This is a genomic window from Burkholderia lata, from assembly GCF_902499335.1.
Lineage (GTDB): Bacteria > Pseudomonadota > Gammaproteobacteria > Burkholderiales > Burkholderiaceae > Burkholderia > Burkholderia lata_B.
The window spans coordinates 511,537-626,879 of the sequence record NZ_CABVQK010000003.1 but is presented as its reverse complement, the minus strand read 5'-3'; the positions used below and the strand labels follow the sequence as shown (position 1 = coordinate 626,879).

The following is a 115,343-nucleotide window of genomic DNA, read 5'->3' as shown; positions in this document are numbered from 1 at the left end:
TGCGCAGATCGTTGGCGGTCTGCTGAAGAATGCGACGATTCAGCAGAATTGAACGTACTTATCGACGGCGTTCGATACGCACAGCCAATGCTGCTTGCTTGTTTATAAGAACGTGGCCGGGGTGCCGGATGGATTACTAGAAAAATGAAAAACACCTTCAAGAACGCATGGAACGGGGAAGAACGTTTGTGGAAAGTCTGGTGGCTGATCGGGGTGCCGTTCGGTCTGCTGTCCATTCCGTTGCTGGTATTGATTCTCGGGCCGACATTTCCGGTACCGCTGCGTCTTGCGGCATTCGTCATTTACATCGTGCCATTTTGCGCATGGGTTCGCTGCGCGTGGATGTGCGCACCGAACGTCGAGAATCGAATCTGGACGATCGCCGCACGCGGCGTCATCGTCTATCGCATAGGTTCGCTCGGTTATCTTTTGTTCAACCTGAATTGACCGTGCAAAGCCTCCCGATCGTCACGCATCGAGCACCGGCAGATTCCGCGGCAGACCCCGCTTGAACATCGCGAGGATCTGCCGCGCCGCCGTCGGTGGCAGCGGGATCGCATGGCGGGCGGCTGCCGCGATCTGGAGCGATCATCGTGACCAACACGTCGTCGATCTCGATCACCGCGCTCGCGGCGCCGCTAGCCGATCCAACACCCGCGCCGATCAGGTCTGGATCGTGTTCATCACATTGGCCGGCGTGATGAGGTCGAACACCACGGTTTCGGGAATCGCGGTGGCGCCCGGATGGGCGTTCAGGTAGTTCGCCGTATCCTTCGCCTGCCGTGCGCCGATCGCCTCGCCGATCTTCACGACATCCCGGTAGTACTCGAACACGGCGTCCCGCAGCTGCGGCTCGACGAAACCGTAGGTGTCCTGCAGGAAGTCGATCGAGGGCTCCAGCACGCCGCGTCCCGTCACCGTTTCGGGGTAGGGGCCCTGGCCGGTCACCGACGCGTTGATCTGCACGTCCATGAAGTTCATGCCGCCGAGGGTCGGATAGGTGGCCGTTTGCGACGGCAGGCAGGCCAGCACGTCGGCCGGCGTCCACCGCGAGGACGGCTTGCCCGCCGGCAACGGATACATCAGCGTCGATGCGTTGGGCACGAATGCCGCATGGTTGTACGCGCCGTCGTTGACCACCGTGTGCTGCACCGAGAACTGCCAGATGAACATCGTGAGCACGTCGCGCAGCGCCGCGACGGTCTTGACCTCGGCCGGGAAGCGATGGGCGAACGTCGCATTGTCGACGAAGTTGAACGCGGGAATCAGTTTGTCGAAGAAGCGCTGAAGCTGGATGTCCGCCGCGATCGCCGGATCGCCGTCCGGATACCGGGTCGCGATGAACTTGCCGACGAACCGGAAGATCGCGTCGTACCAAAGGCCGGCGTCATGAACGTACGCGTAGGAGAACGGCGTCTGCTCGACACCGCGCCGCTTCGTATCGGCCGGAAGGGCCTGCTCCAGGAAGCGAAAGCGATCGTTGTCGTAGTACATCTTGTCCTGCAGCTGATAGTTGCCGATCCGCCCGCACGAGAAGATCAGGTCGTAGACGAAGCCGATGTTGTACACCCCGGGTGCGCCGTTCGCGTCGCGGGTCGCCGGGAAGGACTCGGCATACGGGTCGTAGGCGCGGTTGTAGATGGTCTGCTGGAATTCCACGGTCTTCACCACGTGCGGCCGCAGCAGCTTGAACACGGGGTGCTGCTGGAACGGCTCCGCGGAATGGGGCAGCGTGTCCGGGTTGAACACCTCTTCCGAGAACAGCGCGATCGACACCATCGCGCAGATCTGGTGCGTCAGCAACTGATGAAAGCCCACGTCGTGCAGCGTCTGGCCCGCGCAGTTGGTCTGCATCTTGGCCAGCAGCCACGCATTGTCCGCATTGGGCATGTCCGGCGTGAACAGCTCGCCGCCCGGTTCGAGCTGGATGCCGACCGGCATCAGCTCGTGATGGTGGTTCACGGTGAAGAAGACGAGCGGCTTGGCGAGGTAGTAGCCCACCGGCGTCACCGTGCAGGCGTCCAGGTAGCGCCGGTAGTTGGCCACGTATTGCACCGCGCCCGGCCGGCCGAGACGCGCCGCGTCGACAATGCCGGCTTCCGAAACCAGCCGGTCGAAGTCCGCCGTCGACACCTTCTCGAGCAACGTCGGCATGAAGCCCGCGAGCTGCTGCCGGGCGAACTCGTCGTCGCTCTTCAGCCAGAATTTCGGTGCGGGGATCGTCTGGAAATTGTTGCCGTAGTAGATGTCCTCCAGCATCTTCACCGCGTTTTCCCTATCCACGGGCCTGGGCGGCAGCTTCGCGCGCCAGGCGACGTTGTCGTCCCAGGCCGTGTTCAGCATCGCCAGCACCTGCTTGTCGCGGTTGATGGCCTTCATCGATTGCGGCACCGTGTCGTAGTCCGCCACGAACGCGGGCACCTGGCCATCGAACACGTATTGCGCGTCGCCGTAGATGCTGTCGCCGCCGCCCGGCGGCTTCGATGCCGCGTCGCGGTCCGCCAGGTTGTACGTGTACGCATACGACATCTGGTTGGCCGTGGCCGGGTCGCCTTCGATATCCGGCGCCAGGAACTTGCCCCAGGTCTGCTGCATGGCCTCGATCTTTTCAGCCTCGCCCGCATGCAGAAGGATGTTCAGCACGGCGTTGTAGGCCGAATCCAGCGCCCCGACGATCCAGCCGTGATGCACCGAGCAGCACTCGCCGGCGAAGTTCAGGCAGCCGTCGAACTCGGGCGTCAGCAGCGTCGGGTAGAGCTGCTTGAACTGCCCCGGCTTGAACAGCGCGAACGCGCCGCCGCCCGCGTGCTCGTCCCAGAACCAGGTCTTGGTCGTCACGCCGTCCTCGTAGCCCGCGAAGCACTCGTCGATATTGACTTCGGGGTACAGGTATTGAATGCCCTTGAGGCATTCCGCGATGCGCTCCCGGTCGTCGAGCGCCCCCAGCTTGCGCGCATCGAGCGCCCAGCAATACACCTGCAGCACGCCCTGGTCCGCCGCATAGCCGTACGACGGATAGATGATCTGCCGGTTCGGGCGGTCGGTTGCCGCCGCGCCGTAGCCGCCCGTCTGCTCCTGGCGCTCGCCCGCGTCGGCCCAGAACTGGCGCTTGAAGGTCAGGAAGGCCTTGAACGACGCCATGTAGTTGCATTCGCGGATGGCCTGCGCCTTGTCGAAGGAGATCCCTTCCAGCAGGTTCACGTGCTTCTGGCCGTTCAGGTAGGCGCCGGTGGGCAGCGTGGTGACGACATAGGGATAGGTCCGCTCGTGCTCGCGGCCGTCGTGCGTGCGGCGCACCTTGACCCGCATGCCGCCCTGGCCGTCGTTCAGGCTCGGGTCGTGGCGCAGGCTCGTCACCTCGTGCTGAAGGTGCACGCGCGGCTTGTAAGCGGCCCGCGACGGCTCGCCGCGCGGCGCGCCTTCCGGATCGCGCGCGGTGGATGCCGGCGGCCTGGCATCCGGCGTGAGATTGGGCGGATCGTAACGGTAGGGGCCGCCCGGTTGCGGCAACATGCCGACCTGAATCTGCGCGGTGACGCCATCCTGCACCGTGACGGCGTCCTGCAGATCGAGCACCGTCCGGCACGCGTCCGGGAAGCGCTGCATCCCCTGGTCCACGGTGAGCATGTAGATCGCGTCGTCGTCCGGCCGATACGGGTCCTTGCTGCCGCCCCAGTCATAGACGGCGATCACCATCTCGACGAACGACACCGAGTACATCCCGCTGCCGACGTTGGTGGTCTCGAGGAAATTGGCTACGGACCACGGCAACAGGTCGTTCTTCGCGCCCATCGCCGGATCGTAGTACTCGCCGAGATCCCCGAGGCGGAACTGCGTCGTCAGGTAATCCCACATCGAATACTGGTCGTACTGCATCAGGAGGTCGAAGCCCTCGGCAAACGACCGGTTGATGGCCTTCAGGAACGGCGCGTTCACCTGATCCAGCACCTTGTTGATCGGCAGGTATTGGTCGTTGCCGACGCCCTTCGGCGTCACCCAGGCCAACGGCACGTCGCCGCCGTTCGCCACGCCGAAGTTGAAGCTGTCCAGCGTCGACTCGGCGGCCGTCGTGGGTACGGCCATGTTGTTGTAGCGCAGCCGCTGCTGCGGCGAGTTGTAATAGAACTTCCGCCAGTACACGCTCTGGTCGTCCAGGCCGTTGCGGGCCAGCACCGCATTCACCGCCAGCGCAAGCTGCTGCACCGGCAGCATGTCCGCCGAAAACTGCGGCAGGCGCATCCCGCCGACTTCGCCATACAGGCCGGCGCGCTGCACGTCGTTCGGATCGTAGTCGCTCGAGTACCACGTGTGAATGCGTCCGCCCACACGGTCCGACGATTCGAACAGCTCGAACTCGATGCCGAGCGACTGCAGGATCAGCCCCGCGAACATCCCCGCGAAACCGCCGCCGACGATCCCGACCTGGGGCGCGTCCGCTTTCGCCGATAGCTTGTACGCGGCAGCGCCGCGCGTCGCGCGGATTTCGGCGGCCTTCGCGCGCTGCGTTTCGATCCTGGCGCGGTAGGTGGCCCCATGGTTGGCCAGTATCCAGTTCGAGAACGCGGCGCCGAGCGGGCGCCGCTGCCGGGCGTGGCTCACCGGCGACACGGTCGTGGCGTTGAAATGAAGGAAGCTCATGATGACCTCTTTGCGTGTGGTGTGACGGCGGGGACGGCTAAGTCATTGGGCGATGCCGATGCGTCTCCGAATCGACATCGGACACGCGACGCGCGCGGTGCGCGACGCAAATGCGTGCTCGATCGACAGGGAGGCTGACTTACTTCGGGAGGGGGTGTCCGATGGACGCGTTTCTATACGGGGAACTGCGCCAGGCGCTATTGCGAACAAAGCTGTCCATTTTGAAATGGTCTCCGTGACAGAGCTGTTCAACCCGATGACGTGGATCGGGATTTTTTAAATAAATATTGAATTTAAAATCAACCAGCCGCGACAGCAGGCCATGCAGTCGTCGGTTAAATCCGCGCAACTATGTTTTTTAAATATTGCCTTTTTCTGCCTGGAAGCCCGATGTAATTGGTGCTGTAATCAACTCGTCACATTTGCCGATTCGAGGATGTCGGATTCGCGTTTCGGCGGGGGCATTCTGATATTAGTGGTCGGGTATCTAATATTCCACCTGTTATTATCGACAGTGTTTTTAAATATTGGAATTATCGACGGTATTTTTCAGTATTGGAGAACGGTCGGGCGGTGCCGTACGATATTTCCTGATCGAAGCGGAGCGGATGCCTATACTTGTCGATTGCCGTGCTGCACATTCGAATTCGATCGACATCGAGGCGCAATGACGGACACTCTCCTTTACGGCGATTTCGCGCGGTACTACGATCTCGTGCATGCCGGGTTCGATTACGACGGCCATGTCGATGCGATGCATGCACTGCTGCGCGCGGAGGACGTGCTCGACGGCGCGAACGTGCTCGAAGCGGCCTGCGGCACGGGCAATTACCTGATGGCACTGCGCCGGCATTACACGGTGTACGGGTTCGATCGCAGCGAGGCGATGCTGCGCGTGGCGCGCGACAAGCTGCCCGACACGCCGCTGCGGTTGGCCGATCTCCGGGATTTCGACTGGCCGGAACGCGTCGACGTGATCCTCTGCCTCTGTTCCGCCATTGCCTATCTACGCTCGTACGACGAGCTTGCCGAAGCCATCGCGGCGTTCGCGCGCGCGTTGCCGCCGCGCGGGGTGCTCGTTCTGCGTCCGTGGCTGACCCCCGCCCAGGCGTGCGACGGTGCGCTCTGGATGGACACGTTCGACGGCAATGCGCTCAAGCTGTGCCGGCAGGCCGTGCTCAGGCGCGAGAACCGTGACTCGATACTCGATTTTCATTGGCTGGTCGCGACGGCCGAAGCCGGTGTCAGCCATCACGTCGATCGTCACGTGCTGCATCTTTTCGACGATCGCGAGATCGAGACGGCGCTGTCGACGGGAGGCTTTTCGTGCCGGCGCGTCGTCGTCGCCGGCTTCGGCGAGCCGTTGTGGCTCGCTCGCCGGGCGGCCTGACCATGAGCGCGGAACTCTTTCCCGGCCGGGCGCGCGGCGCGCCGTTCAGGATCTGCGTGTGTGGCGGCGGAAGCCTTGCGCATGCACTCGTCGCGGTGCTGGGGGCGAGCGCGTCGAACGAGGTACGGTTGCTCACGCGCCAGCCCGAGCGGTGGTCGCGGCGCATCCGGCTGATCTACCTCGACAAGGCCGAGCTGCACGGGACCGTGCGCGCCGTCTCGGAGGACCCGTCCGAGGTGGTCGCCGGCGCCGACCTCGTGATCCTGGCGATTCCGCACGCCGCGCGTGAAGTCGTGTTGCGCCGGATCGCGCCGTATCTGAGCCGGCACACCTGGCTCGCGGGCTTTCCGGGCTACGGCGGCTTGCCATGGGCCGTGCGTCTTGCGCTCGGTCCCGAGCAGCGCTTTCTCGGCCTGCAGCGCGTGCCGTACGTCCGGAAGGTCGTGTCGTACGGCGAGGTCGTCTGGGTATCCGGCATCCGTCCCGAGCTGTTCGTCGCCACCGTGCCGGGCCACTGCGCACCGTCCGCCGCGCGATGGCTGCAAGCGCTGCTCAACATCCCGACGACGCCGCTCGCGCATTATCTTGCGGTCTGCCTGAGCAATTCCAATCCGATCTTCCATCCCGCGCGCCTTTACTCGCTCTGGCGCGACGCGTCACCGGAAGGCGTCTGGGCGACGCGTCCGCAGTTCTACGAAGACTGGGACGAGCCGGCATCGACGCGCTATCTGGCTTGCGAGCGCGATCTGCAATCGATCGGCGGCGCGTGCCCGGCCGATCTGTCGGGCCGCCGGTCCTTGCTCGACCACTACGGCGCGCGAGATGCGCGGGAGATGACGCAGATCATCCGGCGTATCGCGGCGCTGCGCGACCGGCCCGTGCCGATGCGGGCCGTCGACGATGGCTGGATGCCCGACGTGCACAGTTACTACTTTGCCGAGGACGTGCCGTACGGCATCGTCGTGCAACGCGCACTCGCCGATATCGTGGGCGTCGCGACACCGGCGCTCGATGAGGTCATTCGCTGGGCGCAGCGCTGGATGGGCAGAATGTGGCTCGACGACGGCCACGCGCTGGGTCGCGACACGCATGGCTTGCCGCTGCCGCAGCGTTTCGGCGTGGCGAATGCGGCGGATCTCGTCGACACGCTCAGGTGACGCGGCATCGCGCATCGGATCGTTGGTGCGCGCCTATGCGTGCCTACGCGCGCCACAAAACCGGAAAGACCAGTGGGTCCGCAAAATCCGGCGTGCCGCCCGGCGTCAGCCTGCACAGCAATTCGTTCGAATGCATCGCTCGGCGGCCGTTCGGCTGAATCCACGGTTGATGGCGATTCGCCGCGTCCTGCAGATGGACGGCGAGCGCGATTCGTGGGGCTTTGCCGAGATTCGGCACGCTCCGATGCAGCACCCGGCTGTGGTGGAACACGACCTGGCCACGCGCGACGGGCAACACGCGCACGACCGGCTCGACCGCATCCGGCACCATCGCCGCCGGTACCTGTCCGTCGAAGTCGGGCGTCAGGAAGCGTCGTTCCAGCGAGATCGTCGGCCAACGGTGGCTGCCCTCGACAACGGCGAGCGTCCCATCGTCCGCGCTGCAATCCGCGAGCGGAATCCACGCGGTCAGCAGTTCCGTCGAACTCGAGTTGCCCCAATAGGCCACATCCGTATGCCAGCCGGTTTCGGTCGACGCCGGCGGGAGTCCGCCGGGCTTCACGATCAGGCGGTCGTGGAACAGGCGGATCTCGCTCGTGCGCGCGAGTCGCCCCGCGATCGCGGCGATCGCGGGGTAGGCGACGAGGTCGCGCACCGCGCGCATCTGCAACGACAGGTAGCCGCTGATCTGGATGACTTGCGCGGCCCCCTCGACCCAGTCGCGCTGCGTCGCCTGCGCGGCAATCGTCGCGTCGCGATCGCCGCGCCGGTAGCGCGCGATGTCCTCGGCGGCCGCGTCGAGCAAAGCGGCGGGAACGATGGCATCGCTCACGAACCAGCCCCGTTGCGCGTAGGCCGAGCAATCGGCATCGTTCGGCAGGCACGCGGCCTGGTCGGGCGGGAGCGCCGCCGTGGCGGGAAAGGTCAGCATGGCGAGCCATCCAGGATTGCGGCGCTTGCGCCGGCGTAGAGCGGTGCGCAGCGCATCGGCAAGCGCGCGTCGCGCGAGAACGATTCGACGGACGCCGCGTCGAGTAGCCCCAGGGATTGGGCGTCCTGCCACGGCGAAGGGGGCGCCGCGCGATCGTGGGCCGGCAGTTCAATCAGCCTTTCGGCCCATCCGAGCATCGTGTCGAGCACCGGCGTTTCCACGCGGGCGAGTCGGCCAAGTTCTCGATGGATCGCCAGTCCGTACGCGAAGTCTTCCTGAAAGAAGCGCGCATCGGTATCGGGCGAACCATCGGCCCGGGATGGGACGGCGATATGGCGCAGCGGCGCCATCGAGCGAATGAGCGCCGTCACGACGTCCGGCGAATTCGCGCCGAAATGGGCGCGCGCACCGATTTCGTCCGGCACGTTCAACGCGCTTCGGATCCGCGCGAGCTCGTCGTCGAGGCACAGCAGATGCGCGCTGGCCACGTCGTTCCAGTCGCCGTAAAAGCGCACGGACTGCGGGACCGGTCTGCCGCTGCCGTAGAGCGCGAAGAGACGCGGCGGATGCAGGGCGGGGTTGTCGAACCCGAGCGTGACGGACAGGTAGCCGTTCAGCGGGCGAAGCTCGAACCCGAACGCGTCGGACAGACGCGGCGCGAGCGCCGCCAGCTCGCGTGCCGGATGGCCCGCGATGCCGACGCGGCTTCGGACCGCGGTGACGTGAACCACCTGGCCGCGCACGATGGTGCACGCGACCCATGGCGTGCGTTGCAATCCGAAATATCGCACGCTGCTCCCGAGCGCTCGGGCGACGCGCCAGTCGAATCCGGCCGCGCAGCCGAGGCACCCCACCCACGCGTGCGGTGCGAGGAACGGCCGGATGTGTTCGAGGAGCGTGGCATGCGCGAACGCGGGCACCGCGAGCAACACCCAGTCGCTCGCGCCGATCGCGCGGGCCGGGTCGTCTGTCGCAGCGACGGGGCCGGCCAGGCGCAGGCGATCGCCGAAATGAATCGTGGCGACGTCCGACCAGCCCGACGGTTCGCGCGTCAGTACCGAGACCTCGAAACCAGGCCTTGCCGCGAGCACCGCCGCCGCCGTGAGCGCGATGCTGCCTCCGCCGCAGACGGCGACCTTCATGACGTAGCGGAGGCGGGCGACGGGGCCGTGAGCGCGTGCAGTTCGACGAAGGTGGCGCGAAGCAGGCTGGCGATGTCGCGCAGCAACGGAATGACGACGGACGCGCCGCCGCGTTCGGCGGTCAGCCGGTAGGCGATCTCCACCATCTCCGCATAGTGGTCGTCCTGTTCGTCGATGCGCAGGTGTGCTTTCGCGCCGCGCACGTGTCGCTCGCCGAACACGGCGGCGGCCCGTTCGATCGCCGCGCGGGAGAAGCGCGCCGAATTCCACTCGACGAAAATCGAATAGCTGACCGCGGCCACCGAGCCGACGCCGTGGATTTGCGCCTCGAGATAGTCGAGCAGCGCACGCGTCGATTTCAGCGGCGGCCGCTCGTCGATGATCGACTTCCGGTAACCGTGCGTGGCGAGATCGGCCAGGAACATGCGGTCGTGCTTCATCTCCTCGACGATGTAGTCGCCCCACCGGCACGCGGTGTCGTAATCCTCGTCGAGCATCTTCAGCAACGCGAGCGCGTCGGTGCGCGCCGTCAGGCGGATGCGATGAACCGTCTCGATCCGGTGCGCGATGTAGTAATCGGTGTCGAACGGCAGCGTCGCGTCCGCCAATTGCCCGGCGCGCGGCACTTCGGCTCGATACCGGTGCGCCTCCTCGAGCAGCACCGCCTCGATCGCGTCGCGAAATGCCGCCGCTGACGGCGCGGCGGCCGACGGCATGTCGTACGCGTTGCGCGCGACGCTCATTTAACGAGATCGAAACCGATCGGAAGCCGGTCGACGGTCAGTCGGTCCGCCGCCGCATGGATTTCTGCGGCCCGATGCGCACGCTGCAACAGCAGATCGACGAATTTGACGTCGTCGTCGGTCAATTTATTCGAACCGAGACGCTCGCGAATGTCACGAATATCCTGAGCGGCAATGATGACGTAAGCCATGCTGATCCCCTTGTAAAATTTATTGAAGAAGTAATGCCTTTATCTTTCTAGGTAACGGGGTGGGCGAAGTCAAGGAGCGTCACCCGGCATGATTCATGCGCCGCGCGCGTGGTGGCGTGAATGCCGTTTCGGTTCACGCTGAAAGCAATTACGCCACTTTTTGCAATCACACTTCGAGTGAATTTCTTGAGAGAAGACGACGTGCGTGCGGGTAAAACGGGGGCTGTCGGGAAAATGAAAAATATCGACCGCTTGCCCATTCGAGTCGAACTGCGATCACAAAATCGACGCTGAATTTATAGAAAAATAAATGCGAATTTCAATGCGTACTTGTCTGAATAAAAGCTATTGGCGCCTGTCCTAGACTTCGGATTCCGTCCGCGAGGGATTTCACGGATGGGGAGATCCCTGCGCGTATCACGAAGCCGTTCATGCGCGGCGGGCGACGATTGGGTCGATAAAGAGAAAGCAATCGGACGACACCTGCGTCTACGTTCTCAGCTCGGGGCTGAATCGGAAAAGTACTAAGGAGGCCATAAAATGACCAAATATATTCGCAACAATGCCTGGAATGCCGGTGGCGATTTCAACAATCAGGATCTCCTCTGGTACGCGAAGGGCGTCGCAAAGATGATGGGGCGCGCGCTGAACGACACGTCCAGCTGGTGGTTCTACGCGGCCATGCATGGCGAGTACCTCACGCCCGCAACGACCGGGAAGATCCCACCGGGTCTCTACCCGAGGTGGAGCGAGATCCAGAGCCCGCCGAGCGTGCCGACCACGCCGCTTCCCGACCTGGCGACCCAGAATCGGTACTGGAATCAGTGCCAGCATGGCACCTGGTATTTCCTGCCGTGGCACCGTGGTTATCTGCTGGCGCTCGAGGCTCAGTTGCGTGCCGACATCGTCAGCCTGGGCGGCCCCGCAACCTGGGCGCTGCCTTACTGGAACTACTTTGGCGGCGTGAACGGCGCCGAGGCGCAGATGCCGCCGGCTTTTGCCCAGCAGACCTTGTCCGACGGGAGTGCCAATCCCCTGTATGTGAAGATGCGTTATGGTCCGGACGGAGACGGCGACATCTACATCCCGACGAACACCAGGGCGGCGGCGGACGATCAGAATGTCGATCAGGACGTGACGCAAGCCTGCCAGACCAACGACCTCTTTACCGGGACGAATCAAGCAACCCCGTGGCCGGGATACGGTGGTCCGGATCACGCGTGGTTTTCCCACAATGGCAGGACCCACGGAAACATGGAGCACAATCCGCACGACCTGGTCCATGTATACGCGGGGGGCACGGTCAGCAAAGACGATTTCGGCCTGATGGCCGATCCCGGCACGGCGGGACTGGACCCGATCTTCTACCTGCATCACGCCAACATCGACCGCATGTGGGCATCGTGGAACGCGGCAGGCAACGCCAACCCTGAAGACGCAGACTGGCTTCATGGCCCCGTGCGGATTTTCGTGATGCCGGAGCCGAACGGCGAAAGCAAGCAGTTCACGCCCGGGGACATGACCAGCCTTGCCAACCTGGACTACACCTACGAGGACCTCGCCGTGGCTGGCCAGGTCGCGGGAGCGCCGCTAGTGCTGAGACTGCAGAAGCTGGGCGTCGCCGGCCTTCCGGCCGCGACGGCGCATCAGGCGCCCAGCCCGAAGGCGACGCAAACGCCTGCCGAGCTGCTGGGCGCTGCCTCGGGTGCCGTGCAGATCTCGGGAGCCGGCAGCGGGTCCATCAGTGTGCGACTGGATGCCGATGTCCAGCAGCGCGTGATCGAGAGTCTCGCGGATGCGTCGCTCGCGGCTCCGCCCGATCGGGTGTACCTCAAGCTGGAGAACGTGCGCGGCACGCTGGATGCGACGGTGCTGGGCGTGTACGTCAACCTGCCTGCCGATCACGCCAGCCCGGCGGTTCGGCACGCACACCAGGCGGGCGCCATCGCGTTGTTCGGGCTGCGGCGTGCCAGCGACGCGGATGGCGGGCATGGCGGAGACGGCTTGACCTACGTGCTGGACATCACGCAATTGCTGGACCAGCAGTATCTTGAGGGCCAGCTGCCGAGCGCAAACCTCACCGTCACCCTGTTGGCACGACACGCGCTGTCCGAGCAAGCCACGATCGAGATAGGCCGCGTGAGCGTCTATCGGCAGCCCGAATGAGCGCGCCGCATCATGATCCTCAATCGGCGTGAGCTTGCCCGCGTGCGGTTCGGCGTGCTTGGCGCAAGCGCGGCTGCCTGGATCGCGATCGTCGCGTCGTCGCTCGGGTTGGGCCACGAGGGGCTTGAGGATGCGTTGTGCAGTTCGACGCAACCCGTCATCGGGCCGGCCGCAGGCTGGATTCTGTCGACCAGCCGCGGTTGGCTGTTGATGATCGTGGCCATGATGGGCCCGATGACGCTGCCCGCCATCGTGCACATTCGTGTCAGCACCTTTGCCAACCGACGCTGGCGTGCCGTTGCACTGTTCATGCTGGGCTTCATGGCCGCGTGGGTGATACCGGGCCTGGCGATGACGGCGCTGGGAACGGCCGTGAAAGACGCGACGGCGAATTCGTACGTTCCGGCCGCGGTGGCCGCGTTCGTCGCGTGCGTCTGGCAGGTTTCGCCGTTCAAGCAGCGGTGCCTCAATCGCTGTCATGCGCACCGTCCGTTGTCGCCGTTCGGGCGGAAGGCCGATGTCGATGCCCTTCGGCTCGGGCTGCGGCACGGGTGGTGGTGCATCGGCACGTGCTGGGCGCTGATGCTGGCGATGGTGCTGCTGCCCGGATGGCAACTGGCGGCGATGGTCGCCGTTTCGGTGCTGGCTTTTTGCGAGCGGCTGGACCCCCCGACGGCGCCCGCATGGCGGCTCAGGGGGGCGCGCACGGCCGGCCTCTGGCTGCGCCGCGAAATCGCGCATGCCAGGTTGCGCATGCTGCGTCAAACGGGGCACAGTGCTGAACGTCAGGCTCGGAAACATGAACTCGTATGACTGACCCAACCAACGTGACAGGCCCGCGTCGCTCGCTGCGCGTGATTGCATCGAGCGACGCCCCCATCCTCGTGGAAGGCGATGGCGCGGAGGTCCAGCTGAGCATCGACCACGCGGCCATCGTCGCGCTGGCGTCCGAACAAGCCGTCCACGCGGGCGACGCATCCGTGTTCCGTTTCTACCTGGAGCTGGAGCAGGTCCGCGGTACGCACGATGCGGCCGTGTTGCAGGTGTTTCTGCGGACCCCGGGTGCCACCCAGGCCAGCCATCCCCAGGACACCTATCTGGCCAGCGTCGGTTTGTTCGGACTCCGGCTGGCAAGCATGGGCGATGCGGGCGAGGGGCTGTTCTACTCCCTCGACATCACATCGCACGCCGCGCGACTGCAGCACGCGGCCGTGCCGGCGGCAGCGCGCCTCTGCGTGTCGATCCAGTCCCGGCACACGCTTCCCGGCGGCGTCGGGATTCACATCGGTCGAGTCAGCATCTGCGTCGAACGTATCAACACTTGAAAGCAGCGTGCTGAACATGCAGCGCGCGCATCGCATACGGGGAGAGCATGCAATGGGCACAACCGGCAATCGCTCGCGTTCCTGCGGCGGCGGCAAGCATCGAAACGGATTGAGGCAAGCCTGCGTGTCCGCGGCGATCGGCCTGGCGGCCGCGCTGGGCGCGTCTGGCGCGATGTCCGCGTCCGGCGGCGATGCGCATGGCGCGGCGGTTCACGACATGCACGGCATGGCGAGCGAGCACATGATGAGCACGCTGCCCGGCAGCAAGGCGTCGATCTCGCTGGCGGAAATCGCGGCCAACGATCCCGAGCCGCCGACCGATTTCGACATCGGGACGCTGACGAAAAAGATCAAGACGGCCAACCCGGAGACGCAGGCCTTTTTCGATCAGGGGCTGCGTTTCTACTGCGCGTTCAATTTTCGCGAATCGTACCGCGCGTTCAAGGCCGCGCTCAAGCGAGACCCCGACTGCGTGATGTGCCGGTGGGGGATCGCGATGTCGCTGGGCGTGAACATCAATCAGCTCGATCAGCCGGAACAGGATCGCCGGATCGCGCAGCAGATGCTCAACGACGCACTGCGTATCCGCGATGCGGATCCGAAGGAGCGCGCGCTGGTCGAGGCGGTGCTGCCGCGCTATGAAGCGCATCGGCAGATTCCCGGGGAGCTCGAACGCCAGGCCCGGCGCAACAAGGACTATGCCGGCGCGATGACTGCGCTCGCCCACCGCTACCCGGACGATCCGGACATTCAGACCCAGTATGCGGATGCGGTGATGAACCTCAAGCCGTGGGAATACTGGGACCGTCAGGGGAACGCGGCCTACCGGGAGATTCCACCGGCAGTCGATGCGGTCGAGGACGGGCTGAAGGATCACGCCGATCACATGGCGCTCGTCCATTGGTACATCCATATTCGCGAGGGGTCGACGGAGCCGGATGTCGTGACGCCCTTTGCGAACAAGTTGCCGGCGCTCGCGCCCGGCGCGGGCCACCTGGTCCATATGCCGTCGCACATCTACTACCGCACCGGCGACCACCTGAAATCGTTCGAAGCGAACCGGAACGCCACGGCGAGCGACGAGGCTTATTTCAGCAAGGTCGACGCGGGGCGCCCGGGCGGCATCGATCACCCGGACGGCGACCGCTATCGCTGGGGCTACTACCGGCACAACATCCATTTCGCGCTGGCGTCGGCGATCATGACCGGCAACGTCGAGGACATGAGCTGGGCCGCGGATCGGCTGCGGCGTTCGGAAGGCGAGGGCGTGACGTTCCGGACCGACCGCTATCGCGGCGTCTATTACCAGGCGCTGCCGTACTTCAAGGCGCCGGACGAGATCATCCAGCAGCCGCCGCCGGGCGGGGCGGCAAAGGACTGGCGCTTCGCGCGCATCTCGTGGGACTACGCGCAGGTGCTTGCCTACGTTCGCAAACGCGATGTCCAGCGCGCACGCGGCGCGTATCTGAAACTCGAGGAGGATGTGATCGCGTTCAGGAACGAGCGGCGCGACGAAGTGATGGGGCACCAGGCCGCGCAGATCATGCAAGCGGTCGCGCGCGCGCGAATCGACCAGATGAACGGCGACGCGCGAGGCGGCGTGCGCGTGCTCGAACACTCGGTCAGGCTACAGGACGCGATGAACTACGACGAGCCGCCTTACTGGATGGTGCCGGTCAGGCAGACCCTCGCCGCACTGCTGATCGACCTCGGCCGATACGACAACGCGATCGACACGCTCCACGCGTCGCTTGGCGGCGACGACCCGAATCGCAACCTGTACATGAATTTCAAGGGCAACGGCTGGGCGTATTTCGGGCTGACGCAAGCGTATGAACGCAAGGGGATCGAGAACCTGACGCCCGATCAACGGAGCGACTACGACAACGCACGGAAGCGGCTCGCCGAATACTGTCCGCCGGGCAGTGAGGCATGCGCGTTGTCGCTCGACCGGATGTAGGCAGGCCGTGCCGGCCGGTTGAATTATTTCGTAAATCGATTTTAATCGTCAAATAGTTAAGCTAATCAGAGTCGCATTCTTTCATATCGATTAAATTGACGTTTCAATATGTAATGTTATATCTTGATTGCCCAAAAACAATCGAGAGAAAATAAAGTGGCAATAAACGAGGTGCTTCAAAAAAGCCGCCGCTGGTCGGCCATCGTCGCGTGGTCGGTATTCGCCGGACTGGCCGGCACCGCGTCGGCCAATACCGAGCCGGCGCAGCCGACGCAACCCAAGCAGGCGCGCATGCCTCGCGTGCCGCAGAATCTGCCCGTGTCGCCCGAGCAGGCGCAGTACAACCTGCCGCTCAGCGAGCAGGATCGCGCGGCGCTGACCAAGCCTTCGCAGCTCAAGCAGCCGGCCACGCGCAGCAAGCGCAGCACGTCGGGTGCCGATTGCCGCGACATGTCGGTGATGACCCAGTACCGCGGCGCGGCACTCGCCGATTACATCGCGAATCTTCCCGATTACGAATGCCATTACGGCCTGTTCTCGGTCGATAAAGCGCAGGCCACACAGATCTTCAATGCCGAAAACGTGCACGCTGTCGCGGGTCGTTTCGTGCAGGAAATCTATAAATACGATGCAAGCAATTTGATCCTGGTCAATTTGCTGATTTACCTGCGTGCCGCTTATTACCAATATGATGTATCGGGCATTGCGAACCCGATTCCGAATCTCGCGGTGTCGCTGCGCCCGTATATCAAGCAAAGTCTGGAGGGCGATGCGCTCTATCGCGACAATTCGCGCGCGCCGAGTACCGCGAACGAGCTGATGAAGCTCATCACGAACATGCGGGACGAAGCGTACTATCTGCCGACGCTGAAGAACCGCATCGCGTCCTACACCGTGAGCGCGGCGAATCCGCAGGGGGCGGCGCCGCTGCTGCAACGCAGTGCGGCGGGCGGCTTCACCGGCTTGCTCACGGTGTTCTTCTACGCGCACCAGCGCAGCGGCGCGCAGCCGATGCTCGACAGCGACGCGACGCTCCCGGAGACGCTCAACCGCTTCGTCACCGCGAACCGCGCGAGCCTGTCGAACACGAGCGCCGCCTATCAGCTGGCCGACGCGGCGCGCGAAACGTTCCGCTTCCTCCGCTATCCGACGCAGAAGCCACGCGTGAAGAAAATGATCCAGGACATGCTCGCGTCGACGAGCATGACGGGCGCGGACAGCGATCTCTGGCTCGCGGCGGCGGAAGCGGTCGACTACGGCGATCCGGGCAGCTGCGCGGACTACGGCACCTGCGACTACAAGAAGCGGCTGGCCGACACGGTGCTGTCGAATCGCTACGCTTGCAACGCGGGCGTGCGCATTCTCGCGCAGGACATGACGATGCCGCAGCTGCAGTCGGTCTGCACGGCGGTCGCGCGGCAGGACGACTACTTCCACCGGATGATGAAGACCGGGCGCAAGCCGGTCACGGGCGATCGCAACGACACGATCGAACTCGTCATTTTCGATGACTACACGAACTATCGAAAATACGCGTCGGTGATCTACGGCATCAGCACCGACAACGGCGGCATGTATCTCGAGGGCGATCCGTCCGCACCCGGCAACCAGGCGCGCTTCATCGCGCACGAGGCATCGTGGCTGCGGCCCGAGTTCAAGGTGTGGAACCTCGAGCACGAGTTCACGCACTATCTCGACGGCCGCTACGACATGGCGGGCGACTTCTCGGTGAGCACCGCGAAGCCGACCGTGTGGTGGATCGAAGGCGTCGCCGAGTATCTGTCGAGAAAGAACGACAACCAGGAGTCGATCGACGCGGTGCGCACGAGCGCGTACCGGTTCTCGGACGTGCTCGGCACGCGTTACTCGTCGAGTGACTACGTCGCGCGCGCGTACCGGTGGGGCTACATGGCGACGCGCTTCATGTTCGAACGCCATCGCGCGGACGTCGACACGATCGTGTCGCGCTTCCGGGTAGGCGACTACGACGGCTACGCAAACTATGTCGCGTACATCGGCAATCGCTACGACACCGAGTTCGCCGACTGGGCGCGCAACGCGACGACGACGGGCGAGCCGCCGGTGCCGGCGAAGCGCTGACCGGCACGGGCCGGCTCCGCGTGATCGGACGCCGGCCACCGTGGCGCCCGACGCACCAGGGCAGGAAGCAGGGGCAGGAAGCGGCCCTCGAACGGAGGTTCGAGGGCCGCGTCGCGTCGACATGACGCGACGCCACCGCGCTAGCGATCCGTGCCGGTATCGGCAACATAGTTTGCGATGCTGAAGAAACGATAGTCGCTCAGCAGATCAGGCGCCGGGAACCCCTCCGGATGAATCCGCCCATAAATCGGGCTGTCGGGGCGCAGGCCGGCCAGGGTCAACGCGAGCGTGAATTCGTTGAACGGCGCCATGAATTGACGCGACACGAAATGCATGCCCCAGTTGAACACCGACGGAAGCTGCTCGGTGCGCAACCACGTGTCCGGCCCGCCCGGCGCGCGTGCGCAAAGATTCTCCGCCCACGGGCTATGCCCTTCCACAATGAGAAAGCCATGCTTCGCGTGGCGCTTCCAGCGGGTCAGGAAATCGATGAGATCCGCCGCGGCCACGTAACCGGGAACGAGGCCTTCCGCATCGCTATACGCCACCTTGAACGCACGCTTGATCTGGTCGAGCGCGATCGGCAGCTCGGCCTGATCCGATACCGTCAGGACGCCCGCATAGTGCTGATCGACAACCGCGCGCAGGCGTGCTCGATCGACGGTGCGGAGATGGCGCTCGAGGATCGCTTCGGCGGCGTCCGTGCGGCGGATGCTCAGCCGGCGGTTGTGGACCAGGAACATGAAGGTATGCAACAAGTCGCTCAGCCGCGCCGGGCGCACGCTGCCGTCCGGCTGCGTGACGGTCAGGCCGCTTTCGGCCACGGCTTCGTCGTAGCGGTCGGGCTGGGAAATGTCGGCGGCGATCACGCGGACCTGCACGCCGGCGACGTCCCGCAGCGCAGACAGCGTGGCGGCTGCGCGGCCGCGCGCGGATTCGTTGTAGTCCGCGCCGATCACCAGCAGCGGATAGTCCGCGAGGTGCCGGCCGCGCCGCGTCGACGTAATGACGTATTCCGCCAGGCGCTTCAGCGCGCTGCCGTCGCCGCAGCCCATGTCGGCGATGCCGGCCGGTTGGCGGTCCAGCGGCGTGTCGTCGAACAACGCGCGCAGGATTTTTGTGGTGATTTCCTGCGACGCCGGCCCTGACCCGGCGCCGCTCGATGCATACACGTTCATCACGCGATCGATGTGGCCGTCGCTATCGATATCGAGCGGATCGGGGTTGCCGAACAGGAGTTCGTCGAGCAACGCATACGAACGCAGATAGGACGCGGGCAACCCCGCGTAAGGGGCGGCAATCGGCCGGTGAATCCGACCCGACTCGGTGAGGCGCACCTTTTCCCGATCGATTTCCGCCATGCCGAACTTGCACATCAGCGCCCATGCCGCGTGCAGCACGACAGGATCGGCCTGCGTCCAGGCGCCGACGACGACTCCGTCGGGCTCACCGTCGAGCTTGCCGAGGATGCCGGGCGCCGATTGCGAGTACTGGCCATCCGGCTGCCTGTCGAACACCGGCATATCGAGCGCGACCCAGGTCGGGCCGAGCAACAGGCCGTCCATCGCGGTGCGCAGCTGTCCATTCGCCTGGCGCTCCAGATCGGTGGCCGGGAGCGGAAGCTCCGGCCAGCCCGCTACACAGATCCGCGCGAGCTGCGCATACAGCACGCTTTCGTCGGCCGCGATGCGCGTTCGATGACACAGGGCGTGCAGATGCTGGAGCACCGACGTGGCATTCGCCAGTTGCTCGAACAGCGGCCGGGTGCGCTCGACGCACGCGACGACATATTCGCCGGCCGGGGTGAGCGCATATTCGGCGTCTTCGTCGCCGCGATCGAGGGTCAGCCAGCCGGCCAGGCTCAACAGGTTGAGGGCGCCCCACAGAATCCCCAGGTTACGGGTCGGGTCGGGCTGGCGGGACGCGGCGAACGCGCGCATCGCGCGGGGCGCTCCGGCCCGCAGGCCGCGGAACGCGCCGGCAAACACGAGGCGCGCCAGCGTCGGCACCAGCACGATGCCGTTCGCCCAGTTGCAGCTGCGCGTATAGGCCATCACGCGTTGAGCGTCGTGCCGGCCGATGCGCAGCGTGGCCGCATGCGTGTGTTGCTCGAGCTTGACCGGCAGCTCCATGTCGAGCACCTCGACGCCGATCGTGGTGCCGGCCGACAGGCCGAGCAAGGTGCGTGTTTCGTCGGGATAGGCGCCGAGATAGTGTTCGAGCTGCCGGGCCAGTGCGGCGGTGGAATCACCAAGGTCGAATCGGGCATGCATGTTGGACGGTCTCACAGGGTCGAAGGTTGGGCTGCAATGGGTGAAGATGCATCCGGATCGGCGTGCGCGACGGCAACCGCCGGCGCGGCGCCGTGAGTCCGGGGCGCGAGATGGGCGGCCAGCGCGCGAATGGACGGGTAGTCCCAGACCGCGGACGGATCGACGGTTACGCTGAAGGTCTCGCTCAATACGATCGTCATTTCGACGGCGAGGATCGAGTCGAAGCCGATTGCGGCGAACGTCGACTCGCGCGTCAATCGAAGCTTGCGGTGCTTGAGGCGCTCGCCCAGCCACGCGATGAGCCATTGTTCGACGGCATGCACCTGCTGGCGATCGAGCAGGCTTGCCGGTTCGTTCACGACCGGGGTTGCGGTGGAACCGGCGTCTTCGCCGGCTGGCGCGTCGGGCACGCGGGAGCCCGAATGCGCGCCGGCATCGGCGTCCAGCAGCGGATCGACGAGTTGGCTTGCACCCGGGATCGTCTGCTCGATCGAGCCGATCTCGAACCCGGTGCGCGCTGCCCAGTCGTTTAATTCCACTGTCGTGGGCAACGCAGATCGCAGTCCGACCTGCCGTTGCGCCGCCTCGATCGCGAGTTCGTACTGGCGCTGCGCCCAGCGCAGCGTGCCGTCGCCGATGCGCTGCTGCGCAGCCGCGCGTTCGATCACCGCCAGCAGCAATCCCCATTGCGCGATCGTGCCGAGCCAATAATTGACCCAGACGGCGGCGTGCGCGGTGCCGTCGAGTTTCGACGCATTGGCGAGCCCGTCCTGCGCCAGCTGTGCACCCAGCTCGCGCAGCTCCCTGGCCAGCGCACCGGCGCCCAGCGCACTCTCCAGATAGCGCAGCAAATCGTCGCTCCCGTTGAGCAGGCGGCTACCCAGGTGAACCAGCAGCGTTTCGGTCGGCCCCTCGAAGATGCGGGTCAGGCGCGCGTCCCGGAAGATCTGCGGCGCCAGGTTGGTCTCGATATACCCCCGGCCGCCCAGGAACTGCATCATCTCGTCAGCGGATTGCGACAGCAGCTCGGAGCCGAGAATCTTCGAAATCAGGAGGCAGTCTTCAGGCAGCGCGACGCCGAGGTCCAGTTCGGTGGCCAGGTGCTCGACCAACGCGTTGAGCCCGTCGATGCGGTCCCGCAGCTCGCCCAGGCGCAGGCGGCTCAGCGGGTTGTCCAGCAGGAGGCCGGTGCCGACCTGGCGCCGCGCGCCGTAGCGATGCATCAGCTGCGCACAGCGTTTCATGCCGCCCACGCAGACGGCAGCGATGCCAAGGCGCGCAATGTTCATTGCGTGCTGCGCGACGGCCATCCCTTGCCCGATGTCGCCGAGCCGGTATGCGTCGCTGATTCGTGCCTGATCCAGATGCAGCGAATTCTGGATCATGCCGCGCACGCCCATCGTCAGTTCCTCGGCGCCGATCCGCACGCCCGGCGTGCCGGGGCGCACCGCCAGTCCGACCATGCCGGTGCCGTCGGCCTGCTTCGCGAACACGTTGATGATCCCCGCCCATGCGGATGAGCCGCTCCAGCGCTTGTTCCCCGTGACCAGCCAGTCGCCGGAATCGATGCGCTGGGCGCGAGAGGCAATCGCGCGCACATGCGAGCCCGCGGCCGGCTCCGTGATCGCGAATGCCGCGAGCATCCGGCCGCTCGCGAGGCTCGGCAGCAATTCCTCGCGCAATGCCGGCTGTGCATGGTGCATGATCGGCAGGATCCCGAGCGTGTTGTTCAGGGTGACGAAGAAAGCCAGGGTCGAATCGATCGCGGCCAACTGCGCCAGCACGCGCGACATGTCGCGCTGGCCGAGGCCGAGGCCGCCATGCGAACGGTCGATCGGCATGCCGAGCAGGCCCCGGTTCCCGAAATCGAGCACGATGTGCGGCGGAATAGTGCGACGCTCGTCGATGGTTCGGGAATCGATCCGCGTGCGGGCGTAGTGCCTGAGCCAGTCGTTCAGTTCGTCGACGGTGGCGCTGTCATCGCGCCGGCGATCGTTGGCCGCCGGCTTGTCGACCACGGCTGCCGGGTGCGCGGGCTGCCGGCGCTCGGGCGCGGGCGCCTGGACGCCGCCGTCGACGTCCCACTGCGCAAGGATCGTCAGCGCGCCGTCGTGCAGCTGCGTGCGGCACGTGCTGCGGCGCACCTTGCCGCTCGACGTCTTCGGCACGCTGCCGGGCGACACCAGCACGATCGCGCTCGGGCCGATGTCGAGGCGGTTCCAGATCGCCTGGCGAATCGCGTCGATGAAGCTGTCGAGATTGCCCTTGCGCTGCGTGCGCTCGACTTCTGCCACGACGATCAGGCGCTCCGCGTCGACCTGGTCGTCCATGAAGGCCGCGCAACCGTTCGGCACGAGTTCCGGCACGCCGACGATCAGCGCGTACTCGATATCTTCCGAGTAATAGTTGCGGCCGGCCAGGATCACCATGTCCTTGAGGCGGCCGGTGACGTACAGCTCGTCGTCCAGAATGAAGCCGAGATCGCCGGTGCGCATGAACACCTGATCCCGATGGCCCGCCAGGCTGTGCCGGAAGGTCGAATGCGTCTGCTCGTCCAGACGCCAGTAGCCGGCGGCGACGCTCGGGCCGGCCACGCAGATTTCGCCGATGGTCCGGTCGGCGCAACGCTCGTTCGTCTCCAGGTCGCGCACGATCACGTGTTGTTCGCCGTCGGTGCGACCCACGCTGACCAGGACCCGTTCGCCCGGACGATCCAGCGGCTGCTGCGACACGCCCACGCATTCGCCGCGCAGCACCACGGATTGCTGCTGGAGGGCCGCCTGGTCGACGCATAGCGTCCGGATCGGATGCCGCTCCGTGCGACCGGCGACGTACAGCGTTCCCTCCGCCAGCCCGTAGCACGGCAGAAAGCCGTCGGCGGCGAAACCCGCGGCGGCGAAGCGCTGCGCAAAATCGGTCAGGGTGCTGGCGCGGACGGACTCGGCGCCGTTATAGGCGACCCGCAGGCACGACAGGTCGAGCGTCGCCAGCTGTTCGTCGGAGATCCGCCGGCAGCACATCCGGTACGCGAAATCCGGCGCGCCCGTCAGATCCGCACGGTACTGGCTGATCGCACGCAACCACAGGTACGGATGCTGGATGAAGCGTTCCGGGGCCATCAGCACGCTCCGGAAGCCGCCGTAGAGCGACGTCAGGATCACGCTGATCAGGCCCATGTCGTGGTAGGGCGGCAGCCAGCTGACGATCGTGCTCTGCTCGTCATAGGCGAGCCATTCGCGCATCAGCCCCAGGTTATGCATCAGGTTGCCGTGCGACACCATCACGCCCTTGGGGCTACCGGTGGTTCCCGACGTGTATTGCAGAAAGGCGATCTCGGAAGGCTGCACGCTGACGGGCGAATGCACGGGATCCAGCACCTGCGCGCCCCCGACGTCGAGCAGCGTGCTGCCGGATGCGTCGGTATCGGCGAGCCAGGTCGCGCAGCGCGCATGGTCCTCGGCCGAACACAGAATCGTGTTCGCACCGGCGTTCTCGACGATGCCGGCGATCCGCACCATATGCTGCCGGTTGCGCGGCGGGTAGGCGGGAACGGCGATGGCGCCCGCATACAGGCACCCCATGAACGCGCCGACATAGTCGAGCCCCGGCCGGCACAGCAGCAGGACCCGGTCGCCGATGTCGATCGCGTTCTGCCGCAGCAGCGCGGCGACCCGGCGAGCGCGTACGTCGAGTTCCGCGAACGTCATCGATTCGGGCTGTTCCTGTTCGGGCGGGCCGCTCAGGAACACGTAGGCGGTCTTGTCGCCGAGTGTGGCGGCCCGGTTCTGAAGCAATTCGCTAAGCGTGGTCGGCAAAATCGCAGTGGTCATGATGTCGTCGGAAGAGGAATGAAAACAGCGAGCAGCCGCCTGACGCCGGGCGGCGCCGATGCGTTGCTGCGGCGGGAATCCGAAGGAGGCTATTCGGCGCGATGGAACAGATCGATCATGTGCATCATGCTTTTGAGATGCAGGAAATGCGGCACCACCCGTTCGCTCCTTGCCGCATAACGTGCCGTCCAGTGGTGGGCCAGCTCGTGCGTGGCGGCGGCGTTGCCGCGCACCGCGCGCGCGTCGGCCTCGCGCGCATCGAGGGCTGCGCGTGCGTGCCGAACGGCCGATCGGGCGAGCTCGCCGGTGAGGATGCCGTGGTGTCCCAGTGCGAGCCGCGGCTGCTGCAGTTGCTCGATGACGTGCAGCGAGTGCCGATAGGCGAACAGGTCCTGAAAGACCAGCGGCAGCCAGCTGGTGGCGCCGTGAAACTCGCCGAGCGCATCCGACACGAAAGCGATGTCCAGCTGCGGGCAGTAGTAGCCGAACTGGCAACGGCTGTGGCCCGGCAGCGCGATCGCGCGAATCTGCATCCCGGCGCCGATGTCGAGCTGCGTGCCCGGATTGACCGGGTAGAACGGCAGGTCGGCCAACTCGGTGAAATCGACGCCGGCGGCGGGCTGCCACGACCGTGACGCATGCGTGTCGAGCTGACGAATGGTCCGGCACGCCGACGGGCTCTGGAACGCATCGAACGCGTCGGGAGAGCCGGATACATGGAGCCACGGCATGCGCGACTTGAGCGTCATCAGCAGGCTGCAATGGTCATAGTGCGAGTGGGTGATCAGCCAGTAGCGCAGATGCCGGATGCCGCCGAAGTCGCGCAGCAGCGCGTGAAGCTGCTGCCATACGAGCTCCGTCATGCCGCTCAGGCCGCCCTCGATCAACGTCGCGGCCTCGTCGTTGACGATCACGTACAGCGGCACGTCAGCCGTGCCGACGAGGGCCAGCCGCGGCTCGATCCACCCCGGGGTAGCGATCAGCATGTCGTTCAGCTCCGATAGAGCGCACAGGCCCATGTCGCGCCCGCGCCGTAGGTCACGAGGAGGTTGAGCTGCCCGCTCGGCATGCGGCCTTGCTCGCGCGCGAGGGAGAGCGCGACCGGAAACGCCGCACTGGCCATGTTGCCGAGCTGATCGACGGAAATCATGCACCGCTCGCGGGGCAGACCGAGTTGCCCGATGACCGCATCGAGGATGCGCAGGTTCGGCTGGTGCGGTACGACCAGGCCGATATCCGACAGCGTCAGCCGGTGCTTGTCGAGCATCTGCCGGCATGCGTCGACGATGCGCCGCGTGGCGTCTTCGAACATCGGCCCGCCTTTCATCCGGAAATGGTGCCGGCCGGACGCGAGGTCGTCTGCGTCGATGAAGCGTGGGCGTCGCGCGCCGGGCGCTTCGGTGCTGAGCAGGTCGAACTGGGTGCCGTCGGCGCCGAGCGTCAGGTCGATCAGCCCGTGCGCCGGGTGGTCCGTCGCTTGCAGCAGCATCGCGGCGGCGCCGTCGCTCAGCAGGATCGACAGATTGCGGCCGGCATTGCTGGTGTCGATTCGCCGCGACAGGGCCTCGGCGCAGATCAGCAGCACGTTGCGGTACAGGCCGCTCGCGAGGAAATGGCGCGCGATCTCGATCCCGTAGAGCCCGCCGCTGCATTGCGCGCGGATATCGAAGCACGGAATTTCCCGCAATCCGAGCCGAGGCTGGATGTAGCAGGCCTGCGACGGATCGTGATGATCCGGCGACAGCGTATTGACGATCAGCAGGTCGACGTCGCGCGCCGTGACGCCGGCGTCGGCCATCGCCCGTTCCGCGGCCGGGCACGCGAGATCCGCCAGATGCTGGTCGGGCGCGAGATAGCGTCGTGCCACGACGCCGGTTCGTTCGCGAATGAACGCGTCGCTGGTGTCGATCATGCCGGCGACTTCGTCGTTGCTGACGATCCGGTCCGGCAGCGCGTGGCCCATCCCGGCGATGACGAGTCTGGCGGTCATGCCTGCACCTCCTGCTCCGTCACGGCGGGGAAGGCATCGCCCGCATCGGTCACGACGGTTTCGCCCCAGCGCCACAACTGCGCACCGAAGCCCCAGCCTGCGCCTGCGCCGGCAAGCACGACCAACGATCCCGGCCGGATCACGCCTTCGCGGATCGACTCGTACAGTGCAAACGGCACGGCGGCCGATACGAGGCACGCACAATCGGCCACGCGAATCACGTATTGGTCGGGCTTGAGCCCGAGCCGCTGGGCCCATGCGCGCACGAGCAGCGCCGACGGCTGATGGAACACCATCGCATCGACATCGGCGATGTCCGTTCCGCTCCGGTGCAACAACTGCTCGACGATATCGGGAATGGCCACGGGCATGAAGCGGGCGATCGCTTCCTGCGCTTCGGGCTTGAGCGTGAAATACACGCCGAACGGGTTGTCGGCGTCGGCTGCCGCATCGTCGTCCGTTGCAGCCCGGGCGTTACGCCACTGCATCGTCACGAGGTCGTAGTGGGTTGCATCGCTGCGATACGCGGCATCCAGCCAGTCGGCACCGTCGGGATCGGCCGGCTCGGCGACGAGCACGGCCGCGGCCGCGCCGTCGCCGAAATTCGTCGACGATTTACTGGTGTAGTCGACCACGGCCGACATGCGCTCCGACGAGCACACCAGCGCACGCTTCACCCGTCCCTGCTTGATGAGGTTGGCGGCGATCTGCAGTTGCAGCACGAAACTCGCGCATTCCATCTCGACATCGGCGTCGAGCGCGCGTGTCGCACCGAGCCGGTCGCGCAGCGTACGCGCAAGGCGCGGCGCGAAACGGCGCCGGCCGTCGGCGAGCGAGACGAACGGCGACGTCATGTTGAACAGCACCAGATCGAGTTCGGCGGCTTCCACGCCGGCACGGGCGAGTGCGTCGCGGGCCGTGCGCTCGGCCAGCGCAAGCTCGGATTCGCCGGCATCGGGATCGATCATGTAGCGCGATTCGATGCCCCAGAATTGCCACCATTCCGGCGGAATGGGCTCGACGCCCGCGAAGACGGGATCGTCGTTGGGCACCTGGCGTGCCGGCAGGCGGCAGGCGAGACTTGCGATTCGGACGTTGTGCACTATCAGATCTCCATCGTGCTGCAGGCGATGCGCGGCCTGAACGGATCCAGCGTCATGGCGACCACCGTACGTTCATCGTCACGCAACGACATCGAATGTGCGACGCGGGACGAGAGCCACGCCGGCAACTGGAACGGGTTCGGGATGTCCGTCGAACCGGCGACGACATCGACGTGGAAATCGCGGCTCACGCCGATGGCGATCGATGGCCATCCGCTCAACCACGATTCGCAAAACAGCGAGGTGGCGCGCCGGTCGATGCGGCTCTGCACCGCGTCGACCATCGCGCGCACCGCGCTGGCCGCATTGGCCGGTTCGGCGTCGAATCGGCCGGTTGCGTGATCGAACCGGCTCTCGAAGCAGGCCAGCGACAGGATGCCGTCCACGCGCCGGGCGGGAAGGGCGTCGAGCGTCGCGAACGGCGGCGCGTCGAGGTCCGCGTAGCGGCTGGCATGATCGCGGTCTTGCCCGGCAGGCGTCAGGATGATCGCCCCGGCGCCGTCGGCGAAGCCGCTCGTGGCCACCTGTTCGACGTCCGCGAGCGCCTCCGCGCGAACGACGAGCGCGCGCCGATAGCCGAGCTGTTTGCAATGGCTGTTCGCGAGATCGAGGGCGAGCGTCCAGTCCGCGTCGAGCAGATCGAACACGGTCGCATGTCGCGCACGCAGGTCGCGCTGCACCGGGTGCGCCAGCCGCGGCCCGGCGATCGTCGGTGCGTCCGCCATCCGGCTGGGAGAAATCGACAGGCTGACGATCAGGTCCAGTTCCGACGGCAGGCAACCGGCTTGCAGCAGCGCCTGCCTGGCTGCCTTGATCGCGTAATCGTTGGCGCAGGATTGCGCGGTGGTCGCGGGGTCCGGAATGGCCACCGCGGCTCCGAGAATTTTCATAGGGCGTGCTCGTTCTGGACGGTTTGATTCAGGGGACGCGTCGCGCCATGACCCGCCTGCCGGAGCACGGCGCGACGCAATTTGCCCGATTCGTTACGTGGCAAGCTGGCGGCGTGATAGGTCACGCGATGCGGACATTTGTATGGCGCGATCACGTTCTTGACGTGCTGCTGCAGTTGGGTCGTCAACGCGTCCGAGCCGCCGACACCCGGTCGCAGCACTACATGCGCGCAGATGAGCGTGCCACCCAATTCGTCGATTTGCCCGACGACGCCGCACTCGGCGATATCGGGATGGCGCAGCAGCGCCTGCTCCACTTCGCCGGGAGACACCGTGTAGCCGGAGCTGATGATCATGTCGTCCGCGCGTGCCTGATAGAACAGGTAGCCATCCTCATCGAGGTAGGCGCTGTCGCCCGTCAGGTTCCAGCCGTGCTTGACGTAGTCGCGTTGCCGCGCGTCATTCAGGTAGCGGCATCCGGTCGGCCCCTGCACGGCCAGATAGCCGATTTCGTAGGGCGGCAGGCATTGGCCGTGCTCATCCACGACGGCAAGGCGGTAACCGGGCACCGCCTTGCCGATTGCGCCGTCCTTCGTGACGGTGTCGCCGGTGGACGCGAAGATATGCAGCATCTCGGTCGACCCGATTCCGTCGATCAGGTGCAGGCCGGTGCGCGCCTGCCATGTGTCGCGCGTCCACGACGGGAGCGCCTCGCCCGCCGACACGCATTTGCGCAGGGACGTCACGTCATGCCTGTCGAGATGGTCGAGCATGGCCCGATAGGCTGCCGGCGCCGTAAACAGGATGCTGACCCGATGCCGGTCGACGGCGGCCAGCAGCCGTTCCGGGCTCGCTTTCTGCAACAGCACGACGCTCGCGCCGACACTGATCGGAAACAGCAACAGCGCGCCGAGGCCGAACGTAAACGCAAGCGGCGGCGACCCGCAGAAGACGTCATCGGCCGTGGGCCTGAGCACGTGCTGCGGAAAGCAGTGGCAGGCCGCCATCACGTCGCGATGAAAATGGACGGTGGCCTTCGGTTCCCCGGTCGTCCCCGATGTGAACGCGATGAGGCAAGGATCGTCCGCACGCGTGTCGGCGGCCGCGAATGCCGCTGAATAGCCGTCGAGCCAGCGCGCGTGCGGATGCATGTCGTCCGTCTCGTAGCGCCGAACGTCGCCGCGCCACTGCATGCGCGCCATCGCCGCGTCGAGCTCGGCCGACAGCCCGGCTTCGCAGATCACGTGCGTGACCCGGGCTCGGCCGATGACGGTCGACAGTTCTCCCGCGCGCAGCTTCGGCATCGTCGCGACGGCCACGCCGCCGGCCTTGACCACGCCGAACCACGCGGCGGCCAGCATCGGGTGATTGGTGCCGTGCAACAGCACCCGATTGCCGGCCACCAGGCCCGCATCGCGCACCAGCATGTTGGCGATCCGGTTGCCGGCATCGCGCAATTCGCGGTACGACCACGTGATGCCCGACTCGGTCCTGATCGCAACGCGATCGCCCCAGCCCCGTTCATCGACTGCGATGTCCAGCAGCGCGGCGGCGCAATTGAGAAACGGCGGAAACTGCAGCCCCGGCAACTCAAAGACAAACGCCGGCCAATCTTCGGCAGGGGGCAAGTTCGCGCGGCAAAAGTCGTCCATTGTCAGCGCTCGCAAGAGTGTGAGTTCGAAGTCCGCGATAGCGGTGCGGCGCCGGCCGGGCCCTATGATCGGGCCCGTCCCGCGCAACCTGAATCGCGATGCCAAAGAGACGTGGTCGGGGCGGCAGGCACATGTCGCCGGACGACGCACGGAGAGCCCGGTCAATCACATGACGGCTTGCCGGTTTTTATGGATTTATTCAATCTCATTTGATTTTAAAAACGATCAATAATCGATCGATTTAATTCGGATTGCTTCTGATTTCGAGTTCATCGATATAATTTGTGGATTTAAAAGCGTGCCGTAAGCTTAGCGGAAGAAAACTCGGAAAGTAAACTGTAATGCGAGTGAATTAAGAGAATTATCTTTGAAATCGATTCCATTCTGCATCGACATTCCATTGAATTAACCGATTTCGGTTAACCATCTTGCGATTTGTTGACTTCGGTGGAGTCTGGTCGCCGGAGCGCTGAATAAAGCATCGGGAAGTTCAACAAGGCGAAACGAGCGCCGCGTCACGAAGTGGATTGCCCTGCACGAAAGGCGAAAGACCCGCGCTCTCGGGAACGGCGGGGTATCGAGTCGATCTGGAAGGAAAATCAGGGATTCGAGCGCCGGGGTCTCGGATTGCGCCCGTATGGATTTATGTAATTGTATTAACGAATATTTTGTTTCAAGCGGGAAGTCGGAGTGCCCCGGTTCGAGGATTCGCGCAAACCCTGGATGTCAGGCGCCGGTAAATATTCCGGAATATCTGCTTGAACATCGCGAGAAATTTGCGCGCCGCCGTCGGCATGGCGCGAGTCTATCGCGCGCTCTTTTTCCACGACCGAAATAATTCCAGTAGCGCGCGGCACGGCGTCGACGTTGCACCGCCCCGTCGCCATACCGCACCGACATCCATCGTCGGTACGGTCACACTGAGATTGCGGCGGCTGATCCGGTTTCCTTCCAGAGACCAGGGACGATAGACAAGATCCGACAGGATCGTGACGCCTTGTCCGAGCGCCACGAGGCTTCTTACGGCCTCGATCGATTTGCTCTGCATCCAGACGTTTGGCGTGATGCCGTAGCTTCCCCAATACTTGCCGACGGTTCGCAGGTGCTCGTCCATGTCCAGGAGCAGGTAGTTTTCGCGCGCGACGTCCTCCAGCGTGACCCGGTGCGCTTCCTGCAGCGGATGATCCGGATGGGTCCACAGCCTGCGAGGCGAGCGAAGCATCGTCTCGTATTTCAATTCCCGAATCTCTGCCGTGTTCGACACCAACAGCAGTGCGATATCGAGGCGGTCATCGACGAGCATTTCCTCGATCGCTTCGCGCTCGCTTTCGACGATGCTCACGCTCAGGTTGCCGAACCGTTGGGAAATGACCGACATCAGCGACGGCATCAGATAAGCCGAAATGGTTTCGGTCACGCCGATACGCACATGCCCCGAGATCTGCTCGGGCTCTTCCTGCGCCGCCGCCACGGCGCGATCGATCGACAGGGTCGCGTGTTGCACGTGACGCAGGAATCGCTCGCCTGCCGGTGTCAGTCGCACCCCTCTCGAATGACGCTGAAGCAGCGTGACGCCCACCATGTCCTCGAGATTCTTCAGCGCGATGGTCATCGACGACTGGGATACCGAGCACAGGTTGGCCGACTGCGAAATCTGGCCGGTGTCGGCAACGGAGACGAAATACTCGATCTGGCGGAGGGTGATGTGCGTGCTCACGGGCGAGGCTCCGAGAAATCCGGGCGGTTGCGGAAAGGCGCCGCCTCGAGGGTCCGAACGGTACACCGGATCGGGTCGCGCGATATTGATTCAATATATATCAAAGCATCAAAAGGATGAATTTGTCATGGCCCGTTCCGCTTCTTAGCATGGAGTCAAACATGAAGCGGACGATGCGAACTGATGGAAACGCAGGAGAAAAAAGGCTATTGCACGTTGTGCCGGTCACGGTGCGGCACGATCAACGTCGTGCGTGGCGACATGATGATCAAGGTGCGGCCCGACGAAACGCATCCGACCGGCCATGCGATGTGCATGAAGGGGAAGGCCGCACCTGAACTCGTGCATAGCCCGAACCGGGTGTTGTATCCGATGCGGCGGACCCGGCCCAAGGGGTCCGCCGATCCGGGCTGGAAGCGCATCGGCTGGGAGGAGGCCCTGTCCGAGATCGCCGAGCGTCTTGCGCATTTCAAGCGCGAGAACGGTGCCGAATCGGTGGCGTTCGGCGTCACGACGCCGAGCGGAACACCCATGAGCGACAGTATCGACTGGGTCGAACGATTCGTCTGGTTGTTCGGAAGTCCGAACATCTGCTACGCGACCGAGATATGCAACTGGCACAAGGACAGCGCGCATGTCTTCACGTTCGGCTGCGGCATGCCGACCGCGGATTATCAGCATGCCGATCTCATCGTTCTGTGGGGCAACAATCCCGCCAATACGTGGCTGGCCCAGGCCGATGCGATTGCAAAGGGCCGCCGCCGAGGGGCGAAGCTGATCGTCGTCGATCCGCGGCCGACGCCGCTCGCACGCGAGGCGGACCTGTGGCTGCGAGTCAATCCCGGAACCGATGGTGCGCTCGCGATGGCCATCGCGCGGCAGATGATCGAGATCGGCAACGTCGACGATACCTTCGTGCGGAGATGGACGAACGGCCCGTTGCTGGTGCGTGGCGATACCGGACGGTTTCTGCGTGAACGGGATATCGACCCGCACGCATCGGGCAATCGGTACGCATTCTGGAACCAGACGCTCGATCGGCTGGAACTGGTTGAAGAGGAGGCCGGTACGGCACTCTCCGATCTGTTGATGACCGGCACGCGCCACGTCGGGATCACGGACTCGACCGGCCGTTGCAGGCAGGTGGAATGCACGCCTGCGTTCGACCTCTATTCGCGTGCGCTCGCAGCCTATACGCCGGAACACGCAAGCACGATCACCGGCGTCGATGCAGCCGACATCATGAAGGCTGCCGAAATGCTGCATCCCGGGCAGGGAATTGCCTATCACGCGTGGTCCGGCGTGGGGATGCACACCAATGCCACGCAGACGGAGCGATCCATTGCGACGTTGTATGCGTTGACGGGCGCGTTCGATACGTGCGGCTCCAATCGGGAATGGACGAAGCAGCCGGCCAATGCGGTCAGCAGCTATGCGATGCTGGACCCGCGGCAACGCGCGAAGGCGCTCGGCCTGGCGGAACGACCGCTCGGTCCGCCGTCCCAGGGTTGGGTGACGGCACGCGACGTCTATCGCGCCATTCTCGACGCGGAGCCCTATCGGATACGCGCGCTGTTCGCGTTCGGCACGAACATGGTGCTGTCCCAGGCGGATGGCGGCATCGCCCACGATGCGCTTTGCGCGCTCGATTTTCACGTTCACTGCGATCTCTTCGAGACGCCGTCGTCCCGCTACGCGGACATCCTGCTGCCCGTGAACACACCGTGGGAGCGGGAAGGCTTGCGGCTCGGTTTCGAGATCAACGAGCGTGCGGTCGAACTCGTCCAGTTGAGACAGCGCATGGTGCCGCCGAGAGGGGAAAGCCGCGCCGACTACGACATCGTCTTCGATCTGGCCGTTCGGCTCGGCATGAAGGACCGGTTCTTCGGCGGCAGTATCGAGGCGGGGTGGAATCATGTGCTCGAACCGCTCGGGCTGGACGTCGCGTCGCTGCGCGCGCATCCGGAGGGCATATCCAGGCCGTTGACCCAATGCGAGCGTCGATACGCGTCGTCGACACCCGACGGCGCACGCGGTTTCAACACGGAGACGTTGCGGGTCGAACTGTATTCCGAGAAGTTGCATCGTCACGGCTACCCGCCGGTTCCCCGATATGTGCCGCCGCAGCATGGACAGGGCGGGGAGGCGAACGATCGCCGCCGATTCCCCTGCACGCTGACCTCGATGAAGAACGGGTACTACTGCCACAGTCAGCACCGCGGGCTTCCGAGCCTGCGCCGTCGCGCGCCGTACCCCGTAGCGGAACTCAATGACGATCTGGCGGCGGAACACGGCATCGTCGATGACGACTGGTTCCTGATCGAAACGACGAACGGCGCGGCGCGCTTCAAGGCACGCCTCGTGCCGGAGCTTGCGCATGACGTGATCGTGGCCGAATACGGCTGGTGGCAGGCCTGCGACGAGATCGGCATGGATTCGCTCGCCGTGGACGGTCGAAACAGCAGCAACTTCAATCGGCTCGTTTCGGCGGCCAGACTCGACCCGGTGAGCGGATCCTCGCCGCTGCGTTCCGTCCGCTGCCGCATCCGTCCGGACCCGTCGATCGATCCGTCGCGCCGTTCGTGGAAAGGGTTGCGGGATTTTGTCGTATCCGCCGTACACGAGGAAGCGAGCGGCGTGCGAACCGTCACGTTTCGGGCGTCGGACCGAGGGGCGTTGCCGGACTACTTGCCCGGGCAGCACGTGACCGTGCACGTTCCGACGCTTGGCGACGGCGGTACGACACGGGCCTATTCCTTGACGGGCGCCGCCTGCGAAGACGATCGCCGGACTTACTCCATCTCGGTGCGCCACCAGAAGGGCAGAACCGCGGAGGGTGTTCCGTTCGAAGGTGCGATGTCCTCCTACATACATGGATCGCTCAAGGTGGGAGATCCCGTTCTGCTCGGCGCTCCCGCCGGCACCTTCATCGTACCGCCGGCGTCGAAGCAACCCGTCGTGATGTTCGCGGGCGGCATCGGCATCACGCCATTCATCTCCTATCTGGAGTCGATCCGGGATCGGGGGGCGCAGGCGCCGGAATCGAGACTCTTCTATGCAAACCTGAACAGCACGACGCACGCATTCCGCGAGCGCATCGAGATATTGAAGCAGCGGCTGCCGAAGCTGGAAGTCGTCAACTGCTACAACCAGCCGCACGACGAGGTACTCGGGCGCGCTTACCAGATAAAAGGCTATCTGACGGCGGACGTAGTCAGTGACGATCTGATTCAACGGCGCGCACGGTTTTATTTGTGCGGCCCGGAACCGATGATGCAGGCGATCACCGCGGGATTGATCGAACGTGGTGTTCCGCCCTTCGACATCTTCAAGGAGGCGTTCAGGTCGCCGTCCAGGCCGGCGCCCGACCCGTCGAAGCGATTCGTCGTCGAGTTCACCCGATCGCGTCGCGTTGCCACCTGGACGCCTCGCGACGGAAGCCTGCTGTCGTTCGCGGAGTCGCTCGGGGTCGTCCTGCCGAGCGGTTGCCGTGTCGGACAGTGCGAGAGCTGCGCGGTCAAGGTCGTATCGGGTGAAGTCGCGCATTTGAGCGGGCACGGGCCCGATGAACCGGATGTGTGTCTCGCCTGTCAGGCCATTCCGGCAACCGACGTTGCCATCGATGCATGAACCCGCCTAAGGAAATGTTCACCATGAAATACTTTGACGCCGTGGCAACGCGCGATGCACTGGATTTTGAATCGCTGGTATCGCGCTTGAGGCAAGCGTTCGTCGAGGGTTGCAACGTGCCGCTTCGCCATGCGCATGCCGTCAATTCCGGCGGTGAAGACGAGGGCACGGTTCTCATCATGCCCGCGTGGGAAGACAACGGCTATCTGGGCATCAAGACGGTCAATATCTTCCCGGGTAATGCGAGGCACGGATTACCCGGGTTGCACTCGACTTATGTGCTCTATGACGGGCGAACGGGAAAGCCGCTTGCGCAGCTGGACGGGGACGAGATCACATCACGCCGCACCGCGGCTGCATCGGCACTGGCCGCGACCTATCTGGCCCGTCCGGATGCGTCGCGTCTCGTCCTGCTGGGCGCCGGACGAGTCGGCAGCCTGGTTCCGCTCGCGTATCGCAGCCAGTTGCCGATTTCGGACGTCGAAGTCTGGGACAGGAACCCCCGGGCAGTGGCCGAACTGGTCGGCCGGCTGACCGGTCTTGGCTTCAACACGGAGCCCGTTACCGATCTCGAGAAGAGCGTCAGACGCGCTGATATCGTTAGTTGTGCGACGCTTGCGACGGAGCCGATCGTCCGCGGCGAATGGCTCGCACCGGGATCGCATCTCGACCTGATCGGCAGTTTTACGCCGCGCATGCGCGAGGCCGACGACGACTGTTTCCGGAATGCGGAGATTTACGTCGATACGGACGAAGCACCACAAAAATCCGGTGATCTCCTGGGCCCGCTGTCGCGCGGTGTCATGGCGATCGGCGACTTGAACCGGACATTGTCGGCATTGTGCAAGGGCGAAGCGAAAGGCAGGCCGAACGACAGCCGGAGAACGGTGTTCAAGGCCGTCGGTACCGCGATGGAAGACCTGGCTGCTGCCATCCAGGTCTATGAAAAATCAAACTAGTGTGTTGATGGACAAGGAGACCAGGATGAAGGATCTGATGGAGGTGCCGCGCGTCGATGCGCCGGCGACGGACCGTGAAGGCGCGCTCGAGCGAATGGCCGCCGGCGTGGCGCGCTGGTCGGAGAAGTGGTTCCCGGACGCTTATATCTTCGCGGCGATCGCGGTGGTCATCGTGGCAGTGGGCGCGATTGCAATCGGCGCGCCAATCAGGCAGGTCGGCGTGGCGTTCGGCGACGGCTTCTGGAGCCTCATCCCGTTCACGATGCAGATGGCGATCGTTGCAATTTCGGGTTATGTCGTCGCGGTATCGCCACCCGCGTCGAAACTGATCGGCGCGCTCGCGCGTTTGCCGTCGTCCGGACGGGCGGCCGTGACGTTCGTCGCGTTCGTCAGTATCGTTGCATCGTTGTTCAACTGGGCGATCAGCCTGATCTTCAGCGGCCTTCTGGTTCGGGCACTGGCGCGTCGCGCCGATCTGCACATGGACTACCGGGCAGCGGGCGCGGCCGCTTATCTCGGCATGGGGGCGACATGGGCACTGGGATTGAGCTCGTCCGCATCGCAACTGCAGGCGAATCCGGAGAGCCTGCCCAAGACGCTGCTCGCCATCTCCGGCGTCATTCCCTTCGCGGAAACCATCTTTCTTCCGCAGTCGATGTTGATGGCTGCCGTGCTGACGGCCGTTTCGCTACTGGTTGCCTGGCTGTCCGCGCCCGGCGGCACGCGTGCAAAGACTGCGGCGGAACTCGGGATTCATCTCGACGAGGCCCACGCGACGATCCCGCGCCCGACTCGCCCGGGAGACTGGCTCGAGTACAGCCCGCTCATCACCCTCGCGATCGTGGCGATCGGGTCGATCTGGGTTGCGCACACGTTCACGACGAAAAATCCGATGATCGCGATTTCGAATCTGAACACGTACAACTTCCTGTTCCTGATGCTGGGCATGCTGCTGAACTGGCGGCCGAGGCGATTCCTCAATGCCGTCGCGCGCTCCGTGCCATCGGTCGCAGGTGTGCTGATCCAGTTTCCGTTGTACGGCGGAATCGCCTACATCCTGACCAAGGCGTCGGCGCCTGCCGGACTGCCGCTCTCCGATCATCTCGCGCATTTCTTCGTCGCGCTGTCCTCGCAATCATCGTTTCCCGCGGTGATGGGTATGTACTCGGCCGTACTCGGATTCTTCGTTCCGTCCGGCGGTGGCAAGTGGATCATCGAAGCGCCCTACGTGATCGAAGCGGCAAAACTGCTGCACGTCCATCTGGGCTGGGCGGTGACGGTCTACAACGCGGCCGAGGCATTGCCGAACCTGGTCAATCCGTTCTGGATGCTGCCGCTCCTTGGTGTGCTCGGGCTGCGTGCCCGCGACATCGTGGGGTTCACGTTCACGCAGCTGATGGTGCATCTTCCGCTGGTGATTTTCATGCTCTGGGCCCTCGCGAGCACGCTCAGCTACCATCCGCCAGTCATGCCGTGACGAACGTCAGGCTTGTTTGCCGTCGGCGGATGTCGTGCGATGCGTCGATGGGCGACCGGTTCCGTATCCGGCAGGCGCGGTGCGAAGTCGGTGCCGGCCGCGTACTTTGCTTGACACGACTACGCGTCCAGCACCGACAGATCCCGCGGTAGTCCCCGCTTGAACATCGCAAGGATCTGCCTCGCTGCCTTTGGCGGCAGCGTGATCGCATGGCGCACGGCCGCCGCGATCTGGACCATCATCAGCTCGGCGAATGCGCTCCGTTGCGCGTGCGGGGTGCCGGGCGCCACTTCTCCCAGCGCATCCGCGAACATCCCCGCCAGAAACTCGCCGTCCGCCCGGTCGAGCGCCTGCAGCGCGCGGTCGGCCTGCGTGGCCCGCCAGATGTCGCGCATCAGCGGCTCATCGACGAACATCCGGTAGTAGCTGTCCGTGATGCGGGCGAGCGTGGCGTGCAGGTCGTCGAGCGTCTTCATCGCGGCTAGGTCGCGCCGCACGCAGTCGTGCCCGGCCTCGTTGTAGCGCTCGGCCAGCGTGCCGATCACGGCCGCCTTGTCCGGAAAGTACTGATACAGCGAACCGAACGAGATGCCCGTGCGTTCGACGATGTCGCTCATCCGGAACGCGTCGCAGCCTTTCTCGACCATCACTTCCGACGCGCACGCGAGGATGCGCTCGAATCGCTCGCGGCTGCGCTGCTGCGTTGGCACCAGCCGCGCGCGCGCCGGCGCGTCCGCTGCCGCTGCCGCCGCTTCCGGCTCGTCGTTCTGCCCCGATTTTTGTCGGCCCATGCCGCCTCCGGAAAAACTTGACGTTGCTAATGCGAGAGTCTATCGTGTTTTTCAAACGCGAGATATTCTCGCATTTTAGTCAAAGGAGACGGTCATGTCGGCACTTCCCATCCTCATCGTCGGCGGTTCGGGCAAGACGGGCGCCCGCGTCGATGCACGGCTGCGCGCGCGCGGCATGGCGACCCGGCCCGTGTCGCGCACGTCGGCCGTCCGCTTCGACTGGGCGGCGCCCGAGACGTGGCCCGCCGCGCTGGAAGGCGTATCAGCCGCGTACGTGACTTACCAGCCGGACCTTGCCGTCGAAGGCGCGGTGGACGCGATCGCCGCATTCGCGCGGCTTGCGCGGGAAAGCGGCGTCGAGCGCGTGGTGCTGCTGTCCGGGCGCGGCGAGCCCCGCGCGCAGGCTGCCGAGGCCGCGTTGCAGGCGTCGGGTGTCGGCTGGGGCGTGGTGCGCGCGAGCTGGTTCAACCAGAACTTTTCCGAGGGCTACCTGATCGACGGCGTACTGGCCGGCGAAGTCGCGTTGCCGGCCGGCTCGGTGCGCGAGCCGTTCGTCGATGCGGACGACATCGCGGACGTGGCGGTGGCCGCACTCACCGATGCCCGTTTCGCGAACCGCGTGATCGAGGTCACGGGCCCGCGCGCGCTGACGTTTGCCGAAGCGGTCGGCGAAATCGCGCGGGCCGCTGGGCGGCCGGTCGTCTATCGCGAGATTCCGGCCGATGCGTTCGTTGCCGGATTGCGCGAGGTCGGGGTGCCGGAGCCGGTCGTCGCGCTGCTCGACGATCTGTTCGGCGTGGTGCTCGACGGGCGCAACAGCGCGGTGACGTACGGCATCGAAGAGACGCTCGGGCGGCCGGCACGCGATTTCGCCGACTATGCGCGCGCGACGGCCGCGACCGGCGTGTGGAGTGCACGATCATGATCGCGTTCGTGACCGCCGCATTGCTGTGGGGCTCGGCCATCGGCTGCGGGCTGATGGCCGGCGTGTATTTCGCGTTCTCGACGTTCGTGATGACGTCGCTCGGACGGATCGCGCCGCATGCCGGCGTGGCCGCGATGAACGCGATCAACGTCGACATCGTGCGTTCGCCGTTCATGCCGCTGTTCCTCGTCACGACGCTGATGGCGCTTGCACTGGTCGTGATCGCGCTGCTCGATCGTAACCAGCCGGGCGCGATGGCGGCGGTCGCTGGCGGCGCGTTGTACGTGTTCGGGATGTTCGCGGTGACGATGGCCGTCAACGTGCCGCTCAACGATGCGCTTGCCGCGGCCGATCCGTCGACCGCGCACGGCGCGGCGCTGTGGACGCGCTACGTGCACGACTGGACGATGTGGAATCACGTGCGCACGGTGGCGTCGGCAGCCGCGTGCGTGTTTTTCATCGCGGGGATTGCCGCGCGGTAACGGCGCGCGTCATGCGGTGTGCGCGGCCTGCCCGGGCAACCGGTATTCGGCGATGGTGCCGGCATCGAATGCGATCAGCGAACCGCGCACCGGATCGTGCCGCCGGGCAACGAAGCCCGGAAGGGCCCCGAGCGGCGCACCCGAGGCGATGCGCCAGATCGTCGTGCCGGCGGGCGTCGCCACATATAACGACGCGCCATCGCTGAACAGGCCGCCGATCCGGTCGGGTTCGGTCGCCATCGGGATGCGCCGGTCGTTCGATTGCAGGGCTACGGTCACATCCAGGATGCGTACGCCGGCGTCCTGCCCGGTTTCGGCGAATTCGTCCTCGTCCCAGTCGGCGAGCCCCCAGTACGCGATATGCCGGTTGTCGATCCAGCAGGCGGGCGTGTCCCAGTCGTCGCGCTGGGTCAGGTCGACGACCGATGCGCCGTCTTCGCTTTCGAAGGGGTTGGCGTCGAGCCACGCGGCGACCGACCACGCGCGCGGGATCGAAACGGGATGCCAGACCCAGCCGTCATCGAACAGCCGGCTGCCGTCGGGGCTCGGCACGAGCCGGCCGTGGAAGTAGTCGAGGAAATGCGCGGGCCGGTCGTCGTTGGTGTACGGCGCGATGTCGCGCGCAGTCAGCGATGCACCGGTGGCCGGGTCGGCCGCATCGAGCCGGTTCCAGGCGGTGCGATGCACGAAGATCGTGCGATCGCGATGACGGAGGAAGCACGCACTGAACGGCACGGTATGCGGGTAGTAGTCGCCGCCGTCGAGCTGCATCGTCGGTGCGCCGGTGGCGAGGTCGACGACAAGGCCGTGCCGCCCGTAGTCGGTCACGATCGCCGCGTACCGGCCGTCAGGCGCAGCGTGCAGGCGATAAGCGGGCGTGCCGAACGCGGTGTGCCCCGTGGCAGGCGGGAGCGGCGGTAACGACACCGAACACAGCGTCGTGGGGCGCCCCGTATCGAGATCGACGCCGTGCAGCGAGCCGTCCGCCGTCAACACGAGCAGATGGCCGTAGCCGGCCTGAACAATACAGGTATCGACGATCGGCGCGTGTTCCCACGTGTGCGTATTCACGGTACGGGATTCGTGCGTCGATGCAGACAAACGGTGCGGGCTGGTCGTGTTCATGAGCGCGATTCTATCGCTCACGGCGCCCGTGTCTATGCATAAAACGCCGACGGCGACACGCCGAAATGCCGCTTGAACATCGCGGAGAACGCACTCTGGCTGCTGTAGCCGTGATCCATCGCGACGGTCAGCACCTTCTCGCCGTGCGCGAGACGCTTGAGCGCGAGCAGCAGCCGCGCCTGTTCGCGCCAGCGGCGAAAGCTGAGCCCCGTCTCGCGCCGGAACGCGCGATGGAGCGTGCGAACCGACAGCCCGAGCAGGTCGGCCCATTCGGCGATCGTGCGCAGGTCGTCGGGCGCGGCGACGAGCGCGTCGCAGATCGTGCGCAGGCGCGGGTCGTGTGGCCACGGCAGGTACAGCGGCAGCAGCGGCGCGACCGTCACCTCGTCGAGCAGCAGGTGCATCAGGTGATCGTGGCGCGAGCCCGGCGCATAGTCGAGCGGCACGTCGACCGCGGCGAGGATCAGCTCGCGCAGCAGCGGATGCACTTCCACGACGCAGCTCCGTGCGGGCAGGTGCTCGACCGCGCCCGGCTCGACGAACACGGTGCGCATCTGCACGTCGCCGCTCATCTGCACCGTGTGGTCGAGACCGGCTTCGAGCCACACGCCGCGCGTCGGCGGCACGACCCACGACGCGCCTTCGGACTGCACGTGCATCACGCCCTCGATCGCATAGAGCAGCTGCGCGCGGCGATGCCGGTGCGGCGCGATCGACGTGCCGTGCGCGTACGTCGCCGCCATCGCCGACACGGGCATCGGCGTCGATTCGTAGCGCAGGTGTGCGCCGGGCGGGGTGGACTCGAGTGTCCGATTCGCGACAAGTCGTGACATTTTGGCGTGAGACAGGCAGTTGGGCGGGCGGGCACGATGGCGTTCCCATCCACGCCAGATCCCTGTCAGGATATTAATCCGTCAATTGCGATGAACAAGTCCCCTTTTCTGTTTCCTTTCTGCGCGATCGCGCTGTGGGCCGGCAACGTGGTCGTGTCGAAGCTGTCGGCGTCGACGATCGACCCGTCGGCGATCACCTTCTACCGGCTGGTGCTCGCCGTCGCGCTGATGAGCGTGTTCACGCTGCGCCCCGCGTGGCGCAATCGCGCGGCGCTGGTCGCGCACCTGCCGAAGCTCGCGGTGCTCGGCTTTCTCGCGATGGCGCTGTTCCAGAGCCTGTCCTACGAGGCCGCGAAAACGACCAGCGCGACCAACATGGCGATCATCACGGCGCTCGTGCCGCTGATGACGATGCTGCTCAGCTCGCTGCTGCTCGGCGATCCGCCGGGCGCAGGCATGGTCGGCGGCGGGGTGCTGTCGCTCGCGGGCGTGGTCTACCTGATCGCCGAGGGGCACCCGACGACGATCGCCGCGCGCGGCGTGCATGAGGGCGACCTGCTGATGCTGGCCGCGTCGGCTGCGTATGCGTTGTACGGCGTGTTGCTCAAGCGCTGGCGCATCGGTGCGCTGCCGGCATGGCAGTCGACCTACGTGCAGGCGCTCGCCGCGCTCGTTTTCATGGTGCCGATGCTGCTGCGATTGCCCGCGCAGGCGGCGTGGCCGACGCGTGCGAGCGTGCCGCTGATCCTGTATGCCGGCGTGCTGGCGTCGGTGGTGCTGCCGTATTTGTGGATGCAGGGCGTGCGGCTGCTCGGCCCGAGCCGTTGCGCGATGTTCATGAACCTGCTGCCGGTGATGACGGCCGGCGGCGCGATCGTGCTGCTCGGTGAATCGCTGCGCCTGTATCACCTGATCGGCGGCGGCGTGGCGCTCGTCGGCGTCGCGATCGCGCAGCGGTTTCCGTTCCAGGCGAGCGCATCGCAAGGAGTGCGGCAATGAGCGGCGATCGCGATATGCAGTACCTGATGGCCGCGCTGCCGGACGCTCGCGCATCCGTCGATGCACCGGCGCTCGCGCACCAGCTCGAACGGATCGCGACCGCGCTCGAAGCGCTGGCGGGCACCGGTCAGCCGGCGCACGTCGATTTCGACGCGGGCGTTGCATTCCGCTGGCGCGGCTTCGACGGCGGGCCACGGACAGCACCGCTCGAACCGGTCGCGGCACCCGCGCTCATCGCGTTCGATGCGCTGCGCAACGTCGAGAGACAGGTGGCGATCGTCGAACGGAACACGCGGCAATTCGTGCGCGGGTTCGCGGCGAATCACGTGCTGTTGACCGGTGCGCGTGGCACCGGGAAGTCGTCGATCGTGAAGGCGTGCCTGCACGCGTTCGCGCCGCACGGGCTGCGGCTGATCGAGGTCGGCAAGGAACGGTTGAGCGACCTGCCGGCGATCGTCGAAATGGTACGTGCGCGGCCCGAACGATACATCGTGTTCTGCGACGACCTGTCGTTCGAGGCGGGCGAGACCGGTTACAAGGAACTGAAGACGGTGCTCGACGGCTCGGTCGCGAGCGACCTGTCGAACGTGCTCGTGTACGCGACGTCGAATCGTCGCCACCTGATGCCCGAGCAGGCGAGCGACAACGCGAATGTGTCGCGTGCGGAGAACGGCGAGCTGCATCCGGGTGACGCGGTGGAGGAGAAGATCTCGTTGTCCGAGCGCTTCGGGATCTGGGTGACGTTCTACGGGTTCACGCAGGACGCGTATCTGGCTGTTGTCGAAAGCCGGCTCGGTGAGGCCGGGTTCGATGCGGAGCAGATTCGTGCGGCGCGCGAACCGGCACTGCAGTGGGCGCTGGAACGCGGTGCGCGGTCGGGGCGGATTGCCGCGCAGTTCGTGCGGGATTTCCTCGGGCGGCAGGCGGACGACAGTGATGCGGATGAAAACGCAGGCGGATTGAGCAAGGCACTACGGTAACGTTGCTGATAGCACGCGGAGCGCAACATCGCGCGTAGTTCATCCCGGTGCGCGCGGAGCCATCATGATCATGAGGCTCCGCCAGTCAGCGCCCGAATGCAATCGTCGATTTCGTCGAGCGAGCGCTCCAGCATTGCAGGCGTCAAGTACCCGTACCCGAACACGAATCCGGGGATATCGTCGTTCAGCGCGGAGAAGCGAGCGACTTCGTTGAAGCGGATGCCGCGCGACTTCAGCGCGGCCCGCAGGGCGCGATCGAACGCAGGATCGCGGCCGGCGATCCACACGTGCAGCCCGACGCGGTCGCCATGCAGGTCGATGCGGTCGGCATGCACCGCGAGCCGGGCGAGCAGGGTGTTGCGCATCGCAGCATAGTGCCGCTGCATGCGCCGCAGATGGCGGTCGAGCTGGCCCGATGCGAGCAGGAACTCGGCGACCCGCTGCGCGGGCAGCGACACGTGCTTGCATTCGCGATCAACGAATGCGGCGAGCGCCTCGGCAACCGCCGAGGGCGCCACGATGAAGCCGAGCCGCAACGACGGGCCGACCACCCTGGAAAACGTGCCGATCAGCATCGTGGTATCGGGCGCGCTCGCGAAGATCGGCGGTAGCCGGGTGCCTTCGTGCTGGAATTCACTGTCGTACTCGTGCTCGACGATCAGGATGCCGTGCTGTCGGGCCAGTTCGATCAGCGCTTCACGGCGCGATCGCGGCAGGCGCCCGCCAAGCGGATACTGATGCGCGGGCGTGATGTGCACCATCTGCGGCACGGCTCCGTCGACGACGACATGCTCGACGAGCAAGCCGTCACGGTCGACGGGCACCGGCCTGACCGTCGCGCCGGCCCGCGTGAACGCGGTCATCGCCCTCTGGTATCCCGGATCTTCGATCACGCACAGATCTCCGCCGTTCAGCAATGCCTGCGAGACCAGTTGGAGATCGTTACCGACGCCGTGCGTGACGACAACGTGATCAGGATCGACCTCGACAGACCGATGCGTACGCAACCATCGTGCGATGCCACGGCGCAGGCCGCGTTCGCCTCGTGGATCGCCGTAGTCCTGCGGTGGAAGATGCCGGCCTGCCTCCCGGCATGCGTTGCGCCAGACGTCGAGCGGCAGCGCATGAGCATGTGCGCTTTCGGGCCGCCAGTCTAGCGACGCTGCGCCCCCGGTTTCGTCGGCCGGTGTGGGCGCCTGCAGGCGTTCGAGTACCGCGGGAAGCGGGGTACGCGGGGCGGGACGCACGCTGCCGTCCGATGCGCCCGAGCGGACGAACGTGCCGTGGCGGCCACGCCCTTCGAGCAGGCCGACCGCGATCAACTCGTCATACGCGTTGACCACGCAGTTGCGCGTCACGCCCAATTGCGCGGCCAGGTCGCGGCTTGCCGGCAGGCGGGCGTCCGACTGCAACCTGCCACTGTCGATCAATCCCCGCAGTTGCCGCACGATCTGGCGAGCGATGGGCTCGTCCAGATGCCGATGCACGTCGATTTCGACCAAGGTCGGCGATGCATGCCGGGACACGTGCCTTGCAACCATTGACGCCTCGAATTGAGCCGGTTTTGGCTCTTAAAGATTGTGTGGAAATGCCGAAGAATGCCGACTCCGGGAAACCATGACGCGCGCCGGCGTGACGATTGCGTTGGCCCGCGTGGGCGACGTTCCCCCCGCCACCCCGGGGGAGCGGCGATGTCGGCGATGCGGCGGAGCAATAACCTGCATTGAATTCATGAACAAGTTCATCAATCTGCGCGTGCTGGTTGCGGACGCGCACGCGGCCGTTTGCGCGGGCGTACGTCTTGCGCTGCAGGCCGACCCGGTCGTCGGTGACGTCGTTGAAGCGCGTTGCGCGGAGGATCTGGTGAGGCACCTGGATCAGAACCATTTCGACATATTGGTGTGCGAGCTGACGCTGCTTGGAAGGAACGACGGCGGCGGCGTCAGCCTCGAAGGCGTTTACCGGCGTCGCCCGGCAACGAGGATCGTCGTGCTCACGCAATCGGACAACGCGGGCGTGATGCACGCGTTGCTGACGCAAGGCGTGCAGTGCATCGTCAGCAAGGCGGACGATCTCGATCATCTGCTTTGCGCGATTGTTCGTGCACATGCGCACGAACCCTATTTGTCGCCGCGCATTCTGGCGCTTGTGCAAGGCCTGAAGGCGGGCAGGAACGGATTGAACATGCTGACCGCTCGAGAGGCGGAGGTTGTGCGGATGTTCGTATCCGGGATCGGGATCGATGAAATCGCGGCGCGAGTAGGACGAAGCAAGAAAACCATCAGCACGCAGAAGGGCACGGCGATGCGCAAGCTACGGCTTTGCAGCGATATCGAACTGTTGAGATTCGGCATGGAAGTCGGGCTGACGGCGCTTTGATTGCGAATGGACGACAGTGTGCGGCCGTTTACGAATCAATTTCGCACAGCTTGCAATGTATTAAGTTATCTAGTCCAAGTCCGATGTACGAGCCACCGAGCGGCCCGCACAATTCGTCACAGCTCACCCGGATGACCGACGCAAAACCGGTATGGGCCATTGCTCGTGTGATACGAGCAGGCGATCGCCGGAATTCCATGGCGATCGTCACGATTTCCTGGTGATGGTGATTGAAGGCTGATCATTCCGTTTCGACAAATCAAAAGAGCACGCACAATAAGTCGCAGTCCTGATTACTTGGCATGCGTTAGTTGATGCGTGGTCTTCAAACAGACTGCTACACGCAAATGAACCGAATGTACAAAGTGATCTGGCGCGCGGCGCTCGGGATCTGGGTTGTTTCGTCCGAATTGGGCAAGACGCAAGGCAAGCAGACGGCGTGCGCGTCGGTTGCGCAGGGGGCGTCTGCTCCATCCGTGTCCGCGCCGGTGCCGCGAGGGGGGCGTGGTGCACCTGACTTTTCGGAGATCCATTGCCGGGAGTACGTTGTCCGGATAGCCATGGGCATGCTTCTGATCGGCGGGTCGATGGTGTTGGTGCCACGCGCATACGCCGGGCAGAATCCCCTCGATGTGCGGTTTCCCCTTGATAGATACGCCAATCAAGCGTCGATTATCGAAAACTTCTATTCGAAGACGGGCGCGACGGCCGATCTGGGGATCCCTCCTGGATCGAAGCCGAGTGCCAACCCGTCGCCTTGTCTCGGGAGGCTCTTCGATCGAGGAAATCCGGGCTATCAGGGCTCACGTTTTCAAATTCCCACTGCCAACCAAGGTGTGAGTGGAGCGACTTATGTGGCAGACCTTGGCTGTTCGGTAGCTTTGGGCATGGGTGCAAGCGCTGATGCCCAGGCCAGCATTGCGATCGGTGACAGTGCTCGCGCTGCGCAGGTTGGTGTCGCGCTGGGTTTCGGCGCCGTGGCCACGAATGGTTCGGGTGTTGCGATCGGACCGGTCGCGCAGGCAGGGGGGAGCTCGAGTATTGCGATCGGCAGGCAGTCGGCGGCAAACGGTGGCTACTCGGTAGCGCTCGGCAATGTCTCCAATGCGCCGGCACTAGGCGGTATTGCGATCGGAAATTCGGCGGCTGCGGAGGGCTACCGTTCGATCGCGATCGGTGCATCGGATATCAACGCGGGAAATGCGTCGACGAACGGTCCGGTGGCGGGGGGCGCACTCTACGGCAACAACCAGACACGAGCCATGGGTATAGGCTCGGTGGCGCTGGGGGCAAGCGCGACGGCAAGCGACGCCGACAGCGTGGTGCTCGGATCGTGGAGCGTCAGCTCGCCGAATGCAACGGGACGCGCAATGTACAGCGGCGATACGATCGCTTCGAACGGCGCAGTGTCGATCGGCAAGGCCGGCAGCGAACGCCAGATCAAGAATGTCGCGGGCGGCACGGCCGGCACCGATGCAGTCAACCTGAACCAGTTGACCGCGGTGTGGAATGATGCGGTGAAGTACGACGACCCGAAGACCGGTGCCATCAACACCGTGACGCTGAAACCGGGGACGACGCTCACGAACGTTGCGGCGGGCCAGCTGTCGGCGACGAGCACGGACGCGGTCAACGGTTCGCAGCTCTACCAGACGAACCTGACCGTGAACAACCTGGGCAGCAGCACGGCATCGCTCATCGGCGGTGGCGCAACGTACGATCCGGCGACGGGCAAGATGACAGGGCCGACGTTCAACATCGCAGGCGGCCAGCAGACGACGATCAGCGACGCGATCAACGCGTTGAACGAAGGCTGGAACGTGACGACGAGCGGCAACGCGAGCGGCACGTCGGTGACGGCAATCAAGCCGGGGGCGACGATGACGGTCGACGGCGGCAAGAACATTGCGCTGACGCAGGACGGTTCGACGATCTCGATCACGACGAGCGAGACGCCGACGTTCACGAGCGTGGGGATCGACAACGGCGGCCCCGTGCTGTCGGGGTCGGGGCTCGACATGGCGGGCCAGAGGGTCACGAACGTGGCACCGGGCAATGTGTCGGCGACGAGCACGGACGCGGTGAACGGTTCGCAGCTCAACGACACGAATCGAACGGTACAGCAAGTCAGCGACAGGGCGGTGAAGTACGACACGAACGCGGACGGCTCGATCAACACCAACAGCGTGACGCTGAACCCGGGCGGTACGCCGACGACGCTCACGAATGTGGCGGCGGGCCAGCTGTCGGCCACGAGCACCGACGCGGTCAACGGTTCGCAGCTTTACCAGACGAACCAGACCGTGAACAACCTGAGCGGTCAGATCGACGGTATCGTGAACGGCGGCGGCGTCAAGTACTTCCACGCGAACAGCGGTGGCACGACGCCACTGCTCGATTCGCAGGCGAACGGCGCGGGCAGCACGGCGATGGGCCCGGCGGCAACGGCCAACGGTGCGAACACGGTCGCGGCAGGCAACGGTGCGGTCGCGAACAAGGACGGTGACGTCGCGCTGGGCGCGGGATCGGTAGCCGATCGTGGCGCGGAGTCGTACACCGGCAAGTATTCCGGCGCCGACAACAAGACGGCCGGTACGGTGTCGGTGGGCGCACCGGGTGCCGAACGTACGCTCAGCAACGTGGCCGACGGCCATGATGCGACGGACGCGGTAAACCTGCGCCAGCTCGACGGGACCCTCCAGGCGGCGAAGGATTACACCGACCAGCGCGTGCAGGACCTGACCGGCCAGATCGTGGACGGCAAGTTCGAGCAGATCACCACGCAGACCACCAGCCTGGGCGATCGGGTGACGAGTGTCGAAGGCAACGTGACGAACCTCTCGAACGGCGCCAGCGGCATGTTCCAGGTCAGCCAGGACCAGGTTCCGGTCGCACCGATCGCAAGCGGCAGCAATTCGGTGGCCGGCGGTACGGGCGCGGTCGCGTCGGGCGCGAACAGCGCGGCGCTTGGCAACCACGCAAGCGCGACGGGCAGCAATTCGACGGCGATCGGCAATGGCGCGGCGGCGTCGGGCAACAATTCGGTTGCGCTGGGGGCCGGTTCGGACGGCAGCCGCGACAACGCGGTGTCGGTGGGTTCGGTCGGCCAGGAGCGCCAGATCGTGAATGTCGCGCCGGGCACGGCCGGCACCGACGCGGTCAACGTCAACCAACTGCGCGAGACGGAACGCAATTTCGGCAACCAGATTGCCGGCGTGCGCGGCGACATGCAGGGCATGGACCATCGCCTGAGCGCGGGCATCGCCACGGCAATGGCGATGGCCGGCCTGCCGCAGGCGTATGTGCCGGGCAAGAGCATGGTCGCGCTCGGCGGCGCCACGTGGCGCGGCGAAAGCGGTGTCGCGCTCGGCTTGTCGACCATCTCCGACAGCGGCAAATGGGTCGTCAAGGGCAGTGCGAGCAGTACGTCGCGCGGCGATATCGGCGCGTCGGTGGGCGTCGGTTACCAGTGGTAAGTGCGCGGATCGGATAAGGGCCGTTGACATCGGGAGGTAGCCGGAGCGGGACTTCCTGTTCCGGTTGCCCTCAGCGAACCTTCCGTCGTCGTGCAAAAGAGCGATAGGATTGTTGAGGATACGAAACCACTGTCGAGAAGAACATGGAAGCCACGGACCGGCAATTGCGCTACTTCGTATGCATAGCGGAATCGGGGACACTGTCGAAGGCCGCGGATGTGCTCGATCAGACTCAATCCGGGCTGAGCAAGCAACTCGCGGCGCTGGAATCGTCGATCGGGCAGCCGCTGTTTGCCCGTACCGGGCGCGGCGTGGAACTCACGGAAGCGGGGATGTTGCTGTACAACGCAGTGCAGCCGGCTTATCGCGACATCGACTTCGCGGTCGAGAGCGTCCGGCGCCATGGCGTCACGCACGGCACGGTGCGCCTGGCCACGGTGCATACGTTGAGCTACTACTTCACGGCCGACCTTGTCGCGCGCTTTATCGGCACGCACCCGCAGGTGAATCTCTCCATCCTCGGGCGCAGTTCCCCTGAAGTGGTCGCGCTGGTCGAATGCGGCAAGGCGGATATCGGGCTTGTCTACGATTCGGTCGTGGATGCGGAATCGCTCGTGTCGCACCCCTTGTTCGACGATGACATGGCGTTGATCGTGCGCGTCGAAAGTCCCCTCGCGGGCCCGCAGGACTTGACGCGCATTCCGTTGCGGCTGGTCGGATTCCCTGCCCACTACGCGCTGCGGCGCATGCTGCAAAGCGCTGGACTGCAGCCAGAGTTCTCCGCGGAAGCCGAAACCATCGACACGATGCTCGAACTGGTCTCGTCGGGCGTCGGAGACTGCGTTCTGCCGTCGAACATTCCCGACAGGCTCCTGGCCAACTACGGCTTGCGCAAGCTGCCGGTCGTGTCGCCGATGCTGCGCCGCCGCGTGGTGGCGATCACGCACGCAGGAAAACGCCAAACTCCGCTGGTGAAAGCGTTCCTGCAGTGCACCACGAAACTTGCCGACGAACTGCGAGGCGGACGGCCGGAATAGCTGCTATGAGTCGGGCTTCATGGCTCTCCGTGGCCGGTGTCGACAGTATTGGGTCTTCGCGCGCACACCGCGCCGACAGCCACCCTATTGGAGACACATCGCATGGATACCCAGCTCAGAGAGAAATCGTATTTCGACCAGCGCGCAACGGATGACATGAAGAAGCATCTGCGCGCCGTCGAGCGCAGCGTTCAGGAAACCATGGCCTACGCGTGCCGGATTCTCGCGATGACGGAACAGGAGGCAGGGCTTGCCGGGCAGATCAGCGTGCGGTCGAAGCGCCCCGGTGCGTACTGGACGCTTCGTTTCGGGCTGGGTTTCGACGAAGCCACCCCGGACGACTTCATCGAGGTCGATGCCGACCTGAATACGTTGACGGGTGAAGGCATGGCCAATCCCGCCACGCGCTTTCATCTGTGGGTTTATGACGCGCGTCCGGACGTGAACGCCATCATCCACACCCATTCGCCTTGGGCAACTGCCCTCGCGACGGCACGCCAGCCGCTGGTGATTGCCCAGATGGACATGACGCCGCTGCACGACGACTGCGCATTTCTGGCCGACTGGCCGGGCGTGCCCATTGCGGACCAGGAAGGCGTGCTCATTTCCGATGCGCTGGGATCCAAGCGAGCGATCATCCTTGCCCATCACGGGTACCTGACCGCGGGCGCGACCTGCGAGGAAGCCACCTACCTGTCGGTATACCTGGAGCGCGCCGCCCGCCTGCAGGTTCGCGCACAGGCTGCCTTCGGCCCGTTGACGCCGGTGAGCGATGCGCTCGCCGCCGAGGCGCATGACTATCTGCTCAAGCCCTCGATCGTCAATGCGACCTTCAATTACTGGGCGCGTCAGACCCGCGGCATTCCTGCGTTGTCGGTCGCCTGACCGCCGGCTTTCTCGAATCGTTCTCCCGGAAGTCACTATGACAACGTCAGCTACGCGTGCGGCGAACTCTCGCCGTCAATATGTCACGGCCGGACTGGCCAGCATGATGGGTACCACGATCGAGTGGTACGACTACTTTCTGTACGGCACCGCCGCGGCCCTGGTCTTCAACAAGATTTTCTTCCCTGCCTTCGATCCCGTGACGGGCACATTGGCTGCGTTCGCGACCTATGCAGTCGGCTTCTTTGCGCGTCCGCTGGGCGGCATCGTATTCGGGCACTTCGGCGATCGGGTCGGGCGCAAGTCCATGTTGCTCATCACGCTTTTCATGATGGGTGTCCCGACCATTCTGATCGGCCTCATTCCGTCTTACGACAGCATTGGATACTGGGCCGCGGTGCTGCTCGTCGTGATGCGTGTCCTGCAAGGGATCGCGGTGGGCGGGGAGTGGGGCGGTGCCGTGCTGATGGCCGTCGAGCATGCACCAGAGGGGAAGAAGGGTTTCTTCGGCAGCCTGCCGCAGACGGGTGTTGCGCCGGGCCTGATCCTTTCGTCGCTCGCAATGGGCGCCGTCGCGAAACTGCCGGAACAGGACATGTTGTCCTGGGGATGGCGGATCCCGTTCGTGTGCAGCGTCCTGCTGTTGCTCGTGGGGTGGTTCATCCGAGTCAAGGTGGCCGAGTCCCCCGACTTCGCACGCGTGCAAACCAAGGGCGACAAGGTCGAGGTGCCGGCCCTGGTCGTGCTGCGCCGCTATCCCAAGGAAGTGCTGATCGTGATGGGCGGTCGGTTGGCCGAGGTGACGTGGTTCTACACCGTCGTCACGTTTGCGCTGGCGTACACCACGGGAACGCTGGGCATCCCGCGCACGGTGATGCTGGATGCAACGGTCTGGGCCGCTGCCGTGGCACTGTTCACCATGCCGATAGCCGGCGTGCTGGGTGACCGGATCGGCTTCAAGTGGGTTTTCATGGCGGGAGCAGCAGGCATTCTGGTGTTCGCGCCGGTCTTCTTCACGATGCTGCAAAGCAGGAATCCGGCCACCATCACGGCCGCAGTCGCGATTGCAGTCGGCGTGGTCTATGCGGCGCTGTATGGTCCGGAGGGCGGCCTGTTCTCCGCGCAATTCCCGCCCGAAGTGCGCTACAGCGGGATTTCGATGGCGGTGCAAGTCTCCGGGGCGATCGGCGGCGGGCTCGCGCCGCTCGTGGCGACGTCGCTGCTGGCTCTGGGCGGCGGAGATGCACGTTACATCGCATGGTATCTGAGTGCCCTGGGTGTCCTTGCCATCATCAGCGCGCTTTTCATGCATCACCCGTCACGCTTCGCATTGCCCGTTGGTGATCGCCTGGAAGCCCGGCCATGACGCCGGCCGGCTGCCAGTTCCGCGCAATCGTCAAGAGCCCAAAGCGGCTCGATTCGAGGCATGAATGGTTGCAAGGCATGTGACCCGGCAGGCATCGCCCACACTGATCGAAATCGACGTGAATCGTCATCTGGACGAACCCATCGTCCGGCAGATCGTGCGGCAACTGCGGCAGCTGATCGGCTCGGGCAGGCTGCCCCACGGGGCTCGCTTGCCCGCAAGCCGCGACCTGGCGGCCCAACTGGGCGTGACGCGCAACTGTGTGGTCGACGCTTATGACGAGTTGATTTCGGGCGGCCTGCTCGAAGGGCGTGGCCGCCACGGCACCTTCGTCAGGTCGGGCGCATCGACCGGCAGCGCGTATCCCGGCCGGCAAAACCCGCTTCCCGCGGTACTGGCGCGTTTGCTGGCGCGGCCATCGGTCGATGGGACAGGATCCGCCGCGTCACTCGACTGGCGGCCGGGCCTGGCGCATGTCGATGCGCTTCCGCTTGACGTCTGGCGCAACGCCTGCCGGGAAGCGGGGCGGCATCTTCCGCCGCAGGGCTACGGCGATCCGAAAGGCGAGCGTGGCCTGCGTCGTGGCATCGCGACCTGGTTGCGTACGCATCGTTCGATCGACGTCGATCCGGATCACATCATCGTCACGCACGGCATCGGTAACGCGCTTCAGACGATTGCGCAGGCACTGCTTCGACACGGTGATTGTTGTGTGACCGAGAATCCCGGCTACGCGGGGGCGGTCACGGAGTTCACCCGGGCGGGTGCGGCGGTCCGGGCCGTCGCCGTCGACCGCGACGGCATGTGCGTCGACCAGGTCGTGCTCGACGGTGCGGCGCCGCAGATGGTGCACGTCACGTCCGCGCATCAGTATCCGCTTGGGGGGCGGCTGCCGAGGTGGCGCCGTGAAGCGCTCACCGGCCTGGCGCGCAAGCACGGCATCCTGATTCTCGAGAACGAATACAACAGCGAATTCCAGTATGAAGGCGCGAAGCTGCCGCCGATCTTTGCCAGCGCGCCTGATACCACGCTGCTGTTGGGTACGTTCGCAAGAGTGGTCGGCCCATCGTTGCGGCTCGGGTTCATCGCGGCGCCACCGGCAATCGTCGAAGTGCTCGTCGACTTCGTCGATCGCGAACGCAGGCATGTGTCGCTGCCCACGCAGAAAGTCGCCGAGTTCCTGCTCGTGTCCGGTCAGCTCGATCGTCATCTGCGGCGCTTGCAACGCCATTACGCGGCGATGCGGGCCACCCTTCGCAGCAGGCTGTCGGTACACGCCGAGCGGATCGACATGTGCGGCGACAGCGGCGGGTTGCATGTGTCGATTGCCGGTCGTGTCCCCGCATTTGATCGCGAGCTGCGAACGGCATTGAGGTCATGCGGGATTCGCTTCAACGACATCGCGCAGTTCTCGACGCCGAACGACAATATCCCGGGCTTCGTGTTCGGGTACGGGCACATGTCTCCGGCGATGCTCGAGCGCTCGCTCGACGAAATCGATGCGTGCATCGCGGAGTTGACCTAGTGGGGAAATAGCGGCAGCTGACGGGGCGTGATGCCGCAATGCGCGTAATACGGGTTGGTGCGCTCCGTATAGCCTGCGTGATCGTTCGATGCGGATCCTTGTCCAGCCACGGCTACCAAACCGGTCCCGATTCGGCACAGTCGTGCGGCCGTTGGCGACCGAGTCGACTGGTGGTGGCCCGACTCACGCCCGCCAACGGCGGCCGGCGACCTCAACCGTTCGGGTATTCGCGATTGATCAATTCGAGCCGCAGCATGCCGAGCTGCACGGCCAGGTTGCTCATCAGATAGAGATCGCGCCGCCGCAATGCCGGCATCTGCGCGGACGTGTCGTAGAGAAGCGGCAGCGTCAGGCCAGCCGGCACCGCTGCCTGCATCCCCGCGGCCTTCGATGCGCGCACGGCGATCGACGCCTGATCCGAATGGGTGACGACGCCGATCTTGCCGAGCGCCGCAGCGGAGCCGGCCCGCTTGACGATCGCGGCAGCCACGCCGTCGGGCGTCGGTATCGGGCTGCCGGTGGCTGCCGCGGGCGTCGCGATCGGCGTCACGCCGGCGGTCAGTCCGTATTTCGACGCGAGCGCGCTCGCCACTTCCTGCTGCGCGAAGATTGGCGCTGCAACCTTCTGTCGAAGCTGGAACACGGCGTCGGCAATCGCCTCGTTCACGGGGTCTGGCACGGGCGCAGCACCTGGTGCCCCTGCATGACTGCCGAAGCTGAACGCGGCAATCGTGTCGATGCCGGTGGTGTCGACGGTGGGCGGCGCCCACGAGAAAAATGTGTCGAACAGGTAGCCGGTTTCGTCGGAGGCGGTCGCGCGGTCGTTCAGTTCGTTCGTCAGCTTGCCGAGTATCTGGCGCTGCAGCTCCGTGTCGGAATCAGGAACCTCGTTCGCGAACGCGGGGACAACGGATGCGCGTGAAGCGGCAAGCAATGAAGTGGAAGCCAGGAAATGGCGGCGGGTCGTCATGATCATCAAGTTGGCGTGGAGAACGGAAGGCTCAGCCCTTCGGGAATGCTTGCGTCGTTGCGCTGGTCGCGCGAGCAGGCAACTGCACGGACATGTCGTGTACGAGGTACAGGCTGCGGTTGCGTGTCCACGGCTGGCCCGATTGCGGGTCGTAGAGCGTCGGTAGCGGCACCTCGGCCACCGCGGCCGCCTTCATACCCGTCTGCTGCGAGGTCTGGATGCAGCGCTTCGCGTGGTCGCGATGGCCGACCACCGCGACGGTGCCCATTGCGGATGCGCCACCTGCGCGCGACACCGCTTCTTTGGCTACGCCGACCGTGTTCAGGTACACGATCGTACCGTCGCTCGCGATCACCGGCTCGATCGACGACAGCACGTCCGTGTCCATTCCGTATTTCGACACGAGAAAACGGGCGATCTCCCACTGCGCGTAGACCTTGACCGGCTTCAGCTGCCGAATGCGGTACACGGCATCCGCGAGCGCTTCGTTGACGGGCCCGGGGTCGGGCAGCGCGGACTGATTGCCGCCCGTGCTCGACGTATTGCCGCTCGCCGCGTTCGGGCGATTGCCGAAGCTGTACGCGACGATCGCATCGATCTGCGCGGCGGGTACCGTCGGCAGGTCCCACGTGAAGCCCACGTCGGTCAGCACGGGCAGGATCGCACTGACCGTCGCCGCGTCGTCGAGCTGCGCGTTCAGCTTCGCGGACATCTGCGCGGCCAGTGCCGCATCGGTGATAGGCACCGGCGTGACGTCGTCGCCGCCGCACGCGCTCAGCAGCGGCACCACCGCGGCGGCTGGCGCGGCCGCCAGGAATTTTCTACGTGAAGGAGTCTGATTTTTTAAATTCATAAGATATGCGAAACGATGTGAGTGGCGTCCGGGCATGTCATTGCGTGGCGTATCACCGGTCAAGGGGAGTGGTAGTCGGGCGAGCGCGTCGTGGCTCGACGAACGGCAGAGTCGCGGCGCAGGTCGCTGCGTATCGGCCGATTGACGATGCCGGATCGTAGTCGGTGTTTATTAAATTTGAGTGAAGTCGTCGATCGGGTTCGGTCGTGCGATACGCTTTATATTTATATTGAGTGGTCTGTTGAATTCGAGTTTCCGAATGAATGATGGCAACGCGACACGATCCATGGAATGGCTCGTCTGCCTTGCCCTATAAGGCCGATGTGGTCGGCTACGCTCCGCGGGCATGTCGCCTTTGGGTAATGGAAATGGCTCGGAGAAAGGCCGGCTAATCGTGATTAGACGTACTGAAACCATTATCGAACCAACTTTCTCCGACTTTGGTTCTTGGAAAAACATCACCGATCGCAAACACTGAGTGTTTGAATGTATTGCGACTGGAATCATGCGCATCCGCATCATCACTGACGACCTCACGAGTGCGCTGGACGGGGCGGTTTGTTTCGCTGGTGCGGGCCGGACGACGGCGGTTCTCGCCCGAGCCGACGACCTCGGAACGGACGACGCGGTCGCGCGCTTCGACACCGACACGCGCGCGCATCCCGCGGGTGGCAAGGCGGCATCGGTCGTGAAGGCCGCGCTCGCCTGGCGTGACGCGGACATCCAGGTGTTGCAGTTCGACTCGGTGCCGCACGGGCACGTCGCACGCGATTGCCTCACCGCGCATGCCGTGTCCGGGCGGCGGAAGTCGCTGATCGCGCCGGCATTTCCGGCGGCTGGCCGCACGATGGTCGACGGTATCGTCGGGATCCACGGCATGCGTGGTCGGGCGGACACATGAAATGAAGACGTATCAGGAACTGCTCGAGGATTTCGATCGATTGAAACGGGAGATCGACATCGCGCGAGAATACGAAGCGGCTCGCCTGGCTGAACGCATCGCCGCGCTGCTGGCAGAAAGCGGTGTCGACATGCGCAGGTTGCTCGACGCGCTGCAGGTGGAACCGCGCATGCCGGAGCCGGCCGGGCGAACGCGCATGCCGGTCAAGCCCAAATACTGGGATCCGGTGACGGGTGCGACGTGGGCAGGTAGAGGCAAGACGCCACGCTGGCTGGTCGGCAAGGATTGGGCCGAGTATCGTATCCCGGACGACGCGTCGAACCGGGATTGACTCGGCGGAGGTACGCCGGGCCCGGGCCTGAAACGGCGCGGCCGGGATTCGGAGGGGCGGGCCTTGCCGCGTGGTCAGGCAATGTCGTGCCGCGTATTGCGTGACACGAACCGGCAACGCCCGAAATTTACGCAGGAAACGTAAGTCGGCCGGTGCGTGGAGATCGACCGTAAAAGGTGGGGCGGGTCGTACAACGCAGAACCCGCACAGCATCAAGTTCAACCCGCGGATCCAGAACCAAGGAAGCATGCAGATGAGCGCTGTCATCCCTCTTGCAACCGCGCCGGCATGCGCACCGGCCAGCGAGCAGGTCGCGGCCCCTGTCTTCGATGTGCCGTTCGGTGCGGTCGATACGCATGCCCATGTCATATCCGACGGCGCCTGCCCGATGGTGGCAGCGCGCAGCTATACGCCGCCGCCGGCTCCGGAGGCAAAATACCTGGCCATGCTCGACGCCCTCGGGATGACGTACGGCGTGCTGGTGCAGATCAGCGTATACGGTACGGACAATCGAACCATGCTGGAGGTGCTGCGACGCCATCCTCGCCGTCTGCGAGGCGTTGCGGTTGTCGATTCGACCATCACCGACCGCGAACTGGAAGCACTGCACGAGGCCGGGGTGCGCGGGCTGCGCATCAACGTGTTGTTCGGTGGTGGCATCGGCTTCGCCGAAATGGAGAAGCTGGCTCATCGCATCAAGTATCTCGGCTGGCACATGCAGTTCCTGATGGATGCACGCCATCTGCCGGAACTGATGCCGCGCTTGGTCACGCTGCCGGTCACTGGCGTGATCGACCATATCGGGCATATGCCGGTCGCGCTCGGCATCGACGATCCGGGCTATGTGGCACTTCGACGACTTGTGGTCGAGCATGGCTACTGGGTCAAGCTCTCGGGCGCCTATCGCATTAGCGACCAGTTCCAGACGTTCGAAGACGTTGCACCCGTCGCCCGGGCACTGATCGAGGATGCGCCGGATCGCATGCTGTGGGGAAGCGACTGGCCGCATGTTTCGCTGCAGCGCGTACCCGACACGGGCAGGCTTTTGAATCTGCTTCATGCTTGGGCGCCTGATGCGGAAACCCGTCGACGCATCCTGGTGACCAATCCCGCTCGACTCTACGGCTTTCCACTCTCCATCAAGTACTTCTGATTGCGCGCCGCGATCGCCGGCGCTACAGCACCCGCTCCGACAACACCCGGAACGCGACATCCGGCACGACGAAGCACAGCGGTTCGCCGGTCGCGCCGATGCGCGCGAGGAACTCGCCGCCGCCGACCGGCTCGACCGGTTTCAGCGGCCGGACCGCGTCGATATCGATCGGCAGGTCGATCGACGCATGCGCGAGGCGGTCGCAGTCGGCGACATGCGCGACGGCCGCGTGCTGTAGCGACAGGTAAGCGATGGCATCGTGCCAGCCTCCGAAGAACGGCGCGAACGCCGCGGGCAGCCTGTAGTCGTCCGACACGGCCGCCGCGCAGTGGAAATCCGGCGCGCTCCCTTTACCACCGGCCAGCACCGTTCGATACCGTCCTTCCTGCACCGCATGCGTGAAGCGCTCGGCGAGATGCGACGGCAACGCGTCGCTGAAGAGCCGGCTGCCGAGCGCGTAGAGCGGATGATCGAACACGTTCTTCACGAACAGCACCGTGCGATCGGCCGGCACGCCGCCCGGCAGCGCCTCGACGTAAAGCCGCCAGTTGCTTTGCAGCGGTGACGGGAACACGCGTCGCAGCGGGCCCGCGAGACGCGGGCCGAAATGACGGTGCGCATAGGTGAGGATCGTGAACGGCGTGCGGCCGTCGCGGCTCGCGAGCGTGACGCCGCGCGGCACCAGATGCGCGACGGCGGCGACATCGACGAGCCACGTGCAGTACACGACGTTCTCGACGTCGCTCGCGAGCTGCAGGAACGGCAGCCGTGACAGCAGCGCGCGGCGTGCGCGCAGCAGCGGGCGGCTCGCGACGAGCCGGTTGGCGAGGCGGCCGACGGGGCCGGCGGACGGATAGACGAACGCGTTGTCATGGAGCATGAGCGGCATTGTGCCGGTGTCGCGGAGCGGACGGAAGAGGCGATGCCGCGCGTTGATCAGTCGACTTCCCCTTTTCGGCTTCCCGTCTGCGCGATCGTGCCGTGGGCCGGCAACAGCGTCGTATCCGTGCGCCCGGTGTTCGCGGCGGGCCCGAAGCGCGTCTCCCAGCCGCCGCCGAGCGCCTTGCACAGCGTGACGAGATGCATCGCCGCGTCGGCCTCGCTGGTCTCCTGCTGGCCTTGCGCGTCGAACAATTGCCGCTGGGCGTTGAGTACGTCGAGATAGTCGGCCGCACCGGACCGGTATTGTTGCTGCGCAATCGTGAGCGCCCGCTGGTTCAGCGTCACGATCGCGACGAGTCGATCGTGGCGCTGCTGTTCGGCGTGATAGACCACCAGCGCATCGTCCACCTCGCGCCACGCTTCGAGCACGGTGCGCTGATAGACAATCGCGGCTTCCTGCTGCTGTGCCCGGCGCAGGTTCAGCATGCCGGTCAGGCGCCCGCCCTCGAAGATCGGCAGCGAGATCGACGGCCCGACCACGAACTGGCCCGACGCCCAGCTGGCGAGACTCGAGAGCTGGAGGCTCTGGAAGCCGGCACTGCCGTTCAGCGTGATGCGCGGATAGAAGTCGGCCTGCGCCACGCCGATGGCGGCGGTCGCCGCATGCAGCTGCGCCTCGGCCTGACGAATGTCGGGCCGGCGTTGCGCAAGTTCGGACGGAAAGCCGATCGGCACGCTTGCCGGGAGCCCGGGCACCGCATGCGGTGCGTCGAGGATCGGACCCAGCGCGCCGGGCGGTTGCGCGAGCAGCACGCCGATTGCATTGGCGCGCGTTTCGCGGCGCGATTCCAGCATCGGCAGCCGGCTTTCGATCGAAGCCACCTGCGCGGCCGCATTGGCCACGTCGAGGTCGGTCGTCACGCCGTCCTTGCGGCGAATGCGCACGAGTTTCTCCAGGTCGAGCGCGATGGCGAGGTTTTGCCGGGCGATCCGCAACTGGGCCTGTGCGTCGCGCAGTTCGAGGTAGTCGCGTGCGAGTTCCGCGCGGGCCGACAGCAAGACCGCATTGCGTGCTTCGTACGAGGCCCGGGTCAGCGCATCGGCCGCCTCGACGCCGCGCCGCACGCGTCCCCAGAGGTCGAGTTCCCACGACGCATCGAAGCCGGCCTGGTAGAGGTTGTAGGCGGGCGAGCCCGACGAGCCGGGCATGGCGGCCACGCCGAGGGGCGTATCGCCTGAGGCCGACTGCGTGGGTGCCGCGCTCGGCGTGACGCCGAGCAGCGACAGGATGCCGTTCTCGCTGCCGCGCTCGCGGTCGTACGACCCGGCCGCGGCGAGTGTCGGCAGCTCGGCCGCGCCGGCGACGCGCCGTTCGGCCCGACTCTGCCGCAGCCGCGCCGAGGCGGCCGCCACGTCGAGATTGGCATCGGCCAGGCGCTGTTCGAGCGTATCCAGCACGGGGTCGTCGAACAGGGTCCACCAGTCGGCCTTGAAGGCGGCCTCGACGGGCTGGCTGGCGGCCTGCAGGGTTTGCGTGCGTGCGAACACGGGCGGCACCGTGCTGGCCGGCGCCTCGAAGTTGGGACCCACGGTGCAGGCCGTCAGCGCGGCGCTGGCGATGAGCGCAAGCGTCGCCGCGCGCAGGAAACGAATGGGATTCATCGCTGCGCCTCCTGGTCGTTCCCGGTCTTGCGATGCGCGCCGGTGTCGACGCTCGCTTCGACGGACAGCCCCACGCTCAGCGCGGCGGCCTGCTCGCGCGGCCCGTCGATGGCGATCTTGACCGGCACGCGCTGCACGATCTTGGTGAAATTGCCGGTGGCGTTGTCCGGGGCGATCGGCGCGAAGCTCACGCCGGTGGCCGGCGCGAGGCTCGCGACGTGGCCCGCGATGCTGACGCCCGGCAGGCTGTCGACGTGGATGCGCACGCGGTCGCCCGGATGCATCGCGCCGATCTGGTTCTCCTGGAAATTCGCGATCACGTACGCATCGGCGAGCGGCACGATCGCGAGCAGCGGTGCGCCGGGCGTGACGAAGGCGCCGACCCGCGCGGTGCGGCGGCCCACCTTGCCGTCGACGGGCGCACGCACTTCCGTGTAGGACAGGTTCAGCTTCGCCTGTTCGAGCGCGGCTTCGGCGCGGGCCAGTGCGCCGCTTGCCTGGTCGCGCCGGGCGTGCAGCACCGCGAGGTTCTGGCTGATCGATGCCAGCGCGGCTGCATCGCCGGCGCGCTTCGCCAGCTGCCCGGCCAGCGTGCTGGCCGCGCGTTGCTGCTCCTGCGCGGTGCCGGCGCCGTTGTCGGCCAGGTCGCGGTAGCGGGCGTCGTTGGCCTGCGAGAACTGCACGGCGGCGTCGTCGGCGCGCAGGGCGGCGCGCGCCTGGTCGACGAGCGCCGGCTGGCGCGCGATTTCGGCCTCGTCGTTGGCCACCGCTGCGCGGGCGGCATCCACGTCGGCCTGCGCGCTCGTCAGCGCGGCACGGAAGTCGCGGTCGTCGATGCGCAGCAGCAGCTGGCCGGCGCGCACGGGCTGGTTGTCGTCGACCAGGACCTCGACGAGCGGCCCGGCGACGCGTGGTGCGACCAGCGTGAAGTCGGCAGCGACGGTCGCGTCGTCAGTCGTTTCGGTATGCGAATCGATGAAGCGGTGCGTGCCGGCGCAGGCCGCGACGCCGACGGCGATCACGAGCGCGGCGGCGGCAAGCGCCTTGTGCTTGGGGGAGGTGGCGGATGACATGGCGATCGTCTCTCAGTGCGAGGAAGGAGGTTGCGGAGCCCACGGCGGTGCGATCCGTACCGGCAGCAGCGGCACGAGCAGCAGCAGGGCGACGGCGACACCGGCGGCCAGCCGGTACAGGTCGGCGGAGGCCAGCACCAGCGCCTGCTCGTGCAGCCGGTGCGCGAGCGGGGCGAGGCCGGTTGCGTTGTCGAGCACGGTGCCGGCGCTCAACTGCGCCCGGTTGCCGAGCTGGTCCACCAGTCGGTTCGAATGCAGGTGTTCGCGGGCCGTGCCCAGCGTCTCGAGCAGGCCGGTGGCCAGCGCTGCCGAAAAGGTTTTCAGGGAATTGAACATGGCCGACGCGAACGGCCCCTCGGCGGGCGGCAGGCCGGTGGTGACGCCCATCAGGATCGGCAGGATCAGCATCGGTTGCGCGACGATCTGGATTGACTGGAGCCAGTAGAAGTCGTCGCGGATCCACTCGGCCGTGATCCGGCTGCCCGCGACGCAGGTGAGCGCCATCAGCAGGCAGCCGGTGGCCAGCACCCAGCGCGAATCGACGCATCGCAGATTCAGGAGCGCAGCCGTCAGCGGCAGGCTCAGCAGCAGCGGCATGGCCACCAGCAGCGACAGCGGCGCGGTCTGCAGCGGCCGGTAGCCGTGCACGCCGGCGAGATGGTGACCCGGTATCGCGGCCACCGCGGTCAGCAGCATCACCGCGCCGGCCAGCGTGAGCAGCCCGTGCGTGAAGTTGCGGCGCGCCAGCAGTCGCAGCCGGAAGAACGGCAGTGGATGAAACCATTCGTTGACGAGGAAGGCGGCGAGCAGGATCAGGCCGCCGGCCACCAGTGCACGAATGGCCGCCGACTCGAACCAGTCGAGGCGGTCGCCCTGCAGCAATGCAACGACGAGCATCGCCACGGCCGGGAAACCGGTCAGGAATCCGGACCAGTTGAAGGCGCGCAGCCGTTCGGGCTTCGTCGTATCGGCGGGCAGGCCGTAGCCGATCGCCGCGCAGCAGGCAATGCCGAGCGGCACGATCTGCCAGAACGCCAGGCGCCAGTCGGCGAACTCGGTCCACAGCGCGGCGAGCGGCGTGCCGAGCGCGGGCCCGAAGGTTGCCGTCATCGCATAGCCGGCGAGCCCGTACAGCTTCGCCTTCGGCGGCAGGTAGCGCAGCGCCGCGATGATCAGCATCGGCGGCAGGCAGCCGCCCGCGATGCCCTGCAGCACGCGCAGCCCGGTCAGCGCGGCGAAGCCCGGCGCGAACGGGCACAGCACGCCGAGCATCAGCGTCGCCAGCACCGCGCCGATCGTGAAGCGCTTCAGCGTGAAGGTGACGCCGAACCACGGCGCGAACACCATGGTCGCGACGTTGGCTGCCTCGAACAGCGCGGTCAGCCAGCTGCCGTCGTCATGGCCGATCGAGAAGGCGCCGAGGATGTCGGCCATCGCGGCGGCGGTGACCTGTTCGTTGAGGATGGCCAGCAAGGACGCGAGCAGCATGCCGGCGAGGCCGGTCGCAAGGCGCGGCGTCAGGATGGGCGGCGCGGCGGCGCTGGCCTGTGGCGCAGGCGCTGAGGCGATGGCCGGCAAGGAAGCGGTGTTCATGGTGTCGAGTGTTTCGAATGGGTTCGGATTGCGCGGGGTCTGGCGGACGGCGATCACGAAATCGCCACCGTGAAAGCACGATACATCCTTCAGGATTTGCCGATAATTGGTCTGATTCGGGAATCATCCTCTCGGAAATCGGGAGGGGACTCGCGTAAAAAAACGCCGACGGATTCCCGTACGGCGTGTGTGTCTCGCGATGGAAAAAGGGCAGCGGGATAGATGCCGGTGCGTGACGAAACGGCGGCCCGGTGCCGCGGGTCAGAGTTCGCTGACGATGCTGGCGATAAACGCGGCGATGACCGTTTCGTCGCGGGCGACGAAGCGCCACTGGCCGATCGTCGTCGCCACGATCAGGCCGGCCTCGCGCAGTACGGCGATGTGCGCCGACACGGTCGATTGCGACAAGCCGCTGCGTACCACGATCGACGAAAGCGCCACACCGTGTTGCGAGCGAAGGCGTGCGGCATCCGGCAACAACGTATCGGGCGACTTCAGCCAGCGCAGCACGTCCTGCCGGAACGGATGCGCGAGCGCCTTGTGAACGAGGGTGACGTCGATCATGACGCGCGCCGGATCAGCGCCGCCCCACGCAGCGATGCACGAGCGCCGCGGCCAGCCCGGCCGCGATGCCGAATGCGACCACGCCATGCCAGCCGAAGCGGGCCATCAGCGCGCCGCTGACGGTCGCACCGAGCGCACCGCCGACGAAGGTCGCGGTCATGTAAAGGCTGTTGATGCGGCCCTGTGCCTTCGGATCGGCGGCGAACGCGCGCGTCTGGTTCGCGACCAGGCCGGCCTGCACGCCGATGTCGAGCACCACCACGCCGATCACGAGCAACGCGAGCGAGCTGCCGGCGCCGGCGAGGATCAGGTAGGAGACCGTCACGATCGCAATGCCCAGGCCGATCACGCGCCGCGTGCCGATCCGGTCGGACGCCCGGCCGCCGATCGTGGCGGCCAGCGCGCCTGCCGCGCCAATGAGGCCGAAGCCGCCGGCCCACGCGCTGCCGAGGTGCCAGGGCCCGTCGGCGAGCAGCGCCGCGAGATTGACCCAGAACGCATTGAACGCGGCCCACAGCAACGCCTGCACGACCATCGATTCGCGGATCGGACGATGCGCGCGCGCCAGCGTCCACAGCGACGCGAGCAGCCGGCCATACGACAGTGTGGTGCTCGGCACGCCGCGCGGCAGCAGCCACGCGGCGGCGATTCCCACCGGCACCATTGCGGCAGCTTCGACGGCATACACCGCGCGCCACCCGGCGTGCGCGGCGATCAGGCCGCTGACCGCGCGGCCGAGCAGGATGCCGACCATGATGCCGGTGACCACCGTGCCGACGTTGCGTCCACGTTCATTGGGCGCGGACATCACGGCCGCGAACGGCACCAGTTGCTGCGGCACGCAGCTGACCACACCGAGCGAGAACGCGGCGCCGATCAGCGCCCAGACCCCCGGCGCGAGCGCCGAAGCCACCGCAAATGCGAAGGCCAGCACGATCTGGCCCAGCACCAGCTTGCGCCGGTCGTAGCGGTCGCCGAGCGGCAACAGCAGCGCCAGCCCGGTCGCGAAGCCGAGGAGCGCCGCGCCGGCCACCAGGTCGGCCGTCGCCGGGGCGACCTGCAGATCGTGCGCGATCAGCGGCAGGATCGGCTGCGTGCAGTAGATGTTGGTCACGACCGCGCCGGCGATGGCGGCCATCGCGACGATCTTGCCGCGCGACGCGGCGGCAGGCGGCGCGACAGCCGCGGCGGGCGGCATGCCGGTGGCGAGGGGCAATTCGTTCATGGCGGATTCCTTTCATGGCGATCGGTCATTGCGGGCAGCGGATGCTGTCGGCGAGAGGCATGAAAGGAGCGTACTGCCTTGCACGTGGAAAGATAATCCACCAGAATCTGGAATCATCTTTCCGAAATTCGAGAGGCACTATGAATCGTCTCGAGTCGATGTCCATGCTGGTGGCGGTCATCGATGCCGGCAGCATGTCGGCTGCCGCGCGCCAGCTCGGCATTCCGCTGGCGACCGTGAGCCGCAAGATCGCGGACCTCGAGGCCTACCTGAACACGCGGCTGCTGCATCGCACGACGCGGCAACTGTCGCTGACCGAGGCGGGCGAATCGTATGTCGCCGGGTGCAGGCGCATCCTCGACGACATCGCGGAAACCGAGCGCGCCGCCACCGGCGAATATGCGGCGCCGCGCGGCGAGCTGATCGTCACCGCGCCGATCGTGTTCGGGCGTCTGCATATCGTGCCGGTGCTGGCCGCGTTCCTTGCCCACTATCCCGAGATCGACGTGCGGCTGGTGCTGACGGACCGTGTCGCCCACCTGATGGAAGAACAGATCGACGTCGCGCTGCGGATCGGCGAGTTGCCCGACAGCAGCTTCATGGCCACCCGTGTCGGCAGTGTGCGCCGCGTGGTCTGTGCGAGTCCTGCGTACCTCGCCGCGCATGGCACACCCGCCGAACCGGCCGACCTCGCGCGGCATCAATGCATCACGTTCGAGGTGCTGGCGTCGCGGCGCGCGTGGGTGTTCGACGGCGAGAAGGGGGAACTGACGGTGCCCGTGCACTCGCGCTTCGCGGTGAATACGGCCGAGGCGGCCATCGATGCGGCCGTGCTCGGCGTCGGGCTGATCCGCGTGCTGTCGTACCAGGTTGCGCAGGCGCTGCGCGATCGCGCGCTGGACGTGGTGCTCGACGCGTTCGAATCGCAGCCGCTGCCGGTCAGCCTGGTGCACAAGGGGCAGGCGCCGATGCCGCTGAAGCTGCGCGCGTTTCTCGATTTCGTGGCGCCGCGGTTGCGCGAACGGATCGCGGGGCTGGGGGCGGGCGGCTGATCGACAAGCAAAGGTGGTGGGTGGCGGTCCGTCGCGCGTCGACCGCCGCGCCAAACAGACGAAGAACGCTTTCATCGGACGGGTGACGAAGGCGCACGCGAACGGTGCGCGAGAGCGCCAAACGTACCACTGCGGCCGCGTCCGCAAATCCGTCGGCGGCCTGCAGCGTCGGTCAATACCCCGACCCACTCGCTCCGTGATCGGAAACGATCGCCACCCCCGAGCTCGTGCCGAGTCGTGTCGCGCCGGCCTCGATCATCGCCAGCGCGGCCGCGCGGTCGCGCACGCCGCCCGATGCCTTCACACCGAGCACGGGGCCGACCGTGCGGCGCATCAGCGCGACATCCGCGAGCGTCGCGCCGCCGTGGCCGAACCCGGTCGACGTCTTCACGAACGCGACGCCGAGATCGCGGCACATCTCGCACACGCGCACCTTCTCGTCGTCGGTCAGCAGCCCCGTTTCGAGGATCACCTTGAGCGGCACCGCGCCGCATGCGCGGTGCACGGCGTCGATGTCGGCCTTCACGTCGTCGGCGCGGCCGCTCTTCAGCGCGCCGATGTTGATCACCATGTCGATCTCGCCGGCGCCCGCCGCGATCGCGGCGGTGGCTTCAAATGCCTTGGCGGCCGACAGCCCGGCACCGAGCGGAAAACCGACCACGGCACAGACGAGCACGCCGGTAGCGGCCAGCTCGCGCGCGGCGAGCGGCACGTTCGCCGAATTCACGCAGACCGAGTAAAAGCGATGCTCGGCCGCCTGGCGGCAGAGTTCGCGGATCTGCGCGTCGCTCGCGTCGGGCGCGAGCAGCGTGTGATCGATGGCTTGAGCGAGTTGGGCGTTGGAAAGCGGCATGTTTCAGGACTCCACGGAGCGTGTGCCGGAAGGGCACACGTAAAGTTGATGTTTTCACATCGGTTTGTTACAAATACGACATTCCGGCCGGGCCTGTGCGCCCGGCACCACAAGCGACGGATACGACGGGCACGCAGGATACTGGCATGGAAACGAAGAAGGGCGAACGGATCAAGACACTGATGAACGTACTGCAAGGGCAGAACGCGATTCATCTGAGGGAAGTCGCCGAGCTGTTCGGTGTATCCGAAATGACGATCCGCCGCGATCTCGCGGACAACCCGCACGGCTTGAGCCTGATCGGCGGCTACGTGACGCGCCACTTCGCCGCGCAGCGCAGCGACATCGGCGAGTACGTGGTCAGCGCCGAGAACAACCGGCAGACCGAGGAGAAGCGCCGCATCGGCAAGCTGGCCGCGCAGTTCGTGACGACCGGCGACACGATCTTCGTCGACTGCGGCTCGACCACGCCGTTCGTCGTCGACTTCATTCCGGACGACCTCGAATTCACCGCCGTCTGCAATTCGCTGAACGTGTTCGCGAAGCTGCAGCAGAAGCCGCATTGCAGCGTGATCCTGTGCGGTGGCGCGTACCACCGCAAGAACATGGTGTTCGAGTCGGTGGCTGAGACGGGCATCCTCGACACGGTGCGCGTGTCGAAGGCGTTCATCTCGGCGGCCGGCGTGAGCGACCGCTGCGGCGTCACCTGCTTCAACTTCCACGAAGTCGACGCGAAGAAGAAGGTGATGGAACGCGCGCAGAACCGCTTCCTGCTCGTCGATCACACGAAGTTCGACGAAGTGCGCGCGGCCTATTTCGCCGAGCTGACCGACTTCAACTACGTGATCTCGGACGGGCAACTGAGCCGCCGCTACGAAACGGCGATCCGCGAACACGGGATCGCGCTCGTGACCTGATGGCGCGCGGCCGCGCATCGCTTCACGCATCGCGTGCTTCCGCCGCGCTCAGGTAGCCGGTGACGACTTCGAAGCGGCGCGTCGCGCCCGGCGCGAGTGCCGCCACATGACCCTTGCGGCGTTCGGCTTCATAACCCTCCGGCTCGCAGGTCGACGGCAGCGCGAATGCGGCGACCTGCTGGTCGGCGTTGTGCAGGATCCAGCGCGTCGCATGCGGGAATTGCTCGGGCCGGTATGCGGTGTGGAATGCGCCGCCGTCCGGATGCGCGAGCAGGAAATGTGCGACGCCCTCCGCATCCGTTTCCGCATCGTTCATGAAGAACACGATCTCCGGGTCGTACAGCGCGGGCGCATCGAGCGTGTGAAGCCGTTCCGGTTCGCGCGCGAGCGTAGCCGTGTAGTCGCGCCACGCGGCAGTCGGCTTCACGTGTGCGGGCACGCTGTCGCGCAGCCGTAACCCGTCTTTAGACAACGCTTGCACGAAGCGACCGCCCGGCACGTACGCGTAGTTCAGGTGCGCCATGTACATCAGGTCCATCGGCGTGCCGCCGAGATTCGTCACGTCCATCGCGATCGTCATCTGCGCGTCGTGCTCGGCGAGCCGTACCGACGGGCGCGCCACGTAGTGGCTGCCGAAACCCTGCACGTATTCGTATTCGCCTGTCACCTCGACGAACGCGCCGCGCGCATCCGCGCCGACGACGAGGCTCGCGCGATCCATCGGCGCGCATGGCATCTCGCCGTGCAGCGCATGCGTGTCGTCCGGCCCCGGGCAGCCGTTGCGCAGCAGCCCGCTGTGGAACATGAAGCAGCCGTAGGTATCGATGATCGACGCCGCCCGCTTGGGTTGCCGGAACATGTGCTTCATCGTCAGGTCGCGACCGTCGAACGCGGCGGCCCAGATCATCTGGCCGAGATACGGCAGCACGACGAGGTGGCCGCGGCGGTTCTCGAGCTTCAGCGCCTCGACGCCGGACGGATACGCGAACGCGGTGACGGTGAGGCCGTCGGTGCGGTACAGCGTGCGCGACGTGTCGCGGAAGTCGTCGCGCCGCAGTTCGATTTCGCCTCGCATGCTTACGCTCCCGACGTGTTGCGCGTGGCGGCGTAGCGCGCCGGCGCGTTGCCGTCGGCGGCCGTGTCGGGCGTCGCGGCCGGCAGGTGGCGCAGGCAGTAGAAGCCGTAGTAGACGATCACGACGAAGCATGCGAGCGGTACGACGAACGCGAGCTGCATGTTGCCGCCCGTGTGATCGGAGATCAGCCCCTGGATCAGCGGCACGACCGCGCCGCCGACGATGCTCATCACGAGGATCGAGCCGCCGTACTCGGTGTCCTTGCCGAGCCCGTCGATCGTGAGGCCGTAGATCGTCGGCCAGCACGGGCCGAGGAACACGCTCACGCCCACGGCCGCATAGACGGCCGTGATGTTGTGCACGCTGATCGTGTAAGCGAGCAGCGCGATGCACAGGATGCCGTAGACGATCAGCACCTTGGCCGGGCCGACGCGCTTCATCACGAGCGTCGCGACCAGCTTGCCGACGAAGAACGCGAAGAACGTGGCGAGCAGGTAGTGCGACGCATCGCGTTCGGTAAGGCCGCCAATCTGCATCGCAAGCCGGATCGTGAAACTCCACACGCCGACCTGCGCGCCGACATACAGGAACTGCGCGACGACGCCCGCGACGAAGCGCCGGTTGCCGAACAGGCGCGCGAGCGTGCCGCGCGCGTCGATCCGGTGCGTGGCCACGCCGGGGCCGTTGCCCTTGCAGGCCGGGTAGGGCGTGAGCGCGAACACGATGAACACGGCGACGAGCACCACGATCAGCCATTTGTACGGCTCGAGCGTGGCCTGGATCATCGCGAGCTGGTGCACGTGCGCTTCGGCTGCCGACATCGCGGCGAGCTGCGCATGCGACGCATCGCCTTCCTTGAAGATCAGGAAACTGCCCATGTACACACCGGCCATCGCGCCGAACGGATAGAACGTCTGCGAGATGTTCAGCCGCCGCGTGCTGGTTTCGCGCGGGCCCATCAGCGTCGAATACGAGTTCGATGCCGTTTCGAGGAACGACAGGCCCGCCGCGATCACGAACAGCGCGACGAGGAACATCCCGTACTTCGCCATCGAAGCCGCCGGGAAAAACAGCAGGCAGCCGGTCGTGTAGAGCAGCAGGCCGACGAGGATGGTCGTCTTGTAGCTGAACTTCTTCACGACGGTCGCGGCTGGAATCGCGAGGAAGAAGTAGCCGAGGTAGAACGCGGACTGCACGAACGCCGATTCGAAATCGGACAGGAAGAACGACTTCTTGAACTGCGCGATCAGCACGTCGTTCAGGTTCGCGGCGGTGCCCCATAGCGCGAACAGGCAGCACAGCAGCGTGAACGCGAAGAGCGGCGTGCGGTTCAGGTAATAGCCGTCGGAGGTGTGTTCGATTCTGGCTCGGCCCATGGGTGTCTCCTTCCCAATTGTCTCGTCGATGAAGGCGCCGTTCAGCAGCCGGCGTCGTGGAGGAAGCGTTCGAACGTCGCGGTGTCGGCGTACGACTTCTGCGTGCCGAGGCCCGTGACCGAATGTGCGGCGTACGCGGACGCGTACCGCATTGCGTCGAGCGCGTCGCGCGACGCGGCGTAGCAGCGCGCGAAGCAGCCGATATACGCATCGCCGGCGCCCGTCGTGTCGCGCGCGTCGACCGGTACGCCCGGCACGTGCCGCACGCCGTCGCGCGATACCAGCAGCGAACCGTTGCTACCGAGCGTGACGAGCACGTGCTTGAGCCCGCGCGCGACCAGCGCTTCGGCGGCGCGCGCCGCGGTGTCGCGCGAATCGACCGGCATGCCCGACACGATCGCGAGCTCGGTTTCGTTCGGCACGAAGAATTCGACGGTGCGGATCCGCTCGAAATCGAGATCGGCCACCGCGGGCGCGGGGTTCAGCAGCACGGGAATGCCGTGCCGCGCGCCGAATGCGATCGCGTGATAGACGGTGTCGAGCTCGATCTCGAGCTGCAGCACGATCAGTGCGCATTCGGCGAGCTGCGGCGCGGCCGCGTCGATGTCGGCCGGGGTCAGGTGGCGGTTCGCGCCCTTGACGATCAGGATGCTGTTGCTCGAATCGGGTTCGACGAAGATCGGCGCGACGCCACTCGGCACGCCGGCGACCTTGCGCACGTGCGTGGTGTCGATGCCTTCGAGCTCGAAGTTGCGGATCGTGTTGTCGGCGAACACGTCGTCGCCGACCTTCGTGACCATCACGACGCGCGCGCCGAGGCGGGCGGCCGCGACGGCCTGGTTCGCCCCCTTGCCGCCGCAGCCGAGCTCGAAGTTCGGCGCTTCGAGCGTTTCGCCCCGGGCGGGCATGCGTGTGACATAGGTCACGAGGTCGACCATGTTGCTGCCGATGACGGCGATTGTCTCCATCTGCGTCTCTTCCTTGGTATGGGTGCGCCGTGCGCGTGGTTGGCGGCGGCGTGCAAGATACGATAATAAAATCACATTGAATGTGAAAATGCAATCATATGATGTTCGGAGGGTTACTTCCGGGGGCGCGCATGCGGTGGCTCCTCGGGGAAATCGAGGTTCCTGCTGGTTTTATTGTCTGATGTCGTATGAGATGGGCGAGGAAAAAAAACGGCGCTGAGGGGGCTGCTGCAGAGAGTCGTGCCGCGCGGGCGCGTCGGGGCGCCGCGCGCGACGGGCCGGTTCTATCGATCCGAAGGGGCGATGCGGGCGCGCCTGGCGCCTACGCGTACGCGTCGATCAGCGCATCGAGATTGCGCAGCGCACGCGCCGTGAGCGGTGCGAATTCCGCCGATTGAAACAGCGGGGCCTGCGCACGCAGATGTTCGAGCGCCTGCCTGCGGCCCGTGCGGAATGCTGCAGACGGCGCATCGGGATCCTGCGCCCACTCGCGTGCGATTGCGCGGTCGTATTCGTGCAGCTGGTCGGGTGCGGCCGCGAGGATCGCGAGATCGGCGTCGAGAAAAATCCGCCCGGCGCGCTGCAGGTCCGGATCGGATGCGAACGTATCGGGCAGCCGGTGCGACTTCGTCGCAAGCACGAGATCGTGTGCAACGGACACGTGCGCTGCGTGCGCATGCAACCAGGATTCGTCGCAGTGTGCGTTCGTGACCTGCACGAGCCATTGCGCGCTGCGTGCTTCGTTGTCCGCATAATCCGGCGGCGTCGTCGCGTACACGAAGTCGTGCGCCCATACCGCGAGCTCGATCGCAGGCCACAGCGGTTCCTCGCGATACGGCGCGAGATGCGCGAACAGCTCGGCCAGGTGCGCGAGCGTGTGGTAGAAGCGTTGCGGCTCGCCATACGCGTGCTCGACGAGCGGCCAGACGGCGGCCGTGCCGAAGCACGCGTCGCAGGACGCGCGCAGCGTGCGGGCGAGGTCGGGGGCGAGGTCGTTCATGTCGGCGATCGGCTCGGGCTGGCGATGCGCGCAGCATAGCAAACGCGACGGCGCGTGCGTTGCTGCACCGTATCGGGCGGCGGTTGCGGTCCGGCAGGCAGCCGCCGTCTCTCTCGACTGAAACGAGCGACCGGGCGCGGGCGAATGGCTGAGAGCGTCCGCCTGAATGCTTGCGGCCATCGTAGCGAAGCGCGCGGCATGTACCGTTGCTTTTTCGGCGGGTGAAACCCCATAGCCCGTTTGATAACGGGCTGTACAACACCCTCCCGTAACGAGGCTTCAAGCGCTGCGGTTACAGCTACGACACAGCCCGCGACTCGCATCGCCTCCTGAAGGCGTTCCGCGGGCAGCGCGCGAAAGTCCTGCCAACGTCACGACTGTGCTTGGCCATTCACCGAGAGCAGCCAGGTGATTTCAGCGACATCTCCAGAACCACGTCGCACGCCGCGCAGAGCATCGTCTTGGCACTTTAAATCCTCTCGAATTTGAGAGATTGGTTGTCAGTTTTGTCGATTCCGTACTCAGATCTGAACGGGCATAGTGACGACACGCGCGGCGGCTCACACGAAGCAGCTTCACATTGTTGGCGCTGACAACGTGATCTTCGATGGCGGAAACGTCTCCGACGAAGTCCTTCACCTTCAGCCGAAGGGGATCGACGCGGCGCTCGAGGTGATCGGCACGTCGACGTTGCGCGACACCACACGGACGTTGAAACCCTTCGGCGCAGTCACCGTGATCGGGATGCTGGGCGGCCCGCCGGTGCTTGAACGATTCAATTTGATGGCGGATCTGCCGCCGGCTGTTCGGCTTGCCTCTTTCCCGGCGCAGTTGCCCGGCTCGGCGGCGCTTCCGCTGGAAGATTCGCCGCTGCGCTCGATCGTCAACGACATTGCCGCCGACCAACTGCCGTCGCATCGGCAACACCTGTTCGCGTTCGATGAAGCGCGCGAGTGGATCGAGAGCAATCGTGCACATGGAAAGCTGGTGGTGCGGGTCTGAATTTTTTTGAATGGGGTGTCGCCGCTCACCCGTTCCGAATCGCAACTTGAGCAGCGCGTGCTGCATGAATGCAGGAGATTCCAGATTGGCTAATGAACAATTCGACTATTCCGGCAAGACCGTCCTGATCACGGGAGCGGCATCGGGTATCGGCCGGGCCACGGCGCTGGCGTTTGCCGAGCGCGGTGCTCGGCTGGTGATCGGCGATGTGGGGCAGGGTGCCAACGAAACCGTCGAGCAAATCCGCGCATCGGGTGGCGAAGCGATCTTCGTGCAGACGGACGTCAGCAACGCCGAGGCGGTGCGTGCGCTGGTGGCCACGGCGGTGGAGACTTACGGGAAGATCGACGCCGCATTCAACAATGCGGGGATCTTGCCGCGGACCGCGCCTTTCGCCGACATGACGGAAGAAGATTTTGACCGGGTGATCGCCGTCGATCTCAAGGGCGTGTTCCTGTGCGTCAAGCACGAGATCGAGGCCATGCTCAAAACCGGCGGCGGCGCGATCGTGAACACGGCTTCGGTCGCGGGGGTGATCGCGGATCCCGGGATGGCGCCTTATGCGGCAGCGAAACACGGGGTGATCGGCCTGACGAAGGCTGCGGCCCTCGACTACGCAACCAAGGGAATTCGTGTGAATGCATTGGCGCCGGGTCTGATCCGTACGCCGATGACGGACCGCTGGTTGAGCGATCCGGCCATGACGCAGACCCTGATGGCGAGCAGCCCGATGGGGCGTGCAGCGGAGCCCGAGGAAATGGCCGGCGTGGTGCTGTTCCTGTGTTCTTCCGCGGCGTCGTTCGTCACGGGTGCGGTTTGGCTTGCCGATGGTGGTATGACGGCACATTGAGGCGCGGCATACGCGCGATTGCGCGAGAGAACGGAATCCCGGATATACAGGATTACGAATTTTCGAGGCGTGCGGTTGCAAATGCAACTTTTTCTTGTCCAGTTCCGGCAAGCGCATCAGTCGGACGTGAACGCGATGGCCGGGCCTCCCATCTGACTACAGGATCGATATATGAGCAATTCAAGTCATCTCATTGCAAAGGATCAGGCAAGCGCAGTCACTGAATCGCCCACTGTTTTGAAGTTGGAGACAAAGGACGATATTGAAGCGACGCGAGCCGCCGTGCGCATGTTCAGCTCGAAAGTGGACGACACTTTTTTCGGGAAGAGAGTCCAGGTAAACGAAGATGTGAGCGTCCTCGTGTACGGTCCTTCGCAAAGGGCAGAAAACAAACTGCTGCCTGCGATTTTCTATATCCACGGCGGTGGGTATGTATCAGGTTCCGCTGACCTGTACGACAACGAGCACCACGAGGCGGCCACGAAGTTGAACTGCGTTGTCGTTGCAGTCGACTACAGGTTGGCTCCCGAACATCCGTATCCGACACCACTGAACGACTGCGCTTCCGCCATAACGTGGGTCTACGACAACGCGGAACAGCTTGGCATCGACCGGGAGAGAATCACGGTGATGGGGGAAAGCGCAGGGGGCGGTCTCACTGCTTCGCTGTGCCACTATCTGAGGGACAAGACAAAGATCACCCCCAGGAACCAGGTCATGCTGTTCCCGATGCTGGACTACAAGACGTCTGCCAATCCCGCCGAGGTCAAAAACAAATACGCCGGCGAGTATGTGTGGACCCACGATGTGAACGACTTCGGATGGAAATATCTTCTTGGCGACAACAAGGTGGAGGATATTGAAATTCAATATTACTCGCCGTCGTATGCGCCGAGTTTCGAGAATTTGCCCCGCACGTACATCGTGGTCGGCAGCCTCGATCTGCTGCTTGATGAAAGTCTGGAGTACGCCAAGAAGCTGAGCTGTGCAGGCGTACCGATTTCGATGGAAGTGGTGGCCGGGGCCGTTCACGGGTTCAACTTCATTCCCAGCGAAACGGCAAGAAAGTTCAATGCGCGACTCAGTGAGTATCTGATGTCTGTTTTGTAATGAATGCCGGATAGCGGGTGAGCCGGTCCGTGGCGCCTCTCATTGACAACACGTCTGCCAATGGTTGGGGCGCATCAAATGATTGCCTTGACCGCGAGTGCCGTGTTGGCGCGGATTCGATGGGGTGCTCGCAGCGAACCGGGCCCCGACGCAACAAGGATGTTCCGCGATGCGTCACGCCGGGCGATTTCGCCCGGCAATTCGATTGTCAAACTCGTTGACGTACATGCATCCGGCTCAGGATCACATGTGTCTCGTTCGCCCCCGGAAGGTCAATGTGTCGGAGCGGGGGCGGCGCCAATATGCGTACGAAAGAGCCTGTACGGCTTTTGGCGCAGGTCCTTGCCGCCATGGAATCCGGCCTGCCGCGGCAATTGATTGGCCGTGAAGTACAGGTAGCCGTCCGGGCCGATGGCCAGCGTGTCGGGCCAGAGAATTCGGGAGTCGTGCACGATGGTCGTCCACGCTCCATCGGGCGAGCGCTTGCGGATCGCATTGTGCTCGTAGTCGCCCGCGTACACGGTGCCATTCGCGTCTGCCGCGAGCCCGTCGGATGCGCCTTTCTCGCCGAGATCCTGGACGGCCGCCGACAGCTGGGTGTCGCTGACGGAGGCATCACGCAGCATTGCCGTCGATACCGCGTAGAGACGGCGACTGGAGAGCGGGCAGTAATACAGCGTCTTCCCATCCGGTGACAGGGCAATGCCGTCCGACGCCACCGAGAAAGGCCGGGTGTTGCCGTCGGCATCGCGGGTCATCAGGTGTTCGCCATCGAAGACAGGTACGAAATGCGGATCGGCCGATGTCGATACGTCACCCGTGAGGCGTCGCATTGCGCTGCCCGTGTCAAGGTCGACGATGATGATGCCGCCAGTACCCGTGAGCGACGAGTCCGTCACATAGGCGACCCCCGCCTTGCCGACGCGGAAATCGAAGCGCACGTCGTTGACATAGGTTTGCGCGCGCATGACGTTGCCGGGAAAGACGATGGTCTTCACGATCCGATTTTGCTTCAGATCAATGGCGACGAGCTTTGCGCCGCCCGCGACCGGGCTGGAAAAATTCGGCGCAGCCGTATCGAGCACCCAGAGGCGGCCGCGACCGTCCGCCACCACGCTCTGGACGCTCAGGAAGTGATCGGCCGGTTTCCGGTTGTCCGCGCGATTGACCTCGGCATCCGGATACGGGGCGACCTTGCCGTGCCGCAGTTCGCCGACGGTGAACGGCACGTCGTCCCCCCAGCGCGGAAAGTTGACGAAGATGCGGCCGGATTCGGAAACCGTGACGCCGGTCGGCATCGCATCGTTGAACGTGGCAACAGTATCCAGGGTACCCGGGGCTGACCGGGTGTCGGAAGGTGTCGGCGCGACGGTTGCCGCAGGCGTCGCGGCGACGCTCGAGGCGTAAGGCGCAACGCTCCACAATGCGAGCGCACTGGCAAGCGCGAGTGATTTCAGGCGGTAGCGGATTGGCGTGGAATGCTGGCGCGAGTGGCGCATGGTTATTTTCCTGTCGTTGAGGGAGTCCGGCTGCCGGTGAGGCATCGAATGCCGACGCGGTGTTGCCGTGCTCAAAACCCCTCGAGCACGATCTTGCCGCGTGCGCGGCCGCTTTCGATGAGGGCGTGCGCGCGGCGGAGGTTTTCCGCATTGACGACCCCGAAGTGCTCGCCCATCGTCGTACGAAGCGTGCCGTCGTCGATCAGGGTGGCGACGCGGTCGAGGATGTCGTGCTGGCGGATCATGTCCGGCGTCTCGAAGAGCGAGCGGGTGAACATCAGCTCCCAGTGCAGCGAGATGGCCTTGCGCTTGAGCGGCACCGCATCCAGCGTCGCCGGATCGTCGATGACACCGAGCCGCCCCTGAGGGGCGAGCGCTTCGACGATCTGCGCATAGTGGTTATCCGTCTGCGTGAGACTGGCAACATAACGTACGTGGGGTACGCCGATTTCCCGCAGCCCTTCGACCAGAGGCCGAGAATGATCGATGACGTCGTGGGCACCCAGTTCCCGGACCCAGGCCTGCGTTTCCGGGCGCGAGGCCGTGCCGATGACGCGCAACCGGGTGAGGCGCCGCGCGAGTTGCGTCAGGATCGACCCGACGCCGCCGGACGCACCGACGATCAGGATGGCATCGCCTTCGCCGCCTCCCTCGGCCACGCCGAGACGGTCGAACAGCAACTCCCATGCGGTGAGCGATGTCAGCGGAAGGGCGGCGGCATGAGCATCGCTCAGGCTGGCGGGCTTGCGCGCGGCAATGCGTTCGTCCACCAGCCCGTACTCCGCATAGGCGCCGGCTCGCGCGATCGACCCTGCGTAGTAAACGTCGTCGCCCGGCTGATACAGCGAAACGTCGCGACCCACGGCCTCGACCGTGCCGACCGCATCCCAGCCCAGCACACGCGGCGCGTCGGTCGGCGATCCCTTCCGGACCTTGGTGTCGACAGGGTTCACGGCGATCGCCCGGATCCTGACGAGCAGGTCCCTTGGCCCCGGCTCGGGCAGGGGCAACTCCGCTTCGTGGAGTGCGTTGGGGTGGGTGGCCGGGAGGCCGTGCTGCGTATAGACGATGGCTTTCATGCGGTGTGTTCCAGTCAATGTGGAGAGCGGTCGGGAACCGGCGGCTATCGCCGCCGTCGACGTGTGGATCGTATTTTCCGTACTGCAACACGGATGAAAAACCAGGAAAATCGGGTAGAACTTTCACTGCTGGAATGAAAATGATCCGGATTGACGACCTTGGACTCTTCGTGCGTACGGCGGTGCTGGGCAGCTTCTCCAACGCCGCCCGTGAGGCCGACCTGCTTCCGGGGCAGGTCAGTGCGGCGATTCAGCGGCTGGAACGGGAGCTGGACATTCGCCTGTTTGCCCGGTCGACGCGCAGCCTGAAGCTCACGTCGGAGGGCGAGCAATACCTGCCCTATGCGCAGGAAGTGCTGTCGGCGCTCAGGGAGGGGCGGGAGCGCCTGCATGGGGAGCGCCACGAACTGCAGGGCGTGCTGAAGATCTCCGCGCCGTCGGATCTTGGGCGAAACGTGCTGCTGTCATGGCTGACGGCGTTTCGCGACGCGCATCCGAAGCTGGTGCTGAAGCTGTCGCTGTCGGATTACGTGGCGGACGTGTTCCGCGATCCGGTGGACGTCGCGATTCGCTATGGCGTGGCGGAAACCGCCAGCTATGTGGCGTTGCCGCTCGCGGAGAGCAACCGGCGTGTGCTGGTCGCATCGCCGGCCTATCTGGCGCGCCATGGTCGCCCGACCTCGCTCGACGAGCTTGCGTTGCACAAGTGCCTGCTCTTCGCGCTCGGCGGCCGCGTGTACGACCGATGGGTATTTCCCGTCGACGGCGTGCGCCGGCTGGTGACGGTCAACGGAGAACTGCTTTGCGACGACGCAGACGTTGCGCGTCGCTGGGCGGTGGAGGGGCTCGGTGTTGCCTACAAGTCATGGCTCGACGTCTGCGATGACGTCACGAGCGGGCGGCTGGAGGTGCTGATTCCGGATCAGCCCGGCGAGCCTGCGCCGCTGAACCTCGTATGCCCGCACCGCCGGCAATTCTCGCCGACGGTGCGTTATCTGCACGCGGCGCTTCGAGAACCCATCTCGAACATGGCCGCTGAAATGAAAAATCACACCGTGCTTCAAGGAAGATAAGGGCGCACGGGGCATCCGGACGGCACGGATCGTGCGTGGCCTTTCCACGGGAGCGGTGTTGTCACGTCAAGGCTCGGAGAGCGTCCATGATGCCTGCGCGAAGTGCTTGGCGAGAGCGTCGAGCAGCAGCGTGACGCGCGCCGGACGCAGCGTGCCGGGTGGCGTGATGAGGTTGATGTTGATGTCGGAGGCCGTCCAGTCCTGCATCACGACCTCCGGTGCGCCGCGCTGCGGAGGTTTGGCGAGACGCGGCCGAACGCGCTGCGTTCCGCCTTGGCGGGCGCGCTCGCCACCGGTTCAGAGCGCTTGTGACCGGACCACGCGAACCGGGACCGACTTGTACGATGGCGTGCCGCTTTCCTTGTCGATGTAGTCGAGCGGGACGAGCACGTTCGCTTCCGGGTAATACGCGCCGACGGATCCCGCGGCGATGTCGTAGGCGATCGCCGTGATCTTCTCGAGCCGCATCGGCCGGCCGCCAGGTGCGACGGTCTCGATGTCGACCAGATCACCGTGTTCGAGCCCGCATGCGGCCAGATCGCCCTCGTTCATGAACAATACGTCGCGCCGGCCGAACACGCCGCGATAGCGGTCGTCGAGCCCGTAGATCGTGGTGTTGTACTGGTCGTGGCTGCGCAGCGTCACGAGGCGCAGGATGTCGTCGCCATGAACGGGGGCATCTTCCGCGACGCCGCCGAACACCGAGAACATCGCCTTGCCGGTCGCCGTCGGCCATTGGCGTTCGGTCGGCGGCAGCGGCAGCCGGAATCCGCCTGGAGCCCTGATCCGTTCGTTGAAGTTCTCGAAACCCGGTATGGTCCGTTCGATCAAGGCGCGGATTTCGTCGTAGTCGGCGATCAGGTCCAGCCAGGCGACCTTGCTGTCACGCAGCGTGGCGTGCGCAATGCCGGCGACGATGGCGGGCTCGGAGCGCAAATGCCCGGACGCCGGCGTGAGTTTGCCCGACGACGCATGGACCATCGACATCGAATCCTCGACCGTCACCGATTGCGGGCCGCCTGCCTGCACGTCGAGCTCGGTGCGCCCGAGGCAGGGCAGCACGAAAGTCTCTTTCGCGACCAGCAGATGCGAGCGATTGAGCTTGGTGCCGAGGTGGACGCTCAGGTCGAGCTGCCCCATCGCCGGAAAGCATTGGCCGGAGTCGGGCAGCGCGACCGCGAAGTTGCCGCCGAGGCAGATCAGCGCCTTGGCCGTGCCATCGATCATCGCCTGCATGCCCTTGACGGCGTCATGGCCGTGCGCACGCGGCGGCGTGAAGCCGAATACGTCCTCGATCTTCCTCAGGAATTCGGCCGACGGCTTTTCGGTGATGCCCACCGTCCGGTTGCCCTGCACGTTCGAGTGACCGCGCAGCGGGCAGATGCCTGCGCCGGGTTTGCCGATATTGCCGCGCAACAGCAGCAGGTCGGCAATCAGGCGTACGTTCGCCGTGCCCGTGTTGTGCTGGGTGATGCCCATCCCGTAGGTGACGATCGTCGCGTTCGCCTTTGCATAGGCGTTCGCCACCTGTTCGAGTGCGGCGCGCGCGAGCCCGCTTTCGCGCTCGATCGCGTCCCAGCCGGTCGCGACGAGATCGGCGGCGAACGTGTCGAAGCCTTCGGTGTGCTCGGCGATGAACGTATGGTCCAGCACGTTGCCTTGTGCGGCGTCCAGGGCCAGCAGCGCCTTCATGATGCCCTTGAGCGCGGCCGCGTCGCCGCCGGCCTTGACCTGGAAGTAGGTCGACGCAATGCGCGTCGACCCATAGGTGGCCATCTCGACGGGATTCTGAGGGTCGGCGAAGCGTTCGAGCGCACGCTCGCGCAGCGGGTTGAACACGATGATCGGCACGTTGCGGCGCGCGGCTTCGTGCAACGTACCCATCATGCGCGGATGGTTGGTTCCCGGGTTGTGGCCGATCGAGATGATCAGGTCGCACACGTCGAAATCTTCCAGCGATACCGTTCCCTTGCCGATGCCGATCGACTGCGGCAAGCCGACACTCGTCGGCTCGTGACACATGTTCGAGCAGTCGGGGAAGTTGTTCGTCCCGTATTCGCGTGCGAATAGCTGGAACAGATACGCGGCCTCGTTCGACGCGCGGCCGGACGTATAGAACTCGACCTGCTCGGGCGGCAGCGCGCGTAGCACTTCGCCGATGCGTGCGAACGCGTCGTCCCATTCGATCGTGCGGAACGTGTCGCTCGCGCGGTCGTAGACGAGCGGATGCGTGAGCCGGCCCATGTTCTCCAGTTCGTAGTCCGACATGCGCAGCAGCGACGACACGGTGTTCACCGCGAAGAACCCGGGCGTCACGCGCTTGGTCGTCGCTTCCCACGTGACGGCTTTCGCGCCGTTCTCGCAGAACTGGAACGTCGACTTGTGTTCCTTGTCGGGCCATGCGCAGCCGGGGCAGTCGAAGCCATCGGGCTGATTGGTCCTGAGCAGCGTGATCGGCGCCTTGAGCGATTCCATCTGCGTGCGGACCGCCTCCGCCGTTGCCCGGAGGGCGCCCCAGCCGCCGGCCGGGCCGTCGTATGCGCGGATACCGGGTACGTCGCGTCGTGCAGTCATGTGAACTCCGTTGCTGTCCAGGCCAGCTTGAATGTCGGTCGGTTTGGCCGGTCACTGTGCCTGTTCGAATCGCGATCGGGAATCGACAAATCTGATAACCTCCCTCTCAAATTCGAAAGGCCGATATGGATCTGAATGCTGTCGAGATGTTCGTGATCGTCGTGCAGGCTGGCAGCCTGTCGGCGGCGGCCGTACGTACGGGTATCCCGCTGCCGACACTGAGTCGCCGGATCAGGGCCCTCGAAAGCGAACTGGCCGTGCAATTGCTCGAGCGTTCAGTGCGTGGCACGCGCTTGACGGATGCCGGCGTGCGGCTTTACGAACACGCCAGTCGCGGCATCGAAGCGCTGGCCGAGGCGCGGGAGTCGGTGGTGGGCGCGCAGCACGAACTGAAAGGGTTCCTGCGTTTGTCGTTGCCGCCGACGTTCGAAGTCTGGTGGGATCTGCTCGGCGAGTTTCAGGCGCGTTATCCGGGTATTCGCCTGTTCGTTCATACCACCGAGCGCCGTGTCGACCTGATTCTCGACGGTATCGATGTGGCATTGCGTGTCGGGGCGATCGAGCAGGAGTCGATGGTGGCGCGCAAGATCGCGATCTATCGGCATCGGCTCGTCGCGAGCCCCGCGTTGCTGGAGCGTTACGGCCGGCCGGAGACGCCGGACGACCTGCATCGTTTGCCGTGTGCGACCTGGGGGCGCGGCGCGTATGCACCGCCTGTCTGGCCCCTCGGCGGCACGAAATTTCATCCGCGCCCGGTGCTGTCGACGAACGATTACTCGCATCTGCGCAACCGCGCGCTCGTCGGACATGTCGTGACCGAACTCCCGCCGTTTCTTGTCACGGACGAGCTGCGTAAAGGCCGGCTGGTCTCGATTCTGGACGACTATCCGTTTCCTGACGTCGAACTGAACCTGCTGTTTCCGTCACACCGACATCCGTCATCGATCGTCAGGGCGTATCTCGACTTTTGCCAGGCGTATTGGGACGCGAAGTTGAGCGATGTCGCGAACGTGACAGGGCTTCCGGATTCGCACGCTTGATCCGGTGATCCCGGGCAGCGTTCCCGGACCATTCTCGCTGCCTGCTTCGTGGCGATCCGATCGCGATTCGGTACGACCCGGCTGACCGCGGCGTCGATCCTGAACGGGATGCGCAACGTGGAATAGGATCGATTCCAGTTCTTCCGTTTCGTGCAAAAGCCAATGCGTGCCCGATGATCAGCGTGGGATCCGGCTGCTCGAGTGCAATGCATGTCGGGCTTTGTCGATCGATCCGATCAGGAAAGCAATCCATTGCCTGTCTGCCTGAAAGGGCGGCACACGCGACAAGCCATCGAAGTTGATGGCGACGTCCGCGATTTCCCGACCCGGCCCAGGCCATCGGGCGCGCGGGCTCATTCCTCATGCGCGCGGTCGGCGGCTTCTCAAGCAAATCCCGATTCCAGCTCTATACCGTCTTCTTGAATTTGAGAGGACGGTTATCAGATTTGTCGGTTCCGCAGCATGAACGGAACGGGCATAGTGCTCGAGCCATTTCGTCCACGCAAGGAGGAACACGATGCTCGAGATCAGGCATGCAGATGAACGCGGACGAGCAGAACACGGCTGGCTCAGCACGCGTCACACGTTTTCGTTCGCGAACTATTACGATCCGAAGCAAAGCGGCTTTTCCGATCTGCTGGTGATCAACGACGACCGGATCATGCCGGCGCAAGGATTCGGCAAGCACCCGCACCGCGACATGGAGATCTTCACGTACGTGCTGGCGGGTTCGCTGGAACACAAGGACACGATGGGCACCGGATCGGTGATCGTGCCCGGTGACATCCAGGTGATGAGCGCCGGCACGGGTGTCGCCCATAGCGAATACAACCCTTCTGAGCGCGACCCCGTGCACCTGCTGCAGGTGTGGATCGCAACGGCCACGACGGGCACGCCGCCACGCTATCAGCAACGTCACTTCGGCGACGAGCAGAAGCGTGGGGTGCTGCGCCTGGTGTTGTCACCCGACGGCGCGAACGAATCGCTGACGCTGCAACAGGATGCTCGCGTTTATGCCGGACTGTTCGACGGCGACGAAAGCGCCGAGCTCGATCTTGCCGCAAATCGCTATGCGTATGTGCATGTGGCGCGCGGCACGATTGCCGTGAACGGCGTCGAACTTGGCGAAGGTGACGGCGCACGGGTTCGCGGCGAACGAACACTGAGCTTCACGCGAGGTCACGGTGCTGAAGTACTGGTGTTCGATTTGCGCGGCATCGAAGCGCCAGCGTTGTGGTCTTGACCGGCGCTGCGAGGGCGCATCGAGCGCCAGGTGGCGCAACACTTACTTCATCGAGAAAAATCGTGGGTGACACGTTATTTGAAAACCGCAAGGACGAGTTGATTCTCGTCGCTCGCATTCTGTTGATGGTGCTCTTCGTGATGTTCGGCTGGTCGAAGCTGACCGGGTTTTCCGGAACCGTTGCATTCATGGCATCGAGTGGCGTACCCGCCCCCGAGTTGTCGACGATCGTCGCCGTGGTGATGGAGTTCGTCGTAGGCATCGCGCTGGTGGTCGGGGTCCGTACACGCCTGCTGGCCTTGTTGCTCGCGCTCTACACATTGGGTACGGCGATTGTCGGTCATCACTACTGGAACATGACCGGTGCTGTTCAATACGACAACATGATCCACTTCTACAAGAACATCAGCATCATTGGCGGGCTGATGCTGCTATGCGTGACGGGTGCGGGAAAGTATTCCGTCGACGGGCGTTGAGCCGTTGGTCTTATTAGTCAGGAGTGTTACAGATGAGTGACGAAAAACAATTCGACTTCATCGTTGCCGGCGGTGGGGCCGCGGGCTGCGTCATGGCCGCACGGCTCAGTGAAGATCCGTCGATCTCGGTTCTGCTGCTCGAAGCCGGCTCGGTGTTTCACCCGGAGGAAGCGCCCGCCGCTGTCAGCCAGGCGTTCACGGTTGGCGGGAACGCGGAGATCCTCTGGGACGACAGCGCATCGCACATCGACGGGCAACCGGTCGAGATCCGCGCGCGCGTCCTCGGCGGCGGGTCGTCGATCAATGCAGGCGTCTTCGTGCGTGCCCTGCCCACGGATCTCCAGCACTGGGTCGATCGAGGTCTCGAGAACTGGTCCTACGACGATGTCCTGCCTTATTTCCGGAAGATCGAATCCGACGACCATGGCGACGCGTCGCTCCACGGCCGCGATGGCCCGGTTCCGGTGCGGAGGTGGGATGCGAAGGAACTGAGCCCGTCGCACGCGGCATTCATCGAAGCCGCGAAAGCGCAGGGCTTTCCGGAAGTGGACGACTTCAACGGAAAGGTGCACTTCGGCGTCGGCCGCTATCCGATGAACATCACCCGGGAAGGAATCCGGTTCGGTGCGGCGCTCGCGTATCTGACCGACGAGGTGTGGAAGCGTCCGAATCTCACCGTTCGTGGCGGCGTCCTGATCGATGTCGTCACGTTCTCGGGGCAAGTCGCGACGGGGGTAAGGCTTGCCGACGGGGAGGAGATCGCGGCCCGGAACGTTGTTCTGACGGCCGGGACGATCGGTTCGGCCGCCGTGCTGTTGCGATCCGGAATCGGCCCGGCAGGCGAGCTGCGCGCGCTCGGCATCGACACGGTTGCCGATTTGCCGATCGGGCAAAACTACATGCAACAGCCGGCCAGCGGCGTGGTTTTCTCGACGACGTCGGAGAAAATGGGCGCTACCGTGCCGCCGATCTCCGCGCTCCTGTTTGCCCGAAGCGGAGGGCGAACCGAAGGTGCGCCCGATCTGCACATCATTCCGAGTCACATCACGATGCTGGAGGCGATGTCGTCGGACGCCGGCATGGTGTTCTCCATGAGTCTCGCGGTGGCTACGCCGGAGGACGATTCCCGGGGACGGCTCACGCTGGTCTCGCGCGACCCCAAGGCGCCTCCGCGGATCGAGACGGGCATTCTGGGGAACAGCAAGGACCTGGAGAAACTCGCGGATGCGGTGGAAACGGCGCGGCGCATCGCGTCGACGGAGCCCTTCTCGCGGTACCTGGATACCGAGATTTCGCCCGGGCCCGACGTGAAGACCCGTGACGACATCAGGGCATTTCTCCGCCAACACGTTCAGACGTACTTGCACATGACGTCGACCGCTCCGATGGGGAATGAAGACGATCCACGAGCGGTGGTCGATGATAGCGGACGGGTGCGCGGCGTTAGCGGCCTGTACGTCGGCGATGCCTCCATCATCCCGCGCGTACCGTCTGTCGCGACCAATCCGACCGTTCTGACGGTCGCGGAGATCGTGGCGGACCGTATCAAGTCGGCGTACCCGGTGCGCTGACGGCCATCGACCTGGTTCCGTCGTCGCAAGACACGGAACCAAGCGCATGGTGCGAGTGCCCGACGTCGAAATGTTACGCCGGGTCGTGGACGCGAGCGACGAGTGGGGTGGGGCGCCTGATGTTGGCGGCGATGCCCCGCGTTTCGCGCTGACGCAGGACGCTTCGTGAAAAGGCGTTGCGTAGTGATACCGTCATCTTTGCGATTCCGCTCCGCATCCGCGACGCGAGCGGTGTGCGATCCCAATCGTCTGAAAAGTTCATCTTCCGACAACGGAATCAGCGTTGTCATCCACACCCACCATTCCGTCAGGCCCCGTCAAAAATCGGCGGACGTGCGTCGAGTGTGACCTGCTGCCGAACCAGAATGAATCGCGATCCAATGGCAATCCGAATGTCATTGCCGAGACAATCTCGTATGATGGCGTCGAAACGTGACTGGCGGCCTGCGAAACACGGTGTACGTGCTGCCACCGAATGGACGAAGTCTGACCAGGTGAACCGATATGAATACTGGAACACATTCCCATCGAGCAGAACACTGCGCCCGCATCCGGACCGCGCTTCTCAATTTGCACCGGACACTGGTCGAACTTGAGCGTCGCGAGTATGAGAAGACCCATGGGCATCAATCGGCCGGCGATTTTCTGCAAGTGATGGCCTTCGACAATTCGATGAAGTGGCTGGAGCCGCTCAGCCGACTGATCGTCATGCTGGACGAAGCGCTGGATCAAGAGGGCGAACTGGAGCTGACGCCGACGGTAGTCGTGGCAAGAACGCGGGAATTGCTCAAGCTGGACCGTGCGTCCACGGACGCATTTGCGACGCGCTATCTGTATCACTTCGACAACTCCGCCGATCTCGCGGTCGACCACACTGCGTTGTTGCAGCTCATCGGCAGTGTTGCGTAGGCCATGTTCGAAGCGAGTGGTCGACGTTCCTGGCGCAGCCTCTACGCGTCACGCTGACAGGACGTGTAGCCGCTGAGACTTCGCATGAACTTGCCGCCATCGAGAGTGATCTCGATCGGCATGATCCGTTGATCTGGATTGCACACGCATGTCTGGTCCGTTGCACGCAGGTGGCTTTCTCATCGATCGTCAGGATCGAAGATGGGCCCACCGCGTCCTGACCTCACGGGAGAGACGATATGGTTCTTCGGCAAATCATCGGCAGTTGGCGTGATGTGTCCTTCGAGGTTGCGGCATGGGATGGTGTCGGCGCGCAGGTCGATCTTTCCTGCGGTTGCATGTTCACCCGCGAGGCGGCAGGTGAGGGGCCGACGGGCGGACTACGCCATCTCGACCTCGTGCTTTCGGGGGCGCTCACCGGGTTGCGGCGCGAAGGTCACTTTCCGGCAGCGCCGATGGAAACACTGTTGATCAGCCGTCCGCCTGCGGGCATCGAAGCAGCTCGCGTGCTGCTGGTCGGGCTCGGTGATCCCGCAAGCTGGACAATTGAAGTCACCGCGGAGGCTGCCGCCACGGCTGCCCGAACGGCGATGCAGCAGGGTTTGCAGAGTGTAGCCTTCGCGCCGAGCATACTCGACGGCGGGTTGACGACTGCGGCCACCGACGGTATGCCGCAAGCCATGGTGACGGCCGTGCTGGCCGCGATAGACGCACAGTACCGGATTGCCGAGCTCGGGCTCGCCGCGCTACCGTCACTGCGCCATTGGGTCTTCGATGTCGGAGCATCACGCTTCGACGGCGCCGTGGAGCATTTCGGAAACGCACTTGCGACGGCACGGTTTCAACGCCCGAAGTGATGGAAGAGTCGACTCGGCTTGCGTGTCGTGCGGCATCCGCAGCCGGCTCGTCGCATCGTCCATGTAAAGCAAGCCGGCGCTTGCTCCTCGAATCGCCGATGATCGCCGCTGTCGATCTGAACGGATCCTACGGTTGCCAAGGTAACACCCATGCACACGCGGACAGCGAGATGCGCCTGATGTGTTCGGAAATGGAACCCGGCTATCCGCGAGGTATGAACTGTCGTCTGGATGGCCTCGGCCGACGTAGAAGTGGGGCGGCGATACATCACGATCGATGGAACTCGCCGCAGGCCAATCAATAAGCGTCCGTGGTGGCTGGAACCGCTCCGATCGAGTTCGCGTGCCGTGTCGGCGTAGTTCGCACGGAGAGCGTGATGATCACGGCAAGCAACAGGGAGGCTGCCATGAACATATATGACGCGGTCGGACTGCCGGTTACGCCGTCGAGGTAGCCAACGATCCACGAGCCGAAGAACGCGCCCAGCGCGCCGCTGGAATTGACGATCCCGATTGCTCCACCGAACACGTTGCTCGGGAGCAACTCGGACACCAGCGCGAAGAACGGACCGTATGGCGCATACATCGTCGCGCCAGCCACCACCAAAAGCCAGAACGAGACCCAGAAGTGCGCAGTGCCTATCAAACACGACGCGATGAAAGCAAGTGCGCCAATGGTGAGAAGCGGCCACACGAACAGCTTTCGATTATCCATCTTGTCGCAGAGCCACGACGTACCGACCATGAGTACGACCGCACCGGCATACGGAACGGCCGCGAGCCAACCAACCGATACGATGTCGATTTTGGAAGCCATTTTGAGGATCGACGGCAGCCACATGATGAAGCCATATACGCCGATGCTCCACAGCGCGTGGATCGCGCAACACTTCAGAACGATTGCGGAACGAAATGCGGCCTTGTAGTTTCGTACCGGAGGAATATGCGCCTGTTCAGCCTCAAGGCGCGCAGCGAGTTGATTCCTTTCGACAGAGGTCATCCAGCCGGCATCTGCTGGGCGCTCCTTGACGATCAGCCACCACACGATAGCCCATGCCAGCGCAGGCAATCCCTCGATCACGAACATCTCGCGCCACCCGAAGCCTTGCACCAGGTAGCCCGATACCACCGACATCCACAGTACGGTCACCGGATTGCCCAGAACCAGAAAGGTGTTGGCTCGCGAGCGCTCGCTGCGCGTAAACCACCGGCTGATATAGAGCAGCATGGAAGGCATCACCGCTGCTTCGACCACGCCGAGCATGAAGCGTAACGCCATCAACGTCGGGATGTTGCTCACCATGCCCGTGGCCATCGCACACAGCCCCCAGAGGATCAGGCTGAAAAATATCAGCTTCTTGACGCTGTTGTGCTGCGCATAAATTGCACCGGGTACCTGAAACAAGCAATAGCCCAGAAAGAATAGCGAACCGATCAATGACGATGTTCCGTGGGTGATGCCCAGATCCTTGTCGATTCCAGCAGCTGCCGCGAAGCCGTAGTTTGCGCGATCCAGATAGGCGAGGCTGTAGGTGATGAAGATGACGGGCATCAGATACCACCATCTTTGATTGGCCAAGGGTTTTTCGCCTTCCATTACGTCTCCTGTTTTGTGTTGGCTGGCTAGCGTGGTTCAAATCGCCGTGTTTTGAGGCAGGCCGCCGATATTCCGCAGCACGTGATCGACGATCTGATCCGGCGTGAGCTCGATGCCGATCGTGATTGCTTCATGCGGCGCCGGTTCTTCGAGCGTGTCGAGCTGGTTTTCCAGCAGCGACGGATCGAAGAAATGACCGCGACGATCATTCAGACGTGCGCGCAATACCTCGAGCGAGCCTTTGAGGTATATGAACCGGACGTCGTGGTTGCCGCAGCTCAGCGCGTTGCGATACGAACGCTTTAACGACGAGCACGTGAATACGGCCGTGCTGCCGGTGCGCTGCTTGTCTTCAATGGCGGTGCGGATCGACTGTAGCCATGGCCAGCGGTCTTCATCGATCAGTGGCGTGCCGTGGCGCATCTTTGCCTTGTTGGCGGCGCTGTGAAATGCATCGCCGTCCGTGTAGCTGCATGACAGGCGCTTCGCAAGCATTTCGCCGATATGCGACTTTCCGGCGCCGGATACACCCATTACGATCAAGATCATTGATTACGTCTCCGCCGTTGACATCTCGACGCGAAAAATTCTGCCTGGACGAGATATTTCTTTTACCGGCTGGTAGTTCACCGCACTGTCACGATCGGCGCAAATGGTGTTTTTTGATGTGGTGATCACGATACGTGATAACGCCGGCAAGGCTGCGGCTAGCCTTGCCGTGATGAACGAGCGGTGACGGTGCAGATCCTGCGCGATCTTCGTACCGTGGGCCGTACAGGTGCCCGCGAAGCAGCCTTTTCCGTCACAAGCTGATGCAAGGCGTCGACTTTCGGCACATCAATGCCGCTAAAAAATCGCGCTTACGACAATGCCGGTTGCATCATTTTCCCGGAGGAATCGGGTGAATTTTTCTTGTTGCTGTCAGTTGATTTCGTGATTCCTGGAGACAGTAACGTGCTGCGTAGGGCGGCGGTCGTGAGGACGCGCTGTGCTCGCCAGGTAGATTGCAACGGGTTTCTTGCGCGCATTGCGCCGTTGAAGATCGCTGCGATATTTCCGTTCAGCGCGCCTACACGTTGACGACGCCGCGCCCGAGTTCGATCACGCGCCCGCCGACTCCGATTTCTCCGCTCGCATTGACCGACAACCGCAGCAGGCAGGGCCGGCCGACGGCTTCACCCTGCTCGACCTGAAACGCGGCAGGCAACTCGCGGTTCATCGCAAGCAGCCACCCGCCCAGGTTCGCGCACGCAGACCCCGTGCCCGGGTCTTCCGAAACGCTGCCTTGCTTCACGAAGAAGTAGCGCGACATCACCGTCCCCGGACGCTCGGCATCGAACGCGAACACGTAGGCGGTCTTGCGGCCGAGGCTGCTGGTCGGCCAGATGTCGAGGCATGCGCTGTCGGGCTGCGCGCGGTGCACGGCGGCGGGGTCCTTGAGTGCGACCAGCAACTGGTCGGCGCCGGTGTCGACCCAGATCGGCGGCGCGAGCAGATCGTCTTCCGTCAGTCCCAGCACAGCCGCCATCCGGGCATCGGGCAACTCGCATGCTGCCGTCTTCGGCATGCCGGAATGCGGCGCGATGAACGTCCACACGTCGTCGTGCGCGTTCACGTCGACCACGCCGGCCTTGAATTCGAGCGCGAGATCGTCGCCCGCACCCAGCAGGTCGCGCACGACATGCGCGGTGCCGAGCGTCGGATGGCCCGCAAAGGCCATCTCGTAGCCGGGTGTGAAGATGCGCACCCGCGCATGCGCGCGCTCCGACGGCAGCACGAAGGTCGTTTCGGACAGGTTGAACTGCACGGCAAGTGCCCGCATGGTCGCGTCGTCCATGCCGCGCGCATCTTCGAATACGCAAAGCGAGTTGCCGCCGAACGTGGATTCGGCGAAGACATTCAGCAGGCGGAAGGCATAAGCGGTCATTTGACGCTCGCGTGAGTGGGGTGGTTACCGTACCTGGGTGAGGCGCGCGTTGCGCGATGCGCCGGCAGCCGCGCGGAGTCGCATGGGTCAGCTCGGCTTGTCGAGCGGCGCAAGCATCGCCTGCATGTCGGGATGCTTCAGGATTTTCCTGTACTCCGCCGGACTCATTGCGTCGATCAACACGCGCCCGCTCACGTCCGCCTTGATGTACTCGACCGCGAGCAGCGCGATGACCGGATTGGTCGTCAAGGTGGCGTGATCGGGTGAATGATCGCCGAATTCCGCCACCACTGCCTCGGTGTTGTCCGCCACCGCGACGGCGAGCCGGCGACCGGACAGCCTGAGCCTCGCACTGGCGCCGCATTTGGCCATGTCGTAGTGGCGCGGCCCGTTGAGCGTGCGATTGCCGTAGATCGCCACGTGCGTGTCGACGCCCCGTGCCGCGGCAGCCTCGAGCAGCGGCCCGAGATCGTCGATCTCTTCGTCCCAGACACCCGCGAAGATCTGCGTTTTCGCATTGACGATGACGCGCGCGAACGCGCTGGCGATCGCTTCCCGTCCGCTCAACGACCAGACGAGCCCCGGCTCCTGTTGAACCGGCAGCCGGTCGAGCGCGCCCGCGGCCAGTTCGAGATCCGCATTGAAGCGCGTGCGCAAGTCCTCGAGCAACGACCGGTGGGGCACGGCCGCATAGCGGACAGGTTCCGACCGGTTGACGAGCACCGCACCGCGCGTTTCCAGGCGGCCGAGAGTTTCGTAGATCTTCGATGGCGGCATGCCGGCGCGCCGGCCGACTTCCGCACCCGTCAGTGCGGCCTGCCCGACGAGGGCTGCGTAGGCCTGCGCTTCGTACTGGGTGAATCCAAGCCGGATCAACGACGTGATCAGCTCCGTGTTCTCGCTCATGTGTATCGGCTCCTGCTCCCACGACGACCTGCATGGGGCTTCTTGATTAACTACCGGAGTAGTATACAATCGCTCGAACTTACTACCCAAGTAGTAAGCGATGTTCGTCAACCTGACTGGAGGGATCTTCAAGATGCGTAAACGGATCAGCACCGGCTCCCCGTGGGAGCCCAAGGTCGGCTACTCGCGCGCCGTGGTCGTCGACAACACCATCTACATTTCGGGGACGGCCGGCAAAGGCGCGGACTTGTACGCGCAGACACGCGATGCGCTGGCGACGATCGACCGCGTGCTGGCGGACAGCGGGTTCTCGTTGTCGGACGTTGTCCAGAGCCGCCTGGTGGTCGCGGACTTCGACAACTGGGAAGCCGCGGCCCGCGCGCATGGGGAGATCTACGGCGACATCCGGCCGGCGTTTTCGCTGGTGCATGCGCTTCCGTTCGTCGATCCGGAGATCCTGGTCGAAGTCGAGGCGATCGCGGTCAGGACCGCGGCATGACCGTCGGCGGCAACCGCGTGCCGCTGTCCCGCACCGCGACGGTGGTGCTTGCACTGGCGGCCGGCGTCGCGATCGCCAACGGCTACGCGTTGCAGCCGTCGCTGTCGGCCATCGCGAGCGAGTTCGGCGTGGCTGCGTCGCGCATGGCGGCCCTCGCGTCCGTGACGATGCTCGGTTACCTGGTCGGCCTTGCATGGCTGGTGCCGCTGGTCGACCGCTTCAGTCCGCGCGTGCTCGTTGCGACGCAGATGGGTGTGCTCGCGTTGTTGCTGGCGTGCGCGTCGTGGTCGCCCGGGCCGCTCGCGCTCGATGCCGGCTTCTTTCTGGTGGGCGCGGCAACCACGGTGGCCGCGCAATGCAGTGCGGTTGCCGGAAAACACGCGGATCCGCAACGGCGCGGCGTGGCGATGGGGGCCGTGTCGGCGGGCATTTCCGCGGGGATCCTGCTGAGCCGTTTCGTGGGCGGCGTGCTGTCGCAATGGTGCGGATGGCGCGGCGCATTGCTCGCGCTGGCCGGATGCGTTGCGCTGGCCGCCATCGGCGGGGCGATGCTGTTGCCCGGCGGCCGGCCGGAAGGGCTGCCGGGCCGTGCGAACGCGATCGGTGCCATTCCGCGGTTGCTGCGCGACAGCGCCCAGTTGAGGCGCCGCACCTGCGCCGGCATGCTCTGGTTCTTCGCGTTCAACCTGGTCTGGGTAGGGCTCGCACTCCGCCTGGCCGGGCCGCCGTATGGCCTCGGTGCCGCGGCGATCGGGGCGTACAGTCTCGCGGGCGTGCTGGGTCTCGGCGTGACGCGCGTGGCCGGAAAACTCGCCGATCGATTCGGCGATCGCGCGGTCATCCGGGGCGGGCTCTTCGTGTCGGCCGTGTCGGCGTTGTTGCTTGCCGTTGCGCTCGGTCGTCCCGGATGGCTGGGCGTGGGGCTGGCCATGTTCGATGCCGGTTGCTTTGCCGCGCAGGTCGCGAACCAGGCGCGTGTCGTCGCGATTCAGCCGGCCCGGGCCGGGGCGTTGAGCGCAGCGTACCTGACGCTTTACTACGCGGCCGGTGCCGGCGGTGCGGTGGCGGCGGGGCTGCTCAACGCGCGGGTCGGGTGGGGCGCGATGATGATCGTGACGGCTGCGGCAGTCGCGGCGGCCGGGTTGATCGGTACCGCATCGGCGAGCGCCGATGCGCGGAGCGAGCCGACCTCCGCCGCTTGAGCGCAGGCGCGACGCGCGTGCGCGCGCGGTCGATCCGAAATTCATTTTTCGTGCATGATCGGGTTTCTCCGTTGATCGACGGCGATCGGGCTCCGGCATTCAACTATCCGCAACGCCGGCGGATATTTTTACGCTGAAGCAGACAGTCACGCCGCCGTGCGTGACATTTGCGATCGCATGCGAACACGGGCTCATCGGATTGACCACAACGACGCCGTGCCCATGCAACACGTGTCGGGTTCAGTGTCGCTCAACGCGTGCCGGTTGCCGCACGCAGGAGGAAGACATGGAACCAGACAGAAGCGTCCTGAATACCGGCGGCGGGTTGGCCGCCGCGCACGCGGAAACCGGCTCGCCGCAGGCTCTCCTGAACGCGATCGTCCGTGGCGTGGAAGGCCACGGTATTCCGGCCGGCACCGATTGGCCGACAGCGAAGCAAACCCTCGCGGACAACGACGGGCAGTGGAAATTCTCGGCGGTGCTGGTCGCGATCGTCGCGCGGCGCGAGCCGACGATCCTGCTGACCAAGCGCGCGTCGGATCTCAGCGAATACTCGTCGCATGTGAGTTTCCCGGGCGGACGCCCGGCGGAGTCCGATCGCGATATCGGCGCGACCGCGTTGCGCGAGGCGTTCGAGGAAATCCGCCTCGCGCCTGATGCGGTCCGCGTGGCCGGCAGCTTGCCGATCCATAAAACCAGAAAGCGCAATCACGCGATCTTTCCCGTGATCGGCATCGTGCCGGAAACGGCGGAATGGGAGGCGGCGCCCGCGGAAGTCGCGGAGATCTTCGAGTTTCCATTCGCCGCATTGCTGAATCCGGATCTGCCGCGGCAATACACGGAAGGCGAACGCGCGGGCGCGTGGTACTGGGCGGAGCAGACGCAGGACATCTGGGGCGTGACGGCGCTCATCCTGAAGTCGCTCGCCGGTCTGGTACGCGATGCCGCGCGCGGCGAGCACGCGCGTCATGACTAGTTCATGCACCGGGCCTTGATCCGGCAAGGATGACTCATGGAGATTGCAGAAACGTACGGCGACGAAGGATTCGACATCCCTCGCCGCTATTTTGCAGCGGTCGCGATTCTGGTCGGCGCATTCATGTCCGCGCTGGACAGCGCGATCGTCAATATCGCGCTGCCGACGATCTCGACCGACCTGCACGTGAGCGCGGCGTCGGTCATCTGGGTCGCGAACGGGTACCAGGTGGCGAGCGCGGCGACGATGCTGACGTGCGCGTCGCTCGGGTCGAGAATCGGCGAGCGGCGCTTTTACACGATCGGGCTGGTGTTGTTCACGATCGCGTCCCTCGGCTGCGGACTGGCGTCCACCTTCGGCGGGTTGGTGGCCATGCGGATCCTGCAGGGCATCAGCTATGCGATCCTGATCAGCGTCGGCTACGGCCTCTACCGGGTGATTTTCCCGCCCGCTTCGCTGGGGACGATCTTCGGCGTCAATGCGCTGGTATTTGCGGTAGGGACCGCCGTCGGCCCCGCATTGGGCGGCCTGATCGTCTCCTGGGCATCGTGGCCCTGGCTGTTCTTCATCAACCTCCCGTTCGGGATCGCCGCCATCGCGTTTTCGTTCGTCGCGCTGGGGAAAGACACGCATCGGGAGCGCGGTTTCGACGTCCCGGGCGCGGTGACTTCCGCCGCGGCATTCGGCCTCTTCGCGCTCGCCGTCGACCAGATCGGGCGGTGGAGCAATCGTACCGTGCTCGTGCTTGCCGTCGCGGCGGTGGCGTTGATGCTGGCCTTCTGCATCGGGCAGACCCGGGCACGGCATCCGCTGCTGCCGCTGGATATTTTCAGGTCGCGCCGGTACACGTTCGCGGTGCTGACGTCCGTGACGATGTTCGTGTCGCAGGGCATCGCATTGGTGGCGTTGCCGTTCGTGCTGCAGCACACCTATGCGTACAGCGTGTTGAAATCGGCGCTGGTCTTTACGCCCTGGCCGATCGCGGTCGCGCTGTGCGCGCCGTTTGCCGGGCGGCTGGCGAATCGCTTCAATGCGACACAGCTGTCGAGTGTCGGTGTGCTGATGTTCTGTCTCGGGATCGGGTCGCTGACCCTGTTGCCCGCGCAACCAGTGGTCGGGGATTTCCTGTGGCGCGTCGCGCTGTGCGGCGTGGGGTACGGCTTCTTCCTGCCGCCGAACAACAAGGAGATGTTTGCGAACGCGGCGAAGAACCGGACGGCCACCGCGTCCGGCGTGCTGTCGACCGCGAGAACGACCGGCCAGTCGATCGGCGCCGCGCTGGTCGCCGTGGTGATCGCACTGGTTGGCGGCGCGGGCGGAGGAGGGGGCGGAGGAGGGGGCGAGCGGCAATTTCCCGTGTACGTGTTCGCATTGGCCTGCGCGATCGCCGCGCTGTCGTTCTTCGCGAGCATCGCGCGCGTCTACCGGCAGCGCGCCTAGGTGCGGCTGACGGAAACCGACATGCGGGCCCGTCGCGGTGCCCGCATCAATGCGACGACACGAACACCGCATCCTCGAAGGCTTCCGGAATCGCGAAGCTTTCTCGCATGCGCTGCGTTTCCTTCGCCGGCGTCAGGCCGAACAGGCGCTTGAATTCGCGGCTGAACTGCGACGGGCTCGCATAGCCGACCGCGTAGCCGGCCGCTTCCGCCGTCAGGTCCTCGCGCACCATCAGCAACCGCGCCTGATGCAGCCGTGTCGACTTCAGGTACTGCATCGGCGATACCTGCGTGATCGCCTTGAAGTGGCTGTGAAAGCTCGGCACGCTCATGCCGGCTTCGTCGGCCAGTTGCGGCACGTCGAGCGGCTGTGCGTAATCGGCGTGGATCACGCGCAGTGACCGGCCGATCCGGCCGAACTGTCCGCGCATCGCCAGCGCGCTGCGCATCGCGCTGCCCTGCGCGCCGGTGAGCACGCGGAAATACAGCTCGCGCAGCAGCGCCGGGCCGAGCACAGCGGCGTCGAGCGGCCGATGCATCGCCTCGACGAAACGCAGCACCGACGCGTGCATCGTTTCATCCATCGGCGTCGACATCATGCTCCTGGGCGCCTGCACGGGCTCCGCCGTGCCTGCGCGGTCGATCTGCGCCGCGAGTTCGGCGGCCATCGTGAAATCGAGGTGCAGATACAGCGCGAGCAGCGGGCGCTCGGGCGTGGCGTCGGTTTCCATGCTGAACGGCACGGGCACGGACACCGCCAGGTAGTGGTGCTCGTCGTACAGATAGCGCTCGCCGCCGAAGTAGCCGCGCTTGCAGCCCTGGCACACGATCACGATGCCCGGGTCGTACAGCACCGGCGTGCGCGACAGCGCGCGGTTCGACCGCAGGATGCGCACGCTGGGCAACGCCGTCAGGTTGTAGCCTTCGTCGGGCGCCAGCGTGCGCAGCAGCGTCACCAGGCGCTTTCGGTCGCGCGGCGGCAGCGACGGGGATCGGGCGAGGGCGGGATCGGTGCTCATAGTTTTGTGCAAGAAAATCAGCGGAATCGAGCTTATTCGACGGGGTTCGTCAGACTAGTATGCACGCTCCAATCGACATTCGGGAGAAGCTCAAATGGCATCCGGCAAGCTCATGCTTATTACTGGCGTCAGCAGCGGCTTCGGCCGCGCGCTCGCGCATGAGGCACTCGCGGCGGGTTACACGGTGGTTGGCACCGTGCGAAGCGCGCAGGCGGCGCAGGATTTCGAAGCGCTGTCCGCGCAGGCGTTCGCGCGGGTGCTCGACGTGACCGACTTCGATCGCATCGACGGCGTCGTGGCGGAAATCGAGGCGAACGTCGGGCCCGTCGACGTGCTGGTGAACAACGCCGGCTACGGGCACGAAGGGATCATGGAAGAAGCGCCGCTCGCGGAGATGCGCCGGCAGTTCGACGTGAACGTATTCGGCGCGGTCGCGATGACGAAGGCGGTCGTACCGTTCATGCGTGAACGGCGGCGCGGCCGCATCCTCAACATCACGTCGATGGGCGGCCACATCACGATGCCGGGCATCGCCTACTACTGCGGCAGCAAGTTCGCGCTCGAAGGTATTTCCGAAACCGCCGGCAAGGAGCTGGCGCCGTTCGGCATCGCCGTGACGGCTGTGGCGCCGGGTTCGTTCCGCACCGACTGGGCCGGCCGCTCGATGCTGCGCACTCCTCGCTCGATCGCGGATTACGACGCGAGCTTCGATCCGATCCGCCAGGCGCGCGAAGAGAAGAGCGGCAAGCAGCTGGGCGATCCCGCGAAGGCCGCGCGGGCGATGCTCGCGGCGATCGCGGCGGACCATCCGCCCGCGCACCTGCTGCTCGGCAGCGATGCGCTGCGGCTCGTGCGCGGCAAACTGGCGGCGCTGGACGAGGAAATCCGGGCGTGGGAGGCCGTGACGGTGTCGACGGACGGCTGACGCGCGGCGCGGCGGGAACGGGCACGCGAACGCGGCGTTGGGCCGCCACTGTGCGGGATTCGGCGCGTATGCTCAGCCGCCGACGCGCTTCGCGTTGCCGTGATCGGCGATGGCCGCGTCTCGCGATATCAGGTAGGTGACCGACGGGTACTTGGGCGTTTCGCCACGCTGCATGACCGTGCCGCCCAGCGATTCCGCGATGCGGCGGCTGGGTTCGTTGGCTTCGGCAACCGGATAGGTGAAGCGTCGAATGCCGAGCGTCTCGCATGCCCATTCGACGACGAGACCGACCGCTTCACGGCCGATGCCTTCGCGGTGGCGATCCTCGCGAATCCAGACACCGAGTTCCGCACCGGCAATCGTGACGTGATGAAGGCCGGCCAGGCCCAGGAACATTCCGCCGTCGCGTTGGCGGACCGTGAGGACGAAGTCGCTCCCGTCCGCGATCGAAGGCAGCCACGCGCGCCAGATGCGATCGAAGCTGTCGCGGTCGGGAGGCGGCTCCCAGGCCATGAAACGCGTCAGGGTCGGTGTGATGCACGGAAACGTCGCATCGGCGTCGCCGGCAGAAAACGGCTTGATCGATAGTCGGTCCGATTCGATGTAAATCGGGTCAGCGCGCAGCGCCATCGTTCGCACCTCGAGGGTTCATCCACGTTGACGAAATTGTCGACGATCATTCGCATTGCGGCATCATCGTTTAACAAACCTGTCCGATAATGGCTTTCGGCCACTGCGCCGAGTTCATCCACCTTACAGGAGTCCATCGCGATGCCATACGTCACAACGAAGGATCACGTCGAGATTTTCTACAAGGACTGGGGCCCGAAGGACGCGCAGCCCATCGTTTTCCATCATGGCTGGCCGTTGTCTGCGGACGACTGGGACGCGCAGATGCTCTTCTTCGTCCAGAAGGGCTATCGCGTGGTGGCGCACGATCGTCGCGGCCACGGCCGGTCGGCGCAGGTGTCGGACGGCCATGACATGGATCATTACGCCGCAGACGCATTCGCCGTCGTCGAAGCGCTCGACCTGCGCAATGCGGTGCACATCGGCCACTCGACCGGCGGCGGCGAAGTGGCGCGCTACGTCGCGAAGCACGGCGAGCCGGCCGGCCGCGTCGCGAAGGCGGTGCTGGTCAGCGCGGTACCGCCGCTGATGGTGAAAACCGCATCGAACCCCGAAGGCTTGCCGCTCGAGGTGTTCGACGGCTTCCGCAAAGCGCTCGCCGACAATCGCGCGCAGTTCTTCCTCGACGTGCCGAGCGGCCCGTTCTACGGGTTCAACCGTGAAGGTGCAACCGTGCATCAGGGCGTGATCCGCAACTGGTGGCGGCAGGGTATGGAAGGGAGCGCCAAGGCGCATTACGAAGGCATCAAGGCTTTTTCGGAAACGGACCAGACCGAAGACCTGAAGTCGATCTCCGTCCCGACGCTCGTGCTGCATGGCGAGGACGACCAGATCGTGCCGATCGCGGATGCCGCGCTGAAGTCGATCAAGCTGCTGAAGAACGGCACGCTTAAAACGTACCCGGGCTACTCGCACGGGATGCTGACGGTCAACGCGGACGTCCTCAACGCCGACCTGCTGGCTTTCGTGCAGGCGTAATGTTGTCGGCGCAGGCCCGACTCGGCGGGCCTGCGCTGTCGTTGCGGGCCGGCGGCGCGAGGTTGCGCCGGTCGCGCCGTCGGCAACGCGGCCGGGCCGCCGGCCGCAGCGGTCAGCCCGGACCGTTGAAGCGGATGCCCGGAAACGTCAGGCGTGGCATCCGGCTTTCCAGGAACGCGAGCAATTCGCGCACCTGCGCGGCCTTGGCGGAGTCCTCCGGCCAGACGAGGTAGTACGCGTCGCCGGTATTGACGGCCGTCTTGAACGGCAGCACGAGCTGCTTCTCGTCGATGGCCGTCGCACACAGCGCGAGATCGCCGATCGATAGGCCGTGGCCGGCGATGGCCGCCGCGATCCCCTGTTCGAGCATGTCGAACACCTGCCCGCGCGTGATGTCCACCTCCAGATCGTGGCCGCTGCCGTTGAGCCAGCGCCGCCAGTCGCGCCGGTCGGGCGACGGGTGGATCAGCTCGCACGCCGCCGGATTCGTGCGTGCGACCGTCGCGGTCGCCCGCGAGCACACCGGAATCAGCCATTCGTCGAACAGCTTCACGCACTGCGTGGCCTCGCCGAACTTGCCTGCGCCGAGCAGGATCGCGCAATCGTAGGATTCGCTGAAGAAATCGACGGTATCGACATCCATCCACACGCTCGCGATCTGCACCTCGAACGCCGGCCGCGTGGAGCGAAACGCGGCCAGTGCGTCGAGCAGCCAGCGCATCGTGAGCGTGGACGGCGCCTTGAGCCGCAGCACGTCGCGTTGCGACTGGAACAGCACGCAGGCTTCCTCGATCTGCCGGAAGCCGCGCCGCAGGCCCGACGCGAAGATGTGCGCTTCCGCCGTCACGGTCATTTTCGGGCCGCGCCGGACGAACAGCTTCCGGCCGAAGTACGCCTCGAGCGTCCTGACGTGCTTGCTCACCGCGCTTTGCGTGAGGCTCAGTTCCTCGGCGGCCAGCGTAAACGAGCCGGTGCGCGCGGCGCTTTCGAATGCGCGCAGCGCGTAGACAGGGGGGAGCGGTTTGGCCTTCACGGGTTTCGAATAGGAATAAAACTCATGTCATCCGGCAGGATTTTCCGTTTTTCAACAGCGGGCCGGGCACGCAATACTGCAGAAAACCGTGCAATCCGCTGCGCTGCATCCCGATGATGCCACCGTGGCGGGCACGCGCGTCAATCCATTCAACAACTTTTTGTCATGACACTCCATTACCCGCTGCTGTTCGCCTATCTCGCCGCGATCGTGCTGCTCATCGCGACGCCCGGCCCGGTCGTCATGCTCGTGGTCGGCACCGTCGCGCGACGCGGAATCCGCCAGGGCATGCTGACCGCGGTGGGCGCGAATGCCGCGAGCCTCGTGATGATCGCGGGGGCGATGCTGATGGTGTTCGGCGTCGTGCTCGTCAGCGAGCGCCTGCTCACGGGGCTGCACGTGGCGGGTTGCGTGTTCATCGCGGTGCTGGCCGTCCGGACGCTGCTCGGCGAATGGCGCGCCAGCCGGTCGCGCGACGGCAACGATTCGCGGGAAGGCGAACCGGCATCACAGGCACGGCGCTTGCCGGGTGTCGTGCGCGGCTTTCTCGTCGGCATTGCGAATCCGAAGGACCTGCTGTTCTTCGTCGCGTTCTTTCCGCAGTTCGTCGGCATCACGCCGGATTCGCGCGTGAGCCTGGCCATCCTGGCCGCGCTGTGGATCGCGGTCGATTTCGCGATCCTGACCAGCTACATGGCCGCGATCAACCATCCGCTGATTCATCGCAAGCAGCGCTGGATTATCGCGTCGTCAGCGGGCGCGCTGCTCGTGATTGCGCTCGCCGGGCTCGGCAGTGCGATCGCGGGTGCCGCGTAAGCTCGTCGGCGATCTGCGTTACGCTTCGTTTGCCCCCACTTCTTGATCGAGTTCAATCATGTCCAGCACCACCCCTATTTTCTCCGAGCACCTCTTCTCATACGGCACGCTGCAACTCGAACCGGTGCAGCTCGCGACCTTCGGCCGCAAGCTCGACGGTCGTGAGGATGCGATGCCCGGTTACGCGATGACGATGCTGAAGATCGACGACCCGGAAGTGGTGGCGACGAGCGGGAAGATGCATCATCCGGTGGTGGCCTATACCGGCCAGGTGGGCGATCGCGTAACGGGCACCGTGTTTGCGATCACGCCGGAAGAACTGCAGCACGCGGACGACTACGAAGTCGACGCGTATCGCCGCGATCGCGTGGTGCTCGAGTCGGGCGTCGCCGCATGGGTGTACGTGGACGCGACTTCGCCGCGCCCCGAATAAATCCGGAGCACGGGCAGGATCGACGCCGCCGCGCCTTGGCGCGCTAGCCGTTGCGCAGGAACACGACGTAGCCGCGGAACCACGGGTTCGTCGCGAGGTACGGCGGTGCGTCCCATTCGCCGCCCTGGATGATGCCGATGCGAAACGGCAACTGCAGCCGCGCGACGCGCGGCAGGTAGTTGGCGTAGTCGGGGATCGTGCTGCGGCCCTGGTAGGTCTGCACGACCACTTCGTCGACGATCCCCCTGAGCTGGTTGACCTGGTCGGTGTCGATGCGGCTGCTCCAGTCGAGCAACCCCGTGATGCTCAGCCGGCAATCGGCGGGCAGCGTCTCGCGCAGCGACTGCAGGAATGCGAGGTAATCCTGCAGGTGGCGCGTGCGCGCATCGAAGTCGATCTGGATGCCGGTGATCGCGCGGCCCGACGCGCGCCAGCGCGTGAGCTGCGCGAGCATGATCTGCGTGACGCGCGGCGTCCAGCGCAGCGTATGGGCACGATAGACGAGCCACACGCGCGCCTGCGGCGCGGGCGGCAGCGCGACGCCCTGCGCGATCACGCGGACCTGCGACTCGTCCCGCGGCGATGCCTCGATCTGCCCTTGCAGCACGTAGACGGTGCGTGCGCCGCGCACGACCGCCTGCGGCTTCACGCCCGCCCATAGCCAGAACGCGTCGTACTGCGCGGCATCGACGGTGCCGGCCAGTGCGGCGCGTCCGGCCAGCAGTAGCGCAAGGCACGCAATGCACGCGATACGCTTCACGCGGCGCTTACCAGTAGTAGCGGAGCTTCTGCGCCCACGGGCTGCCCGGGTAGCTGGCCTTCAGCGTATCGAACCAGCGCTTGCGGGTGTTCTTCGGCACCTCCTTGCCGCCGCATTCGTTGGAGCCGGCCGGCGCATAGCACTTGATCGCACGGTAGTACGCGTAGGCGCGGTCGTTCGGGTTCGCCTGCGCATCGGCCATCACCGTCACGTAGCTCGACATCCGCTCGTACGGCTTGCCCGCGAACTGTGACGGCGCGCCGCCGAGCGTCGGCGGGAGGCGCGTGGCGGACGTCGTCGATGCGTTGCGCATCCACAGCGGCACCGGATCGCTTTCGAGGCCGGAAGCGGGCGGGTGCAGGCGCACGAAATCGGCGAGACAGTTCAGCCCTTTCGCATCGGCGGGATTCTGCTGGAGTGCCGCGGCGATGTCGTTCGCGGACGGGCACGCATAACCGTCTTCGTTTTTGGCGCCGGCGGCGATGAACGGCTTCAACGGATCGGCGGGCTTGCCGGACACCAGCGCGGCATCCGCGATGAACTCGGCGTAATGCGAGCGCGTGAGCTCCTTGTACAGCAGCGTGTACAGCGCGGTGTCGCGCAGCGCGCCGCCGGTCGCCTGGTTTTGCGCCTGCGCACGCAGCAGGTCCGCATTGGCCGAGCGTTGCAGCAGCACGGCACGGATCGCGGCGTTCTGCACGGGCGAATCGTCGGCAAATGCGTCGTTGACGAGCCCGGCCTGCTCCAGGTTGATCGCGAGCGCGAGTTCCAGCGCCTCGCGCTGGAAGCGGAATTTCGCGAGCGGGATCAGGTCGCGCCACAGCTGGCGTGCCTTGTCGGTCTGGCCGCTATCCTCCAGCGCGAACCCGCGCAGCGCCTGCTGGCTCAGGCCGAAGTAGTCGAGCGGCTCGGCGGGCGTCTGCGGCAGCAACGCGAGCGCGGCGTCCGGCTTGTGTCCGATCTGAACGTACCAGGTCGCGAGCAGGTAATCGTAGAGCGCGGGCGCATTCGCGAAGCGCGGCTTCTGCGCCTGCAGGTCGTCCAGCGACAGCGGCTTGGCGCGGCTCGAGTCGCTGTTTTCCGACGTGCGCATGCGCAGCAGGTCGACGGTCGCGAGCACGGTCGGCGACTGGATCTGGCGCGCGTCGAATTCCGGCCCGAACAGCAGCTTGCTGTCGAGTTCGTTCGCCAGCTGGATCAGCGGCACGTTCGACGTCGCCGGCGACCAGTGCGCGAGCGCGTGGCCGTACAGGTCGGCCTGTTGCGTCACGTTGCCGCCGAGCCACGCGACACGCCGCAGCAGCCCCGTCGCGGAGGTCGCATAACGCCCCTGCGGATACACCTTCAGGTAAGTACGAAACACCGTATTCGCGGCGTCGAGCGACACCTTCGTCACGCGGCCGCGCGACGGCGTGGGGCTGTCGTTGTCGAATACGTTGGCCTGCGCGGCGTTCAGCTGCGAACGCCCGGCCATATAGAGCCCGGTTTCCTTCAGCCACGGGTTCGCGCTGCGCGAAGCGCTCGCGAAGGCTCTGGTCGCGGTGAGGAAGTCGGCGCGGTAGAACGCGTTCGTGCCGTCGAGGTACGCGGCGAACTGCTGGCCTAGCGGCGACTTGATCGGCGGTTTCGTCCACGCGGCGCTCGCGCCGCCGGCGGCACAGGTCTTCTGCGCGATGTCGGCGCGCGCCGCGCGCAGCCGTGTGGCTTCGTCGGCGGGGAGGCCGCCGGCACCGCCCAGTGCGTCGTTGAACGCGTCGGCGCCCGAGGTCATGCTGCGGCAGATGCTGCCTTCGCCGTCGGCGTACTGGTTCGACGGCGCTGCGGCATCCGCTGCATTGCCGGTCTTGTCCGGCTCCTTCTGCCCGATATAGATCCATCCGGAGAAGTCCATCGGAAACGGCACGATGATCTGGTTGATCCGGTCTTTCGCCGGGATCGTCTTCGGGTCGGGAAACGCCTGCGCGACCTTGGCGCTGTCGACCATCATCAGCATCGCGTTGATGCGCGTGTCGTTGGCGGGGCTCAGTATCGGCAGGTTGCCGCAGAAGTACGCATTCTGCCGGAGCGTGGCCGGTGCTTCGCAGCTATCGTCCGAGCTGGCATGGGCGCCGGGGATCCAGAGCAGGCTGGCCGCCAGCGCGGCGAACAGGTTTCGGTGCAGCAAGGGGCTTTTAGGCATTTTCTTCTTGTGCCGGGTATGGGGCCGCAGCGGCCGGGTCTCTCAGGTGAGGCGTTTCGCCCCGGCGCGTATCGTACCGCACCGGCCGCCCAGGCCGCGAGCGCGCGCAGGCCGGCAGTCGGGGCGAATGCGGGCCGGCGAAATGGAAGTCCACTCAGTGTAGACGCAACGGCACCTTGAATCCGGACGCCCTGAATTAAGATGCAGCCGGCAGCGACGGACATCCGACGATAGACGACTTGCCGTCGTCCTCGCTGCCCGACGGGGGCGGTCTGCCGAAAGCGGCGTTCGCATCGATCCGCACGACGGTGTCGATCACGACTGATGGCGAACGGATGCCGGTTTCCATGCCTGTTCAATAGTATTGCTTATCAATCGGCCGAACGATGCGATGCGATGTGTCGTGCGGCGAACGGCAGACGAGAGTGCGCCGGAACACGAAAAAAAGAGGATTCCGATGAAACCCATTACATGGATGGTCATGGCAGTCGCGCTCGCGCTGTCCGCATGCGGCGGCGACGACGTCGCTACGAACGGCGGCGCGTCGTTGTCGTCGCCGAACAATCCCGGTTCACCTTCCGGTCCGACCTCGCCCGGTGGCGGTTCGAATGGCGGACCGACGGGCGGCGGGACCGCGCAGCCGCAAGCCGGCTGGTCGAAGGCCGCCGCGGTGGACGGCACGGGGCCGGAAGGCCAGCCCAGCGTGACCATCGACGCGAGCGGCAACGCGCTCGCCACCTGGATGACCAATGGCCCTGCCGGCACGAACGGCAACGAAATGTGGGGCGCGCGCCATGTGGCGGGCTCGGGCTGGGGAAGCGCGACGCGGCTCGACACGAGTGACGGTTCGCATGCGATGAACGCGCTGACCGGGGTGCAGCCGCGACTGGTCGGCAACGCGAGCGGGCAGGCGGTCGCGTTCTGGACCGAGTGGACGCCGGGCCCCAACACGTACGCGCTGTGGGCGCGCCCGTACAGCCCGGGTAGCGGATGGGGCACGCCCGTCACCCTGGCGCCGGACATGGCCGGTTCGTCCTATTCGGCCGGCATGGACGGCCAGGGCAACGCGCTCGTCACCTGGACGCAGTCGATCAGCCTGCTCGATACGCGCATCGCGTGGACGCGCTATACGCAGGCCGGACAGTGGTCGCCGACGGCGCTGGTCCAGATGCCGGTGCAGAGCGGGCCGGACGCGGTGACCGGCGATACCGACAACGTGAGGCCGATGCTGTCGGTCCTGTCGTCCGGCCGCGCGGTGCTTGCGTGGCGGCAGACCAACCATACGAAGTCGGCGCTGTGGACGGCCACGTACGACGCGACCAACGGCTGGACCAACGCCAACCAGGTCGTATCGAACTCGAGCCTGTTCACGACGATCATCTCGCCGGTCGCCGGCATGGATGCGAAGGGCAACATCACGCTGGTCTGGGGGCAGCTCGACGTGACGGGCGGGAAGCTCTACAACGCCACGATGTCGCAGCGCTATGTATCCGGAACCGGATGGCAGCCCGCGCAGCCCGTCGCCCCGGCGATCGTGGTGCCCACGGGCTTCATCGCGACGCCGATGCTGACCGTCAACGAAAACGGCGTGGCCGCCGCGATGTGGGGGGAAGGCGGCGCGGTCCTGCAGGCGAGCGTGTCGGATGCCAGCGGAAACTGGGGGCCGCTGCAGAAGCTGACGGAACACCTGAACGGGGCGGCGCTCCAGTACCCGCCGCTGGTGGTCGACCCGGCCGGCAACGTGACGGTCGCATGGGAGGACACGGGCACGCCGAACGCGTCGGTCCTCCTCGTGGCCGGCTACCGGAACGGTGCGTGGAGCACGTCGACGCTGGATCCGCAGGATGGGTCGTGGCCGGCGCTGGCGGTCAACGCGACGGGGGCGATGGCGCTCGTCTGGCAGGGGTTTGCCGCGAACATCGGCAGCCAGATCCAGTCCAGTTTTTATACGCCGGGCTCGTAATCGTGTCGCGTCGGGCATTCGAAGGAGAAGCCATGAAGAAAGTCTTGCAGCGCACCGTCACCTTGCGGACCGCGCTGGGCGCGGCGGCCGCTGGCCTCGTGTTATCCGCGTGCGGTTCGACGCAGATGAACATGATCGACGTGCAGGCGTCGACCGCGAAGACGCTCGGGCTGGCGTCGTCGGACGAGATCACGGTCGCCAACGTGCAGTACGGGAAGAAGGACGGCCTGGGCGGCCAGAAGGTGAGTTACGACGCGACGACCGGCAAGGGGCGGCGTTTCGGCTGTACGGTATTCATGATTCCGGGGCTCACGCCGATCGATCGGCCGACGTACAACAACTGGGAATGCCATCCGCAACGCTGATGGCCGCGAGATCGACGGCGCCCGTCGCGGGGCGCCGGTCGGCCGCTTCGGTGGACGATATGCCGCGCCGGCCTTGCGCCGGCGCAATTTGGTCCGATAATCGACGAACCGATCTATCCTCTCGTGTCGGCTCGATAAAAAAACTGTCATGGATCAAGCGGCATTCGTCCCTGTTTTCAAGTTTCGCACGATCGACTACCCCGAGCAGGACCGGTTCCACGTCTGGGTCAAGGACATGCTGTGCGACTACCGTCTCGATGACGACGGTGGCCATGGCGCGTTCGACGCGGAAGCGAGCGGCGCGGCGCTCGGCCCGCTGATCCTGTCGGGCCGGCACTGGCGCTCGCGCGCGCCGGCCTATCGGGTCAACCGGACCACGCGGCGGATCCGGCTCGACGGCCAGGATTCGATCCGTTTCACGCTGCTGCTCGGCGGGCGGCTGGCCAGCCACACCGGCGGGCCCGAACTGGTCAAGGGCGCCGGCGACCTGTTCGTCTACGACGTCGCGCAGGTCAACGACTGCAGGGTCGAGGCCGGCGACGTGATCAGTCTCGTCGTGCCGAGGTACCTGCTGCCGAGCCATGCGGCGCAGGCGCACGGCCAGACGCTGACGAGCGGCGTGGGACGGCTGCTCGGCGACCACATGCTGTCGCTGTTCCGCAACCTGCCGAATCTGCGCACGCACGAGATCCCGAGCATCGTGCAATCGATGCTGATGCTGCTGGCCGCGGCCGTTTCACCGACCGCGCAGGCGTTGCACGACGCACGTGGCCCGATCGACGGGGCGTTGGCCGAGCGGGTGCGGCGCTATATCGACGTGCATCTGCTGGAGCCCGATCTCGATCCCGACCGGATCTGCCGCGACATCGGCGTGTCGAGAGCGCGGCTCTATCAACTGTTCAAGGAAGACGGCGGCGTGATGCGGCAGATCACGCGGCGGCGGCTGCGCCACGCATACCACGTGCTGGGCGACCCGCAGCGCCGGCATCAGCGCATCGCGGAGATCGCGTGGGCGCACGGCTTTCCCGACGAGAAGTATTTCCACCGGCTGTTCAAGGCGGAGTTCGGTCATACGCCGAAGGAAACCCTCGAATGCGCGACCGCGCCGGTTCTGCTGCCATGTGATGCGGCCGAGGATCGATGGGCGGATGGCGGCCGGCTGACAGGATGGACGTTGCCGTTCGGCGTGCTCACCAACTGAGCGGGCGGTGCTTTCAGGCCGCCGCACGGCGGCTCGTTTCGAGCGTCACGCGTATACGCTGCTCGCTACCCCGTCTTCATCGACATCGTCGATCGCGGCCCGCAAGTCGTCGATCGCCACCATCAGCTCGCGGACCTGCCGCAACGACGGGTACTGGTGCAGCACCGCATGCCATTGCGGCAGCGTCAGCAGCGCGTGCCAGACGACGCCGAGGCCGCCAGGATCGGCATCCGGTCGCTGCGCGAGCGCACTCGCGTATTCGAGGCTGGCCTGCGCCGACAGCAACTGCATCCGGCTTGCGGCGCCCAGCAGGCGCGGCGTCGCATCGGCGGACGCATCGCAGCAATAGAGCACTTCCCGTGGCAGCGCTGCTTCGTCGATCGTCAGCGCCCGCAGCGACGCGCCGTGCACGCGCACCGTGCCCTGGTGCGTCTCGAACGCATAGATCGTGTCCGGGTCGGCCTGCGCGAGCAGGGTCAGGCCGCGCAGCAGCCGCGGCAGATCGGTCGTCGCGGCATCCGCGGACGCTTTCGCTTCGACGAGGAAGCGTACGTTCCATACGGGTGCCGGGTCATCGCCGCGCGTGCGTTCGAGCAGGATCGCGTCCCATTCGGTTTTCGCGCGATCGTGCCGGCCCGGTATCGATGACGGCACGCGCATCGACGTCACCACGCGGTACGTGCGGCGTGCGTCGACGGCGTCGAGCCTGCTGGCCAGCGCGTCGAGCGCCTGTGCGGCCAGCGCCTCGACGGCTGCGCCGCGCTGCTGCGATGCGACGCCCTGCGCGACGGCAACGGTGCTGCCCTCGAGCGGACCCTGGCGGACCCAGAGCGCGCGATAGCGACGCACGTGCTCGTCCGATGCCAGTGCGCCGACACGCAGCATGCGTTCGAGCGCGGGGCTGTCTTTCAGCTTGACGATGTCCTGTTCGAACGCGGCGTCGGTCGCCATGTCGGGCAGCGCGAGCAGGTGCCGCAGCGTGTCGTGCAACTCGGCCCACGACGCGGCGGTAGCGGCCGCATGCAGCCGCGCGAGCCCGTCGCGTTGCCATGGGCGGGCGCTGCGCTCGAGCTTGGCCGGGTGCGCGATCGCGTTGACGGCCGAGTGCAGCGCGCGACGGTCCTGCTCGGCGTGCGCGGACAACGACGCGTATTCGCGCACGCTCGGCGCATCGTGCCGCAGCACCGCGGCCTGAAAGGCGGGGTCGCCGGCGTGCGTATCCATCGCATCGCGGATCATCTGCGCGAGGGCGTCGATGAAGCGCTGCCGCAGTGCCGCGTCGGGCGTCTGTCCGTCGCTTCGCATCCTGCGCGCTTCCTCGATCACGGTCGCAAGCGTGGCGGCCGGGTTCGCGGCGTCGGCCGGCGACAGCGCGCTGTCGAGCGGCGGCAGCCGGTAGCGGCGCGCGACGGTGCGCAGGGTTTCGTCGAGCAGGGCGGGAAGCGGTGTCAGCGACATGTTCGATATCGGCGTGAAAGCGGTGTGCGCGCCCGGCGGGGCGGGCCCGTGCGCGGGTGATGTGCAACGTTATCACGCCGGGGCGGGCGGGATGGGGCGAGCGGTTGACGGCGCCACGGGGTTCGGGACATCCGGATGCCGATCGTCGCCTACGACTTGCGTGTGCCCGGCGGCGGATGCTCGCCGGGATCCAGCAGGTTCGCGTTGAAGTTGCACGACTGCGCGGCGAGCCGTGCGATCTCGGCATTGAGCGAATGCGGCCGGTTGGCGCGGTGCAACGCGACGTAGCGAACGGGGGGTAGCGCGGGGCGCGTCTGCATGATCTCGAGCGCGCCGCACGCGACCATGCGCGACAGGCAGGCCGTCGGCAGGTAGGTGACACCCAGCCCCGACAGCGCGAGCCCGATCTGGGCGATCAGGCTGTTGCTGGCCAGGGTGCGCTGCATGCCGACCCCGTGCTCCTGGAGAAAGCGCGTGTACAGATGGCCGGTGCCCGACAGGCCGCCTTGCAGGATCAGCGGGAACTGCGCGATGTCCGCAAGCGGGATGGCCGTTTTCCGCTTCGGTGCGAATCCGGCCGCGCACATCCACGCGTTGTCGACCTCGCCGACCGGTGTCGACTCGAACGGCTCGGTGGCATGGATCTGCGGCACGACGATCAGGTCGATCGTATCGGCCGCCAGGCGCTCGCGCAGCGTCGCGTTCAGGTCCACTTCGGCTTCCACGTGCACTTTCGGATAGGCAGCCTGAACGGCCGCGATCAGGCGCGGCAGCCACGTGAGCGCGGTGAGTTCCGTCACGCCGATCCGGACCTGCCGCACCAGCACCTCCTTCGAACTGATGCGCTCGACGATCTGGTCGCGGCGTTCGAGCAATTCCTTCGCATGGTCGAAGAGCTCGGCCCCCTTGTCGGTGAGCCTCGCGCTGCGATGCGCGCGGTCGAACACGGTCAGGTCGAACGCGCGCTCGAGTTCCTGGATGCGCTTCGATACCGCCGACTGCGTCGTATTCAGCCGGTTCGCCGCTGCTTCGAACGAGCCGAGCTGCACGATCCAGTACAACGCCTCCATCTGCTTGAAGGTCAGCATCGCGTCCGCCGATTGATGAATAAAAGCGATAGTTTGACATATAAAAAAATCGCTTTTTTCGCTTATTTAGGCTGCTTAAGGTGTCGATGTCGTGTCGCCCGGCGTGTCCCGCGCGGCCCGAACCGGCCGGCAATCCCGCGCCGGCATGCGCGCCGCACGGTGCGCCACGATCAATCGCATGGACCCCGGTTATGGAGACAGACATGGACACCGTCATTGAACACCCGCCGGCCGAGCCCGCCGCGCGCAAGCCGCGCGTCGGGCTGGCGTGGCAGATCGTCATCGGCCTCGTCGCGGGCATCGCGGCCGGACTCGTACTGAACCGCTTCCCGCAGCTGCGTGACGCGGCGGTGTCCGGGTTCCTGCAGCCGGCCGGCGACATCTTCATCAAGCTGATCCGGATGATCGTCGTGCCGATCGTGTTCACGAGCATGGTGATCGGCATCGCGGGCGTCGGCGACGGCAAGTCGCTCGGCCGCATCGGCCTGAAGACGCTGGTCTACTTCGAGGCGGTGACCACCGTCGCGATCGTGCTCGGTCTCGTGATCGGCAACGTGCTGCAGCCCGGTGTCGGCACCGACCTGTCGCAGCTCGGGCATGCGGACCTGTCGCATTACCAGCAGGCGGCGCAGCAGGCGCAGGCCCATCACGGGCTGATGGCGCTCGTACTCGGCGTGATTCCCGACAACATCGTCGCGTCGATGGCGAAGGGCGACCTGCTGCCGGTGATCTTCTTTTCGCTGCTGTTCGGGCTCGGGCTGCAATCGGTGCCGGACGAATACCGGGCGCCGGTCCTCGCGACGCTGAAAGGGATTGCCGATGCGATGTTCAAGGTCACGAACATGGTCATGCACTACGCGCCGATCGGAGTGTGTGCATTGATCGCGGTGACGGTCGCGAGCTTCGGCTTCGGTTCGCTGTTGCCGCTGCTGAAGCTGGTCGCCGTGACCTACCTCGCGATCCTGCTGTTCGCGCTCGGCGTGCTCGGCGCCGTCGCGCGGATGTGCGGGTTCCGGATCTTCACGCTGCTGCGCGTGATCAAGGACGAGCTGATCATCGCGTTCTCGACCTGCAGCTCGGCGACGGTGCTGCCGCAGCTGATGAAGAAGATGGAGGACTACGGTGTGCCGAAGAGCATCACGACGTTCGTGGTGCCGACGGGTTACACGTTCAATCTCGACGGCGCGTCGATCTATCTCGGGATCGGCACGCTGTTCGTCGCGCAGCTGTACGGCGTGCATCTCGGTTGGCAGGAGCAAATCGTGCTGACGCTGACGATGGTCGTCACGTCGAAAGGCGCGGCAGGCGTACCGGGTTTCATGTTCGTGATCCTGCTCGCCACGCTGGCGAGCGCGGGGCTGCCGCTCGAGGGGCTGGCCTTCATCGCCGGAGTCGATCGCGTGATGGACATGGGACGCACCGCACTGAACGTGATCGGCAATGCGCTCGCGCCGCTCGTCATCGCGAAGTGGGAAGGCCGGTACGACGCGGAAAAGGGCCGCGCGTATCTCGCGTCGCTCGACGCGTGACCCTGGCCGCACGACACCGACCGACAACCTCAAGAACCAAACAGGAGCATCGCAGATGAGCAGTATCCGTGGAGCCTTTTTTCCCGACGCGCTGATGCGCGAAATCCGGTCGCGCTTTCATCACCTCGACCGTGACATCGACGGGCGCGAACGCCTGTTTTTCGACAACGCCGGCGGGTCGTTCCGGCTGAAGGCGGCACTCGATGCGTATGCGCGTGTCGATGCGCTGCCCGACTGCCCGGAGCGCATTCACGAACGCGCGCTCGACCTGCAGGCGATCCAGGCGCGCGGCGAGGACGACGTTCGCACGATCCTCAACGCGCAGGGCGGCTCGATCTACGCATCGCTGACGGCATCCGGCGCGATGTTCGACATGGTGCGGGCGATCATGGAGAACGTGCCGGGCACGAACGCGGTCACGACCGTGCTCGAGCATCCGTCGTCCCATGATGCGATGACGTACTACGCGGAGCGCACCGGCAAGACGTTGCGCATCGCGCCGAGCAATCCGCGAACCGGCGGCGTGGACGTCGACGCGATCGTGTCGCTCGTCGACGCGGATACGGCGCTGCTCAGCGTGATGGCCGCGTCGAACATTTCCGGTGCGAAACTCGACATCGAAGCGATCGTTGCACGGGCACGCGAGAAGAAGCCGGATCTGTTCATCGTCGTCGATGCCGTCCAGCATGCGCCGCACGGCGTGATCGACCTGCGGGCAACGCCGGTCGACGGCATCAATTTCGCCCCTTACAAGTTCTTCGGCTGCCGCGGCTCCGGGATCTCTTGGCTGTCGCCGCGCGCGGCGTCGCTGCCGCATCACCGGCTCGCGGCGAAAGCGTCGGGCGTGTGGGAACTCGGCAGCCCGGCGCCCGCGCAATTCGCGGTCGTCACGGCGATCGTCGATTACGTCACGTGGATCGGCGCGTACTTCAACGATTCGGACGATCGGCGCACGCTGTTCGCCGAAGGCATGCACCGGATCGAACTGCACGAACGGGCGTTGCTGGCGGCGCTGCTCGACGGTCACGGCGGCCGGCGGGGGCTCAGGGCGATGGAAGGCGTTCGCGTGTTCTGGGACCACGACTTGTTCGAGGAACGCGATTTGATCGTCGGCATCGGGTTCGCGAATCTCGACGCGACGCAGGCGGTACGCGAGTACGAGCGGCGCGGCGTGATCGTCTACGAGCGGGTCGCGTCAAGCCTGTATTCAGGGCGAATGCTGAAGTCGTTCAATCTCGACGGCGCGGTGCGCGTGTCGCCGCTTCATTGCCAGACGGGTGAAGAGATCGAGCGGTTTCTTGCGGTCACGGAGGCGATGGCGACGCGTTGATGGCGGGGGCAGGAGGCCGTGCCGGGTCGCGGAAGAGGTGGCCCGGAACCATCAACGCGCAATGTTCCGGGTCAACGTCTCGATGGTCAGGCTGTCGTCGCGCGGCACGCCGACGCCTGCGTCGAACGGGTAGCGCATCGGCTCACCCGTCCGCGTGTAGCCGCGGCGCAAATAGAAATCGATCAGTTCGTGGCGGATCGAAAGAACGACCATGACGGCAGTACCGATCTTCCAGTTGCGAACGGCGAATTGCTCGGCCTCGCTCAGTAATGCCTTTCCGAGTCCGCGGTCCTGCATGGAAGGTGAGACGGCCAATGTGCCGAAATAGGCCGTATTCCCGTCCTTCCTGACTTCGATGCAGCCGGCGATGCGTCCTTCGATCTCCGCGACGAGCAGAACGGAGTCCGGCGCGCGCAAGGTGGCGACGAGTTGCACCGAGGTGATCCGCGGGCCATCGATCAAATCGGCTTCGTGCGTCCATCCGGCCGCGCCCGCCGTCGGGCGATAGGCCGAGTTGACGAGTTGAACAAGCGCGTCGACGTCTTGCTCGTTCGCCGCGCGATAGCTGGCGGTGTGCTTGAGCACGTTTGTCGATTCATCCATTGAATCCCTCAGAGTCCGTTGCAGCGGTTTGTCCTGAACGTCACATCGTCCAAGGATAGCCGAACGAATGGCCGGCATCGGCAACTGAGCAACGCGGCCGAGCAACCGGCAATCCACATTTCGCGTCAGGCTGAATCATTCGCGCCAGGCCACCGGCATCATCTGCGTGTGCGGCCCTGCCGAACGGGGCGACCCCAACCCCGTCATGGAATTCGAACACGCTCCCCGACATGCAGCAGCCCGTCATGCCCCGCAGCCAACCGACCGTCACGGATCTGCTCCTGCTCCTCGCGCTCTCGACGTTATGGGGCGCGTCCTATTCGTTCATCCGGATCGGTGTCGCGACGATTCCGCCGCTGACGCTGATTGCCGCGCGGACCTTGATCGCCGGCTCGGTGCTGCTGCTGTGGATGCGCATCCGCCGCATTCCGATGCCGCGCGATCTCGCGGTCTGGCGGCGCTTCTTCGTGCAGGCGCTGTTGAACAGCGTCGTGCCGTTCACGCTGATCGCGTGGGCCGAACGTTCGGTCGAAGCCGGTCTCGCGACGATCCTCAATTCGGCGTCGCCCGTCCTCGCATTCGTCGGCACCTGGCTGATTACCCGCCATGAACCGCTGACGCCGCGGAAGCTGTTCGGCGTCGTCGCGGGGCTCGTCGGCATCTCGCTGGTGGTCGGCGTCAGCGCGTTC

Annotated in this window: 95 protein-coding genes and 3 pseudogenes (2 of these 98 only partly in view); 52 read left to right on the top strand and 46 right to left on the bottom strand. The window is 65.3% G+C overall.

Annotation, left to right across the window (positions count from 1 at the left end):
- Both BCO18175_RS40860 and BCO18175_RS10565 read left to right on the top strand, forming a co-directional pair.
- A protein-coding gene (locus tag BCO18175_RS40860) for a hypothetical protein (RefSeq protein WP_302480644.1) crosses the window boundary here: on the top strand, nt 1-52 show its final stretch. 71 nt of this gene lie to the left of the window's left edge; the window shows 52 of its 123 coding nt (coding positions 72-123); its start codon lies off the left edge, out of view; its stop codon occupies nt 50-52.
- Nucleotides 53-144: 92 nt separating this feature from the next.
- Nucleotides 145-447 (top strand): hypothetical protein, encoded by a 303-nt coding sequence (locus BCO18175_RS10565; protein ID WP_174980542.1) that lies wholly within the window; start codon nt 145-147, stop codon nt 445-447.
- 216 nt (nt 448-663) lie between these two features.
- On the opposite strand, the gene BCO18175_RS10560 is transcribed toward BCO18175_RS10565, so the two are convergent.
- Nucleotides 664-4,638, bottom strand: a complete 3,975-nt coding sequence (locus BCO18175_RS10560; protein WP_174980541.1) for an FAD-dependent oxidoreductase — start codon at nt 4,636-4,638, stop codon at nt 664-666.
- Between the two features lie 667 nt (nt 4,639-5,305).
- Between BCO18175_RS10560 and BCO18175_RS10555 the strand changes: the two genes are divergently transcribed.
- Nucleotides 5,306-6,028 (top strand): class I SAM-dependent DNA methyltransferase, encoded by a 723-nt coding sequence (locus BCO18175_RS10555; RefSeq protein ID WP_174980540.1) that lies wholly within the window; start codon nt 5,306-5,308, stop codon nt 6,026-6,028.
- A 2-nt stretch (nt 6,029-6,030) separates the two neighbouring features.
- Nucleotides 6,031-7,185 carry an NAD/NADP-dependent octopine/nopaline dehydrogenase family protein gene (locus BCO18175_RS10550; RefSeq protein ID WP_174980539.1) on the top strand — a complete coding sequence of 385 codons (1,155 nt, stop codon included), beginning with the start codon at nt 6,031-6,033 and terminating at the stop codon, nt 7,183-7,185.
- A gap of 43 nt (nt 7,186-7,228) precedes the next feature.
- Here the strand turns inward: BCO18175_RS10550 and BCO18175_RS10545 are convergent, their stop codons facing one another.
- From BCO18175_RS10545 to BCO18175_RS10530, 4 genes are read right to left on the bottom strand one after another with little or no spacing between them, the layout of a single operon-like run.
- On the bottom strand, nt 7,229-8,116 hold the full coding sequence (locus tag BCO18175_RS10545; protein ID WP_174980538.1) for a phytanoyl-CoA dioxygenase family protein: 888 nt from the start codon (nt 8,114-8,116) through the stop codon (nt 7,229-7,231).
- Nucleotides 8,110-9,258 carry an NAD/NADP octopine/nopaline dehydrogenase family protein gene (locus tag BCO18175_RS10540; RefSeq protein ID WP_174980537.1) on the bottom strand — a complete coding sequence of 383 codons (1,149 nt, stop codon included), beginning with the start codon at nt 9,256-9,258 and terminating at the stop codon, nt 8,110-8,112. Before BCO18175_RS10540 ends, BCO18175_RS10545 begins: the two co-directional genes overlap by 7 nt.
- A complete protein-coding gene (locus BCO18175_RS10535) occupies nt 9,255-10,001 on the bottom strand; it encodes a hypothetical protein (protein ID WP_254608028.1) in 747 nt (248 codons plus the stop codon). Before BCO18175_RS10535 ends, BCO18175_RS10540 begins: the two co-directional genes overlap by 4 nt.
- On the bottom strand, nt 9,998-10,192 hold the full coding sequence (locus BCO18175_RS10530; protein WP_174980536.1) for a hypothetical protein: 195 nt from the start codon (nt 10,190-10,192) through the stop codon (nt 9,998-10,000). The genes BCO18175_RS10535 and BCO18175_RS10530 overlap by 4 nt, the downstream gene beginning before the upstream one ends.
- Before the next feature lie 540 nt (nt 10,193-10,732).
- Here BCO18175_RS10530 and BCO18175_RS10525 point away from each other — a divergent pair.
- The 5 genes from BCO18175_RS10525 to BCO18175_RS10505 all read left to right on the top strand — a co-directional run bounded on the left by BCO18175_RS10525 (nt 10,733) and on the right by BCO18175_RS10505 (nt 17,743).
- Nucleotides 10,733-12,358 carry a tyrosinase family protein gene (locus BCO18175_RS10525; RefSeq protein WP_174980535.1) on the top strand — a complete coding sequence of 542 codons (1,626 nt, stop codon included), beginning with the start codon at nt 10,733-10,735 and terminating at the stop codon, nt 12,356-12,358.
- Nucleotides 12,359-12,370: 12 nt separating this feature from the next.
- Nucleotides 12,371-13,171 carry a DUF2182 domain-containing protein gene (locus tag BCO18175_RS10520; protein WP_174980534.1) on the top strand — a complete coding sequence of 267 codons (801 nt, stop codon included), beginning with the start codon at nt 12,371-12,373 and terminating at the stop codon, nt 13,169-13,171.
- Entirely contained in the window at nt 13,168-13,683 is a 516-nt protein-coding gene (locus tag BCO18175_RS10515) for a DUF7868 domain-containing protein (protein ID WP_174980533.1), read from the top strand. Before BCO18175_RS10520 ends, BCO18175_RS10515 begins: the two co-directional genes overlap by 4 nt.
- A 124-nt stretch (nt 13,684-13,807) precedes the next feature.
- Nucleotides 13,808-15,643, top strand: coding sequence for a tetratricopeptide repeat protein (locus tag BCO18175_RS10510; RefSeq protein WP_254608027.1), 1,836 nt, complete (start codon nt 13,808-13,810; stop codon nt 15,641-15,643).
- A gap of 162 nt (nt 15,644-15,805) precedes the next feature.
- On the top strand, nt 15,806-17,743 hold the full coding sequence (locus BCO18175_RS10505; RefSeq protein ID WP_438820491.1) for a collagenase: 1,938 nt from the start codon (nt 15,806-15,808) through the stop codon (nt 17,741-17,743).
- A 140-nt stretch (nt 17,744-17,883) separates the two neighbouring features.
- Here BCO18175_RS10505 and BCO18175_RS10500 read toward each other — a convergent pair whose 3' ends face one another.
- The 8 genes from BCO18175_RS10500 to BCO18175_RS10465 all read right to left on the bottom strand — a co-directional run bounded on the left by BCO18175_RS10500 (nt 17,884) and on the right by BCO18175_RS10465 (nt 31,198).
- The gene (locus BCO18175_RS10500) at nt 17,884-20,016 is read right to left on the bottom strand and encodes an AprA-related methyltransferase (RefSeq protein ID WP_174980530.1); all 2,133 of its coding nucleotides are present in this window, start codon (nt 20,014-20,016) and stop codon (nt 17,884-17,886) included.
- Between the two features lie 11 nt (nt 20,017-20,027).
- Nucleotides 20,028-23,846 carry an AMP-binding protein gene (locus tag BCO18175_RS10495; RefSeq protein WP_174980529.1) on the bottom strand — a complete coding sequence of 1,273 codons (3,819 nt, stop codon included), beginning with the start codon at nt 23,844-23,846 and terminating at the stop codon, nt 20,028-20,030.
- 89 nt (nt 23,847-23,935) lie between these two features.
- Complete coding sequence (locus tag BCO18175_RS10490) at nt 23,936-24,832, bottom strand: MBL fold metallo-hydrolase (protein WP_174980528.1); 897 nt, start codon at nt 24,830-24,832, stop codon at nt 23,936-23,938.
- A gap of 5 nt (nt 24,833-24,837) precedes the next feature.
- Nucleotides 24,838-25,836: a ketoacyl-ACP synthase III gene (locus BCO18175_RS10485; protein ID WP_174980527.1), complete on the bottom strand. Its 999-nt coding sequence runs from the start codon at nt 25,834-25,836 to the stop codon at nt 24,838-24,840.
- Entirely contained in the window at nt 25,833-26,942 is a 1,110-nt protein-coding gene (locus BCO18175_RS10480) for a 3-oxoacyl-ACP synthase III family protein (RefSeq protein WP_174980584.1), read from the bottom strand. Before BCO18175_RS10480 ends, BCO18175_RS10485 begins: the two co-directional genes overlap by 4 nt.
- Entirely contained in the window at nt 26,942-27,829 is an 888-nt protein-coding gene (locus tag BCO18175_RS10475; protein WP_174980526.1) for a hypothetical protein, read from the bottom strand. Before BCO18175_RS10475 ends, BCO18175_RS10480 begins: the two co-directional genes overlap by 1 nt.
- The gene (locus tag BCO18175_RS10470; protein ID WP_174980583.1) at nt 27,826-29,481 is read right to left on the bottom strand and encodes an AMP-binding protein; all 1,656 of its coding nucleotides are present in this window, start codon (nt 29,479-29,481) and stop codon (nt 27,826-27,828) included. Before BCO18175_RS10470 ends, BCO18175_RS10475 begins: the two co-directional genes overlap by 4 nt.
- Nucleotides 29,482-30,286: 805 nt before the next feature.
- Nucleotides 30,287-31,198 carry a LysR family transcriptional regulator gene (locus tag BCO18175_RS10465; RefSeq protein ID WP_174980525.1) on the bottom strand — a complete coding sequence of 304 codons (912 nt, stop codon included), beginning with the start codon at nt 31,196-31,198 and terminating at the stop codon, nt 30,287-30,289.
- Nucleotides 31,199-31,381: 183 nt separating this feature from the next.
- Between BCO18175_RS10465 and BCO18175_RS10460 the strand changes: the two genes are divergently transcribed.
- Genes BCO18175_RS10460 through BCO18175_RS10450 form a run of 3 tightly spaced genes read left to right on the top strand, consistent with a single transcriptional unit; the run spans nt 31,382 to nt 37,264 of the window.
- Entirely contained in the window at nt 31,382-34,828 is a 3,447-nt protein-coding gene (locus tag BCO18175_RS10460) for a molybdopterin-dependent oxidoreductase (protein WP_174980524.1), read from the top strand.
- Nucleotides 34,829-34,851: 23 nt separating this feature from the next.
- Nucleotides 34,852-35,787 carry an ornithine cyclodeaminase family protein gene (locus tag BCO18175_RS10455; RefSeq protein WP_174980523.1) on the top strand — a complete coding sequence of 312 codons (936 nt, stop codon included), beginning with the start codon at nt 34,852-34,854 and terminating at the stop codon, nt 35,785-35,787.
- A gap of 25 nt (nt 35,788-35,812) precedes the next feature.
- Complete coding sequence (locus tag BCO18175_RS10450) at nt 35,813-37,264, top strand: short-chain fatty acid transporter (RefSeq protein ID WP_174980522.1); 1,452 nt, start codon at nt 35,813-35,815, stop codon at nt 37,262-37,264.
- 119 nt (nt 37,265-37,383) lie between these two features.
- Here the strand turns inward: BCO18175_RS10450 and BCO18175_RS10445 are convergent, their stop codons facing one another.
- Nucleotides 37,384-38,055, bottom strand: coding sequence for a TetR family transcriptional regulator (locus tag BCO18175_RS10445; RefSeq protein WP_174980521.1), 672 nt, complete (start codon nt 38,053-38,055; stop codon nt 37,384-37,386).
- A gap of 94 nt (nt 38,056-38,149) precedes the next feature.
- Here BCO18175_RS10445 and BCO18175_RS10440 point away from each other — a divergent pair, with 94 nt between their 5' ends.
- Nucleotides 38,150-38,980 carry an NmrA family transcriptional regulator gene (locus BCO18175_RS10440; protein ID WP_174980520.1) on the top strand — a complete coding sequence of 277 codons (831 nt, stop codon included), beginning with the start codon at nt 38,150-38,152 and terminating at the stop codon, nt 38,978-38,980.
- Entirely contained in the window at nt 38,977-39,462 is a 486-nt protein-coding gene (locus tag BCO18175_RS10435; RefSeq protein ID WP_174980519.1) for an anthrone oxygenase family protein, read from the top strand. Before BCO18175_RS10440 ends, BCO18175_RS10435 begins: the two co-directional genes overlap by 4 nt.
- Nucleotides 39,463-39,471: 9 nt before the next feature.
- On the opposite strand, the gene BCO18175_RS10430 is transcribed toward BCO18175_RS10435, so the two are convergent.
- Nucleotides 39,472-40,587 carry a hypothetical protein gene (locus BCO18175_RS10430; RefSeq protein WP_174980518.1) on the bottom strand — a complete coding sequence of 372 codons (1,116 nt, stop codon included), beginning with the start codon at nt 40,585-40,587 and terminating at the stop codon, nt 39,472-39,474.
- A gap of 32 nt (nt 40,588-40,619) precedes the next feature.
- On the bottom strand, nt 40,620-41,420 hold the full coding sequence (locus tag BCO18175_RS10425) for an AraC family transcriptional regulator (protein ID WP_174969563.1): 801 nt from the start codon (nt 41,418-41,420) through the stop codon (nt 40,620-40,622).
- A 90-nt stretch (nt 41,421-41,510) separates the two neighbouring features.
- Between BCO18175_RS10425 and BCO18175_RS10420 the strand changes: the two genes are divergently transcribed.
- Together BCO18175_RS10420 and BCO18175_RS10415 are read left to right on the top strand one after the other, a co-directional pair.
- On the top strand, nt 41,511-42,419 hold the full coding sequence (locus BCO18175_RS10420) for a DMT family transporter (protein WP_174980517.1): 909 nt from the start codon (nt 41,511-41,513) through the stop codon (nt 42,417-42,419).
- Between the two features lie 26 nt (nt 42,420-42,445).
- Nucleotides 42,446-43,399: an ATP-binding protein gene (locus tag BCO18175_RS10415; protein ID WP_174980582.1), complete on the top strand. Its 954-nt coding sequence runs from the start codon at nt 42,446-42,448 to the stop codon at nt 43,397-43,399.
- A 68-nt stretch (nt 43,400-43,467) separates the two neighbouring features.
- Here the strand turns inward: BCO18175_RS10415 and BCO18175_RS10410 are convergent, their stop codons facing one another.
- Nucleotides 43,468-44,886: a PLP-dependent aminotransferase family protein gene (locus BCO18175_RS10410; RefSeq protein ID WP_217483908.1), complete on the bottom strand. Its 1,419-nt coding sequence runs from the start codon at nt 44,884-44,886 to the stop codon at nt 43,468-43,470.
- A 244-nt stretch (nt 44,887-45,130) separates the two neighbouring features.
- On the opposite strand from BCO18175_RS10410, the gene BCO18175_RS10405 reads away from it, so the two are divergent.
- The 7 genes and pseudogenes from BCO18175_RS10405 to BCO18175_RS10380 all read left to right on the top strand — a co-directional run bounded on the left by BCO18175_RS10405 (nt 45,131) and on the right by BCO18175_RS10380 (nt 54,067).
- Nucleotides 45,131-45,778: a response regulator transcription factor gene (locus tag BCO18175_RS10405; RefSeq protein WP_174980515.1), complete on the top strand. Its 648-nt coding sequence runs from the start codon at nt 45,131-45,133 to the stop codon at nt 45,776-45,778.
- Between the two features lie 314 nt (nt 45,779-46,092).
- Nucleotides 46,093-46,866: pseudogene (locus tag BCO18175_RS40975) on the top strand (ESPR-type extended signal peptide-containing protein); the annotation flags it as partial.
- A gap of 33 nt (nt 46,867-46,899) precedes the next feature.
- A pseudogene (locus BCO18175_RS10400) lies at nt 46,900-49,254 on the top strand (YadA family autotransporter adhesin); the annotation flags it as partial.
- A gap of 143 nt (nt 49,255-49,397) precedes the next feature.
- Nucleotides 49,398-50,291: a LysR family transcriptional regulator gene (locus BCO18175_RS10395; RefSeq protein ID WP_174980513.1), complete on the top strand. Its 894-nt coding sequence runs from the start codon at nt 49,398-49,400 to the stop codon at nt 50,289-50,291.
- A gap of 102 nt (nt 50,292-50,393) precedes the next feature.
- On the top strand, nt 50,394-51,176 hold the full coding sequence (locus BCO18175_RS10390; RefSeq protein WP_174980512.1) for an aldolase: 783 nt from the start codon (nt 50,394-50,396) through the stop codon (nt 51,174-51,176).
- Between the two features lie 37 nt (nt 51,177-51,213).
- On the top strand, nt 51,214-52,542 hold the full coding sequence (locus tag BCO18175_RS10385; protein WP_174980511.1) for an MFS transporter: 1,329 nt from the start codon (nt 51,214-51,216) through the stop codon (nt 52,540-52,542).
- A 118-nt stretch (nt 52,543-52,660) separates the two neighbouring features.
- The gene (locus BCO18175_RS10380) at nt 52,661-54,067 is read left to right on the top strand and encodes a PLP-dependent aminotransferase family protein (RefSeq protein ID WP_217483907.1); all 1,407 of its coding nucleotides are present in this window, start codon (nt 52,661-52,663) and stop codon (nt 54,065-54,067) included.
- Between the two features lie 211 nt (nt 54,068-54,278).
- Here the strand turns inward: BCO18175_RS10380 and BCO18175_RS10375 are convergent, their stop codons facing one another.
- Both BCO18175_RS10375 and BCO18175_RS10370 read right to left on the bottom strand, forming a co-directional pair.
- Nucleotides 54,279-55,037: a Tat pathway signal protein gene (locus tag BCO18175_RS10375; RefSeq protein WP_174980581.1), complete on the bottom strand. Its 759-nt coding sequence runs from the start codon at nt 55,035-55,037 to the stop codon at nt 54,279-54,281.
- Between the two features lie 31 nt (nt 55,038-55,068).
- On the bottom strand, nt 55,069-55,890 hold the full coding sequence (locus BCO18175_RS10370) for a hypothetical protein (RefSeq protein WP_174980509.1): 822 nt from the start codon (nt 55,888-55,890) through the stop codon (nt 55,069-55,071).
- 505 nt (nt 55,891-56,395) lie between these two features.
- Between BCO18175_RS10370 and BCO18175_RS10365 the strand changes: the two genes are divergently transcribed.
- The 3 genes from BCO18175_RS10365 (at nt 56,396) to BCO18175_RS10355 (ending at nt 58,275) form a co-directional block, all read left to right on the top strand.
- Complete coding sequence (locus BCO18175_RS10365) at nt 56,396-56,791, top strand: four-carbon acid sugar kinase family protein (protein WP_174980508.1); 396 nt, start codon at nt 56,396-56,398, stop codon at nt 56,789-56,791.
- A gap of 1 nt (nt 56,792) precedes the next feature.
- Nucleotides 56,793-57,122, top strand: coding sequence for an H-NS histone family protein (locus tag BCO18175_RS10360; RefSeq protein WP_174980507.1), 330 nt, complete (start codon nt 56,793-56,795; stop codon nt 57,120-57,122).
- A 253-nt stretch (nt 57,123-57,375) separates the two neighbouring features.
- On the top strand, nt 57,376-58,275 hold the full coding sequence (locus tag BCO18175_RS10355) for an amidohydrolase family protein (RefSeq protein ID WP_174980506.1): 900 nt from the start codon (nt 57,376-57,378) through the stop codon (nt 58,273-58,275).
- A 22-nt stretch (nt 58,276-58,297) separates the two neighbouring features.
- Here BCO18175_RS10355 and BCO18175_RS10350 read toward each other — a convergent pair whose 3' ends face one another.
- From BCO18175_RS10350 to BCO18175_RS10325, 6 genes are all read right to left on the bottom strand, one after another.
- Complete coding sequence (locus BCO18175_RS10350) at nt 58,298-59,164, bottom strand: DUF2071 domain-containing protein (RefSeq protein ID WP_174980505.1); 867 nt, start codon at nt 59,162-59,164, stop codon at nt 58,298-58,300.
- A 47-nt stretch (nt 59,165-59,211) separates the two neighbouring features.
- Nucleotides 59,212-60,819 carry an efflux transporter outer membrane subunit gene (locus tag BCO18175_RS10345; RefSeq protein ID WP_174980504.1) on the bottom strand — a complete coding sequence of 536 codons (1,608 nt, stop codon included), beginning with the start codon at nt 60,817-60,819 and terminating at the stop codon, nt 59,212-59,214.
- Nucleotides 60,816-61,892: an HlyD family secretion protein gene (locus BCO18175_RS10340; RefSeq protein WP_174980503.1), complete on the bottom strand. Its 1,077-nt coding sequence runs from the start codon at nt 61,890-61,892 to the stop codon at nt 60,816-60,818. Before BCO18175_RS10340 ends, BCO18175_RS10345 begins: the two co-directional genes overlap by 4 nt.
- 12 nt (nt 61,893-61,904) lie before the next feature.
- A complete protein-coding gene (locus BCO18175_RS10335; RefSeq protein ID WP_174980502.1) occupies nt 61,905-63,485 on the bottom strand; it encodes an MFS transporter in 1,581 nt (526 codons plus the stop codon).
- Between the two features lie 261 nt (nt 63,486-63,746).
- Nucleotides 63,747-64,049: an ArsR/SmtB family transcription factor gene (locus tag BCO18175_RS10330; protein WP_174980501.1), complete on the bottom strand. Its 303-nt coding sequence runs from the start codon at nt 64,047-64,049 to the stop codon at nt 63,747-63,749.
- Between the two features lie 13 nt (nt 64,050-64,062).
- Entirely contained in the window at nt 64,063-65,274 is a 1,212-nt protein-coding gene (locus BCO18175_RS10325) for an MFS transporter (RefSeq protein ID WP_254608023.1), read from the bottom strand.
- A 140-nt stretch (nt 65,275-65,414) separates the two neighbouring features.
- On the opposite strand from BCO18175_RS10325, the gene BCO18175_RS10320 reads away from it, so the two are divergent.
- Complete coding sequence (locus BCO18175_RS10320) at nt 65,415-66,326, top strand: LysR family transcriptional regulator (RefSeq protein WP_174980500.1); 912 nt, start codon at nt 65,415-65,417, stop codon at nt 66,324-66,326.
- A gap of 172 nt (nt 66,327-66,498) precedes the next feature.
- Here BCO18175_RS10320 and deoC read toward each other — a convergent pair whose 3' ends face one another.
- A complete protein-coding gene (deoC, locus tag BCO18175_RS10315; protein ID WP_174980499.1) occupies nt 66,499-67,179 on the bottom strand; it encodes a deoxyribose-phosphate aldolase in 681 nt (226 codons plus the stop codon).
- 146 nt (nt 67,180-67,325) lie between these two features.
- On the opposite strand from deoC, the gene deoR reads away from it, so the two are divergent.
- Nucleotides 67,326-68,096 (top strand): DNA-binding transcriptional repressor DeoR, encoded by a 771-nt coding sequence (gene deoR / locus BCO18175_RS10310; RefSeq protein ID WP_174980498.1) that lies wholly within the window; start codon nt 67,326-67,328, stop codon nt 68,094-68,096.
- Nucleotides 68,097-68,118: 22 nt separating this feature from the next.
- Here the strand turns inward: deoR and BCO18175_RS10305 are convergent, their stop codons facing one another.
- The 4 genes from BCO18175_RS10305 to BCO18175_RS10290 form a co-directional block, all read right to left on the bottom strand.
- Entirely contained in the window at nt 68,119-69,171 is a 1,053-nt protein-coding gene (locus BCO18175_RS10305) for an aldose 1-epimerase family protein (protein WP_174980497.1), read from the bottom strand.
- A 2-nt stretch (nt 69,172-69,173) separates the two neighbouring features.
- On the bottom strand, nt 69,174-70,547 hold the full coding sequence (gene fucP, locus BCO18175_RS10300; protein ID WP_174980496.1) for an L-fucose:H+ symporter permease: 1,374 nt from the start codon (nt 70,545-70,547) through the stop codon (nt 69,174-69,176).
- Between the two features lie 41 nt (nt 70,548-70,588).
- Nucleotides 70,589-71,515: a ribokinase gene (rbsK, locus tag BCO18175_RS10295; RefSeq protein ID WP_174980495.1), complete on the bottom strand. Its 927-nt coding sequence runs from the start codon at nt 71,513-71,515 to the stop codon at nt 70,589-70,591.
- Nucleotides 71,516-71,837: 322 nt separating this feature from the next.
- Nucleotides 71,838-72,515 (bottom strand): hypothetical protein, encoded by a 678-nt coding sequence (locus BCO18175_RS10290; protein WP_174980494.1) that lies wholly within the window; start codon nt 72,513-72,515, stop codon nt 71,838-71,840.
- Nucleotides 72,516-73,055: 540 nt separating this feature from the next.
- Here BCO18175_RS10290 and BCO18175_RS10285 point away from each other — a divergent pair.
- The 3 genes from BCO18175_RS10285 (at nt 73,056) to BCO18175_RS10275 (ending at nt 75,477) form a co-directional block, all read left to right on the top strand.
- Nucleotides 73,056-73,517, top strand: a complete 462-nt coding sequence (locus tag BCO18175_RS10285) for a zinc-binding dehydrogenase (RefSeq protein WP_368040715.1) — start codon at nt 73,056-73,058, stop codon at nt 73,515-73,517.
- Between the two features lie 85 nt (nt 73,518-73,602).
- The gene (locus BCO18175_RS10280) at nt 73,603-74,367 is read left to right on the top strand and encodes an SDR family NAD(P)-dependent oxidoreductase (RefSeq protein ID WP_254608021.1); all 765 of its coding nucleotides are present in this window, start codon (nt 73,603-73,605) and stop codon (nt 74,365-74,367) included.
- A gap of 171 nt (nt 74,368-74,538) precedes the next feature.
- The gene (locus BCO18175_RS10275) at nt 74,539-75,477 is read left to right on the top strand and encodes an alpha/beta hydrolase (RefSeq protein WP_174980492.1); all 939 of its coding nucleotides are present in this window, start codon (nt 74,539-74,541) and stop codon (nt 75,475-75,477) included.
- A gap of 272 nt (nt 75,478-75,749) precedes the next feature.
- Here the strand turns inward: BCO18175_RS10275 and BCO18175_RS10270 are convergent, their stop codons facing one another.
- Complete coding sequence (locus BCO18175_RS10270) at nt 75,750-76,976, bottom strand: L-dopachrome tautomerase-related protein (RefSeq protein ID WP_174980491.1); 1,227 nt, start codon at nt 76,974-76,976, stop codon at nt 75,750-75,752.
- A 71-nt stretch (nt 76,977-77,047) separates the two neighbouring features.
- On the bottom strand, nt 77,048-78,055 hold the full coding sequence (locus BCO18175_RS10265) for a zinc-binding alcohol dehydrogenase family protein (RefSeq protein WP_174980490.1): 1,008 nt from the start codon (nt 78,053-78,055) through the stop codon (nt 77,048-77,050).
- A 140-nt stretch (nt 78,056-78,195) separates the two neighbouring features.
- Between BCO18175_RS10265 and BCO18175_RS10260 the strand changes: the two genes are divergently transcribed.
- A complete protein-coding gene (locus BCO18175_RS10260; protein WP_174980489.1) occupies nt 78,196-79,128 on the top strand; it encodes a LysR family transcriptional regulator in 933 nt (310 codons plus the stop codon).
- 66 nt (nt 79,129-79,194) lie between these two features.
- On the opposite strand, the pseudogene BCO18175_RS10255 reads toward BCO18175_RS10260, so the two are convergent.
- Nucleotides 79,195-79,359 (bottom strand): annotated as a pseudogene (locus BCO18175_RS10255) (LysR family transcriptional regulator); the annotation flags it as partial.
- A 66-nt stretch (nt 79,360-79,425) separates the two neighbouring features.
- Nucleotides 79,426-81,702 carry an FdhF/YdeP family oxidoreductase gene (locus BCO18175_RS10250; protein WP_174980487.1) on the bottom strand — a complete coding sequence of 759 codons (2,277 nt, stop codon included), beginning with the start codon at nt 81,700-81,702 and terminating at the stop codon, nt 79,426-79,428.
- A gap of 125 nt (nt 81,703-81,827) precedes the next feature.
- Between BCO18175_RS10250 and BCO18175_RS10245 the strand changes: the two genes are divergently transcribed.
- From BCO18175_RS10245 to BCO18175_RS10220, 6 genes are all read left to right on the top strand, one after another.
- The gene (locus BCO18175_RS10245) at nt 81,828-82,742 is read left to right on the top strand and encodes a LysR family transcriptional regulator (protein WP_174980486.1); all 915 of its coding nucleotides are present in this window, start codon (nt 81,828-81,830) and stop codon (nt 82,740-82,742) included.
- Nucleotides 82,743-83,259: 517 nt separating this feature from the next.
- Entirely contained in the window at nt 83,260-83,985 is a 726-nt protein-coding gene (locus tag BCO18175_RS10240; RefSeq protein ID WP_174980485.1) for a pirin family protein, read from the top strand.
- Between the two features lie 62 nt (nt 83,986-84,047).
- A complete protein-coding gene (locus tag BCO18175_RS10235; RefSeq protein ID WP_174980484.1) occupies nt 84,048-84,461 on the top strand; it encodes a DoxX family protein in 414 nt (137 codons plus the stop codon).
- A 32-nt stretch (nt 84,462-84,493) separates the two neighbouring features.
- Nucleotides 84,494-86,032: a GMC family oxidoreductase gene (locus tag BCO18175_RS10230; RefSeq protein ID WP_174980483.1), complete on the top strand. Its 1,539-nt coding sequence runs from the start codon at nt 84,494-84,496 to the stop codon at nt 86,030-86,032.
- Between the two features lie 504 nt (nt 86,033-86,536).
- Complete coding sequence (locus BCO18175_RS10225; protein ID WP_254608020.1) at nt 86,537-86,941, top strand: hypothetical protein; 405 nt, start codon at nt 86,537-86,539, stop codon at nt 86,939-86,941.
- 239 nt (nt 86,942-87,180) lie between these two features.
- A complete protein-coding gene (locus tag BCO18175_RS10220; RefSeq protein WP_174980482.1) occupies nt 87,181-87,798 on the top strand; it encodes a M17 family peptidase N-terminal domain-containing protein in 618 nt (205 codons plus the stop codon).
- Nucleotides 87,799-88,096: 298 nt separating this feature from the next.
- On the opposite strand, the gene BCO18175_RS10215 is transcribed toward BCO18175_RS10220, so the two are convergent.
- The 4 genes from BCO18175_RS10215 to BCO18175_RS10200 all read right to left on the bottom strand — a co-directional run bounded on the left by BCO18175_RS10215 (nt 88,097) and on the right by BCO18175_RS10200 (nt 92,228).
- The gene (locus BCO18175_RS10215; RefSeq protein WP_174980481.1) at nt 88,097-89,395 is read right to left on the bottom strand and encodes an MFS transporter; all 1,299 of its coding nucleotides are present in this window, start codon (nt 89,393-89,395) and stop codon (nt 88,097-88,099) included.
- A gap of 36 nt (nt 89,396-89,431) precedes the next feature.
- Entirely contained in the window at nt 89,432-89,944 is a 513-nt protein-coding gene (locus BCO18175_RS10210; RefSeq protein ID WP_174980480.1) for a gluconokinase, read from the bottom strand.
- 520 nt (nt 89,945-90,464) lie between these two features.
- Entirely contained in the window at nt 90,465-91,322 is an 858-nt protein-coding gene (locus tag BCO18175_RS10205) for a PhzF family phenazine biosynthesis protein (protein ID WP_174980479.1), read from the bottom strand.
- 87 nt (nt 91,323-91,409) lie between these two features.
- On the bottom strand, nt 91,410-92,228 hold the full coding sequence (locus BCO18175_RS10200; protein ID WP_174957458.1) for a TrmB family transcriptional regulator: 819 nt from the start codon (nt 92,226-92,228) through the stop codon (nt 91,410-91,412).
- A 133-nt stretch (nt 92,229-92,361) separates the two neighbouring features.
- Here BCO18175_RS10200 and BCO18175_RS10195 point away from each other — a divergent pair, with 133 nt between their 5' ends.
- The 4 genes from BCO18175_RS10195 (at nt 92,362) to BCO18175_RS10180 (ending at nt 96,345) form a co-directional block, all read left to right on the top strand.
- Nucleotides 92,362-92,727 (top strand): RidA family protein, encoded by a 366-nt coding sequence (locus tag BCO18175_RS10195; protein ID WP_174980577.1) that lies wholly within the window; start codon nt 92,362-92,364, stop codon nt 92,725-92,727.
- Entirely contained in the window at nt 92,724-93,929 is a 1,206-nt protein-coding gene (locus tag BCO18175_RS10190; RefSeq protein ID WP_174980478.1) for an MFS transporter, read from the top strand. The genes BCO18175_RS10195 and BCO18175_RS10190 overlap by 4 nt, the downstream gene beginning before the upstream one ends.
- Nucleotides 93,930-94,215: 286 nt before the next feature.
- Nucleotides 94,216-94,905, top strand: a complete 690-nt coding sequence (locus tag BCO18175_RS10185) for an NUDIX hydrolase (protein WP_174980477.1) — start codon at nt 94,216-94,218, stop codon at nt 94,903-94,905.
- Nucleotides 94,906-94,941: 36 nt separating this feature from the next.
- Nucleotides 94,942-96,345, top strand: a complete 1,404-nt coding sequence (locus BCO18175_RS10180) for an MFS transporter (RefSeq protein ID WP_174980476.1) — start codon at nt 94,942-94,944, stop codon at nt 96,343-96,345.
- Nucleotides 96,346-96,391: 46 nt separating this feature from the next.
- Here the strand turns inward: BCO18175_RS10180 and BCO18175_RS10175 are convergent, their stop codons facing one another.
- Nucleotides 96,392-97,363 (bottom strand): AraC family transcriptional regulator, encoded by a 972-nt coding sequence (locus BCO18175_RS10175; protein ID WP_174980475.1) that lies wholly within the window; start codon nt 97,361-97,363, stop codon nt 96,392-96,394.
- A gap of 94 nt (nt 97,364-97,457) precedes the next feature.
- Here BCO18175_RS10175 and BCO18175_RS10170 point away from each other — a divergent pair, with 94 nt between their 5' ends.
- A complete protein-coding gene (locus BCO18175_RS10170) occupies nt 97,458-98,288 on the top strand; it encodes an oxidoreductase (protein ID WP_174980474.1) in 831 nt (276 codons plus the stop codon).
- 72 nt (nt 98,289-98,360) lie between these two features.
- Here BCO18175_RS10170 and BCO18175_RS10165 read toward each other — a convergent pair whose 3' ends face one another.
- On the bottom strand, nt 98,361-98,918 hold the full coding sequence (locus BCO18175_RS10165; protein WP_174980473.1) for a GNAT family N-acetyltransferase: 558 nt from the start codon (nt 98,916-98,918) through the stop codon (nt 98,361-98,363).
- A 141-nt stretch (nt 98,919-99,059) separates the two neighbouring features.
- Between BCO18175_RS10165 and BCO18175_RS10160 the strand changes: the two genes are divergently transcribed.
- The gene (locus BCO18175_RS10160) at nt 99,060-99,896 is read left to right on the top strand and encodes an alpha/beta fold hydrolase (RefSeq protein ID WP_174980472.1); all 837 of its coding nucleotides are present in this window, start codon (nt 99,060-99,062) and stop codon (nt 99,894-99,896) included.
- Nucleotides 99,897-100,008: 112 nt separating this feature from the next.
- Here the strand turns inward: BCO18175_RS10160 and BCO18175_RS10155 are convergent, their stop codons facing one another.
- Nucleotides 100,009-100,929 (bottom strand): LysR substrate-binding domain-containing protein, encoded by a 921-nt coding sequence (locus BCO18175_RS10155; protein WP_174980471.1) that lies wholly within the window; start codon nt 100,927-100,929, stop codon nt 100,009-100,011.
- Between the two features lie 165 nt (nt 100,930-101,094).
- Between BCO18175_RS10155 and BCO18175_RS10150 the strand changes: the two genes are divergently transcribed.
- A complete protein-coding gene (locus BCO18175_RS10150) occupies nt 101,095-101,745 on the top strand; it encodes a LysE family translocator (protein ID WP_174980470.1) in 651 nt (216 codons plus the stop codon).
- Between the two features lie 58 nt (nt 101,746-101,803).
- Nucleotides 101,804-102,178 (top strand): gamma-glutamylcyclotransferase family protein, encoded by a 375-nt coding sequence (locus BCO18175_RS10145; RefSeq protein ID WP_174980469.1) that lies wholly within the window; start codon nt 101,804-101,806, stop codon nt 102,176-102,178.
- A gap of 43 nt (nt 102,179-102,221) precedes the next feature.
- Here the strand turns inward: BCO18175_RS10145 and BCO18175_RS10140 are convergent, their stop codons facing one another.
- Both BCO18175_RS10140 and BCO18175_RS10135 read right to left on the bottom strand, forming a co-directional pair.
- Nucleotides 102,222-102,929, bottom strand: coding sequence for a DUF3142 domain-containing protein (locus BCO18175_RS10140; protein ID WP_438820490.1), 708 nt, complete (start codon nt 102,927-102,929; stop codon nt 102,222-102,224).
- Nucleotides 102,930-102,945: 16 nt separating this feature from the next.
- Nucleotides 102,946-105,117 carry a hypothetical protein gene (locus BCO18175_RS10135; RefSeq protein WP_174980467.1) on the bottom strand — a complete coding sequence of 724 codons (2,172 nt, stop codon included), beginning with the start codon at nt 105,115-105,117 and terminating at the stop codon, nt 102,946-102,948.
- Nucleotides 105,118-105,574: 457 nt separating this feature from the next.
- Between BCO18175_RS10135 and BCO18175_RS10130 the strand changes: the two genes are divergently transcribed.
- The 3 genes from BCO18175_RS10130 to BCO18175_RS10120 all read left to right on the top strand — a co-directional run bounded on the left by BCO18175_RS10130 (nt 105,575) and on the right by BCO18175_RS10120 (nt 108,646).
- Entirely contained in the window at nt 105,575-107,080 is a 1,506-nt protein-coding gene (locus BCO18175_RS10130) for a hypothetical protein (protein ID WP_174980466.1), read from the top strand.
- Between the two features lie 32 nt (nt 107,081-107,112).
- Nucleotides 107,113-107,445, top strand: a complete 333-nt coding sequence (locus BCO18175_RS10125; RefSeq protein ID WP_174980465.1) for a hypothetical protein — start codon at nt 107,113-107,115, stop codon at nt 107,443-107,445.
- Between the two features lie 148 nt (nt 107,446-107,593).
- On the top strand, nt 107,594-108,646 hold the full coding sequence (locus BCO18175_RS10120; protein WP_174980464.1) for a helix-turn-helix domain-containing protein: 1,053 nt from the start codon (nt 107,594-107,596) through the stop codon (nt 108,644-108,646).
- Nucleotides 108,647-108,691: 45 nt separating this feature from the next.
- On the opposite strand, the gene BCO18175_RS10115 is transcribed toward BCO18175_RS10120, so the two are convergent.
- Nucleotides 108,692-110,104, bottom strand: a complete 1,413-nt coding sequence (locus tag BCO18175_RS10115) for a 3-deoxy-D-arabino-heptulosonate 7-phosphate synthase (RefSeq protein ID WP_174980463.1) — start codon at nt 110,102-110,104, stop codon at nt 108,692-108,694.
- A gap of 149 nt (nt 110,105-110,253) precedes the next feature.
- Entirely contained in the window at nt 110,254-111,192 is a 939-nt protein-coding gene (locus BCO18175_RS10110; protein ID WP_174980462.1) for a LysR family transcriptional regulator, read from the bottom strand.
- Between the two features lie 203 nt (nt 111,193-111,395).
- Between BCO18175_RS10110 and BCO18175_RS10105 the strand changes: the two genes are divergently transcribed.
- Entirely contained in the window at nt 111,396-112,721 is a 1,326-nt protein-coding gene (locus BCO18175_RS10105) for a cation:dicarboxylate symporter family transporter (protein WP_124579185.1), read from the top strand.
- 55 nt (nt 112,722-112,776) lie between these two features.
- Complete coding sequence (locus BCO18175_RS10100) at nt 112,777-114,051, top strand: aminotransferase class V-fold PLP-dependent enzyme (protein ID WP_174980461.1); 1,275 nt, start codon at nt 112,777-112,779, stop codon at nt 114,049-114,051.
- Nucleotides 114,052-114,102: 51 nt separating this feature from the next.
- On the opposite strand, the gene BCO18175_RS10095 is transcribed toward BCO18175_RS10100, so the two are convergent.
- Nucleotides 114,103-114,654 carry a GNAT family N-acetyltransferase gene (locus tag BCO18175_RS10095; RefSeq protein WP_174980460.1) on the bottom strand — a complete coding sequence of 184 codons (552 nt, stop codon included), beginning with the start codon at nt 114,652-114,654 and terminating at the stop codon, nt 114,103-114,105.
- A gap of 245 nt (nt 114,655-114,899) precedes the next feature.
- Between BCO18175_RS10095 and BCO18175_RS10090 the strand changes: the two genes are divergently transcribed.
- On the top strand, nt 114,900-115,343 hold the start of the coding sequence (locus tag BCO18175_RS10090; protein ID WP_254608019.1) for a DMT family transporter. It continues 462 nt past the right edge of the window; the window shows 444 of its 906 coding nt (coding positions 1-444); it begins with the start codon at nt 114,900-114,902; its stop codon lies off the right edge, out of view.

Bases quoted from the DNA above. Each gene is read 5' to 3' on its own strand.
- BCO18175_RS10565 (WP_174980542.1), top strand. From the start codon at position 145: ATGAAAAACACCTTCAAGAACGCATGGAACGGGGAAGAACGTTTGTGG.
- BCO18175_RS10560 (WP_174980541.1), bottom strand. From the start codon at position 4,638: ATGAGCTTCCTTCATTTCAACGCCACGACCGTGTCGCCGGTGAGCCAC.
- BCO18175_RS10555 (WP_174980540.1), top strand. From the start codon at position 5,306: ATGACGGACACTCTCCTTTACGGCGATTTCGCGCGGTACTACGATCTC.
- BCO18175_RS10550 (WP_174980539.1), top strand. From the start codon at position 6,031: ATGAGCGCGGAACTCTTTCCCGGCCGGGCGCGCGGCGCGCCGTTCAGG.
- BCO18175_RS10545 (WP_174980538.1), bottom strand. From the start codon at position 8,116: ATGCTGACCTTTCCCGCCACGGCGGCGCTCCCGCCCGACCAGGCCGCG.
- BCO18175_RS10540 (WP_174980537.1), bottom strand. From the start codon at position 9,258: ATGAAGGTCGCCGTCTGCGGCGGAGGCAGCATCGCGCTCACGGCGGCG.
- BCO18175_RS10535 (WP_254608028.1), bottom strand. From the start codon at position 10,001: ATGAGCGTCGCGCGCAACGCGTACGACATGCCGTCGGCCGCCGCGCCG.
- BCO18175_RS10530 (WP_174980536.1), bottom strand. From the start codon at position 10,192: ATGGCTTACGTCATCATTGCCGCTCAGGATATTCGTGACATTCGCGAG.
- BCO18175_RS10525 (WP_174980535.1), top strand. From the start codon at position 10,733: ATGACCAAATATATTCGCAACAATGCCTGGAATGCCGGTGGCGATTTC.
- BCO18175_RS10520 (WP_174980534.1), top strand. From the start codon at position 12,371: ATGATCCTCAATCGGCGTGAGCTTGCCCGCGTGCGGTTCGGCGTGCTT.
- BCO18175_RS10515 (WP_174980533.1), top strand. From the start codon at position 13,168: ATGACTGACCCAACCAACGTGACAGGCCCGCGTCGCTCGCTGCGCGTG.
- BCO18175_RS10500 (WP_174980530.1), bottom strand. From the start codon at position 20,016: ATGCATGCCCGATTCGACCTTGGTGATTCCACCGCCGCACTGGCCCGG.
- BCO18175_RS10495 (WP_174980529.1), bottom strand. From the start codon at position 23,846: ATGACCACTGCGATTTTGCCGACCACGCTTAGCGAATTGCTTCAGAAC.
- BCO18175_RS10490 (WP_174980528.1), bottom strand. From the start codon at position 24,832: ATGCTGATCGCTACCCCGGGGTGGATCGAGCCGCGGCTGGCCCTCGTC.
- BCO18175_RS10485 (WP_174980527.1), bottom strand. From the start codon at position 25,836: ATGACCGCCAGACTCGTCATCGCCGGGATGGGCCACGCGCTGCCGGAC.
- BCO18175_RS10475 (WP_174980526.1), bottom strand. From the start codon at position 27,829: ATGAAAATTCTCGGAGCCGCGGTGGCCATTCCGGACCCCGCGACCACC.
- BCO18175_RS10470 (WP_174980583.1), bottom strand. From the start codon at position 29,481: ATGGACGACTTTTGCCGCGCGAACTTGCCCCCTGCCGAAGATTGGCCG.
- BCO18175_RS10460 (WP_174980524.1), top strand. From the start codon at position 31,382: ATGGAAACGCAGGAGAAAAAAGGCTATTGCACGTTGTGCCGGTCACGG.
- BCO18175_RS10455 (WP_174980523.1), top strand. From the start codon at position 34,852: ATGAAATACTTTGACGCCGTGGCAACGCGCGATGCACTGGATTTTGAA.
- BCO18175_RS10450 (WP_174980522.1), top strand. From the start codon at position 35,813: ATGAAGGATCTGATGGAGGTGCCGCGCGTCGATGCGCCGGCGACGGAC.
- BCO18175_RS10445 (WP_174980521.1), bottom strand. From the start codon at position 38,055: ATGGGCCGACAAAAATCGGGGCAGAACGACGAGCCGGAAGCGGCGGCA.
- BCO18175_RS10440 (WP_174980520.1), top strand. From the start codon at position 38,150: ATGTCGGCACTTCCCATCCTCATCGTCGGCGGTTCGGGCAAGACGGGC.
- BCO18175_RS10435 (WP_174980519.1), top strand. From the start codon at position 38,977: ATGATCGCGTTCGTGACCGCCGCATTGCTGTGGGGCTCGGCCATCGGC.
- BCO18175_RS10430 (WP_174980518.1), bottom strand. From the start codon at position 40,587: ATGAACACGACCAGCCCGCACCGTTTGTCTGCATCGACGCACGAATCC.
- BCO18175_RS10425 (WP_174969563.1), bottom strand. From the start codon at position 41,420: ATGTCACGACTTGTCGCGAATCGGACACTCGAGTCCACCCCGCCCGGC.
- BCO18175_RS10420 (WP_174980517.1), top strand. From the start codon at position 41,511: ATGAACAAGTCCCCTTTTCTGTTTCCTTTCTGCGCGATCGCGCTGTGG.
- BCO18175_RS10415 (WP_174980582.1), top strand. From the start codon at position 42,446: ATGGCCGCGCTGCCGGACGCTCGCGCATCCGTCGATGCACCGGCGCTC.
- BCO18175_RS10405 (WP_174980515.1), top strand. From the start codon at position 45,131: ATGAACAAGTTCATCAATCTGCGCGTGCTGGTTGCGGACGCGCACGCG.
- BCO18175_RS10395 (WP_174980513.1), top strand. From the start codon at position 49,398: ATGGAAGCCACGGACCGGCAATTGCGCTACTTCGTATGCATAGCGGAA.
- BCO18175_RS10390 (WP_174980512.1), top strand. From the start codon at position 50,394: ATGGATACCCAGCTCAGAGAGAAATCGTATTTCGACCAGCGCGCAACG.
- BCO18175_RS10385 (WP_174980511.1), top strand. From the start codon at position 51,214: ATGACAACGTCAGCTACGCGTGCGGCGAACTCTCGCCGTCAATATGTC.
- BCO18175_RS10375 (WP_174980581.1), bottom strand. From the start codon at position 55,037: ATGACGACCCGCCGCCATTTCCTGGCTTCCACTTCATTGCTTGCCGCT.
- BCO18175_RS10370 (WP_174980509.1), bottom strand. From the start codon at position 55,890: ATGAATTTAAAAAATCAGACTCCTTCACGTAGAAAATTCCTGGCGGCC.
- BCO18175_RS10365 (WP_174980508.1), top strand. From the start codon at position 56,396: ATGCGCATCCGCATCATCACTGACGACCTCACGAGTGCGCTGGACGGG.
- BCO18175_RS10360 (WP_174980507.1), top strand. From the start codon at position 56,793: ATGAAGACGTATCAGGAACTGCTCGAGGATTTCGATCGATTGAAACGG.
- BCO18175_RS10355 (WP_174980506.1), top strand. From the start codon at position 57,376: ATGAGCGCTGTCATCCCTCTTGCAACCGCGCCGGCATGCGCACCGGCC.
- BCO18175_RS10350 (WP_174980505.1), bottom strand. From the start codon at position 59,164: ATGCCGCTCATGCTCCATGACAACGCGTTCGTCTATCCGTCCGCCGGC.
- BCO18175_RS10345 (WP_174980504.1), bottom strand. From the start codon at position 60,819: ATGAATCCCATTCGTTTCCTGCGCGCGGCGACGCTTGCGCTCATCGCC.
- BCO18175_RS10340 (WP_174980503.1), bottom strand. From the start codon at position 61,892: ATGTCATCCGCCACCTCCCCCAAGCACAAGGCGCTTGCCGCCGCCGCG.
- BCO18175_RS10335 (WP_174980502.1), bottom strand. From the start codon at position 63,485: ATGAACACCGCTTCCTTGCCGGCCATCGCCTCAGCGCCTGCGCCACAG.
- BCO18175_RS10330 (WP_174980501.1), bottom strand. From the start codon at position 64,049: ATGATCGACGTCACCCTCGTTCACAAGGCGCTCGCGCATCCGTTCCGG.
- BCO18175_RS10325 (WP_254608023.1), bottom strand. From the start codon at position 65,274: ATGAACGAATTGCCCCTCGCCACCGGCATGCCGCCCGCCGCGGCTGTC.
- BCO18175_RS10320 (WP_174980500.1), top strand. From the start codon at position 65,415: ATGAATCGTCTCGAGTCGATGTCCATGCTGGTGGCGGTCATCGATGCC.
- deoC (WP_174980499.1), bottom strand. From the start codon at position 67,179: ATGCCGCTTTCCAACGCCCAACTCGCTCAAGCCATCGATCACACGCTG.
- deoR (WP_174980498.1), top strand. From the start codon at position 67,326: ATGGAAACGAAGAAGGGCGAACGGATCAAGACACTGATGAACGTACTG.
- BCO18175_RS10305 (WP_174980497.1), bottom strand. From the start codon at position 69,171: ATGCGAGGCGAAATCGAACTGCGGCGCGACGACTTCCGCGACACGTCG.
- fucP (WP_174980496.1), bottom strand. From the start codon at position 70,547: ATGGGCCGAGCCAGAATCGAACACACCTCCGACGGCTATTACCTGAAC.
- rbsK (WP_174980495.1), bottom strand. From the start codon at position 71,515: ATGGAGACAATCGCCGTCATCGGCAGCAACATGGTCGACCTCGTGACC.
- BCO18175_RS10290 (WP_174980494.1), bottom strand. From the start codon at position 72,515: ATGAACGACCTCGCCCCCGACCTCGCCCGCACGCTGCGCGCGTCCTGC.
- BCO18175_RS10275 (WP_174980492.1), top strand. From the start codon at position 74,539: ATGAGCAATTCAAGTCATCTCATTGCAAAGGATCAGGCAAGCGCAGTC.
- BCO18175_RS10270 (WP_174980491.1), bottom strand. From the start codon at position 76,976: ATGCGCCACTCGCGCCAGCATTCCACGCCAATCCGCTACCGCCTGAAA.
- BCO18175_RS10265 (WP_174980490.1), bottom strand. From the start codon at position 78,055: ATGAAAGCCATCGTCTATACGCAGCACGGCCTCCCGGCCACCCACCCC.
- BCO18175_RS10260 (WP_174980489.1), top strand. From the start codon at position 78,196: ATGATCCGGATTGACGACCTTGGACTCTTCGTGCGTACGGCGGTGCTG.
- BCO18175_RS10250 (WP_174980487.1), bottom strand. From the start codon at position 81,702: ATGACTGCACGACGCGACGTACCCGGTATCCGCGCATACGACGGCCCG.
- BCO18175_RS10245 (WP_174980486.1), top strand. From the start codon at position 81,828: ATGGATCTGAATGCTGTCGAGATGTTCGTGATCGTCGTGCAGGCTGGC.
- BCO18175_RS10240 (WP_174980485.1), top strand. From the start codon at position 83,260: ATGCTCGAGATCAGGCATGCAGATGAACGCGGACGAGCAGAACACGGC.
- BCO18175_RS10230 (WP_174980483.1), top strand. From the start codon at position 84,494: ATGAGTGACGAAAAACAATTCGACTTCATCGTTGCCGGCGGTGGGGCC.
- BCO18175_RS10225 (WP_254608020.1), top strand. From the start codon at position 86,537: ATGAATACTGGAACACATTCCCATCGAGCAGAACACTGCGCCCGCATC.
- BCO18175_RS10220 (WP_174980482.1), top strand. From the start codon at position 87,181: ATGGTTCTTCGGCAAATCATCGGCAGTTGGCGTGATGTGTCCTTCGAG.
- BCO18175_RS10215 (WP_174980481.1), bottom strand. From the start codon at position 89,395: ATGGAAGGCGAAAAACCCTTGGCCAATCAAAGATGGTGGTATCTGATG.
- BCO18175_RS10210 (WP_174980480.1), bottom strand. From the start codon at position 89,944: ATGATCTTGATCGTAATGGGTGTATCCGGCGCCGGAAAGTCGCATATC.
- BCO18175_RS10205 (WP_174980479.1), bottom strand. From the start codon at position 91,322: ATGACCGCTTATGCCTTCCGCCTGCTGAATGTCTTCGCCGAATCCACG.
- BCO18175_RS10200 (WP_174957458.1), bottom strand. From the start codon at position 92,228: ATGAGCGAGAACACGGAGCTGATCACGTCGTTGATCCGGCTTGGATTC.
- BCO18175_RS10195 (WP_174980577.1), top strand. From the start codon at position 92,362: ATGCGTAAACGGATCAGCACCGGCTCCCCGTGGGAGCCCAAGGTCGGC.
- BCO18175_RS10190 (WP_174980478.1), top strand. From the start codon at position 92,724: ATGACCGTCGGCGGCAACCGCGTGCCGCTGTCCCGCACCGCGACGGTG.
- BCO18175_RS10185 (WP_174980477.1), top strand. From the start codon at position 94,216: ATGGAACCAGACAGAAGCGTCCTGAATACCGGCGGCGGGTTGGCCGCC.
- BCO18175_RS10180 (WP_174980476.1), top strand. From the start codon at position 94,942: ATGGAGATTGCAGAAACGTACGGCGACGAAGGATTCGACATCCCTCGC.
- BCO18175_RS10175 (WP_174980475.1), bottom strand. From the start codon at position 97,363: ATGAGCACCGATCCCGCCCTCGCCCGATCCCCGTCGCTGCCGCCGCGC.
- BCO18175_RS10170 (WP_174980474.1), top strand. From the start codon at position 97,458: ATGGCATCCGGCAAGCTCATGCTTATTACTGGCGTCAGCAGCGGCTTC.
- BCO18175_RS10165 (WP_174980473.1), bottom strand. From the start codon at position 98,918: ATGGCGCTGCGCGCTGACCCGATTTACATCGAATCGGACCGACTATCG.
- BCO18175_RS10160 (WP_174980472.1), top strand. From the start codon at position 99,060: ATGCCATACGTCACAACGAAGGATCACGTCGAGATTTTCTACAAGGAC.
- BCO18175_RS10150 (WP_174980470.1), top strand. From the start codon at position 101,095: ATGACACTCCATTACCCGCTGCTGTTCGCCTATCTCGCCGCGATCGTG.
- BCO18175_RS10145 (WP_174980469.1), top strand. From the start codon at position 101,804: ATGTCCAGCACCACCCCTATTTTCTCCGAGCACCTCTTCTCATACGGC.
- BCO18175_RS10135 (WP_174980467.1), bottom strand. From the start codon at position 105,117: ATGCCTAAAAGCCCCTTGCTGCACCGAAACCTGTTCGCCGCGCTGGCG.
- BCO18175_RS10130 (WP_174980466.1), top strand. From the start codon at position 105,575: ATGAAACCCATTACATGGATGGTCATGGCAGTCGCGCTCGCGCTGTCC.
- BCO18175_RS10125 (WP_174980465.1), top strand. From the start codon at position 107,113: ATGAAGAAAGTCTTGCAGCGCACCGTCACCTTGCGGACCGCGCTGGGC.
- BCO18175_RS10120 (WP_174980464.1), top strand. From the start codon at position 107,594: ATGGATCAAGCGGCATTCGTCCCTGTTTTCAAGTTTCGCACGATCGAC.
- BCO18175_RS10115 (WP_174980463.1), bottom strand. From the start codon at position 110,104: ATGTCGCTGACACCGCTTCCCGCCCTGCTCGACGAAACCCTGCGCACC.
- BCO18175_RS10110 (WP_174980462.1), bottom strand. From the start codon at position 111,192: ATGCTGACCTTCAAGCAGATGGAGGCGTTGTACTGGATCGTGCAGCTC.
- BCO18175_RS10105 (WP_124579185.1), top strand. From the start codon at position 111,396: ATGGACACCGTCATTGAACACCCGCCGGCCGAGCCCGCCGCGCGCAAG.
- BCO18175_RS10100 (WP_174980461.1), top strand. From the start codon at position 112,777: ATGAGCAGTATCCGTGGAGCCTTTTTTCCCGACGCGCTGATGCGCGAA.
- BCO18175_RS10095 (WP_174980460.1), bottom strand. From the start codon at position 114,654: ATGGATGAATCGACAAACGTGCTCAAGCACACCGCCAGCTATCGCGCG.